The organism is Embleya sp. NPDC050493 (genome assembly GCF_044458105.1).
In the GTDB taxonomy this organism is placed as follows: domain Bacteria; phylum Actinomycetota; class Actinomycetes; order Streptomycetales; family Streptomycetaceae; genus Embleya.
Map to the genome: position 1 here is coordinate 114,887 of NZ_JBITHP010000011.1, position 115,343 is coordinate 230,229.

The 115,343-nt window shown below is 70.3% G+C and carries 91 protein-coding genes (1 of these 91 cut by a window edge); 33 read left to right on the forward strand and 58 right to left on the reverse strand.

Annotated elements, in window-relative coordinates:
* Window positions 1-54: 54 nt before the first annotated feature.
* On the reverse strand, window positions 55-2,250 hold the full coding sequence (locus tag ACIBM5_RS22325; protein WP_396008435.1) for a DUF262 domain-containing protein: 2,196 nt from the start codon (window positions 2,248-2,250) through the stop codon (window positions 55-57).
* Between the two features lie 105 nt (window positions 2,251-2,355).
* On the opposite strand from ACIBM5_RS22325, the gene ACIBM5_RS22330 reads away from it, so the two are divergent.
* On the forward strand, window positions 2,356-4,371 hold the full coding sequence (locus ACIBM5_RS22330) for a sigma factor-like helix-turn-helix DNA-binding protein (RefSeq protein ID WP_396008436.1): 2,016 nt from the start codon (window positions 2,356-2,358) through the stop codon (window positions 4,369-4,371).
* A 186-nt stretch (window positions 4,372-4,557) separates the two neighbouring features.
* Window positions 4,558-6,702, forward strand: a complete 2,145-nt coding sequence (locus ACIBM5_RS22335; protein WP_396008546.1) for a UvrD-helicase domain-containing protein — start codon at window positions 4,558-4,560, stop codon at window positions 6,700-6,702.
* A gap of 270 nt (window positions 6,703-6,972) precedes the next feature.
* On the opposite strand, the gene ACIBM5_RS22340 is transcribed toward ACIBM5_RS22335, so the two are convergent.
* Entirely contained in the window at window positions 6,973-9,627 is a 2,655-nt protein-coding gene (locus ACIBM5_RS22340) for a hypothetical protein (RefSeq protein ID WP_396008437.1), read from the reverse strand.
* Between the two features lie 1,507 nt (window positions 9,628-11,134).
* On the opposite strand from ACIBM5_RS22340, the gene ACIBM5_RS22345 reads away from it, so the two are divergent.
* The 3 genes from ACIBM5_RS22345 to ACIBM5_RS22355 all read left to right on the forward strand — a co-directional run bounded on the left by ACIBM5_RS22345 (window position 11,135) and on the right by ACIBM5_RS22355 (window position 14,123).
* Complete coding sequence (locus tag ACIBM5_RS22345; protein ID WP_396008438.1) at window positions 11,135-11,944, forward strand: SDR family NAD(P)-dependent oxidoreductase; 810 nt, start codon at window positions 11,135-11,137, stop codon at window positions 11,942-11,944.
* A gap of 176 nt (window positions 11,945-12,120) precedes the next feature.
* Window positions 12,121-13,239 (forward strand): LLM class flavin-dependent oxidoreductase, encoded by a 1,119-nt coding sequence (locus ACIBM5_RS22350; protein WP_396008439.1) that lies wholly within the window; start codon window positions 12,121-12,123, stop codon window positions 13,237-13,239.
* An 89-nt stretch (window positions 13,240-13,328) separates the two neighbouring features.
* Window positions 13,329-14,123 (forward strand): hypothetical protein, encoded by a 795-nt coding sequence (locus tag ACIBM5_RS22355; protein ID WP_396008440.1) that lies wholly within the window; start codon window positions 13,329-13,331, stop codon window positions 14,121-14,123.
* 109 nt (window positions 14,124-14,232) lie between these two features.
* On the opposite strand, the gene ACIBM5_RS22360 is transcribed toward ACIBM5_RS22355, so the two are convergent.
* From ACIBM5_RS22360 to ACIBM5_RS22375, 4 genes are all read right to left on the reverse strand, one after another.
* Window positions 14,233-15,702: an amino acid permease gene (locus ACIBM5_RS22360; protein WP_396008441.1), complete on the reverse strand. Its 1,470-nt coding sequence runs from the start codon at window positions 15,700-15,702 to the stop codon at window positions 14,233-14,235.
* A 271-nt stretch (window positions 15,703-15,973) separates the two neighbouring features.
* Window positions 15,974-17,908, reverse strand: a complete 1,935-nt coding sequence (gene dxs / locus ACIBM5_RS22365) for a 1-deoxy-D-xylulose-5-phosphate synthase (protein WP_391581793.1) — start codon at window positions 17,906-17,908, stop codon at window positions 15,974-15,976.
* Between the two features lie 136 nt (window positions 17,909-18,044).
* Window positions 18,045-19,295, reverse strand: a complete 1,251-nt coding sequence (locus ACIBM5_RS22370) for an ROK family transcriptional regulator (protein ID WP_396008442.1) — start codon at window positions 19,293-19,295, stop codon at window positions 18,045-18,047.
* A gap of 250 nt (window positions 19,296-19,545) precedes the next feature.
* A complete protein-coding gene (locus ACIBM5_RS22375) occupies window positions 19,546-19,863 on the reverse strand; it encodes a hypothetical protein (RefSeq protein WP_396008443.1) in 318 nt (105 codons plus the stop codon).
* A gap of 316 nt (window positions 19,864-20,179) precedes the next feature.
* Between ACIBM5_RS22375 and ACIBM5_RS22380 the strand changes: the two genes are divergently transcribed.
* Entirely contained in the window at window positions 20,180-21,178 is a 999-nt protein-coding gene (locus tag ACIBM5_RS22380) for an asparaginase (RefSeq protein ID WP_396008444.1), read from the forward strand.
* A gap of 258 nt (window positions 21,179-21,436) precedes the next feature.
* Here the strand turns inward: ACIBM5_RS22380 and acnA are convergent, their stop codons facing one another.
* Window positions 21,437-24,154: an aconitate hydratase AcnA gene (gene acnA / locus ACIBM5_RS22385; RefSeq protein ID WP_391581754.1), complete on the reverse strand. Its 2,718-nt coding sequence runs from the start codon at window positions 24,152-24,154 to the stop codon at window positions 21,437-21,439.
* A 353-nt stretch (window positions 24,155-24,507) separates the two neighbouring features.
* Here acnA and ACIBM5_RS22390 point away from each other — a divergent pair, with 353 nt between their 5' ends.
* Window positions 24,508-25,533, forward strand: coding sequence for a Gfo/Idh/MocA family protein (locus ACIBM5_RS22390; RefSeq protein ID WP_396008445.1), 1,026 nt, complete (start codon window positions 24,508-24,510; stop codon window positions 25,531-25,533).
* A gap of 75 nt (window positions 25,534-25,608) precedes the next feature.
* On the opposite strand, the gene ACIBM5_RS22395 is transcribed toward ACIBM5_RS22390, so the two are convergent.
* On the reverse strand, window positions 25,609-25,983 hold the full coding sequence (locus ACIBM5_RS22395) for a PH domain-containing protein (RefSeq protein ID WP_360317448.1): 375 nt from the start codon (window positions 25,981-25,983) through the stop codon (window positions 25,609-25,611).
* Window positions 25,984-26,032: 49 nt separating this feature from the next.
* Window positions 26,033-27,133, reverse strand: a complete 1,101-nt coding sequence (locus ACIBM5_RS22400) for a PLP-dependent cysteine synthase family protein (protein ID WP_396008446.1) — start codon at window positions 27,131-27,133, stop codon at window positions 26,033-26,035.
* Between the two features lie 237 nt (window positions 27,134-27,370).
* On the opposite strand from ACIBM5_RS22400, the gene ACIBM5_RS22405 reads away from it, so the two are divergent.
* The 5 genes from ACIBM5_RS22405 (at window position 27,371) to ACIBM5_RS22425 (ending at window position 32,690) form a co-directional block, all read left to right on the forward strand.
* Window positions 27,371-27,880 carry a SigE family RNA polymerase sigma factor gene (locus ACIBM5_RS22405; RefSeq protein WP_391581751.1) on the forward strand — a complete coding sequence of 170 codons (510 nt, stop codon included), beginning with the start codon at window positions 27,371-27,373 and terminating at the stop codon, window positions 27,878-27,880.
* Window positions 27,881-27,968: 88 nt separating this feature from the next.
* Window positions 27,969-29,036: a hypothetical protein gene (locus tag ACIBM5_RS22410; RefSeq protein ID WP_396008447.1), complete on the forward strand. Its 1,068-nt coding sequence runs from the start codon at window positions 27,969-27,971 to the stop codon at window positions 29,034-29,036.
* Window positions 29,037-29,219: 183 nt separating this feature from the next.
* Window positions 29,220-30,590, forward strand: a complete 1,371-nt coding sequence (locus tag ACIBM5_RS22415; protein WP_396008448.1) for a DUF2252 domain-containing protein — start codon at window positions 29,220-29,222, stop codon at window positions 30,588-30,590.
* Window positions 30,591-30,678: 88 nt separating this feature from the next.
* Window positions 30,679-32,139 carry an AlkA N-terminal domain-containing protein gene (locus tag ACIBM5_RS22420; RefSeq protein WP_396008547.1) on the forward strand — a complete coding sequence of 487 codons (1,461 nt, stop codon included), beginning with the start codon at window positions 30,679-30,681 and terminating at the stop codon, window positions 32,137-32,139.
* Window positions 32,136-32,690, forward strand: coding sequence for a methylated-DNA--[protein]-cysteine S-methyltransferase (locus ACIBM5_RS22425; RefSeq protein WP_391581748.1), 555 nt, complete (start codon window positions 32,136-32,138; stop codon window positions 32,688-32,690). Before ACIBM5_RS22420 ends, ACIBM5_RS22425 begins: the two co-directional genes overlap by 4 nt.
* Before the next feature lie 38 nt (window positions 32,691-32,728).
* Here ACIBM5_RS22425 and ACIBM5_RS22430 read toward each other — a convergent pair whose 3' ends face one another.
* Entirely contained in the window at window positions 32,729-33,529 is an 801-nt protein-coding gene (locus ACIBM5_RS22430) for a hypothetical protein (protein ID WP_396008449.1), read from the reverse strand.
* Window positions 33,530-33,855: 326 nt separating this feature from the next.
* Between ACIBM5_RS22430 and ACIBM5_RS22435 the strand changes: the two genes are divergently transcribed.
* Window positions 33,856-35,067: a DUF4073 domain-containing protein gene (locus ACIBM5_RS22435; RefSeq protein ID WP_396008450.1), complete on the forward strand. Its 1,212-nt coding sequence runs from the start codon at window positions 33,856-33,858 to the stop codon at window positions 35,065-35,067.
* 74 nt (window positions 35,068-35,141) lie between these two features.
* Here the strand turns inward: ACIBM5_RS22435 and ACIBM5_RS22440 are convergent, their stop codons facing one another.
* From ACIBM5_RS22440 to ACIBM5_RS22450, 3 genes are all read right to left on the reverse strand, one after another.
* Window positions 35,142-36,071 carry a hypothetical protein gene (locus tag ACIBM5_RS22440; protein ID WP_396008451.1) on the reverse strand — a complete coding sequence of 310 codons (930 nt, stop codon included), beginning with the start codon at window positions 36,069-36,071 and terminating at the stop codon, window positions 35,142-35,144.
* A gap of 34 nt (window positions 36,072-36,105) precedes the next feature.
* Window positions 36,106-38,019, reverse strand: coding sequence for an IucA/IucC family protein (locus tag ACIBM5_RS22445; protein ID WP_396008452.1), 1,914 nt, complete (start codon window positions 38,017-38,019; stop codon window positions 36,106-36,108).
* Between the two features lie 921 nt (window positions 38,020-38,940).
* On the reverse strand, window positions 38,941-39,363 hold the full coding sequence (locus ACIBM5_RS22450) for an ATP-binding protein (protein ID WP_391581743.1): 423 nt from the start codon (window positions 39,361-39,363) through the stop codon (window positions 38,941-38,943).
* Window positions 39,364-39,605: 242 nt separating this feature from the next.
* Between ACIBM5_RS22450 and ACIBM5_RS22455 the strand changes: the two genes are divergently transcribed.
* The gene (locus ACIBM5_RS22455; protein ID WP_391581742.1) at window positions 39,606-40,103 is read left to right on the forward strand and encodes a hypothetical protein; all 498 of its coding nucleotides are present in this window, start codon (window positions 39,606-39,608) and stop codon (window positions 40,101-40,103) included.
* A gap of 83 nt (window positions 40,104-40,186) precedes the next feature.
* Window positions 40,187-41,749 carry an MDR family MFS transporter gene (locus ACIBM5_RS22460; protein ID WP_396008453.1) on the forward strand — a complete coding sequence of 521 codons (1,563 nt, stop codon included), beginning with the start codon at window positions 40,187-40,189 and terminating at the stop codon, window positions 41,747-41,749.
* Here ACIBM5_RS22460 and ACIBM5_RS22465 read toward each other — a convergent pair.
* A complete protein-coding gene (locus ACIBM5_RS22465; RefSeq protein WP_396008454.1) occupies window positions 41,711-42,247 on the reverse strand; it encodes a hypothetical protein in 537 nt (178 codons plus the stop codon). The two genes, ACIBM5_RS22460 and ACIBM5_RS22465, sit on opposite strands and share 39 nt — an antisense overlap.
* Window positions 42,248-42,316: 69 nt before the next feature.
* On the opposite strand from ACIBM5_RS22465, the gene ACIBM5_RS22470 reads away from it, so the two are divergent.
* Both ACIBM5_RS22470 and ACIBM5_RS22475 read left to right on the forward strand, forming a co-directional pair.
* Window positions 42,317-42,847 carry a hypothetical protein gene (locus ACIBM5_RS22470; RefSeq protein ID WP_396008455.1) on the forward strand — a complete coding sequence of 177 codons (531 nt, stop codon included), beginning with the start codon at window positions 42,317-42,319 and terminating at the stop codon, window positions 42,845-42,847.
* Between the two features lie 51 nt (window positions 42,848-42,898).
* Window positions 42,899-44,773 carry a serine/threonine-protein kinase gene (locus ACIBM5_RS22475; protein ID WP_396008456.1) on the forward strand — a complete coding sequence of 625 codons (1,875 nt, stop codon included), beginning with the start codon at window positions 42,899-42,901 and terminating at the stop codon, window positions 44,771-44,773.
* A gap of 22 nt (window positions 44,774-44,795) precedes the next feature.
* Here the strand turns inward: ACIBM5_RS22475 and ACIBM5_RS22480 are convergent, their stop codons facing one another.
* Window positions 44,796-45,173, reverse strand: coding sequence for a peptidase inhibitor family I36 protein (locus ACIBM5_RS22480; protein WP_396008457.1), 378 nt, complete (start codon window positions 45,171-45,173; stop codon window positions 44,796-44,798).
* A 202-nt stretch (window positions 45,174-45,375) separates the two neighbouring features.
* Between ACIBM5_RS22480 and ACIBM5_RS22485 the strand changes: the two genes are divergently transcribed.
* Window positions 45,376-45,876, forward strand: a complete 501-nt coding sequence (locus tag ACIBM5_RS22485) for a hypothetical protein (RefSeq protein ID WP_391581736.1) — start codon at window positions 45,376-45,378, stop codon at window positions 45,874-45,876.
* 52 nt (window positions 45,877-45,928) lie between these two features.
* On the opposite strand, the gene ACIBM5_RS22490 is transcribed toward ACIBM5_RS22485, so the two are convergent.
* The 6 genes from ACIBM5_RS22490 to ACIBM5_RS22515 all read right to left on the reverse strand — a co-directional run bounded on the left by ACIBM5_RS22490 (window position 45,929) and on the right by ACIBM5_RS22515 (window position 54,390).
* A complete protein-coding gene (locus ACIBM5_RS22490) occupies window positions 45,929-46,555 on the reverse strand; it encodes a class II aldolase/adducin family protein (protein WP_396008459.1) in 627 nt (208 codons plus the stop codon).
* Window positions 46,556-46,650: 95 nt separating this feature from the next.
* On the reverse strand, window positions 46,651-48,288 hold the full coding sequence (locus ACIBM5_RS22495; protein WP_396008460.1) for a BCCT family transporter: 1,638 nt from the start codon (window positions 48,286-48,288) through the stop codon (window positions 46,651-46,653).
* 92 nt (window positions 48,289-48,380) lie between these two features.
* A complete protein-coding gene (locus ACIBM5_RS22500; RefSeq protein ID WP_396008461.1) occupies window positions 48,381-51,488 on the reverse strand; it encodes a hypothetical protein in 3,108 nt (1,035 codons plus the stop codon).
* Between the two features lie 253 nt (window positions 51,489-51,741).
* Entirely contained in the window at window positions 51,742-52,737 is a 996-nt protein-coding gene (locus ACIBM5_RS22505; RefSeq protein ID WP_396008463.1) for an ATP-binding cassette domain-containing protein, read from the reverse strand.
* Window positions 52,734-53,543, reverse strand: a complete 810-nt coding sequence (locus ACIBM5_RS22510; protein ID WP_396008464.1) for an ABC transporter permease — start codon at window positions 53,541-53,543, stop codon at window positions 52,734-52,736. The genes ACIBM5_RS22505 and ACIBM5_RS22510 overlap by 4 nt, the downstream gene beginning before the upstream one ends.
* Entirely contained in the window at window positions 53,536-54,390 is an 855-nt protein-coding gene (locus ACIBM5_RS22515) for an ABC transporter permease (protein WP_396008465.1), read from the reverse strand. The genes ACIBM5_RS22510 and ACIBM5_RS22515 overlap by 8 nt, the downstream gene beginning before the upstream one ends.
* A 300-nt stretch (window positions 54,391-54,690) precedes the next feature.
* Between ACIBM5_RS22515 and ACIBM5_RS22520 the strand changes: the two genes are divergently transcribed.
* Window positions 54,691-55,983, forward strand: coding sequence for a TerD family protein (locus ACIBM5_RS22520; protein ID WP_396008467.1), 1,293 nt, complete (start codon window positions 54,691-54,693; stop codon window positions 55,981-55,983).
* A 178-nt stretch (window positions 55,984-56,161) separates the two neighbouring features.
* Here ACIBM5_RS22520 and ACIBM5_RS22525 read toward each other — a convergent pair whose 3' ends face one another.
* From ACIBM5_RS22525 to pstC, 15 genes are all read right to left on the reverse strand, one after another.
* The gene (locus ACIBM5_RS22525) at window positions 56,162-57,205 is read right to left on the reverse strand and encodes a hypothetical protein (protein WP_396008468.1); all 1,044 of its coding nucleotides are present in this window, start codon (window positions 57,203-57,205) and stop codon (window positions 56,162-56,164) included.
* 232 nt (window positions 57,206-57,437) lie between these two features.
* The gene (arcC, locus tag ACIBM5_RS22530; RefSeq protein ID WP_396008469.1) at window positions 57,438-58,373 is read right to left on the reverse strand and encodes a carbamate kinase; all 936 of its coding nucleotides are present in this window, start codon (window positions 58,371-58,373) and stop codon (window positions 57,438-57,440) included.
* A 153-nt stretch (window positions 58,374-58,526) separates the two neighbouring features.
* Window positions 58,527-59,528, reverse strand: a complete 1,002-nt coding sequence (argF, locus tag ACIBM5_RS22535; protein ID WP_391581725.1) for an ornithine carbamoyltransferase — start codon at window positions 59,526-59,528, stop codon at window positions 58,527-58,529.
* 131 nt (window positions 59,529-59,659) lie between these two features.
* The gene (locus tag ACIBM5_RS22540) at window positions 59,660-60,886 is read right to left on the reverse strand and encodes an arginine deiminase (RefSeq protein WP_391581724.1); all 1,227 of its coding nucleotides are present in this window, start codon (window positions 60,884-60,886) and stop codon (window positions 59,660-59,662) included.
* 222 nt (window positions 60,887-61,108) lie between these two features.
* Window positions 61,109-62,542: an amino acid permease gene (locus tag ACIBM5_RS22545; protein ID WP_396008471.1), complete on the reverse strand. Its 1,434-nt coding sequence runs from the start codon at window positions 62,540-62,542 to the stop codon at window positions 61,109-61,111.
* A gap of 273 nt (window positions 62,543-62,815) precedes the next feature.
* Window positions 62,816-65,416, reverse strand: coding sequence for a polynucleotide kinase-phosphatase (locus ACIBM5_RS22550; RefSeq protein WP_396008472.1), 2,601 nt, complete (start codon window positions 65,414-65,416; stop codon window positions 62,816-62,818).
* Window positions 65,413-67,311, reverse strand: coding sequence for a 3' terminal RNA ribose 2'-O-methyltransferase Hen1 (locus ACIBM5_RS22555; protein WP_396008473.1), 1,899 nt, complete (start codon window positions 67,309-67,311; stop codon window positions 65,413-65,415). The genes ACIBM5_RS22550 and ACIBM5_RS22555 overlap by 4 nt, the downstream gene beginning before the upstream one ends.
* A gap of 254 nt (window positions 67,312-67,565) precedes the next feature.
* Window positions 67,566-68,471 carry a MerR family transcriptional regulator gene (locus ACIBM5_RS22560; RefSeq protein WP_396008475.1) on the reverse strand — a complete coding sequence of 302 codons (906 nt, stop codon included), beginning with the start codon at window positions 68,469-68,471 and terminating at the stop codon, window positions 67,566-67,568.
* Between the two features lie 106 nt (window positions 68,472-68,577).
* Window positions 68,578-68,964, reverse strand: a complete 387-nt coding sequence (locus ACIBM5_RS22565) for a hypothetical protein (RefSeq protein ID WP_355529452.1) — start codon at window positions 68,962-68,964, stop codon at window positions 68,578-68,580.
* A complete protein-coding gene (locus ACIBM5_RS22570; protein ID WP_355529637.1) occupies window positions 68,942-69,658 on the reverse strand; it encodes a phosphate ABC transporter ATP-binding protein in 717 nt (238 codons plus the stop codon). The genes ACIBM5_RS22565 and ACIBM5_RS22570 overlap by 23 nt, the downstream gene beginning before the upstream one ends.
* A gap of 181 nt (window positions 69,659-69,839) precedes the next feature.
* Window positions 69,840-70,802 (reverse strand): sortase, encoded by a 963-nt coding sequence (locus tag ACIBM5_RS22575; RefSeq protein ID WP_396008476.1) that lies wholly within the window; start codon window positions 70,800-70,802, stop codon window positions 69,840-69,842.
* On the reverse strand, window positions 70,799-73,069 hold the full coding sequence (locus ACIBM5_RS22580; RefSeq protein ID WP_396008477.1) for a hypothetical protein: 2,271 nt from the start codon (window positions 73,067-73,069) through the stop codon (window positions 70,799-70,801). Before ACIBM5_RS22580 ends, ACIBM5_RS22575 begins: the two co-directional genes overlap by 4 nt.
* A gap of 160 nt (window positions 73,070-73,229) precedes the next feature.
* Complete coding sequence (pstS, locus tag ACIBM5_RS22585; protein ID WP_396008478.1) at window positions 73,230-74,858, reverse strand: phosphate ABC transporter substrate-binding protein PstS; 1,629 nt, start codon at window positions 74,856-74,858, stop codon at window positions 73,230-73,232.
* On the reverse strand, window positions 74,855-76,036 hold the full coding sequence (pstA, locus tag ACIBM5_RS22590; protein WP_391581716.1) for a phosphate ABC transporter permease PstA: 1,182 nt from the start codon (window positions 76,034-76,036) through the stop codon (window positions 74,855-74,857). The genes pstS and pstA overlap by 4 nt, the downstream gene beginning before the upstream one ends.
* A 58-nt stretch (window positions 76,037-76,094) precedes the next feature.
* Window positions 76,095-77,111, reverse strand: coding sequence for a phosphate ABC transporter permease subunit PstC (gene pstC, locus ACIBM5_RS22595; RefSeq protein WP_391581715.1), 1,017 nt, complete (start codon window positions 77,109-77,111; stop codon window positions 76,095-76,097).
* A 371-nt stretch (window positions 77,112-77,482) separates the two neighbouring features.
* Here pstC and ACIBM5_RS22600 point away from each other — a divergent pair, with 371 nt between their 5' ends.
* The 4 genes from ACIBM5_RS22600 to ACIBM5_RS22615 all read left to right on the forward strand — a co-directional run bounded on the left by ACIBM5_RS22600 (window position 77,483) and on the right by ACIBM5_RS22615 (window position 81,507).
* Window positions 77,483-78,451 carry a PstS family phosphate ABC transporter substrate-binding protein gene (locus ACIBM5_RS22600; RefSeq protein WP_396008479.1) on the forward strand — a complete coding sequence of 323 codons (969 nt, stop codon included), beginning with the start codon at window positions 77,483-77,485 and terminating at the stop codon, window positions 78,449-78,451.
* A 171-nt stretch (window positions 78,452-78,622) separates the two neighbouring features.
* A complete protein-coding gene (locus tag ACIBM5_RS22605) occupies window positions 78,623-78,847 on the forward strand; it encodes a hypothetical protein (protein WP_396008480.1) in 225 nt (74 codons plus the stop codon).
* A gap of 179 nt (window positions 78,848-79,026) precedes the next feature.
* A complete protein-coding gene (locus tag ACIBM5_RS22610; RefSeq protein WP_396008482.1) occupies window positions 79,027-79,800 on the forward strand; it encodes a hypothetical protein in 774 nt (257 codons plus the stop codon).
* Between the two features lie 21 nt (window positions 79,801-79,821).
* Window positions 79,822-81,507, forward strand: a complete 1,686-nt coding sequence (locus ACIBM5_RS22615) for a hypothetical protein (protein ID WP_396008483.1) — start codon at window positions 79,822-79,824, stop codon at window positions 81,505-81,507.
* A 140-nt stretch (window positions 81,508-81,647) separates the two neighbouring features.
* Here the strand turns inward: ACIBM5_RS22615 and ACIBM5_RS22620 are convergent, their stop codons facing one another.
* Window positions 81,648-82,571: an LLM class F420-dependent oxidoreductase gene (locus ACIBM5_RS22620; protein ID WP_396008485.1), complete on the reverse strand. Its 924-nt coding sequence runs from the start codon at window positions 82,569-82,571 to the stop codon at window positions 81,648-81,650.
* A gap of 66 nt (window positions 82,572-82,637) precedes the next feature.
* Window positions 82,638-83,189, reverse strand: coding sequence for a hypothetical protein (locus ACIBM5_RS22625; RefSeq protein ID WP_391581709.1), 552 nt, complete (start codon window positions 83,187-83,189; stop codon window positions 82,638-82,640).
* A 411-nt stretch (window positions 83,190-83,600) separates the two neighbouring features.
* On the opposite strand from ACIBM5_RS22625, the gene ACIBM5_RS22630 reads away from it, so the two are divergent.
* Both ACIBM5_RS22630 and ACIBM5_RS22635 read left to right on the forward strand, forming a co-directional pair.
* The gene (locus ACIBM5_RS22630; protein WP_396008486.1) at window positions 83,601-83,957 is read left to right on the forward strand and encodes a hypothetical protein; all 357 of its coding nucleotides are present in this window, start codon (window positions 83,601-83,603) and stop codon (window positions 83,955-83,957) included.
* On the forward strand, window positions 83,954-85,288 hold the full coding sequence (locus ACIBM5_RS22635; RefSeq protein WP_396008487.1) for a hypothetical protein: 1,335 nt from the start codon (window positions 83,954-83,956) through the stop codon (window positions 85,286-85,288). Before ACIBM5_RS22630 ends, ACIBM5_RS22635 begins: the two co-directional genes overlap by 4 nt.
* 735 nt (window positions 85,289-86,023) lie before the next feature.
* Here the strand turns inward: ACIBM5_RS22635 and ACIBM5_RS22640 are convergent.
* Both ACIBM5_RS22640 and ACIBM5_RS22645 read right to left on the reverse strand, forming a co-directional pair.
* Window positions 86,024-87,367: a class I SAM-dependent RNA methyltransferase gene (locus tag ACIBM5_RS22640; protein WP_396008488.1), complete on the reverse strand. Its 1,344-nt coding sequence runs from the start codon at window positions 87,365-87,367 to the stop codon at window positions 86,024-86,026.
* 273 nt (window positions 87,368-87,640) lie between these two features.
* Window positions 87,641-89,710, reverse strand: a complete 2,070-nt coding sequence (locus ACIBM5_RS22645; protein ID WP_391581705.1) for an APC family permease — start codon at window positions 89,708-89,710, stop codon at window positions 87,641-87,643.
* Window positions 89,711-89,859: 149 nt separating this feature from the next.
* On the opposite strand from ACIBM5_RS22645, the gene ACIBM5_RS22650 reads away from it, so the two are divergent.
* Together ACIBM5_RS22650 and ACIBM5_RS22655 are read left to right on the forward strand one after the other, a co-directional pair.
* On the forward strand, window positions 89,860-90,522 hold the full coding sequence (locus ACIBM5_RS22650) for an NAD-binding protein (RefSeq protein WP_396008489.1): 663 nt from the start codon (window positions 89,860-89,862) through the stop codon (window positions 90,520-90,522).
* Window positions 90,522-91,178, forward strand: a complete 657-nt coding sequence (locus tag ACIBM5_RS22655) for a TrkA family potassium uptake protein (protein ID WP_078974936.1) — start codon at window positions 90,522-90,524, stop codon at window positions 91,176-91,178. The genes ACIBM5_RS22650 and ACIBM5_RS22655 overlap by 1 nt, the downstream gene beginning before the upstream one ends.
* 124 nt (window positions 91,179-91,302) lie before the next feature.
* Here the strand turns inward: ACIBM5_RS22655 and ACIBM5_RS22660 are convergent, their stop codons facing one another.
* The 12 genes from ACIBM5_RS22660 to ACIBM5_RS22715 form a co-directional block, all read right to left on the reverse strand.
* On the reverse strand, window positions 91,303-92,688 hold the full coding sequence (locus tag ACIBM5_RS22660; protein WP_396008490.1) for a hypothetical protein: 1,386 nt from the start codon (window positions 92,686-92,688) through the stop codon (window positions 91,303-91,305).
* Between the two features lie 359 nt (window positions 92,689-93,047).
* Window positions 93,048-93,809: a DUF3159 domain-containing protein gene (locus ACIBM5_RS22665; protein ID WP_396008491.1), complete on the reverse strand. Its 762-nt coding sequence runs from the start codon at window positions 93,807-93,809 to the stop codon at window positions 93,048-93,050.
* Window positions 93,810-93,813: 4 nt separating this feature from the next.
* Complete coding sequence (locus tag ACIBM5_RS22670; protein WP_360312941.1) at window positions 93,814-94,215, reverse strand: OB-fold nucleic acid binding domain-containing protein; 402 nt, start codon at window positions 94,213-94,215, stop codon at window positions 93,814-93,816.
* A gap of 90 nt (window positions 94,216-94,305) precedes the next feature.
* Window positions 94,306-94,980, reverse strand: coding sequence for a response regulator (locus ACIBM5_RS22675; RefSeq protein WP_360312939.1), 675 nt, complete (start codon window positions 94,978-94,980; stop codon window positions 94,306-94,308).
* The gene (locus ACIBM5_RS22680; RefSeq protein WP_396008492.1) at window positions 94,977-97,541 is read right to left on the reverse strand and encodes an ATP-binding protein; all 2,565 of its coding nucleotides are present in this window, start codon (window positions 97,539-97,541) and stop codon (window positions 94,977-94,979) included. The genes ACIBM5_RS22675 and ACIBM5_RS22680 overlap by 4 nt, the downstream gene beginning before the upstream one ends.
* Window positions 97,542-97,618: 77 nt before the next feature.
* Window positions 97,619-98,353 carry a potassium-transporting ATPase subunit C gene (locus ACIBM5_RS22685; RefSeq protein ID WP_396008493.1) on the reverse strand — a complete coding sequence of 245 codons (735 nt, stop codon included), beginning with the start codon at window positions 98,351-98,353 and terminating at the stop codon, window positions 97,619-97,621.
* A 5-nt stretch (window positions 98,354-98,358) separates the two neighbouring features.
* Entirely contained in the window at window positions 98,359-100,473 is a 2,115-nt protein-coding gene (kdpB, locus tag ACIBM5_RS22690) for a potassium-transporting ATPase subunit KdpB (protein WP_396008494.1), read from the reverse strand.
* A complete protein-coding gene (gene kdpA / locus ACIBM5_RS22695; protein ID WP_396008495.1) occupies window positions 100,470-102,134 on the reverse strand; it encodes a potassium-transporting ATPase subunit KdpA in 1,665 nt (554 codons plus the stop codon). The genes kdpB and kdpA overlap by 4 nt, the downstream gene beginning before the upstream one ends.
* Window positions 102,135-102,224 carry a K(+)-transporting ATPase subunit F gene (kdpF, locus tag ACIBM5_RS22700; protein WP_391581698.1) on the reverse strand — a complete coding sequence of 30 codons (90 nt, stop codon included), beginning with the start codon at window positions 102,222-102,224 and terminating at the stop codon, window positions 102,135-102,137.
* 385 nt (window positions 102,225-102,609) lie between these two features.
* Window positions 102,610-103,428, reverse strand: a complete 819-nt coding sequence (locus tag ACIBM5_RS22705) for a DUF3710 domain-containing protein (protein ID WP_391581697.1) — start codon at window positions 103,426-103,428, stop codon at window positions 102,610-102,612.
* A gap of 1 nt (window position 103,429) precedes the next feature.
* Complete coding sequence (gene dut, locus ACIBM5_RS22710) at window positions 103,430-103,957, reverse strand: dUTP diphosphatase (protein WP_396008496.1); 528 nt, start codon at window positions 103,955-103,957, stop codon at window positions 103,430-103,432.
* Window positions 103,954-104,535, reverse strand: coding sequence for a PaaI family thioesterase (locus ACIBM5_RS22715; protein ID WP_391581695.1), 582 nt, complete (start codon window positions 104,533-104,535; stop codon window positions 103,954-103,956). The genes dut and ACIBM5_RS22715 overlap by 4 nt, the downstream gene beginning before the upstream one ends.
* Window positions 104,536-104,633: 98 nt before the next feature.
* Between ACIBM5_RS22715 and ACIBM5_RS22720 the strand changes: the two genes are divergently transcribed.
* Window positions 104,634-105,527, forward strand: a complete 894-nt coding sequence (locus ACIBM5_RS22720) for an SDR family oxidoreductase (protein WP_391581694.1) — start codon at window positions 104,634-104,636, stop codon at window positions 105,525-105,527.
* A 32-nt stretch (window positions 105,528-105,559) separates the two neighbouring features.
* The gene (locus ACIBM5_RS22725) at window positions 105,560-106,009 is read left to right on the forward strand and encodes a DUF3093 domain-containing protein (protein WP_396008497.1); all 450 of its coding nucleotides are present in this window, start codon (window positions 105,560-105,562) and stop codon (window positions 106,007-106,009) included.
* A gap of 279 nt (window positions 106,010-106,288) precedes the next feature.
* On the opposite strand, the gene ACIBM5_RS22730 is transcribed toward ACIBM5_RS22725, so the two are convergent.
* Window positions 106,289-106,585 carry a DUF4193 domain-containing protein gene (locus tag ACIBM5_RS22730; RefSeq protein ID WP_020555852.1) on the reverse strand — a complete coding sequence of 99 codons (297 nt, stop codon included), beginning with the start codon at window positions 106,583-106,585 and terminating at the stop codon, window positions 106,289-106,291.
* A gap of 248 nt (window positions 106,586-106,833) precedes the next feature.
* On the opposite strand from ACIBM5_RS22730, the gene ACIBM5_RS22735 reads away from it, so the two are divergent.
* From ACIBM5_RS22735 to ACIBM5_RS22745, 3 genes are all read left to right on the forward strand, one after another.
* Window positions 106,834-107,352 (forward strand): gamma carbonic anhydrase family protein, encoded by a 519-nt coding sequence (locus tag ACIBM5_RS22735; RefSeq protein WP_391581692.1) that lies wholly within the window; start codon window positions 106,834-106,836, stop codon window positions 107,350-107,352.
* Between the two features lie 123 nt (window positions 107,353-107,475).
* Window positions 107,476-108,381, forward strand: coding sequence for an ABC transporter ATP-binding protein (locus ACIBM5_RS22740; protein ID WP_396008498.1), 906 nt, complete (start codon window positions 107,476-107,478; stop codon window positions 108,379-108,381).
* A complete protein-coding gene (locus ACIBM5_RS22745) occupies window positions 108,378-109,574 on the forward strand; it encodes an ABC transporter permease (protein ID WP_396008499.1) in 1,197 nt (398 codons plus the stop codon). Before ACIBM5_RS22740 ends, ACIBM5_RS22745 begins: the two co-directional genes overlap by 4 nt.
* 76 nt (window positions 109,575-109,650) lie before the next feature.
* Here the strand turns inward: ACIBM5_RS22745 and ACIBM5_RS22750 are convergent, their stop codons facing one another.
* From ACIBM5_RS22750 to ACIBM5_RS22760, 3 genes are all read right to left on the reverse strand, one after another.
* Window positions 109,651-110,601, reverse strand: coding sequence for an acyl-ACP desaturase (locus ACIBM5_RS22750; protein WP_391581689.1), 951 nt, complete (start codon window positions 110,599-110,601; stop codon window positions 109,651-109,653).
* A gap of 217 nt (window positions 110,602-110,818) precedes the next feature.
* Window positions 110,819-112,399, reverse strand: coding sequence for a sensor histidine kinase (locus tag ACIBM5_RS22755; RefSeq protein WP_396008500.1), 1,581 nt, complete (start codon window positions 112,397-112,399; stop codon window positions 110,819-110,821).
* Window positions 112,400-112,407: 8 nt separating this feature from the next.
* Window positions 112,408-113,061, reverse strand: a complete 654-nt coding sequence (locus ACIBM5_RS22760; protein ID WP_020555846.1) for a response regulator transcription factor — start codon at window positions 113,059-113,061, stop codon at window positions 112,408-112,410.
* A 332-nt stretch (window positions 113,062-113,393) separates the two neighbouring features.
* Between ACIBM5_RS22760 and ACIBM5_RS22765 the strand changes: the two genes are divergently transcribed.
* On the forward strand, window positions 113,394-113,567 hold the full coding sequence (locus ACIBM5_RS22765; protein ID WP_020555845.1) for a hypothetical protein: 174 nt from the start codon (window positions 113,394-113,396) through the stop codon (window positions 113,565-113,567).
* A 143-nt stretch (window positions 113,568-113,710) separates the two neighbouring features.
* Here ACIBM5_RS22765 and ACIBM5_RS22770 read toward each other — a convergent pair whose 3' ends face one another.
* Window positions 113,711-114,502 (reverse strand): inositol monophosphatase family protein, encoded by a 792-nt coding sequence (locus ACIBM5_RS22770; RefSeq protein ID WP_396008501.1) that lies wholly within the window; start codon window positions 114,500-114,502, stop codon window positions 113,711-113,713.
* Between the two features lie 21 nt (window positions 114,503-114,523).
* Window positions 114,524-115,343 carry the 3' portion of a ferrochelatase gene (locus ACIBM5_RS22775; protein WP_396008502.1) on the reverse strand. The gene runs 314 nt beyond the window's last position, so the window shows 820 of its 1,134 coding nt (coding positions 315-1,134); its start codon lies off the right edge, out of view — the gene reads right to left on this strand; its stop codon occupies window positions 114,524-114,526.

Sequence of the window (115,343 nt, forward strand, 5' to 3'; positions counted from 1 at the left end):
GCCTCGAATGGCGTCAGACCTCGAATGGCGTCAGGCCTCGGATGACGTCGAGCCTCAGATGACGTCCTTGAGCCACGCGAACACCTGGTACAGCACCGCACGATCAGGCTCGTCCGCAAGCAGCGTCAACGGGAAGTGCGGGCGGCGGTGCACGTTGTGCCGCTGGATGTCCAAGCCGGTGATCGCGTTCAGCCGGGTCCGCAGTTCCTCCCGCATCGCTTCCGGCGCGAACCGCGGGTGCCGCGTCAACTCCTGGAACTGCACCTCGATACCGCTGCCCGCGGCCGAAGGAAACACCAGCATCGCACACACGCTCGTGCCGTCCGCGGCATCCCGCACCAGTCTCGCGGTGGGCGTGCCGCCGTCGCCGAACTCCACGTGCCCTCGGCTGATCTCCCAGAATTCCAGCAGTTCCTCGACGATGGCCACTTCCGCCGAGGTGGAACAGGCCACCAACTGTCGGCGAAACCGCTCGCCGGTGTCGAGGTCCTCCGGCTCGGCAACCGTCGCCTTCTCCGCCGAAGGACGGCTTTGCGGCGGGGGTTCGTAGATGAAGGGTTCCGCGTCCGCCGCAACGACAATCGCGTCGTGAGGCGAGGCGGGGAGCACGGCCGGCGCCGCCTCGTCGTCCCGGCCCACGGCCTCCCCGGCGTCCCGGCCCACCGCCTCCTCGGCGCCCGGCAGGCCCAGCATGGCATTGAGCGTGGCCGCCATCAGCCGCCGCCGCTCGGCGAGAAACTCCGGGAACCGTTCCATAGTCCACAACGCCGGATCCATCGGCATCCAGTGCCGAGCAAGGTGTTCGGCTTCCAGCGCGGGCAGGTATTCCGCCGGCGTTCGCGCTCCGATGTAGCGCTTCGTCCGCGCCGAGACGAAGGCGTAGTTGGCCAGGCTGTTGCGCAGTTCCTTCGGGTGCGCCCCGCCGATCGCCGCGTCGGGGAACACGTGGTGGTACTCGATGCGCGCCGACGAATCCTCACGCAGGTCGTCGAGTTGCTCGCCGTCGACCCAGTCGCGCGCCTCCCGCCGTAGCGCGGCGATGTACAGGACGTTGAAGAAGGCGTGCAGATGGGATTTGTGTTCCAGTTCCGACGCCTGCACCGGCGCGTCCAGCGGCCGACTGCCGAACGCGCGGTGCATCAACTCGCCGAACCGCACCCGACCTTCGTCGGCGTCCATCCACCGCACGTCGCTTTCCAACGCGGTGTCGGTGGTCCCGCTGTACCGCATGAACGTCAGGATCGTGTAGATCCACCGGCGCAGCCGCACCGTCTCGTCCGGACCGAGCGTGCCGCCCCGGCGATGGAGCAGGATGGAGGGCGCGACCAGGACGGCCTGCGTCTTGAGCACTGCCGAACGCGGCACCGAGCATTCCTCGCGCAAAAATCGGACCGTCATGCGAACCGCCTCGGCCGTCTTGGCCCAGGCCGCCTTCAGGACCGGCTCCGTGACGGCGGCGTCGAGCAGTTTGATGCTGCGCAGGCCCACTCCCGCGAAGTGACCGAGGATGCGTAGCACCGGGTCCCGGTCGAGGGCGAACCCGTCGCGCGCAAGCTCCGCGTGGAAGGCCTCGATCGTGGCGAGCCCGTCCTCCCAGCGGGCCGCGATCGCGCTGTACACCAGATCGCCCTTGGTCAGCTTGCGACCACCCTTGTTGACCCGCGCGAAGACGTCGGCGACCTCCTCGTAGTCGTCCGAGGCGTAGGTGATCACCGCGATCTCGCGCTTGTGGACGTCGTGCAACTGCTGAAGCCGCTTGTAGTAGGTCTGGAAGACCGGTGTCGCCGGGTCGACGCCGGCCGTGGTGAGGAGCCGGTAGAAGTCCGGCGTGGTGGCCAACACGTCGACCACCGGCACCAGGAGCGGATCATTGCGCTGCTGGGTGCCCACCGGGCTGACGAACTGCTCGTTGGCCAGGTCGAAGCGCAGATCGAGCTTCTTCGCGTCGGCGCGGGACTCGGGTCGATACACCCATGCGAGTGAAATGAGCCGCTGCTGGCCGTCGAGGAGGTAGACGGGCTGCTGTACGCCCTGCGTCTCCTGGCTGACGGCGGCGGTCCGGAACGGGACCGCGATCCTGGTCTTCCACAGCAACACGGACCCGATGGGGTATCCCCGGTACAGGGAGTCGAGCAGGTCTCGGATGTCGGGGGTCTTCCACACATAGTCCCGCTGGATCGACGGGATGACGATGCGCCCGGCAAGCAGGTCCTCGACCTGCGTGATGATGTTCTCGTTCGCCAATCCCACGCCGGGCTCCCCCTGTTGCGACCCACCCCTTGTGGTGCGCGAGACTACGCGAAACCGCCGACCCGCGGTCAACCGTTCGGTACCGTTCGGTCAGGAAGATGATTCATGACATTGGTCGATCTGTTGCCCGGGCTCTCGACGTTCCCCGAGGAGGAGGTCGGCGCGCGCCTGAACGTGGCGGGCCTGCCCCGGGATTGGTGGCGGACGCTGCCGCCGGCCGACTTCGCGCAGGTCGTGGATGAACCCGGGTTCTGGATCCGCGTGGCCGAACTTGTCGTCGACTACGGTTCCGCGTACCCGCTCACCCGGCTCGCTCCGCTTCTGGCGGATGCGAACTCTGTTCCACACACGGCCCGATGGCCCCGCGCCGTGGTGATCGCCTTACGCCGGGAAAGGCTCGACTGGCGTGGGCTGGTCGCGATGTCGCCCGGCGAACTACTCGCTCGGCCTCGGCTGCGCCGAACCGACGTCGTCGGGATCGTCGCGGGCGCGCTGCGCGAGGCCCACGATCGTGGGGCGCCGGTGGCGTGGACCGCGGACCCGGTGAACCACGGCGCGCCCAAAAGCGAACCGTCGCCCGATCCGGCCCGGACTCCTCCCACCCCCGAACCAGCGTCGACCGAAAGCCGGTTCGACATCGTCGCGTGCGTCACCGCGTTCACCGACACCTGGACGCAGCGCGAAACCCGGGTCGCCGTCGACCGATTGTTCGCCCACCCGCCGGCCACGCTGGAGGCGATCGCGCAGGACATCGGCATCACCCGAGAGGGGGTCCGGCAGATCCAAAAGAAGTGCCGCGCCCGTCTCGAGGACTGGGCCTTCGGCGGCGGCAACCCGCAACTGGCCTCCTACGTGGCCAAGCTCGCCGCCCGACTCGGTCCGATCGCTCGGGTGCGCGACCTGATCGAGGCCGACGAGCGCCACCGCACTCCGATCGACTCACTCCGCGGCATCCCGTTGTGGAGGGTGCCGGCGGCGTTGTTGCCGCACCGGATGACCGACGAATGGTTGACGCACGACACCCTGGCCGACGCCGAGGACGCGACGCGTCGAGCACTGCGCGAGATATGCGCCGACGGTGCCGTCCCGTGGTCCGAAGTCGAGAACGCCACGCGCCGGTGCGGCGTGTACGAGGACGCATTGGCGGATTGGCTCGACCGCCTCCCCCAGATCCGGCGCTTCGACACACAGGGCGTGTGGTGGGGTTCGAGTATCAACGACAAGGCCGAAGCCGTCCTCACGCTGCGAAACGTGCCGCTGACCGCCGAGCAGATCATCGAATTGGTGAACGGCGACTACGCCTTCAGCAGTGTGTGCAACCAACTCCAGGCCGACGAGCGATTCATGCGTACCGACCGTCTGCACTACGGCCTGCGTCGCTGGGATCTCGAGGAGTACCTCGGTATTCGCGAGATGATCGAACGCGAACTCCGCACACGCGGCGGTGCCGCGCGCATCGACGCAGTCGTCGAATCCCTGACGAGTCGTTTCGACATCAGTGAGAACTCCGTCCGCGCCTACGCGACCGGGCCGTCCTTCGACCGGTACCAACCGGGCTGGATACGACTCCCGCGTACGGACGCGTCCACCTCCGCTCCCGCGTACAAGCCGCGCCGGGACGTGTCGACCACCCAGCGCTGTTTCCGCGACCGAGAGCAACGATGGTGGCACCGTATCGACCTCAACGGCGACCACCTGCGCGGATCCGGCTTCCCGGTCCCGACCGGCTTCGCCGCGCACCTGGGTCTCGTCCCCGGTGCTCGCCGCACTCTCACCCATGACGCGGGCGAGGTCACCGTCGTGTGGCGCAATCAACCGTGTTTCGGCTCGATGCGCCCGCTGCTGCTCGACCTGAACGCGGCCGAGGGCGACCATCTGTTCGTCATCCCGAGCGGGGATCGCCTGCTGACCCGCCACATCCGCCCCGTCGAGGACGACCTGCCGCCGCTGCAACGGGCGGTACGCCTGGTCGGCTGGACCACGCGGGTGCCGGACGCGCAGGCGCTGCCGATCATCGCAAGCCGCATCGGCCTGCCCGCCACGACGCCACTCGCCGCGGTCCTGGCCCGGCTGGGCGAGCGCCGGGACAAGGACCTCATCGACCTGTTGACGCCGTCCTGATCGGCGCTGCGGGGCCGTCCTGAGCCGCGAACACGGCCGCGAGTTCGTCGACGGCGGCGAGCAGTTCGACGGGTGATCGATCCGACCCCAGCACATGTCGCTTCCGCTGTGGGCGATGAACTGCGCTCCGTTACCGTACGAGATGACACGGACACACGAAGCATGGTGATCGGTTCGGGAGGACATGTGCCGCAACTCGCGCTCGGGAAGGACTTCCTGGCCGAATACGCCCGCCTGGAGAAGAGCGCACAGCGGGGAGTGCGCGAGGCGATCGCGAAGTTCCAGAGCCTGACCCTGGTCGAACTCCTGGCCGACAAGGGGCTGCACCTGGAAAAGCTCGACCGGGCCCGGGACGCGCGGATCCGGACGATTCGGGTCGGCGGATTCCGGCGCGGCGTGGTACTCGCGCCGGACAGCGGCGAGACGTTCCTGTTGTTGCGGGTGCTGCCGCACGACGAAGCGATCGCGTGGGCGGTACAGCAGCAGGCCGGGGTCAACCGGGCGACGCACGCGCTGGAGATCCAGGACGTGGTGGCGCAGCAGCGGGCCACCCCCGCACTGGAGCACCTCGCGGCGGGATCGGGCAACCGGCTCCTGGCCGGTGTCTCGGATGCCGACCTGACCCGGTTGGGGCTGGACGCCAACGTGCTGCGCATCGCGCGACTGCTCACCGAGCGCGGGCAGTTGGAGGCGCTGGAGGCGCTGCTTCCGCAGGACCAGTACGAGGTGCTGTTCTATCTCGCCGAGGGGTACTCGCCGGAGGAGGTGTGGCGGGACGTGGTGAGTGCGCGCCGCCCGGCGCCGGCCCCGGCGGACGCGCTGCCCGACCCCGAGGACCTGGTCACGGCGATGGGGCACGCCCAGGGACGGGTGGCTCTCGTGGAGGGCCCCGACGAACTGCTCGACATCCTCTCCCGGCCGTTCGACGCCTGGCGGGTCTTCCTGCACCCGTCCCAGTACCGGACGGCGTATCGCGAGTCGTACGCCGGGCCCGCCCAGGTGAACGGCGGTCCCGGGACGGGCAAGACGGTGGTGGCCCTGCACCGCGTGAAGCACCTCGCCGGGCGCCTCGCGGCGGGCGAGCGCATCCTGCTGACGACGTACACGACGACGCTGGCCCGGAGCCTGCAGGAGAACCTGGCCATGCTGTTGGCGCCCGAACTGCTCGAGCGGGTCGATGTGACCACGGTGGACGCGGCGGCCAATCGACTGCTTCGGCAGGAACTCGGCGGCGCGGCACTGGCGATCGCGCACGACGAGAAGGAACGCTGGGCAACGATCATCGAGGCGCTGCAGCTGCCGTGGACGGTGCCGTTCCTGGTCCAGGAGTACCGCAACGTGATCGTCGCCCATGACATCGGCAGCCTGGAGTCGTACCTCAAGGCGTCACGGACCGGCCGGGGCACCCCGCTGGGGCCCCTGCAGCGGGCCAAGGTCTGGCGTGCGGTCGAGGAGTTCGTGGCCGGGCTGCGCGCGGAGGGTCGCCGAACCTGGCTCCAGGTGTGCGACGAGACCGCGCTGTTGCTGGCGGAGCGGGCGGAGCGGCCGTATCGTCACGTGGTCGTCGACGAGGCCCAGGACCTGCACCCGGCACAGTGGCGGGCGTTGCGGGCGATGGTCGCGACGGGCCCGGACGACATGTTCATCGCGGGCGATCCGAACCAGCGGATCTACGACAGCAGGGTGTCGCTGGGCAAGCTGGGGATCCGGGTGGTCGGCCGGTCGAGCCGGCTGCGCGTGAACTACCGGACGACGGCGGAGATTCTCGGGTGGTGTACCTCGATCCTGTCCGGTCGGCCGGTCGAGGGCCTGGACGGGGAGCATGCGGACTCGGTGCAGGATTGCCGCAGTTCGCTGCACGGCGCGAAGCCGGATCTGGTGGCGCTCACCGGAACGGAGGCCGAGTTGGCCGCACTCGTCGCACGGGTCCGGGGCTGGCTGGACGCGGGTGTGCGGCCCGAGGAGATCGGGATCGCGGCGCGCTTCGTCGGGTACGGCCGCAAGGCGGCGGAGGCACTCACGCGCGAGGGCGTACCGGCCGTGCTGCTCAAGGACCGGCCCGGGGCCGCCGCGGCGGGAGTTCGGATCGGCACGATGCACGCGATGAAGGGACTCGAGTTCCGCTGCATGGCGGTGGCGGACGTGAGTGATTCGACGGTGCCCTACATGGGCCATGTGACCGGGCGCGAGGTGGATCGGCTCCAGCACGAGGCCGACCTTTTGGCGGAGCGATGTCTGTTGTTCGTGGCCTGCACGCGGGCTCGGGAGGCGCTGCACGTGTCGTGGACGGGCGCGCCGAGCGTCTTCTTGAGTCAGGCGGCGGGGGTGTAGGCGGGGTGGGTGGGGTGGGTGGGGTGGGGGTCGCACGGGTGATGTGCGGTGGGGCACGGGTGCGCGTCGGCACGGGCGGTGCGCGGTGGGGGGTGCGCGTCGGTACAGGAGATGCGCGGCGCGCCTCGGGTGCGCGGCGGCACAGGTGATCTGCGGTGCGGCACGGGTGCGCGGCGGCACGGGCGGGCGCGGCGCGCCTCGGACGCCCGTCGGCACAGGTGATGCACGGTGCGCCTCGGATGCCCGTCGGCACGGGGCCTCGGGTGTCCGTCAGCACAGTCGATGTAGAGCCCGGCGGGCGGCGCGGGCCACCTTGGGGTCGGGGTGCGTGGTCTCGGCGAAGCGCAGCACGTCCTCGGCGCAGGGGTGGCCCATCGTCGCGAGTTCGCCGAAGACCACGTCGGCGCCCGGACCCTGACTGCCGGTCACCTCGGTGAGCAGGCCCAGTACGGCCGCCTCGTGCCGGCCGAGCAGCGCAGCGGCGGCGTTGTCGGCGGTGAGCCAGGCCAGCGTGCGCAGGGTCGCCGGGGGCACGTCGTGGTCGTGGGTGAGGCGCCAGTTCCATACGTGCGGGGCAAGGGTGGGGTCCGCGGCGGCCTCGTCGAGGGCGTGTTCGACGGCGGCCTCGGGGAGGCCCGCGTCACCCACGTGGGCGAAGAGCATGAGCCGCTCGGTGGGTCCGGCCGCGCCCGCGACCGCACACAGTTCGGACAGCGCGGCGTCGACCGGCCGACAGGCGATCCAGCTCGCGAACGTACGGGTCGCGATCGGTCGCGGCCACGCCCCCATCGCGCCGAGGAGACGGGCGCCCGAGGCCGCGGTGTAGTCGTCGACGGTGGCGACCGGCAGCCCCTGCTCGCGGAACATCCGGTGTACGAGGGTGCCGCCCAGACCGGTCAGCGTGATGCCCTCGGCGGTGCGCCGGACGATGCCGAGGGCCGCCAGCCGATCGGCGAGCAGGACCACCCCGGCGCGAACCCGGGTCAGCGCTTCGGTCGGTGTCCGCGCCGGGAACGACGGGGAAGACGGCGGGAACGACAGGCTCGGCGTGGTGGGGTCGCACAGTCGGCCCATTTCCCGGACCAGGTCGGGCGCGTCCAGGATCCGGCCGAGTGCGAACGCCTCGTCCTCGGCCGGCGGCTCGGTGGGCAGCGTGCGAACCACGTGATCGAGGTCGCGGCGCACCGCCAGGCCCACGAACAGCGACACCGGGAGCGGGCCGCCGAGTTGGACCAGGCCGGTGAACAGCGACGCCGCGAGCCCCTCCGGGACGTCCCACCGCTGCTCGTGTGCCTCGCCGAAGGTCGCGTTGTCCTCGGCCACCACGACCATCGCCCGCGCGGCGAGCGCAATCAGCTCGCGGTCACCACCCTCGCGCCACACCCGCAGGCCGTCCGCGACGTGCACCGCGCCGTTGCGCAGAACCAGCAGACCGGTGCCCAACGCGAGTGTCCAGCGCCGGTGCAGGGCGTGCTCGCCCCGAGCGGTGCGGGGCGGATCGGCGGCGGGGCGGCGGGGCTGCTCGGGGATGCCGAGGTCGACCATGGCCCGCCGCGCGACGTCGTCCGCCAGTACCTCCTCCCGGGTGACCGGCAGCGGCCCGTGCTCCTCCACGTACTCCGCGAGCGCAGCCGCCTGCGCCAGCAGCGGCGACATCCGAGCGGCCAGCGCGCACTCGGAGGTGGGCGGCACGTACAGCGGCGGCAACGCGGGCTCGCTCGGGCCGCCACCCGGGCCGGTGAGCGGAGCGGGAACACCCAGTTCGAGGAAGCGGGTACGCAACCCGTACAGCCCCAACGGGGTCAGCCGCACCGCCATGAACGGCGCGCCGCCGCCGACCAGTTCACGTATCTCCAGGACACCGAACGCACGCAGGTCGTCCATCTGGTGGGCCAGGGTCAACCCGGTGAACAACGCCGGGTCGGCGACCGAGGGCGACCTCGGCCGGCCGTCGGGCGTGTACGAGAGCAACTCGAACAGTCCGCCCATCGGCACCCAGCGACCCGCGTGGTCGTACAGCTCGCGCAACAGCTCGCGAATCACGTCCCCGCCGCGCAGCACATACCCGGCGCGACGCACCGCCGGACGTCCCGTGGCCTCGCCGACCGCGACGCCCTCCCACAGGCTCGACCACACGCGCAGCACGTCGCAGGGTCGGCCGACCGCCAGCGCCCGGGCAAGCGCACCTGCGGTCGCAACGGTGCGGCCGACCTCGACCAGGCCCGCCGCACACGCGATCGACCACACATGGTGCAGCGGCTCGACGTCGCGCGCGCTGCGGACGCCCGCGACCGGCGCCTCGATGCCCAGCAACGACGCGGCCTCGGCCGCCGGTGCACGGCGCAGGACACCGGTCGCGGTCACCGGACGGCCGCGCCCGACCCAGCGGGCCAGGGTGAGCGCAGCGGCGAACGACGGCGCCGCCGACGCGGCCCGAGCCAACTCGCGCTCGTCCGGCAACCGAACCGCCGGCAGCGCCCTGCCCCGTCCGGGGCCGGTCGCATAGCCCGCCACGAACAACTTCTTCGCCGACCCCCAGCAGGTCGAATCCGCCATCCGGGCCGGAAGCTCACCCTCGTGTCGGTCCAGCACCGCGAGCAGCGGGTCGAGGCGATCGCTGTCCGGATGCAGGGGCCCACGCTCACGCAGGAACTCCAGGAACAACCGAAGCGCGGGCACCACCAGACCCACCGTGTCCTCACGGGGCAGCGCGACGTGCGCGGGCACCAACGTCTCCAGCAACGAATTCAGATCGCCGGCACGCCAGCGCGTGTGGTCGTCGAGTCGCAGGCAGGCAACGCGCAAATCGAGCAACGTGCCCAGGACATCGATCATCCGCTCGGCGTCCGGGGCCGGCCGGCCCGCTCGCGCGAGCCACGTGCCGAAGTCGGCCACGATGCCGCAGGAATCGGGAGATAGCGCCACGTCGCAGAGCGTAGTGAGCACCGCATCCGCTGCGCATGGATTTCGGACAATCCATGCGAACCGACAACGGGGCCACTCGGCGCACGGCCGAGGGGCCCCCGGGCACACACATCCCCCTACCGCGGCCCACGCGCGCCCGCAGCGCCGCACACCACCACACGCACCCGCAGATACCCGCGCGTGCGCGGGCGCCGGCGGCCCCTGCGACCGAATCCGCCGACATCGACGCTCGCACCCGCAACCACCTCAACCTGCGCCCGCGCCTGCGCCGGCAACCATGACCACGTCCAAATTCGCCAACATCGCCACCTACACCCGCCCCCCGACGCCTGCGGCACGCACCCGCAGGCGCATCCCCGACACCCGCAAGCACGCTCAGGCTCACGCTCGCCGGCGCCGACGCCCGCACTCTTCGATGACTGCACCCACACCCGCAGCCGACTCAGCCTGCAGCCCCTCCCCGTCACAACCGCCGGACAACCGCATGCGCCCGCAGCCGTCGGCGTCTGCGCCCGCACCAGCGGACGTCGACGCCCGCACCTGCCGACGACTGCACCCACACCCGCAGGCGACTCAGCCTGCAACCCCTCCCCGTCACTAAAGCCCTACAGCTCCACCACAACCGCCGGACAACCACATGCGCCCACAGCCATCGGCGTCTGCGCCCGCACCCGCGGACGTCGACGCCCGCACCCGCCGACGACTGCACCCACACCCGCAGGCAACCCCGCCCGCAGTCCCGCTCCCACTCACCAAAGCCCGACGCCTCCACCACAACCGCCGAACAAGCGCACGCACCCGCAATCACCGGCACATGCGCCAACACCCGCATCCGTACTCCCTGGGCAACTACGACTCTCGGCCTCGACACCCACACCCACAGGCGTCGACATCGATACCCGCGCCCACAGCCGCCGGCGCGGGGCACCCGCCCGCACCCGCGATCACGCGCAACTGCCCGCGCCGGTACCTGCAAGACCGACCGCCCGCACCCACGACCGGCCTTGCGACGACTACCGCCATCCGCGCCCGCACCCCCAACCGGGATCACGCCCTCGGCCGCCTCCACCCGCAAGCGCACCCGTACGTCAGGCCCTCGCCGGCACCCACCACCCCAGCCGGCACCTGCACCCGCACTCGCCCCCGCGTCCGCGTCCGCACTTGTCCGCGCCCACGCGCGCCCGCGCACCCGCGCACGCAAGAAAGACACGCCGTCTCCCCCGCCCACCCTCCCGCCACAGAGAGACAGCCCCACGCCCGCCGCACCACCACCCCACCGCCGTCAGGCGCGGCCGCACCGAGCGGTGATGTCCGCCACTCTTGCTGACTGAGCGTCAGTTCACCTGCGGACCTGCGTGAACGCCGGCGCACCGAGTCGGAAAAAGACAGCTGTCTCCCTTCAGGTGACGGGTCGTCAGGTGGCATGGTGACCCCAGCGCAGAGCACGGCCCGCGACGGCGGCCCCGCGCCGAGGCGACAACGTACGCGATCCACAGTGAGGTGCCCCGTGCTGCTCGACCCTTCCGCCGCCCTGCTCACCGATCGCATCGCCGTGGTCACCGGCGCCGCCCGGGGAATCGGCGCGGCGACGGCCGTCGCACTGGCCCGGTTCGGCGCGGACGTCGCCATCTGCGACCGCGAGCCGATCGGCCTTCAGGAGACCGCGAAGGCGATCGAGGCGACCGGCCGCCGTGCGCTCGCGGTCGAACTCGACGTCCGCGACGGCGACGGCGTCGAGCGTTTCCTACGCGAGGCGCACAGCACGCTCGGCGGACTCGACATCCTCGTCAACAACGCCGGCGGCGGCTTCTGGTCTCCGTTCATGGAGGTCCGCCCCAAGGGCCAGACCGCACTGGTCGACGAGAACTTCACCTCCGTCACACACGTGATCCGACACGGCGTCCCGCTCATGCGCGAGGGCGGCTCGATCGTCAACGTGACCAGCATCGAGGCGTTCCGCGCCGCGCCCGGCTTCGCGGTGTACGCCGCGATGAAGGCCGCGGTCGAACAACTCACCAAGTCACTCGCCCTCGAACTCTCGGATCGCCGCATCCGGGTCAACTGCGTTGCCCCCGACGCGATCCCCACCCCCGGCGACGCCGGCCTCGCGGAGACGTTCGAGACCGACGAGGGCGCCTACGACTACGCCGCCAAGGTCCCCCTCGGCCTGGGCACACCGGACGACTGCGCCGCCCCGATCGTCTTCCTCGCCGGCGACCTGGCCCGCTTCGTCACCGGCACCACCCTGCACGTCGACGGCGGCACGATGGCCGCCTCCGGCTGGGTCCGCCGCCCGGACGGCACCTTCACCCCCTGACCCGAAGCGCCGGCGGGCCCGCACCCGCCGGGCCCCGCCGGCGCCCCCGAAGCTCCCGAACGGGCGACCGAACGCACCCGAACCCACCGACCGACCTGCTGACCTACTGACCTACCGACCGACCGGCTGACCGACCGACCACCCCGCCCCGACCAGACCGCGGAACTGGGAGTGCAATGGAATTCGGCATCTTTCTTCAGGGCTACAACCCGTCGTTCCGGCGCGAGGGAAACCCCAACGCCGAACACGAAGCCCTGATGAACGACATGGACTTCGCCATCGCCGCCGATCGGGCCGGCTTCAAGTACGTCTGGCTGAGCGAACACCACTTCCTCGACGAGTACTCGCACCTGTCCGCCAACGACGTCATGTGCGGCTACCTCGCCCACGCCACCGAGCGCATCCACATCGGCTCCGGCATCTTCAACCCGCTCCCTCAGGTCAACCACCCGGCCAAGGTCGCCGAACGGGTTGCGATGCTCGACCACCTCACCAAGGGCCGCTTCGAGTTCGGCACCGGCCGGGGCGCCGGCAGCCACGAGATTCTCGGTTTCCTGCCCGGCATCGAGGACATGTCCGAGACGAAGGCGATCTGGGAGGACGTGATCCGCGAGTTCCCGAAGATGTTCCTCCAGGACACCTACGAGGGCTACAACGGCACCTACTGGCAGCTCCCGCCGCGCAAGATCCTGCCCAAGCCGTACGGCAAGTCGCACCCCGCCATGTGGTACGCCGCCGGCAGCCCGCCCTCGTACGCGATGGCCGCCCGGATGGGCCTGGGCGTACTCGGCTTCTCCATCGGCGACCCGGCGAGCGCCGAGAAACTGGTGGCCGGATACAAGCGCGAGGTCGGCAACGCCGAACCGATCGCCGACTTCGTCAACGACAACGTGCTCGCGGTGAGCACCGGCTTCGTCGCCGAGACCAGGGAACAGGCGGTCGCCAACGCGGTCGCGGCCCGGCCGATGTACCTCACCAGCAACGTCTTCCGCTACCACGACACGTTCCCGCACCCCGAGGGCATCCCGTACTGGCCCGAGCTGATGCCCGACCTGACCCCCGAACTGGTCGAGTTCGCCGCCGACGCCGGTGCCCTGATCTGCGGCGCGCCCGATGGTGTGCTGGACGCGGTCAAAGCCTACGAGGCGGTCGGCGTGGACCAGCTCGTCCTCGGCCTGGGCTGCGACAACCGCGAGAACACGCTCAAGACCATCGAACTGTTCGGCAAGCACATCATCCCCAAGCTCGACACCGAGCCGGAGCACCGCACCACACGATTTCGCCGACAGGCCTGACCGCCCCCACCCGACCACCCCACCCGGCCGGCGTCCCCGGCCGGGTCCGTCCCCCCGACACGTGTCACCGCACGACCCGAAAGGCAGTCATGAGCTTCAAGGAATACCCGATCCGGGTGGGCAGCATGCTGTTCACCGCCGTGGACCCCGAGCGCGGCCACGAGGTGAGCTACAACCGCTGGTACGAGCGCGACCACTACTACGCCGGCTGCATGATCGGCCCCGGCATGCTCGCGGGCAGCCGCTGGGTGGCCACCGCCGACCTCAAGGCGCTGCGCTTCCCGGCCGACACCGACGTGGTCCCGGACATCGAGGCGGGTTCCTACGTCGCGATCTACTGGATCAACGACGGCCAGTTCGACGAGTGGAACGCGTGGGCGGTCGACCAGGTCAACTGGCTCTACGGCAACGACCGCGGCTTCCAGCACCGGATCCACGCGCACACCGGCATGTACCTGCACGACAGCCGCTGGTACCGCGACGAGGACCCGGTCCCGCTGGAGCTCGCCCTCGACCGCAACTACCAGGGCCTGGTCTCGCTCACCGTGCAGCGCGCCGAGGGCACCACGCAGGAGGACCTGGAGGCGTGGTTCTCCGCGCAGTTGCCGGACTTCCTCAAGGGCTCGCCGATCGCGTCGGTGGCCGCGTGGACCGCGGTCCCGCTCAAGGACGACGCTCCCGCGTTCGTCCCGCGCGACCCGAACGCGGCAACCCGCAGCATGCAGCTGTACTTCCTCGAGGGCGACCCGCGCGAGAGCTGGGACACGTTCAAGGAATGGGCCGAGCGGATCGACGCCTCCGGCATCGGCCGGGTCAGCTTCTGCGCCCCGTGGATTCCCACCGTGGTCGGCACCGACAAGTACACGGACGAGCTCTGGGGCTGATCCCCCGCCGTCATGCGATTTGTGCGCGGGCCCGGGTCGATTCGACCCGGACCCGCGCACGTCATCTGACCACCGTCACCGAACAACCCTCATCGAACAACCGTCGCCGTCACCGCAGTCGACTGTGCTGCCGCCCGTAGAAGAAGTAGACGGCGAAGCCGGCCACCATCCACACCAGGAACCGCAGCCACGTCTCACTGCTGAGATTGATCATCAGCCACAGCGTGGCCAGTATGGACAGAATCGGCAACCACGGCACGAACGGCACCCGGAACGCGCGCGGCAACTCCGGTCGGGTCCGGCGCAGGATCAGCACGCTCGCGGCAACCACCAAGAACGCGAACAGTGTGCCGATGTTGACCATGACGTCGATCTCGTGGATCGGAGTGAACCCGGCGATCGCCGCCACCACCACCGCGATCAGTATCGTGCTCATGTGCGGCGTGCCGTACTTGGGATGCACCTTCGCGAACAACGGCGGCAGCAGCCCGTCCCGGCTCATCGCGAAGAAGACCCGGCTCTGCCCCATCATCAAGATCATGCACACGGTGGTAAGACCGGCCACCGCGCCGACGCTGATGATGGTCGCGATCCAGCCCTTGCCGACCGACCGGAATGCCTCGGCCAACGGCGCGGAGGACGAGAGCATGTCGTAGCGCTGCATACCGACCACGACCAGGGCCACCGAGACGTACAGGATCGTGCAGATCACCAGGGAACCGAGGATTCCGATCGGCATGTCGCGCTGCGGCTTGCGGGTCTCCTCGGCGGCGGTGGCGACCACATCGAATCCGATGTAGGCGAAGAACACGAGCGCGGCACCGGAGAAGATCCCCATCACACCGTAGATCTGCGGCTCGAACCCGAACAGGGTCTGCACGAGCGGCGCCTTGAGCCCGCCGTTCCCGGATGCGGGCGGCTGCGAATCGGGCACGAAGGGGTTGTAGTTGCCCGTCTTGACGAAGAACAGGCCGGCAAAGATCACCAACAGCACGATCGCGAGCTTGACGGTGACCATGATGAGGTTGAACCGTGCCGAGAGCTTGATCCCGAACACCAGGATCGTCGCGACCCCGAGCACGAGCAGCAGCGCCGGCAGGTTGACCTTCCCACCGTCGCCCGGCGCAGCCGTGATCGCCTGCGGCAGGTCGATGTTCGCCTGCGAGAGCAGCGAGGTCAGATATCCCGACCACCCGATCGAGACCACCCCGACGCCGAGCGCGAGTTCCAGAATCAGGTCCCAGCCGATGATCCACGCGGGCAGTTCGCCGAGCGTGGTGTACGAGAACGTGTACGCGGAACCCGCCACCGGAACCGTGGACGCGAACTCGGCGTAGCACAGCGCGGCGAGCCCGCAGACGATCCCCGCCAGCACGAACGACAACGCGACGGCGGGGCCCGCGTAGTCCTTCGCCGCCGTACCGGTCAGCACGAAGATGCCCGTGCCCACCACCACGCCGACGCCGAAAACCATCAGGTCGAGTGCGGACAACTCCCGGCGTAAGCCGTGCCCTTCGGAGACATCGGTGTCCTGGATGGACTGCTCGATGTTCTTGGTGCGAAACAACGCGTTGGCCATGGCAACACCTCCTGGTGGCGGAGACCGTTGCCATGATCGAGGCTTTCACTCCTGTTTTCGGGTGACCGATCCTCGGCGCGTCAGGGTGATCTTCGAGCCCACCCCGGAAATCGACGCCGAGCACCCACAAAGCCGAAGCCCAAAACCCCCAAAGCCCCCGAAACAGCCGCGAAGCCGCGAAGCGCAAAACGATCCCGGGCTCCTGGAGCAAGAGCCCGTGGCTTCTCGCTCCCGACCCCGGGATCGTCGCAATGCGCGCGGCGGCCCTCGATCAGGCCGTCGTCTCGTGCTGCTCGGCGTCGGCGTCCACGGTCTTGGACGCGATCTCCTCGACCACCTGGCGGGAGATGTCCTGGGCGTTCAGGCCGATCCGAACCAGGATGTCCGAACGCTCCGCGTGGTCGAGGAACTCTTGCGGAATACCGAAGTCGCGCAGCGGTACGTCCACCCGCGCGTCCCGCAACGACTGCGCGATCGCCGATCCGACGCCACCGGCCCGGCCGTTGTCCTCGATCGTGACCACGAGCCGGTGCCGGGCCGCCAACGGCGCGATCCCGGCCGGAACCGGCTTGATCCAGCGCGGGTCGACCACGGTCGCCGCGATGCCCTGGTCGGCGAGCCGATCGGCGACCTCGACCCCGATCTCGGCCATCTGCCCCACGGTCACGATCAGCACGTCGCCGCGCTCACCGCCGCCGTTGCGCTCGGGGCCGGTGCGGCGCAGCACGTCCATCCCGTCGATCCGGCCGATCGCCTCGATGTCGGCGCCCACCGCGCCCTTGCCGAAGCGCACGACGGTCGGCGCGTCGTCGACCTCCATCGCCTCGCGCAACTGCGCGCGCACCTGCGTGGCATCGCGCGGCGCGGCGAGCCGCAGACCCGGCACGACCTGGAGGATCGACATGTCCCACATGCCGTTGTGGCTGGCCCCGTCCGGCCCAGTCACACCGGCCCGGTCGAGGACGAAGGTCACGCCGCACTTGTGCAGCGCGACGTCCATCAGCACCTGGTCGAACGCGCGATTGAGGAAGGTCGCGTACACCGCGACCACCGGGTGCAGCCCGCCGGTGGCCAGGCCCGCCGCCGAGGTCACCGCGTGCTGCTCGGCGATCCCGACGTCGAACACCCGGTCCGGGTGCTTGGCGGCGAACTTGTGCAGTCCGACCGGGATCAGCATCGCCGCGGTGATGCCGACGACGTCCTCCCGCTCGTCCGCGATGGCAACCATCTCGTCGGCGAACACCGACGTCCACGACGCGCCCGACTTCTTGACCGGCAGGCCGGTCTCGGGGTTGATCACGCCCACCGCGTGGAACTGGTCCGCCGCGTCGTTGACCGCGTGCGCGTAGCCCCTGCCCTTCTGGGTGATCGCGTGCACGATCACCGGGCCGCCGAAGCCGCGAGCCCGGCGCAGCGCGTTCTCCACCGCCTCGACGTCGTGCCCGTCGATCGGGCCGACGTACTTCAGGCCCAGGTCCTCGAACAGACCCTGCGGCGCGACCGCGTCCTTGAGGCCCTTCTTGGCGCCGTGCAGCATGTCGTAGACCGGACCGCCGACCACCGGGGTGCGGCCCAGCACGCCCTTGCCCCACTCCAGGAAACGCTCGTAGCCGCGCGTGGTGCGCAGCGTGGCGAGGTGGTCGGCGAGTCCGCCCTGGGTCGGGCCGTACGAGCGCTCGTTGTCGTTGACCACGATGATCACCGGGCGATCCTTGGCCGCCGCGATGTTGTTCAGTGCCTCCCAGGCCATACCGCCGGTCAGCGCGCCGTCGCCGATCACCGCGACCACGTGCCGATCGGTTTGACCGCGCACCTGGTACGCCTTGGCCAGGCCGTCAGCCCAGGACAACACCGTGGACGCGTGCGAATTCTCGATCACGTCGTGCTCGGACTCGGCCCGGCTGGGATAGCCGGACAGACCGTCGGCCTGACGCAGCTGCCCGAAGCCGTCCTTGCGACCGGTCACGATCTTGTGCACGTAGCTCTGGTGCCCGGTGTCGAAGAGAATCTTGTCGCGCGGCGACTCGAACACGCGGTGCATCGCGATGGTCAGCTCGACCACACCGAGGTTGGGACCCAGGTGACCACCGGTCTTGGAGACGGACTCCACCAGGAAGGTGCGGATCTCGTCCGCGAGCTGCGCGAGCTGCTCGGGCGAGAGGGCCTTGAGATCACGGGGTCCTCGAATGCTGTCCAGCAGGGCCACCCGTTCCTCCTTCGTCAGATCCGTCACCGCCCCCACGGGTCTGCGTGCAGGAGAGGCGTCCATCGAGTCTAGACGCGGCGATGCGGCCGGATGGTTCGCATCGGGGTACACCGATGAGCCATCCGTGCGCGCCGACTCACGTCGAGGCGCCCGCGACCAGCACCTGGGGCGTGCGTTCGACGGCGAAGGGGGTCATCTCGCTCATCACCATCGCCATCGCGCCGAGCACCTCGGCACGCTCGCCGAGCGACCCGGTGACCACGGTCAACCGGCGTGACGCGCTGGGAATGGCGTACCGCCCGACCGACTCGACGATCGGCGCGATCAGCAGGTCACCGGCGCCCGCGAGGTCGCCGCCGAGGATGATTCGCTGCGGATTGAGCAGATTCGTCAGGCTCGCCACGCCCACGCCCACGTGCCTGCCGGCGTCCGCCACCACCCGCCGGCAGCCCGCGTCGCCGGCCTTGGCGAGTTCGATCATCCGCTGGATGGTCAGGTCGGTGCCGTGGCTGCCGCGCAGCAGGTCGAGCAGGTAGGAGGCGTTGGTGAAGGTCTCCAGGCAGCCCCGGTTGCCACACCTGCACACCGGCCCGGACTCGTCCAGCGTTATGTGACCGATCTCGCCTGCGGTGCCGCCCGGACCCCGGTACAACCGGCCGCCGATCACCAGGCCCGCGCCGACGCCGCCGGACACCTTGAGGTAGGCCATCTCGGTGCAACCCACGCCCGCGCCCCAGACGAGTTCGCCCAGCGCGCCGAGGTTGGCGTCGTTGTCCACCAGGACCGGCAGGCCCAGCCGGGCCTGCATCGCCTCGCGCGGGTGACAGCCCACCCAGCCCGGCAGGATCGTCGTCGAGCCGAGCGCGCCGGTGTCGATGTCGATCGGGCCGGGCACCCCGAGCCCGACCCCGGTGACCTCGCTTCGGACCGCGCCGGCGCGCTCCAGCAGCACGCCCAGCAGTCGATCCGCGAGCGCGAAGCCCTCGTCGGCGGAGGAGTCGACGTCGATCGGGACATGCTCCTCGGCGAGCACCCGGTGGGCGAAGTCACCGATGGCCACGCGCAGGTGGCGATGGCCGAAGTCGATGCCGACGACCACACCCGAGGCGCGGCTGAGCGAGACGTTGCGGGCCCGCCTGCCGCCGGAGGACGTGGGGGTCACCTCGACCATGTCGAGGACCTTCAACTCCCGTACGATGTTCGACACCGTCGCGGCGGACAGCCCGGTGCTCCTGGCGATCTCGGCCTGGGTGAGCGCACCCGCCATGCGGACCGCGTGCAGGACCCGATCGAGGTTGGCCCGGTGCAGCGAGGACTGCGACCCGGACGAGTGCGACCCCGGCGACTGGGCCTGCGGAAAGCGGGACCCCGTCGTGCCGTCGGACATCTGCGATCCCCTCGCCCCGGTGCGATTGACGTACTTCTTGTGTGCAAGTCCTGAACTCTATTGCCCCCTCTGTTCGGGCAGAAGAGTCAAACCTGAACGCAGGCGTCACGATCGGGCCTCTATTCACTCCCGCAGCGCCGGTGCGCGCATGGAACGTTACAAACACCCCTTTCGCCCCCGGTCGCCGCGTCCCCATCGCCGTCCGGGCAGGGCCGGAGCAGGGTCGGAGCTGTCCACGACGTCGCGCACGTCACAGTCGGGGCTCCCAGCGCTCGCCCGCGAGAGCCTTTTCGACCAGCCGAACCGCACGCTCGGTGGCCGCCGCGCGCGAGCCCTCGTACTCGTACATGCGCAGCGCCGCCTCCACCGCCTGCACGGGCACCCGCTCGGCAAGCTCGCCGCGCGCCGTGCCGTAGCCGTGTCGGGCCGCGGCGAGCGCGGCGGCCACGTGCTGGCGGGCCATCCGGGCCAGGATCAACGGGTGTTTGCGCAGGACGTCGTGGCTTCGGTAGCCCGGCGGGCACAGGTCGAACAGCCAGGCGACGGCCGTGTCCTCCCAACCCGCCACACCGGGCGGCCGAACGCCCCTCGGCCATCCCGTCGGCGCGATCCCGTCCCTGCCTCGGGGCTTGGATTTCGCCCCGTCCCCGGTTTTGGCATGGGCAAAGCGACCCGGCTGCTCCCAGGCCGGGGTGTCGCGATCGCCATTGCCGTACATATGTTCGATTATGCGCGGTGGCAGACCGAGAATGCACACGTGGATCATGGAGGGGGAGCATCCGTACCCGCGTTCGACTCCCACGTCGTCACGCCTGCGCCCGCCGTACCCCGCTGCACCTCTGCGCCCGACCTCGTTCGACTCTCGTACGACCTCAGGAGGACCCGTGATCCAGGCCGACCGCGCCGGTGACGAGGCCGCGTTCGCTCACATACCGCTGGTCGGCGTGTGGCGGAACGGCTTCCTGGAATCGATCCACCACGGCACGGCCGTACTCACCGGCACCGACGGCTCGGTGGTCGAAGGACACGGGGCCGTGGACGCGCCGATGTTCCCGCGCTCGGCCAACAAGCCGTTCCAGGGCCTGGCGATGGTGCGCAGCGGGCTGGACCTGGACGGCGAACTGCTCGCACTCGCCTGCGCCAGCCACTCCGGCGAGACGTTCCACCTGGAGGGGACCCGGCGAATCCTGTCCCGCGCGAGGTTGCCGGAGAGCGCGCTGCGCTGCGTACCGGACCTGCCGCTGGGCACCGCGCAGCGCGATGCGTGGCTGGCGGCCGGCAAAGGGCCCGAGCGGATCGCGATGAACTGTTCGGGCAAGCACGCCGCGATGCTGCTCACCTGCGTGCACAACGGCTGGCCGACCGAGGACTACCTGGAACTCGGGCACCCGTTGCAGCAGGCCGTCCGCCGAGCGGTCGAGGACGTCGCCGGCGAGCCGGTCGCGGCGGTCGGCGTGGACGGGTGCGGGGCGCCGCTGTTCGCCATCTCGCTCGCGGGCCTGGCCCGGTCGTACGGCCGCTTCGCGGGCGCCGCCGAGGGTACCCCCGAGCGTCGGATCGCGGATGCGATGCGGGCCCACCCGGAGTGGGTCGCGGGCACCGGTCGCGACGTGACGGGGCTGATGCGGGCGATCCCGGGACTGCTCGCCAAGGACGGCGCCGAGGCGGTGTACGCGGTGGGCCTGCCGGACGGGCGGGGCGCCGCGGTCAAGATCGCGGACGGGGCGACGCGGGCCCACATCGTCGCCATGGCGGCGCTGCTGTGGCGCATGGGCGCGGACGAACAGAGCCTCGCCCCGTTCGCCCAGGCGCCCGTGTACGGCGCCGGCGAGGTGGTCGGCGCGGTCCGCGCATTCCCCCTTTTGGGTGAACCGGCGCCCTAGCCCTGTCGCCCGCATGGGCCGAGCGCCAAACTGACGCTGCGGCCAGTTGGGAAACCAACCGGCCGCGCCAATTCCGGCATCTCCGATGCGCCCGCAGGCGCAGACGGTCCCACTTGCGGGCGCACGCGCCCTGCCCGCAGCCGCCCGGCTCACCGATCGAGCCCGGGACGGTGCACCGAACGGCACCGGGCCGGGCCCCGAAGGAGCCCGACCCGGTGCGGCGATGCCGTACGACGACCTGGCGTCGCGGTGCGGCGGTCAGCCCTTGTTCACCAGCGAACGCAGCACGTACTGCATGATGCCGCCGTTGCGGTAGTAGTCCGCCTCGCCGGGGGTGTCGATGCGCACGACCGCGTCGAACTCGACGCCGGTGTCCGTGGTGACCTTGACCGTCTTGGGGGTGCGACCCTCGTTCAGCGCGGTGATGCCCTCGAACGCGAAGGTCTCCTCGCCGGTGAGGCCCAGCGTGGTGGCGCTGTGGCCGGCCGGGAACTGCAGCGGGATGACGCCCATGCCGATCAGGTTCGAGCGGTGGATGCGCTCGTAGGACTCGGCGATCACCGCACGCACACCCAGCAGCGAGGTGCCCTTGGCCGCCCAGTCGCGCGACGAGCCCGAGCCGTACTCCTTGCCCGCCAGCACCACCAGCGGGATACCGGCGGCCTGGTAGTTCACCGACGCGTCGTAGATCGTCGACACCGGGGCGTCGGCCTGCGTGAAGTCACGCGTGAAGCCGCCCTCGGTGCCCGGCGCGATCTGGTTGCGCAGGCGAATGTTCGCGAACGTGCCGCGGATCATCACCTCGTGGTTGCCCCGGCGCGAGCCGTACGAGTTGAAGTCCTTGCGCTCGACACCGTTCTCGGCCAGGTACTTGCCCGCCGGGCTGTCGCCCTTGATCGAGCCCGCCGGCGAGATGTGGTCGGTGGTGACCGAGTCGCCGAGCTTGGCCAGCACGCGGGCGCCCGCGATGTCCACAACCGGGGCCGGCTGCATCTGCATGCCCTCGAAGTACGGAGGCTTGCGCACGTAGGTCGACTGCGGGTCCCACTCGAACGTCGCGCCCGTCGGGATCTCCAGCGACTGCCAGCGCGAGTCACCCGCGAAGACGTCGGCGTAGCGGTCGATGAACATGTCCTGGTCGATCGAGGAGGCCACCACCTCGGCGATCTCCTCGTCGCTCGGCCAGATGTCGGCGAGGTAGACCGGCTTGCCCTCGGGGTCCAGGCCCAGCGGCTCGGTGGTGATGTCGATGTCCATCGATCCCGCGAGCGCGTACGCGATCACCAGCGGCGGCGAGGCCAGGTAGTTCATCTTGACGTCGGGGTTGATCCGGCCCTCGAAGTTGCGGTTGCCCGAGAGCACCGAGACGACCGCGAGGTCGGCGTCGTTGACCGCCTTGGAGACCTCCTCCGGCAGCGGGCCGGAGTTGCCGATGCAGGTCACGCAGCCGTAGCCGACCAGGGCGAAACCGACCTTGTCCAGGTACGGGATCAGACCGGCCTTCTCGTAGTAGTCCATGACGACCTTGGACCCGGGCGCGAGCGTGGTCTTGACCCACGGCTTGCGGGTGAGGCCCTTCTCGACGGCCTTCTTCGCGAGCAGCGCCGCGCCGAGCATGACCGAGGGGTTCGAGGTGTTGGTGCACGAGGTGATCGAGGCGATCACGACCGCGCCGTGGTCGATCTCGTACTCCACGCCGTCGTCGCCGACCACCTTCGTCGGGTTGTGCACGCGACCGTTCGAGCCGGTCGGTGCGTCCGAGGCCGGGAAGGACTCCTTGCCGGACTCGTCGCCGTTGGTGACGTAGTCCGCCAGCGCGCTGCGGAAGCGGGACTTGGCCTCGGCCAGCACGACCCGGTCCTGCGGGCGCTTGGGACCGGAGATCGAGGGCACCACGGTGGAAAGGTCGAGCTCGATGTACTCCGAGTACTCCGGCTCGTGGCTCGGGTCGTGCCACAGGCCCTGGGCCTTCGCGTACGCCTCCACCAGCGCGAGCTGCTTGTCGTCCCGGCCGGTCAGTCGCAGGTAGGTAATCGTCTCGGCGTCGATCGGGAAGATCGCGCAGGTCGAGCCGAACTCCGGCGACATGTTGCCGATGGTGGCGCGGTTGGCCAGCGGCACCGCGCCGACGCCCTCGCCGTAGAACTCGACGAACTTGCCCACCACACCGTGCTTGCGCAGCATGTCGGTGATGGTCAGCACCACGTCGGTAGCGGTGACGCCCGGCTGCGCCTTGCCGGAGAGCTTGAAGCCGACCACACGCGGGATCAGCATGCTGACCGGCTGGCCGAGCATCGCGGCCTCGGCCTCGATGCCGCCGACGCCCCAGCCGAGCACGCCCAGGCCGTTGACCATCGTGGTGTGCGAGTCGGTGCCGACACAGGTGTCGGGGTATGCCTGTCCGTTGCGCACCATGACGGTGCGAGCCAGGTGCTCGATGTTGACCTGGTGCACGATGCCGGTGCCGGGCGGTACGACCTTGAACTCGTCGAACGCGGTCTGGCCCCAGCGCAGGAACTGGTAGCGCTCCTTGTTGCGGCCGTATTCGATGTCGGTGTTGATCTCGAACGCGTCCGGACGGTTGAACACGTCGGCGATGACCGAGTGGTCGATGACCATCTCGGCGGGCGCGAGCGGGTTGATCCGGGAGGCGTCGCCGCCGAGGGCCTTCACGGCCTCGCGCATCGTGGCGAGGTCCACGACACACGGCACGCCGGTGAAGTCCTGCATGATCACGCGCGCCGGCGTGAACTGGATCTCTTCGCTCGGCTCGGCCTTCGCGTCCCAGCCGCCCAGGGCACGGATGTGATCGGCGGTGATGTTCGCGCCGTCCTCCGTGCGGAGCAGGTTCTCCAGCAGGACCTTCAGGCTGTAGGGAAGGCGCTTGCTGCCCTCCACCTTGTCCAGCCGGAAGATTTCGTACGACTCGTCACCCACGTTCAGGGTGGAGCGAGCGTCGAAGCTGTTCGCGGACACGACGGTCTCCCTTGATCTTGTGCGTTTCTCCCGCATCCTGCCGACACCCACTCGACGTACGCCAAGCAAGGTGACCCTAACCAGGGATGCCGGGGTCTGCGCCCCGCAGATATCTTGATGTCAAGACAAGTCTAGTCTAGGCCCCGCCTCGTCCGTGCGGGTACCCGCCACACACCGGCCGACCCGTCGGTCGCGGATTCCTCGGGGCGATCTCCCCCACACGCGCGCGTGCGCCCCTAACATGCGGGAAAGCGAGTCCGGTACGACCCACCGAGTGGGTCCGGAGAGTGGTCCGGGGCAGGCGTTCGGCATATGAGCGCGTCGGGTGGGATGGCGACGAGGGGGATGACGCCATGAAGCGGATCCGGATCGGCGTATTGGGCGCGGCTCGCATCGCACCGGCCGCGCTGGTCAAGCCCGCGCGGCTGATCCCCGAGGTGCAGGTCGCCGCGATCGCCGCCCGCGACGCGGTGCGCGCGGACGCCTTCGCCCGGCGCCAGGGCATCCCACGCGTGCACGCGCACTACGCCGCCCTGATCGAGGACCCGGAGCTGGACGCGGTGTACATCCCGCTGCCCAACGGGCTGCACGCGCACTGGACGATCCGGGCGCTGGAAGCCGGCAAGCACGTGTTGTGCGAGAAACCGATGGCGGCCAACGAGGCAGAGGCGCAGCAAATCGCGGACGCCGCGGCACGAGCGGACCTGATCGCGATGGAGGCCTTCCACTACCGATATCACCCGCTCGCGAGCCGCATGCGCGAGATCCTGGACGACGGCGAGTTGGGCGAGATCCGCCGCATCAGCACGTCGATGTGCTTCCCGTTGCCACTGCTCGGCGACATCCGCTACCGCTACGACCTCGCGGGCGGGGCGCTGATGGACGGCGGCTGCTACGCCGTACACCTGATGCGGCTGCTCGCGGGCGACGACAAGGCCGACCCGATCGAGGTATTGGACGCCCACGCCCTGACGATCCGCAAGGACCGGCGGGTGGACCGCGCGATGTCGGCCCGCCTGCGACTGCCGGGCGGCGCGGCGGGCACCGTGCACGCGTCGATGTTGTCCCGACGCGTGCTGGACATGCACGCACACGTCGTGGGCAGCCGTGGCGAGATGCGGGTGATGAACTATCTGATGCCGCACCTGCCCCATCGATTCACCGTGCACACGGGCAAGCTCAAGCGGCGCGAACACCTGGGCGAGGCGGCACGGACGCCGACGTACCGCCTGCAGCTGCAGGCGTTCGCGGACGCGATCCGCTTCGGCCAGCCGACGCTGACGCCCGCGGTCGATGCGGTGCCGACGCTGCGCGTGATGGACGCGATCTACCGCGCGGCGGGACTGCCGCTGCGCGGACAGACCCCGGCCACTCGCTGAGCCCGGGAGCGCCGAAGCCACGCTCGGGACACCCGAGTTGCCGAGGAGCCCTCGCGCAGCCTGCGACCCACCTGCTCAGCGCATGATGTAGTGCAGGATCACGTCATGGACGTGGCGACCCTTGTCGTCACTGCGGAACTCCACGCTGTAGGTCTGCGTGCCGACGTGGATCGCTATTTCGCTGGAGCTCAGGTAGGAGCCGGTGAAGCTCTTGTTGGAGACCATGCTCACGCTGCTGATCTTCGAATAGGGCAAGGAGGTGATCGCGATCTTCTTACCGACGAAACTGTTGTCCTGGATGATCGCGCGCCGGTCGGTCAGACCGATGAAGCCGGTGCCGACGCCCTTCGCGTCGTAGACCGCGATGATCTGCTCGCCCGGCAGCAGCCCGCTCTGGATCTTCTCCAGTTGCTCGCGCTTGTCGAAGACGACGTTTCCCGCTCCACTCATCCCGTGCTCCTCCTCGTCGACCTGCGGTACCCAGCCTACGGCTGCTCGATCAGTGCCATTCGCTCGTCGCGTGGAAGTGTCGCAGCGTGTCTTCGTACGCCCCCAGGTCCAGGTTCTGCCCCGCGAGCCACTCGTCCGAGTAGTACGAATGCGCGTAGCGCTCTCCGCCGTCGCACAGCAGCGTCACCACCGAACCGGTCCGGCCCGCGGCACGCATCTCGGCCACCAGGCGCAGGGCGCCCCACAGGTTGGTGCCGGTCGAGCCGCCGGCCTTGTGCCCGGTACGCCGGTGCAGGTCGCGCATCGCCGCCACCGACGCGGCGTCGGGGACCTTGATCATCCGGTCGACGATGTTCGGCATGAAACTGGCCTCGACCCGAGGTCGACCGATGCCCTCGATCCGCGACGAACACGCCTCGGCATACGCCGGATCGTGAGTGCGCCACCCTTCGAAGAAGGCCGAGTTCTCCGGATCCACGACACAGATCTTGGAGTGGTGTCGGCGGTAGCGGACGTAGCGGCCCATGGTCGCGCTGGTGCCACCGGTACCGGCGCCGACCACGATCCACTCGGGGATCGGATGCCGCTCCTGCGACATCTGCTCGAACACCGACTCGGCGATGTTGTTGTTGCCCCGCCAGTCGGTGGCGCGCTCGGCATAGGTGAACTGGTCCATGAAGTGCCCGCCCGTCTCCGTCGCGAGGGCGCGCGAGACCTCGTACACCGTGGCGGCGTCCTGGACCAAGTGACATCGACCGCCGTGGAACTCGATCAGCTCGATCTTCTCCGGGCTGGTGGTGGCGGGCATGACCGCGACGAACGGCAGACCGATCTGGTTGGCGAAGTACGCCTCCGAGACGGCCGTCGAACCCGAGGACGCCTCGATCACGGTGGTGCCCTCCTCGATCCACCCGTTGCACAGGGCGTACAGGAAGAGCGAGCGTGCCAGGCGGTGTTTGAGCGAGCCGGTGGGGTGGGTGGACTCGTCCTTGAGGTAGAGGTCGATGCCCCACTCCGCGGGCAGCGGGTAGGCGAGCAGGTGGGTGTCGGCGGAACGGTTGGCGTCGGCACTCACCTTGCGGATGGCCTCGTCCACCCAGTCGCGGGTCTTCGCGCTGAAACGGTCCACATCGTTGTCCACCGACGTCACGTCGACTCCCCTGGCTTGTTCGTGTCCCGTGCCGGGTTCCGGATCGCGGGGGTGCGGGATCGATGGTGATCGACCCCGGCCCAGGCTACGGGCCGACGCGCGGATCCCTTGGTCAACCCCTCGAATGGCCTATGAGCTGCACATACGTATTCTCGGCCGGAAGTTGTGACGTGTCGGGGGGTCCGCCGCGTCTATGGGGTGGGTACGCGCGAGGGCGCGTAGGGACGAGGAGGGTCTATGGCGGGCTTCGACGCTGAGCCGGCCGATTTCCTGGAGTTCGCCAACGCGTGCAGCGGTCGGCTGTTCCGGACGGCGTGGCTCCTGTGTGGCGATTGGCATCTCGCCGAGGACCTCGTGCAGACGACGCTGGGCAAGTTGTACCGGGCCTGGAAGCGGGTCAGTCGGGCCGACAGCCCGGAGGCGTACGCGCGCACCGTGCTGACGCGCACCTATCTGTCCCACCGACGCAGGTTGAGCAGCACCGAGCAGCCCTACGCCGACCTGCCGGAAGGCTCCGGTCCCGAGGAGGACCAGGCGTTGCGGTTGACGCTCCTGAAGAGTCTGGCCGAACTGCCGCCCAAGGACCGGGCGGTGTTGGTCCTGCGCTACTGGGAGGACCTGAGCGTGGAGCAGACGGCGCGACAGATGGGCGTGTCCGAGGGGGCCGTGCGGAGCAGATCGATGCGAGCCCTGGAGAAGTTGCGGAGCGTGCTCGGAAGCGAATCCGGCTGGCTCTCCGCCGCATGAGGCGTTACTGAGACACCGCCGGTACGGCCGTACGGCTGGTGAGCAGTGCGACCTGCGTTCACACGGATGGCGAGGAGACGGTACGTCTATGGGGTCTGACGAAAAGGAACTGGCGGCCGCGATGCGGACGTCGGCGTCGGGGCTGGTCCCCCCGGCGGGATTGGTCTCGGGTGGTATCGCCCGAGGCAGACGGATGAAGCTGGTGCGGCGCGTGCAGATGGGCGTGTCGACCGCGGCTGTGGTCGCCGTGGCGGGAACGGCCCTGCTCGTCGTCCCGGACCGAACCGACGGCGCCCCCGGACGGGTGGCGGGGCCGGCGAGTTCGACGGCGGAGGTGTCCGCACCGCCCACCACCACCCCAGTGGGGCCCAAGTCTCGGCCGACGCTGTCCGCCCCACCCGGGATGACGCCCGTGCTGCCACCGCTGCTGCTGCATTCGCTTCTGGCACTGTTGCCGCAGGGCCTTCCACCCAGCGGGATCACCGGGTCGGACAACACCCACACGACGACCGCGGGCGTGCACAGCATCGGCGCCTCGGTGTCGTTGGTCCTGGAGGACTCCGCCGGGCCCAGCCTGCTCTCGCTGTCGGTGGAGCAAAGCGCGGAGCAGGCCGACGACACGGGGTGTCCGCACCCGGAGGGCAGCACCGAGGCCAAGTGCCTGGACTACCGGACCTCGGACGGCAGTCGGGTGGTGGAGCGGCAGGATTGGGTCTACCCCGCGACGCCGGACACGCCGGAGAACCGCGCCGATGGCAAGGCAGGTCCTTCGGGAAGGGGGCCCAAGGACTGGTCCGTTCGAGTCGTCCGTCGCGACGGTGTCGTGATCACGCTCAACGAGGTCGCCTCTCGGGAGGAGAAGGGGGACATCGCCCGCGATACGCCGCTCCTGTCGATGGACCGCCTGCGCGCCATCGCCCTCGCGCAGGTCTGGCGTGTGTGGGTGAGCGCGGACGCCAACAAAGCGACGACAACCACCCCACCGACCTTCGCCTACCGGTCCTCGTCTCGCCAGGAGGGGGAACTCCCGCCAACGTCGACAGCCGTGCCGCCGCCGCGGACCCCGGGGGGAACACAACCGGCAACCGGGACCGGCTCGATCGCCCGATCGGACGTCCCCAGCGCGTCGGTTCCCGGAGGCGGGACGGGGTTCTGAGCATCCACAACGACTGCCGGGCATGAGCGGGCGTCGGCCGGGCAGGCGCCGGGTGTCGAGCCCCCGGGCGCCTCTGACTCCCCCCTCACGCTCCGGGGGCTCGATGCCGCGCCGGCCCTTCCGTCTGGGATCCTGACGCGGGGCCCGATCGGCCCCGCGGAGACTTCGAGGGAGGCGGTCGCAATGGCCGAGGGCATAGGGATCGGTCTGGGCGGCGTGGGGTTCGAGGGCGGCTACGCGCAGTACGGCCCGGCGGACCCCGAGGATCGTGCCCGGCACATCCTGGAGGTCTTCGAACGAGCCTTCGGGACCCTGATCGATGGCGACGCTGCCGCGTTCCGGGTGAAGTTCCGCAAGATGGCGTCCTCGGCCTTCGCGTTCTACCGGGGCACGGCCTGCCTGTTCTACGCCGACCTCGACGGCCGTGAAGATCCCTTCCTGGACGAGCGCACCTCGCGGGTGTGGATCCACGGCGATCTGCACGCGGAGAACTTCGGCACGTACATGAACGCCGACGGCAAGCTCGTGTTCAACGTCAACGACTTCGACGAGGCGTACGTCGGCCCCTGGACATGGGACGTCAAGCGATTCGCGGCAAGCCTGGCACTGATCGGGTACGGCAAGGCCCTCAGCGACGACACGATCGCGACCCTCGTCACCGGCTACGGCGCGGCCTACCTGGACCAACTTCGGCTGCTGACCGACAAGACCACACCGCAGGACGCCGCGCTGACACTGGCGACGACCCAGGGACCGCTGCTCGAGGTGCTGCGGCAGGCCCGGTTGCAGACCCGCATCGGATTGCTCCGCTCGCAGACGGTCGTGGCCGACCACGAACGGCGCTTCGCCCTGTCCGGCGGCGCGTTCGAGTTGCCGGACGACGTCAAGGCGACCGTGCTGGAGGCCTTCCGGCGATACCTCGACACCCTGCCTCCCGCGACTCGGCAACGGCCGGACACCTACGACATCAAGGACGTCGTGGGTCGGCGCGGAGTCGGCATCGGCAGCGCCGGGCTGCCCTCGTACAACCTGCTGATCGAGGGCAACACGGAGGCGCTGGAAAACGACGTGATCCTGTACATGAAGCAGGGTCAAACACCGTCGGTGAGCCACCACGTCACCGATCCCCAGGTGCGCTCCTACTTCGAACACGAAGGTCACCGCACCGTCATCTCGCAGCGGGCCTTGCAGGCGCACGCGGACCCGTGGCTCGGTTACACCGACATCGACGGGGTCGGGCAGCTGGTCGCCGAGGTGTCGCCGTACGCGAACGACCTGGACTGGTCGGACCTGAACGAGGTGAACACGATCGCCGAAGTGGTGGAATACCTGGGCCGCGCCACCGCGACGATGCACGCGGTCGCGGACGAGGAAAGCGGTCACACGCTGGTCCCCTTCTCGACCAAGAACGCGATCCTGGAGGCCATCGAGCGGGACGAGGAGGGCTTCAAGACCTCACTCGTGGACTTCGCGCACGCATACGGAGCCCGTGCCCGCGCCGACCATGCCATCTTCGTCGACCTCTTCCGCAACGGGCTGATTCGGGGGTTGTAGGCACGACTCGCGACTCCGAGGCGGTGCCACGGTGCTGTCCGATTCCCGCCGGCCACTCCTGCGGGAACGGGTGACACTTGTCGACGTGATGGACGACGAGCAGTGCTACCGAGCGTGCAGCAGCCGGGACAGTCGGTTCGACGGCTGGTTCTACATGGCGGTCACGAGCACCGACATCTACTGCCGGCCGAGTTGCCCGGCCGTCAAGCCGAAGCGGGAGAACGCGCGGTTCTACCCGTCCGCGGCGGCCGCGCAGGCGGCGGGGTTCCGGGCTTGCAAGCGCTGCCGCCCGGACACCTCGCCGGGCTCGCCGGAGTGGGACGTGCGCGCCGACGTGGTCGGGCGAGCCATGCGCCTGATCGCGGACGGGGTCGTGGATCGCGAAGGCGTCGGCGGCCTCGCGGGTCGGCTCGGATACAGCGATCGCCAGTTGAACCGCCTGTTGATGGCCGAGGTCGGCGCGGGCCCTCTCGCACTCGCCCGCGCCCGACGGGCACAGACGGCCAGGGTCCTGCTGGAGACTTCCGATCTGCAGATCGCGCAGGTCGCGTTCGCAGCCGGATTCGCAAGCGTGCGGCAGTTCAACGACACCGTTCGTGAGGTGTTCGGCCGCACCCCCACCGAGGTGCGCGGACGGGCGGGCGTCCGGAGCGTCGAACCGGGCGAAATCCGGCTGCGACTGCCCTACCGGGAGCCGATCGCGCTCGCTCACGCGTTGGACTTCCTGGGGCTGCGGGCAGTGCCGGGCGTGGAGGAGTACGTGGACGGCGTCTACCGCCGGGTCCTGTCGCTCCCGCACGGCACGGGCGTGGTCGAGCTCTCGCCCGGGCCCTCGTGGGTGTGGTGCCGCCTCGTCCTCGCCGACCTGCGCGACCTGGGCGCCGCCGTCCAGCGCTGTCGCCGGTTGCTCGACCTGGACGCGGATCCGCTCGCCGTGGACGAGGCGCTCGGCAGCGTCGAGTTCGACGACGGCGGGCTGGGAGCACTGGTGCGCGCCACGCCCGGCCTGCGTTCACCGGGCCATGTGGACCCCGACGAACTCGCCGTGCGAGCCGTGCTCGGCCAGCAGGTGTCGGTCGCGGGCGCCCGCACCGTCGCGGGTCGGCTGACCCGCCTGTACGGCAAGCCGCTGGCCGCACCACAGGGCGGGCTCACTCACGCGTTCCCGACCGCGGCCGCGTTGGCGGACGCGGATCCGGCGGACTTGCCGATGCCCACGGCACGCAAGAAGGCGATCTTCGCCCTCACCGAGGCGCTCGCGTCCGGAGCGGTCCGCCTCGACCCGGGTGTGGACCGTCGGGCGGCGGAGGCGGGCCTTGTGGCCCTGCCGGGTATCGGCCCCTGGACGGCGTCGTACATTCGACTGCGGGCCCTCGGCGACCCGGACGTGTTCCTGCCGACCGATCTGGGCGTCAAGCACGCGCTCGCGCGCTGGGGGCTTCCGGTCTCGGCCGCGCAGTCGTGGTCCCCGTGGCGGTCGTACGCGTTGCACCACCTGTGGGCGAGCCTGTCCGCAGCATCCACCGTCTCGGTGAAGGAAGTCGCATGAACCAGGACGCCCTGTTCGAGGCCGTCGAAACGCCCGACCCGAACGTGCCCCCGGCCGTGTTCAACGCCCCCCTCGACGGCCCCCGCCGATACGCGACGCTGGATTCCACGGTCGGCGAATTGCTCATGATCGGTGACGGGCAGTCGCTCACCGCCCTCTACATGGCGGCCACGCCGGGCGCGGATTGGGTACACGACCCCGGTGCGTTCACTCAGACGAAGGCGCAGTTGAGCGCTTACTTCGCCGGCGAACTGCGCGAGTTCGACCTGCCGTTGGCGCCGGCCGGCACGGCCTTCCAGCTCAAGGTCTGGTCCGCCCTGACCACCATCCCGTTCGGACACACGATGTCCTACGGGGCTCTGGCCACCAGGTTCCTCGGGCAGCCGACGGCGTCCCGAGCGGTCGGACTCGCCAACGGTCGCAACCCGATCGGCATCATCATCCCGTGTCACCGGGTAATCGGCGCCGACGGCACGTTGACCGGCTACGCAGGCGGGTTGCCGCGCAAGCAGCGCCTGTTGGCGCTGGAGAAGGTCCGCGTCACCGGTTAGTCGGGCCGCTTCCGAGTGCACCGGCACGGTCGCGGGGCTCACGACTGGAACGCCCGCCGCACGAGCCCCGCGACCCGCCCCCGCCGGAGCGTGTCGTACCAGGTGAAGCGCAGGACGAGCGCGCCCACCAGGGCCAGCTCGTTGGCCCGCGACCGGTCGCGGAACAGCGCGTCGGGCCGCGAATGCACGTCCACTCCGTCCGCCTCCGCGAAGATCGGCCGCAGCCCGGTCAGCCACGCGAGATCCACGCGGGCCAGGCCGCCGCCGGGCAGCGCGACCTCGTGCTGCAACTCGTCCGGTGCGACTCCGCCCCGCACGCAGTCGAGTCGCACTCGCGACTCCAACGGGCTTTCGGCCCGTGCGTCCGCGATCTCCAGCAGCGGCCGCACCTGTCCCGCCCCGGGCCGGCCCGCCGCCGCCCGCTCGACCGCCTCCAACTGCGCCGGCTCGACCAGGCCCAGATGCAGCGCCGAATCGAGGACCGCCAATCCGTCCTCGGGCGGGAGCCTGGGCAGCAGGTCGGCGAGCGTCCGCACCGGCGTCGTCACCGGGAAGCCGTCCACCATCACGATCTCGTCCGCTCGCAACCGTCGCCGATAGGCCACGATGCCGGGCCCACCACGACGTGACGCGGTGGCGGGCGTCGCGATGTGCACAGATTCCGCGCGTGGCACGCCACGCATCCCGTGCACGTGGGCCGCACTGTGCAATACGGCCACGGCTCGCTCGCCATAGGCCGCGAGCCCGGCGCGCAACAGTCCGCGCGAGGTGAGCGCACATCGATCGGCATCGACGAGCCCCACGCCGCGCGCGAGTTCGCGCACCTTCCCATCGTTCACGAGCCTGCGCCACAGCCGCCCGGATACTCCGGCGGACAGCGCCTGTTCCCGTGTTACCACTCCGTCGTGCTGCCATGCCAACCCCCGCAAGACTCGTACGGCCTCTTCCATCCCCGGATACTGGTCTGCACGGCCTGCCGCGGGGTGGGGGTGGATGTCATCTGTGGACAACTCGACCCTTGTGGACGGCTTGAGGCTCGCTTTGCCGGATTCGTGGACAATCTTCAGCCGTTCGACACCTTCATGATCATTGCGGGCTGCCGGGCGGTTGGGACCAACCGGTGTGATGGGTGGGTCCCCATACCCCCTCCGTCCCGAGGATCGCCATGCCCGACTTCCGCAAACACCGGCGCGTCGCGGCCGTGTGCGCCGCGCTCGCCCTGACGGCAGGCGCAGGCGCCGCCTACGCCGAGAGCCGCCCCGCCGCGTCCCGCGCCTCCGCCCCGGTGAACGCAGCCCCCGCCTCCGCGCCCGCCAAGGTGTCCTTCAACGTCATCAGTGACGTGCAGGGAGATCTCGCGGACTTCGGCCGCGCGCTCGACCAGATGAAGGTGATCAACCCGAACAGCGGCGCGCTCGTCGTCAACGGCGACATCACCCCGCGCGGCTACAAGTCCGAGTACGACCAGGTAAAGCAGGTCCTGAACACGCGTCCGCACCCGGCGAACACGTTCTTCACGATCGGGAACCACGAGTTCTACGTGCCCAAGTACTGCAATCCGGACAAGCTGTGTCAGGAGACCTGGCCGAACGGCACCACCGAGCAGTCGCTCTTCCAGAACTTCTACGACTTCACCGGTCTCGACAAGGTCTACTACGAGCGCGTCGTCGACGGTGTCCCGATGCTGTTCCTCGGCACCGAGAAGTACATGAAGTACACCGACCCCACCAAATGGGACGAGGTGTGGTTCAGCGACGAGCAGCTGACCTGGCTCGAGCAGCGGATGAACTACTGGGAGGCGCAGGGCAAGCCGACGTTCGTGTTCTCGCACCACGTGCTGCCGGACACGGTCTCGGGCACGCGCAACAAGCTCTACAAGTCGGACTACCTCCAGGCCGACCGGATCATGAACATCCTGGGCGCCCACAAGGACGCCGTGCTGTTCACCTCGCACACGCACTGGGACCTGAACCTGTCCGACTGGGCCGTGCGCAAGGTCGTGCCGGGCACCGGAAACCTCGAAGGCTTCACTGTCGTCAACACGGGCGCCGTTCAGACTCAGTGGACCGACAACGGCTCGGGCGGCGAGAGCGCGCTGAGCGGATTGGAGAACAGCGGGCTCCAGGTCGAGGTCGCCAACGACCGGGTGACGATCAAGGCCCGCGACTTCCGGCGCAACCAGTGGGTCAAGGAGATGAACGTACCGCTGCACACCAAGTGCGCTGCGGCCAAGCCGTGGACCGAGTCGATGACGTACACGAACGGTGACACCGTCGTGTGGAACAACCACACGTGGCGTGCCAAGTGGTGGACGCGCGGCGAGGCACCGGGCACGACCGGCCAGTGGGGCGTGTGGGAGGACCAGGGCGCCTGCTGATCGCCTGCGACAAGAACGGAAGGGGTGGGACCGTCGGCGGCCGGCCCCACCCCTTCGGTGACCCGGCCGCGCTCTCACGGGCGCTCGGTGCTCGCCGTCGGAGACGAGAACGCGCGCGGATGGCTTCGCGCGGGATTCTGCTCCCCGCCCCCGTCCCCAGGCGTTCGCGCCGGACCGATCATCGGATCGATGCGCACGAGCGTGAGGTCTCCCTTGTCGAGGATGCCCGCCCGCCGTCGCGCGGCTGCCCACCGGGCGAGTTCGCGCGGACTACCAGCCGCGGGCTCACGGAGTTCCTCCCAGGGGCGCCCTCCTGCCAGCGCGGTGCGCAGGAACCACGCGCCGGCGGTGTCGTTGGCGACGTACAGCAGGTCGCGATCGGTCCAGGTACCGCGCGCGCAGCGCACCCGCCGTGCCACCGCCGCGGGGTCCGCGCCGTTGCTGGTCGCGACGTCGGGTCGGCGGGAGGTGGGAAACACCCGCCAGAGCCGGTCGCCGCGGACCTGGAAGAGATAGGCGTCGCCGAGCACCGCGGCCGCCCATTGGCCCCGGCCGGAGAGCCACGGATGCGGCGCGAGGTGCGCGGCGAGTACCGCCGAGGCATGGGCTCCGCGCTTCAACTTGCGCAGTTCGTACGGCTGTACGGGCATCCCGCGCCGATCCCGCTCGACCAGGTACCGCTTGGTCAGTTCCGGCCACCGGTCCGCGGCGCGCCCCAATACGTCGGCGAAGCCAGTACCCCCGCACAGGAGCGGAGTGGGCGCCGCGCCGCAGGCCCGCACCAGGAGTTCGGCCCAGCGCCGCGCGAGCAGGCTTTCCGCGGCGCCGTCCGCGAGAGCGACCCGAAGCGCGCCCGGCCGGTCCACTCGAGCGCGCCTGCACGCGGGTCCGGCCGGCGGCAGGAACCCGCGTCCGGCCCCGTCACCGATCCAGACCGCGTCCTCGTACTCCAGGGGTTCGCCTTCGTACCGGTGCAGCGCCAGGACCGTGACGTTCGCGCGCACCGTGCCGTCTCCTCTGTGGTGGTACGAGAACCGCTCAGCCGCGCACGTCCGCAATCGGGTTGGGGATGTCGACGTAGACGGACTGGGTCTCCAACGGGACTTCGAGTTCGTCGAGACCCGCGACGCGGGTGAGCAGATTGGCCTTGCACCGCAGTGTGGCACCGTCGAGGAGGCGGTCCATGAGCGGGCGTCCGGCGGGGTGATCCGCGCGCGTGCGGACGAGCCGGTCGCGGAAGATCGCGATCAACGCCTTTTCGTCGGCCAGCCCTTGCGCGCCCATCGCTCCGACAAGGCCCAAGACGTTGTTGATCGCGAGGTAGTAGCCGAGCCGTTCGTCGATCACGTGGTCCGGGCACCACGTGCCCAGGTCCCGACCCGCGCCGGGGAGCCAACGGGCCAGCCGCGCACCGCGTTCGGCCGAGAAGTAGTAGCCCTGATTGCCGCGGTAGCGCCCGCCGATCGGACGGCCGTCCGTGTCCAGCACGACCAGGGTGTTCTGTTGATGCGCCTCGAGCCCCAGGCCATATTCGCCGTGCAGCCACAGAATCGGTGCGACCAGCACGTCGAGGTAGCGACGGAACCACGATTCGGCGGTCTCCCGCAGCGGCGTCGCGGTGCGCGCGGCGAGCGTGTACAACACCTCGGCGAGCATCGACCTCCCCCGCGGCAGGTCCGGGCGCGGCGCCGCCAGCCCGGCGATGCAGTGCACGCGATCTCGCGGGCCGAACGGGTTGTCCCGCACGACGAGTTCGAGCCCCGACTCGCCACGACCACCGGGGATGTCGACGGCGATCCAACCGAGATCGCGCAGCACGTCGAAGCCGGGGTGGGCGGAGTGCATGACGCGTTTGAGGCCGGCGTCGAGCATGCGGTGCACGGCCAGACCCCGGCGCAGTTCGCTGCGGTGGTTCTCCCGGCGGGAGTTGGTGATCTCCACGCCGAGCGAGGTCTTGAGCATGACGGGTGCCCCGGTGCGGTACACGGTGCGCAGCGAGGAGGTCGCGGACCACGCGGGCCCACCCGGGCCGAGGTCGCGAAGCAGACCCCGCTCCAGGAGGGCGGCGACACCCGGCCTGCCCAACACGTCGCGGGCCTGCCACGGGTGCGCCGGAAGCGCGACCATGCCCGGTGGCAGGCTCACGTCACCTTCGGCAAGCCCGGCGAGCACGACGGGTACTGGACGACCCAGGTCGCCGTCGTGAACCGCGACGGAGGGGTCGACGGCGAACCAGTGCAGTGGGAACGAACCGCGCAGTTCCGGCGAGTAGCGCGGCGACGAGGGTCCGTACATGCCTTGGCGGGACGCCGGCGAGGGGTGCATCGGGTGGCCGAGCACGATCGACTGTTCGGTGCACAGGAACGGCGTCGTTCCGGGAGTGTCCTCGGGCGATTTGCGGCGCTCGGCGACGTGGTGTGCGATCCGCCGGGTCGAGTCGATCACCCGGTCGGTCATGTCGGCGATCGCGGTGATCGAGCCGACCCGCCCGTGCGCCGCCTCGATCGCAAGCAGCACGGCCAGCGTGGTTGCGTCGAGTGCGACGCCGCTGCTCAGTCGGACCGGCCCGAAGCGGTGCATGCCCGTCTCCGAGCGGTACAGGATCGGCGCGACGACGGTGCTGGCGGTCGCCGGCAGCGGAAGCCGTAAAGGACCGCCCGCCGGTACGGCCGTGCCGCTTTCGCGGATGCGGCAACGCAGCAGATTCTCGATGGCCGCGTGGTCGGCGGCACGGGCGGGCACGGGGTCGAGCAGTGGATCGCTCGGTGCCGGCTCGCCGGGGCCGATGTGTCGCGCGGCGCCGAGTACCGCGCCGTGGCGCGGGTGTTCGGGTTCGAGATGGGTCGGATGGGCTCGCGGCGGCGAAGGTTCGTCCCCGGCCGGGCCCGGAGTGGGCTTTCGAGGGCTGCCCGGTCGCGCCGGCTCCGGAAGCGCCTCCGCGGATGTCGACATGTGCGGTACGTACCTCCCCTGGTCTGCACGGCCGTGGGTCGGGCTACGGGTTCGAATCGTGGACGCGGCCCATTCACCGCCGCTCCGAGGGACGTTCACCGTACGGCAATCCGCCGGTTATCAGAATCATGTCCCGCATCGGGCTCCCGTGTGCGGGCTTTGCGTGATGGCCACCCCTTCTCATGATCCGAGATGTTGGCGGTCTCCAACGCGTCTGCAAAATCGCCCCGTTGCCGCGATGTCGTCGCCGAGCCGCCGTGGGCGCCCGTCACCACGGTACGAACGCCTCCATAAGAGCGATGTCAGGGACCGGACACGGCGGTTCCGGTGCGGTTTCGCGTTCCCCGGATGAGGACGCGCGGTCGTGACGAGCAGACCGTGACGGGTCCGTCGGCCGGCGGTGGTCGTCGATGCGGCGATCGAGATTGGGCAGGGTGTGCATCCCGCGCCCACAAGGAGTTTGCGCCATTTTTGATGGATCGGGGTACCGGTGCCGAATATGGGCGCCGTAATCCCCCCGTTCCGCTGATCGTCGGCACGGTCCGTCCGGCTGCGGTTACGATACGGACGCCCCGAGGTCGTAGGTATCGAGGGTTGCACCGTTCGAGGTCTCGCCTCCGGTCACGCGCTCGACCACGGGTTGTTCGGCGGATGAAGCGAGGTTCTTGCGCTGCCCGAACGTCGATCCACAGGACCCCTCGCACGTGCGTTCCACTCTCGTACAGGCCGCGGTTGTCGATGCCGCACGCGGGCGTGCGCGGCGGCGCACCCCGGGCTCCCGGAACGTGCCAGGGCGGCTCGTCGGTGAACCGAGGTCGATGACGAACCGACAGCGTGCCCCCAGATTCGCCGGGCCTTCAATCGAGAAGGCGACGGAGTACGAAGCGGGGATCTATCGGGAAGCCATGAGCGGGGCGGAGTTCAGGCGACGGGCCACGGCAGGATCACCCACAGGGTCTTGCCGTCGGGGTGCGCCTCGATGTGGATCTGGCCGCCGAGTTCGGTGACGACGTTGCGCACGATCAGCAGGCCTCGGCCGGAGGTGTCGTCGACCGTTTCCAACAGGGCGACCGGACGGTAGGGGTGGCGGTCGCGTACTCCCAACCACAGCCAGCCGTCGTGCACCGTACAGGTCACCGAGACCTCCGGCGAGAGTACGGCCGCGTGTTCGACGGAGTTGGTGATCAATTCGGAGGCGACCAGCTTGAGGGCGTAGCCCAGGTCGTGCCCGTAGGGCAGTCCCCAGTAGGTCAGATGGTCCGCGAGAGCCCGTCGGGCCTGGGCGACCGAGGCCGGTTGGGCGGGCAGGGTGAACCAGCAGGATCGCTCGTATCCCGTTCCCATGTCACCCCTTTCGGCACCGCGCCTCAGCGTACTGACCGGCGCGCTTGCGGGCGCACGGTTGACGATTCGTCATATCGCTACGATTCGATGATCGGTCGCGTGTGTGAGCGAAGGTCGACATGGGCAAGACCATCGCAGTCCACGTCCCTCCCGGCGTGTGATTGTGAGCGCCGAACAGCGGCATTCCTCTGCGAATGACCGGATTGTGCACGGTGCGGATTCCAGAAGGGTGACTACCTGTGGTGGAAGATCTCGATGCCGTCGAACAGGCCATGTTGGCCAACCTTCTCGACGGTCGGCGGCCTCGTCGGCGCAGCTCGGAGACGCCGTCCCGGTCCAATCGACAACACCAGCCCCCGCAGCAGCAGCGCCGTCAGGCGCAGTCGGTGCCGCGTGCGGTCATCCCGGCGCCGGCCCCCACGGCGGCACCCAATCGAGACGCTACGCGCGTTCTCGACATCGGTCGGGTAATCAAGCAGATCGACCCCCGGACCACGCCCGAGCAGCGGCATGCGATGGCGACGAGTTGGACCCAGTTGGACATGACGGCAGCTCAGGTGTTGGCCTGGCTGACCGCCGGCATCCTGCCCACCGAGTACAAGCTGGCGGCCATGTGCCTGGAGCGGGGGCTGACCCCGCAGGACATGAAGACCCGCCTCGATGGCGTACGCGTGGTCGAGCGGCTGCGCAGCGAGGGCGTGGACGGCGTGGTGGCGCAGCTGCGCAGCGGTGCCGCGTAGGCGGGCCGCGCCGAGGAGCATCGCAGGCCCGGCCGGTTGATGATCATTGACATGATTCATTACCAAGCCTAGCTTTTAGCGATGTGAAGGATTCGGGGGCGGGTTCCGCCGCCCCACATACTCTGACGCACCGCCAGATCTTGCTGGTCTTCTGCGGGTTGATGCTCGGCGTCATGCTGGCATCGCTCGACGCGACCATCGTCTCGACGGCGATGCCGACGATCGTTGCCGACCTCGGCGGGCTCGAACACCTGGCGTGGGTAACCACCGCGTACACCCTCGCCACGGCCGTCTCGATCCCGCTGTACGGAAAGCTCGGCGACGTGCACGGCCGCAAGCGGCTGTTCCAGTTCGCCATCGTGGTGTTCCTCGCAGGCTCGATGTTGTGCGGCACCGCGCAGTCGATGGGCGCGCTGATTGCCTTCCGGGTGGTCCAGGGGCTCGGCGCGGGCGGGCTCATGAGCAACGCGCAGGCGATCATCGGCGACTTGGTGCCGCCCGCCGAACGTGGTCGCTACCAGGGCTTCATCGCGTCCACGGTCGCGTTCTCGACCGTGTGCGGGCCGCTGATCGGCGGCTTCTTCACGGAGGCGCTGTCGTGGCGATGGGTGTTCTACGTGAACATCCCCCTGGGTGCGGTGGCGCTGATGGTCACCTCCGTGGTGCTCAGACTGCCGCGCAAGGCCTACGTCAAGCGTCCGTTCGACGGCTCCGGTCTCGCTCTGCTCACCTGCGGGACCAGTGCCCTGATCCTGTTCACGAGTTGGGGCGGGACACAGTTCGCCTGGATCTCCGCACCGAGCCTGGTGCTGGCGGTGACGGCGATCGGCATGCTCGCCGGTTTCGTATGGGTCGAACGGCGTGCAGCCGACCCGTTGATTCCCTTGCGGCTGCTCTCGCGCAACACAATCGTGCGGGTGGCGTGTCCGCTGACGATGGTCACCGGCTGTCTGACTCTCGGGATGAGCACGTTCCTGCCGATCTACCAACAGATCGTGCACGGTCACGGTCCGACCGAATCGGGGTTGCTGCTTGCGCCGATGATGCTCTCGATGATGGTGTGCTCGACGCTGTCGGGTCGGTTGATCTCGCGGATCGGCAAGTACAAGCGCTTTCCCGTGATCGGCACGCTGCTCGCCGCGGCCGGGCTCGTGGTGTTGTCCCTGCTGGGCACGGACAGCCCGTACTGGCATCTGCTGATCGGGCTGATGGTGCTGGGCTTCGGGCTCGGCACGATCGGACCGGTGACCACACTCGCGGTGCAGAATTCGGTCGAACAGTCGGACATCGGCGTGGCGACCGGCCTGAATTCGTTCGCCCGCTCGATCGGTTCGGCCCTGGGCGCGGCCGTGCTCGGTGCGGTGTTCGCACACGGGCTGGCCGACGGAGCCGGGAGCGGCGGTGCCGGCGAGACCGGCATGGGGGTCACCCGGAAGGCGATCGACGCATTGCCGCCGGCGCAACGGGAGGCCACGTTGGTCGGATTCGCCGACGCGCTCGACGCGGTGTTCCTGGCGGCCGTCCCGATCGCGGTTCTCGGCTTCGTGCTCGCGTTGATGTTGCGGGAGATCCCGTTGCGTCGGGGGCCGAAGCACCTCACGGCGGGATCAGCGGGCACCGAACGCAAGCTGTCCGAGGCCGGCTGACAGGTCGCGCAGGTCTTCCGCCGCATCCCAGGCCCAGTGGTTGGGATTGCCGGCGAGCCCTTCGTCGGTTTCCAGTCGGCGCAACGCGAGCCCTGCCAGGTCGAGGACCAGGTCGTGCTCGCCCTGGCCGTTGAGTCGGTTCAGGACGACCACGACGTCGCAAACGCGCCGGGTGAGGCTGCGTTCGGGAATGCCTTCGATCAACCGGGCGAGGCCGTAGCCGGCCATCAGGCCCAGGATCATGCCGCGTATGGCCGACAGATCGCGCCGTTCCCTGGCCGGTTCGAAGCGGCGCCACCAGCGCACCCACGCCTCGGGCTCGGTGCTCGCGCGAGCCTCGATCGCGGTCCGGCGCGGCGGCGCGAATGCCGACCGCACGGATCCGGCGAGCATCAGCCGTTCCAGGGCCGCGTCCACCGCGACCTCCAACTCGGGGCGCGCCGTCGATCGCGCGGAGATTCGGGTCTGTTCGGCGGCGGTCGATGTCATCGTCGTCATGCGATGTATTGGAGCGGAGTGTTACGTTGCCCCGCCCAGCGATCACTCGAACGAGGGACACTGTCTCGCATGAACGAGTGGGAGCTGTGGCGTCAGGACGACAACGGCGCTCGTTTCCGGATCCGAGGCTATGCCGATCGTATGGCTGCAATCGCCGGCCGCTTGGTGATAGAGGCCGGAATGCCGCACAAGCAGCTGTACTGGGTGGCGGGGCCGTCTACCCCGACCTGTCCGACACCGGGCGCCGCGGCAGAACGGATCCAAGCCCTGTCGGCGGACCGTGAGCCGACGGCCGCCGCGTTCCTCGCGGCCTTCCGGTACATGGGGGCATCGCTGCGCGACGACCGCCGCCTCGAACCCGCCACGGTCGCGGCTTTGTTCCAGGTCGCGTGGGAGCACGCCGAGACCGGACCGGCGCGCGGAAGCGCATCCGATCCCGCGTGCGCACCCGAGGGCGAAGGGGAGCCGGTGCAGGCACCGGCGCTCGACCGCGCACGGGACCATCTCGTCCACGCGGCGGCGTTTTTGCGGGCTTGGGACCCGAACGCCGATCTGCGCCGGCAGGATCTGCTCGACCTCGTGACGCGCGTACCGCACTGACGGCGGTCCGGCGCCCGGGGGCGTGGGCACTCATCGACTCAGGGGGAATCGATGCGCGAGCTTCAGTCAGGGGACCCGACTCGAATCGGGCCGTACTCGATCCACGGTCGGCTCGGCGCCGGCGGCATGGGGCGCGTCTACCTCGGCCGTTCGCCCGGCGGGCGGCCGGTCGCGGTCAAGGTCATTCATGCCGAACTGGCCCAGAACCCCGACTTCCGGGCCAGGTTCCGGCGCGAGATCGACGTCGCCAGGCGGGTGCAGGGCTTCTTCACCGCGCCGGTCCTGGACGCCGATGCGGACGCGGACGAGCCGTGGCTGTCCACCGCCTACATACCCGGGCCGTCGCTGCACGCCGCGGTCGCCGAGCAGGGTCCGCTGCCCGCCGAGGCCGTGCGCGTGCTGGCCGGGGGCCTTGCCGAGGCTCTGGCCGCGCTCCACACCGCCGGGGTCGTGCACCGCGATCTGAAGCCCTCCAACGTGCTGCTGGCCCAGGACGGTCCGCGCGTGATCGATTTCGGCATCTCGCGGATGGGTGAGCAAACCGCGCTGACCCGCACCGGCAGCACCATCGGCTCTCCCGGCTACCTCGCCCCCGAGCAGGCCCTCGACGGGGAAGTGGGACCGGCCGGCGACGTGTTCGCGCTCGGCGGCGTGCTGGTCCACGCGTCGACGGGTCGCCCACCGTTCGGCGGCGGCCGGGTGGAGGCGGTCGTGTATCGCGTGGTTCACGGCGAGCCGGATCTGGACGGCGTCCCGCGCGAGTTGCGCGGTCTGATCCAGTCCTGTCTGGCCAAGGATCCTGCGGACCGCCCGCCCGCCGCACAGGTGTTGACCTACCTCCAGGAACTCGGCGTCGACGCGCACGCGGCCCCGAATGCCTGGCTCCCGGAAGCCGTCACCACGATGCTCCCGGCGCATCAGGCCCCCATCGATGGCGCAACCGAGGGGACGCCCGCGTCGGCCCGCCCGCCCGCCTCCCCACCGTCGCCGGGGCCGCTCGCCGATCCCCCGCCGCTGTCGTCCACGCGTGCGCAATCCGTGCACACGTTGCACGCGACGCCTCCGCCGTCGTTACCACCCCCGGCTCATCCTTCGGCGCACCTCCCTCCCGCCCTACCGCCCCCGTCCGAGCCCCGCCGTCGCGGTCGTGCCGGGCCGATCACCGCAGCCGCGGCGGCCTGCCTGCTGGCCGTCGGTACTGCGGTGGCGGTGCCGAATCTGGTCCACGACGACGCACCGGCCACTGCCCGCAGGACGGATGTGCCGACCGCCAAGACCGCCGAGAGCGGCACCACCGTCTCGAATGCCGCCTCCCCCGCAGGCGCCGCACCGGCAGGCGCCACACCTCCTGCCTCGGCCTCGCCCACGACCCCCGGGGCGCGCCCTCCGGCGGTACCTCCGAGTGCGGCCGGTGAGACCCGGCGCAGCCTCCAGGGCATCACGTTCGTCGTGCCCGCGGGCTGGACGGTCGAGCAGGGCGCGGATGGCCCCCACGTGATGTGTGTGCTGCCGCCCGCCACGCTCCTGGGCCGCGCCGGCGACGGCTGCGCGGTGGACGGCGTGGAGATCCGCCTGCCCGATCCGCCCGGTGACGAGTGGGGACGGGCGCTGGATCTCGAATCCGGATCCGGCTGGGTCTGGCAGGGCGACGCCTGGTGCCGCGGGGCGATACCCCGCGGCACCGCGATGACCACGTCCTCGACGATCGTCGAACGCGGGTTCCGCCCGGTCGGGCCCAAGACCGCCGACTACCGGCGCTGGTCGGCCGGTTGCGACAACGGCTCGACGTACCACCCTCGGGTGTGGTGGCTGCCGGTCACGAAGGTCTCCATCGAGACCTTCGCGATGCTGCCGAGTCTGGACGCGACGGTCGACCGGATCGTCGCCTCCTTCGATTTCTCGGGCTATACGGGAGCCCAGAGATGACGATGCTCTGCCCTCACCCCCGTCACGGCTTCTCCCAGATCTGGAAGGCCCGCACCGTGAAGGGGACGTCGGGCACGAAGACTCCCTCGCCCGGATATGTGCTGAAGTCCCCTTCCGTGGCGCACTCCCTGCTCTGATACATCGTCACGTAGCGATCCATGCGGTTCGCGAAGGACAGAGCGTCGACCCCATCGGGCAGTGACACGCACTGCTCGACGTTGGCGCCGCTCAGTTCGAAGGTCGCCGCCGGCGCACCCGCAAAGCCCGGCTCGGTCCAGAAGCACACCTGCCCGGGGGCGCACGAGGCTGCCACAGCCGATCCGGCGGAGGCGCTCGGTGCCCCCACAGCGGTCAACAGGCTCGTGGTCAGGGCCAGCGCGCAGACAAGGCGACGTCGCATGCGATTCATGAGAACTTCCCCGTTCGTCGAATCCGTGCCCCGGTTCCGACGTGTGTCCAGGGTTGCTCACGAAGGGGCGAAGTGCGGGCGAATGGGCGTGGATTTACCTCGAAAGAGTGCATTGAAGATCGACATCGCCCATCTCGGAACCAGAGTGCGAAACGTTTCGTCGCTGTATATATCGGCTCATTCGGAGGCTGTCATGGCTGTTGTATCCGTCCCCCGTCGCCATCTCGTCCGCTCCGCACTCGGCGTCGCCGCCGTCGTCGGCATCGCCGCCACCACCGTGTTGTCGGGCACCGCCCAGGCCGCGGGCACCACGTACCTGACCAACATCCGCACCGGGCAACACGCGACTTTCGACCGTGTGGTCCTCGACTTCTCCGCCGGCGTGCCCGCCTACGGCGTCACCGGCACCAGCAGCCTGGAACAGTGCGCCAGCGGGAAGCCGGTCAGCTTCCCGAACAGCGCCGAGTACGTCGAGTTGGACATCGCGAGCGCGGCTCACGACGACAACGGCAACGCGACCTACACCGGCCCGCGCACCGTGGTGACCAACATGCCCTCGCTCACCGGGTACGCCGTCACGTGCGACTTCGAAGGCAAGCTCAAGGTCGGCATCGGCTACAAGAGCAACGTCCAGCAGGTGGTCACGTCGGTTCTGACCAATCCGAGCCGGATCGTGATCGACGTCAAGCGCTGACCGACGGCCGGGCCGGGGTACGCCGCGGCCCGGCCCGTACCGGATCGTCGGTCTACGCCATCCGTTGTTCGACCGCCGCCAATTCGGCGGCGGTCAGCACGTTCGGCGTACCCACGGCGAGTGAGCGCACGTAGACCTCGCACAGCCACTCCAGGATCCTGGTGCGGTCGTACGCCTCGATCAGGTCCCGCCCCAGGGTCACGCCCCCGTGGTTGGCCAGCAGCGCCCCGCTTCGCCCACCCGAGAGCGCCGCCCGCACCGAGTCCGCCAGCTCCGGGGTGCCATAGGTCGCGTACGGGGCGACCCGCACATCGTGGCCGCCGAGCAGCAGCACGTTGTAGTGGATCGCCGGCAACACCGGCAGGGTCGTCGCCACCACCGCGCCGAACACCGCGTGTGTGTGCACCACAGCCCCGGCGTGCGGGTCGCTCTCGTACAGCGCCAGGTGCATCGGCGTCTCGGAGGACGGCGCCCGCGTGCCCTCCACCACCGTCCCCGACAGGTCCATCACCGCGCACTCCGCCGGCGTGATGCGCTCCAGCGGGGCGCCGGAGGGGGTGATCGCGATCAGCCGGCCGCGGCGCACGCTCAGGTTGCCCGAGGCACCGACCACCAGGCCGGACTCGACGATCCGGCGTCCGAACTCGCACAGTTCGCGACGCTCGTCCTCCAACAGCACCGAGGCCTCCCGACCGGGATGCGCCCGGATTCGCCGACACCAACACGACCGATCGGGCCGACATCGCCCGAACGGATCCAATCAGATCGGCGCGCTCAGATCCCACCGTGGTGTCGGTGGAAGGCCTCCGCCTCGACGTCCTCGCCCTCGTCCCCCACGGCCGTACGCACCGCCTCCGACAATCCGCGCGCCCGCATGCGCCTCGGTCCCGCCGCGACCATCGGGTCGCTGTTCAGGTCCTTCAGCAGGGCCACGCACAGTGCGAGCATCACCAGCACGAACGGCAACGCCACCAGGATGGTCGCCTGTTGCAGCGATTCGAGGCCGCCGGCGACCAGGAGGACGGCCGCGACCGCGCCGATCAGAGCGCCCCACCCGACCACCAGCCAACGCGCCGGTTTGAGTGATCCCCGACTGGTCAGCGAACCGAGCACGAGCGAGGCGGAGTCGGCTCCGGTGACGAAGTACAGCGCGACCAGCACCATCGCCACCGTCGCGGTGACGGCGTACAGGGGCAGCGCGTCGAGCATCGCGAACAGGCCGGACTCCGGTCCCTCGGCGACCTTGGCGACCAGGTCGGCCGCGCCGGTCTGTTGCAGGCGCAGCGCGGTTCCGCCCATCACCGCGAACCAGACCGTGCTCGCCGCGCTCGGCACCAGCAGCACGCCGATCACGAATTGACGAACCGTGCGCCCCCGCGAGATGCGTGCGATGAACGTGCCCACGAACGGGGCCCAGGACAGCCACCAGGCCCAGTAGAAGATCGTCCACGTGCCCATCCACGCGTCGCCGCCGAAGGTGCCGGTACGAGTCGCGAGGGTCAGCAGGTCGTTGAGGTAGCTGCCGACCGATGCGGGCAGCACACCGAGCACGTACACCGTCGGCCCGACCACGAACACGAACAGCATGAGCACCAGCGCGAGCAGCACGTTCGCGGTACTGAGCCACTTGACGCCGCGATGGATCCCGCTGAAGGCGGACACCACGAAGGCGGCCGTGAGCGCGATGATGATCACCACGTGCAGCGTCGAGGTGTCCTTGATGTCGGTGGTCAGGTCCAGGCCCTTGCCAACCTGGAGAGCACCGAGCCCCAGGCTCGTGGCCGAGCCGAACACGGTCGCGAAGATGGCGAGCAGGTCGATGGCCCGCCCGGGCGCGCCGTCCGCGTGCCGGCCCAGAAGCGGTACGAACGCGGCGCTGACCCGGTTTCCGCGACCGCGCCGAAACGTCGCGTAAGCGAGGGCGAGGCCGGCGATCGCGTAGATCGCCCACGGGTGCAGCGTCCAGTGGAACAGCGTCCATTCGAGCGCGGCGCCGGCCGCACGCGGGGTCTGTGGGACGGCGCCCGAGGCCGGCGGCGGAGTGGCGAAGTGCTGGATGGGTTCGGCGACCGCGTAGAACATCAAGCCGATGCCCATGCCGGCGCTGAACATCATCGCGACCCAGGCGCCGGTGCCGAACTCCGGTTCGTCGTCGTCCTTGCCCAACCTGATCCGGCCGTACTTCGACGCGGCGATGAACACTGCGAGCACGACGAAAGCGTCGGCGGCGACGACGAACAACCAGCCGAAGTTGCGGATGGTCCAATCGAGTCCGGTCGACGCCGCGGTCTCGAGCGAACCCTTGGCGAAGACGCCCCACAGGACGACGGCGAGTACGGCGGCGAAGCCGATGCCGGCGACGACCGGGTCCACCCGAGGCGCGGCAGCGGCGTCCCGGCTCGATCCGCTCACTCAATCGTCCTTTTCGTCCGGTCATATGCCACACGACATGGTGCGGCCTCGCGGATCGGGAAATGCGGGGCGCGCCGGGCTCCGCCCCCGCGTCACTCCTTTGTCGCAGCCATCCCCGTGGCGCGTGCCGCGGACCGGTACAGCGCCACGATCTGCCGGATCTGCCGGTCGGGGTCCCGGATCCAGTCCCCACTCCACAGGCGGTACACGACCCACCCCCGCTCCTCCAGACGGGCCGGCCGCAACCATTCGCGCTCGCGCACGGACGGCTCCGCACGGTAGGCCGCGCTGCGATCGGTCTCGATCGCAACCACCATCCGCCTCGGCGGACCCGCACCTGCGGGTGCGGTTGCGAGTGCGGTTGCGGGCGCGTCTGCGACCTCGCCGTCGCAGGCGCCTGCGCCTGCGACGGCGTGCGTGCCCGGGTGGCCTGCGATCGCGACCGCGGTCTCGTCCGAATCCGCGCCTGTGGCGTCGACCGGGTATCGGCATGCGGTGGCTCGGGCCCGCAAGCCGTCGACGGAGCGTGCGCCTGCGCGTTCGCCCGCACCCGCGACCGTACCCGGATCCGCCGGAAGTCCCGGCAGCGCGATTGCCACGCCCGCCCGCCCTCCGAACTCATGGATCGGTTCGAGACCGGCCGCCCGCAACCGATCGAGCACATCGGCGTGGAACGCGTCCGGGGCTCCGGTCGCTCCCGCGCCCGCGCCGACCCTGGTGCCGCGCGCGCCTGCGCCCGCAGCCGCGGTCTCACCCACCACCGCTCCGCGCCCGCCGGTTGCCGCGTGCCGCAGCACCGTTCGCAACAGCCGAGCCCCCGGCGCCCGCAGCCGTGCGGAATCGAGTTCGGCCACCTCGAACGTGGTCATCACGACCAGTCGCCGGCGTGCCCGTGAGACCGCCGAGGCCACGAGTGCGTCCCCGCCGGGCATGGTGGCCGCACCGAATCGGTGGATCAGACGTCCTTCGGCGTCCCGTTTCGCCCCGACGCTGAGGAGCACCGTGTCCCATTCGCCCCCGTGCAGGACCGCCGCCCGCTCCACCGCGAACTCCTCGTCGGCGCGCCCCGTCGACAGTGCGGACCGAATGCGTCGCGCCTGCGACCCACCCAGGGTGACGATCGCAAGGGTTTCCTCGGGATACCGCGCCCGGTACGACCGGGCCGTGGCGACCACTTCCGCCAGGTCGTGGGCGCCGGTCACGATGTGCCGTACCGCCGCCTCCTCGCCCCGCACGCCCGGAAGCCGCGCCGCCGGCAGCACGCCAGGTATTGCGAGGCGTTCATCGAGAGGGCGGTGTGTGTATGCGATCCGCACCGGCTCGACGAACCGGCTCACCGACGCGAGTGCAGAGCGCAGGTCGCCTTCGGAGCCGGGATCACCGGGCTCGCCCGGCCCGTCGGGATCACCGAGTCCCGGCCCCGTCGGGTCCCCGAACAACACGACGCGCCCCGCCCGCAACAAAGCCGGGATCACGTCGCGTTCGCTCACGAGCCCGGCGTCGTCGATCACCACCAGGTCGAAGTACGCCGTGTCCGGCAATCGCCGAACATCGCGAGGCGACATCACCCTCACGTTTGCGTCCGCCGACACATCCGACGGGCGCCTCCGCGTCCCTGGGCCCGGTCCCGGCCCGGCGGCAGCGGCCGCAGTCGCAGCCGCCCGCGTCCGATACCGATGCGCGTGCGCCTGCAGGCCCACCACTCCGCCGGGCTCGCCGCCGGTGCAGGCGTGGGCCAGCGACGTGTACAGGAATCGCTCGTACTCGTCCGCGACCCGCCCCGGCGACACGCCGCGCGCCGTCAGATCCGCCACCAGGGGCCCGAGGCCGGCGGTCGCGAGATCGCGGTACGACCGACAGCGATCCGCGAGCCGCTCCCAGGACGCCCCGTCCGCCGAGATTGATTCGGCCAGCCGATCGAGGCGCGCGCCGATCTCGGGCAGCGAGGTGTCCACCGGCAGGTTCAGGATCGGGAACAACGATGTGGCGTAGCCCGCCAGCGCCTGCCGTTCGCGTTCCGAATCGGCCCACGCCAGGACCATCCCCCGCAGGAACGCCGCTTCCGGCACCCCACCGGACTGCGCTCGGAAGAGCCGGTGCAGGGTCCGCGCCTCGACCAGGGTGAGCCGCATGGCGGCCCTGTCGGCCGGGAAGCGGGTGCGGTCGCGCAGATAGCGGCGCGCCGCGGGTCGGCCGTACCAGTGGGTGGCCGCGAGCAGCTGTCGCATCGAGTACGGCCCCGCGAGGATTTCCGGGTCGACGGCGATCGAGAACTGGCGCAGCCGCTTGACGAGCACCAGGCCCGCGGTCCACTCGGTGAGGTCGCGCGGTTCGGGCCGATCGGCGTGCAGCCGCGCCCCGGCCGCGCCGGCTCGGATCTCCCGAAAGCGGGAGCGCAGTTCGGCGATCTCGCCGACGGTGGTCCGGGCCTGCTCGGGTGTGTCGATCCGAACACCGTGCCAGGCCGCATCGCGCAGCCCACCCGCGTGTGCGAACCGTTCGAGTTCGCGACCGAGCCGACGGGCCTCGTCCGGGTTGAGCACGGACGCAGCCTGCCGATCGAGCACCGGCCCGGTCCAGGGAGGCCGTCCGATGAGGTGATCCTGAATCCCGCCCAGGGTCGATCCCCAGGCCCCGTACGGCTCGACCATCGAACGTAGATGCCGGTCCAACAACGGCCCGTCCGCGTCACCATCCGACCCGGCGCCGAGCCCGTCCCCCGCACCCGCACCCGCCGCCACACCCGCACGGGTCGCATCGCCACCGCCCGCACCCGCACCCGTACCCGCAAGGCCATTCGTCACCCCGGCCCGCGCGAGTTCCGCCCACAACCGCCGCGCCCCGTACCGCTGCCGTGTCACGACCAACACGCGTCCGCCTGCGTCCTGCTCGCGCCGGATCACCATCGCGGCGGTCCTGGTCTTGCCGGTGCCGGCCGCCCCCTCCACGACCAGGGCGGGAGGACGGGCAGACGCGGCGGCGAGTACCCGTATCTGGTCCGGGTCGGCGTCGCCCACCCACCCGGCCACCGCCGCATCGGGTTCCGCCGCCCGCAGCGTCGTCGCGGCCCCGGCCAAGGCCGCGACGGCGCCCTCGCGAGCGAAGTACCAGCGATGTCCCGGATCGGCCGGCAATGGAAAACGTCCGGCCGCCCACCGCGACAACGCGGCACCGACGACCTCATCCCGACTGCGCGTCATGTCCCGTCCCCCTCGGGAAGACTCTCTCCCGAGACGCCGCCCTCCCGCAGGGGGCAATCCCTCAAACCGGTTGCCCACCGCGACGCCCGGCCCGCGGGTCGTCCACGGCTCGGCGCGGGAGCCCGATCGGATCACGGCCGAAGCCGGCAATCCACCTCCACCGACTACGACCGGCCACCGGCCAACCACCAACGGCTCGATCCCCGGGCCGCCGGCCGGCCCGGGCCACGGCGGCATCAACGATGCCGTCCCCTCATCCCCGGTACAGCCGCGCGACCACCTCCTCGATCGTGGGCTCCCGCACGGACACGTCCCGCAGTCCCCCGTCGCGCGCGATCCTGGCGATCAGCTCCCCCGCCGGCACGCCGTCCAAGGCGAAGGTAATCCGTCTGCCGTCCGCCTCGGTCGCCTCGATCGTGATCCCGGGCGTGTGCACGTCCAGCGCACGCGCCTCGTCCAGGTCGACGACCACTCGCCGGCGCGAGCCGTAGCGTGCGTGCAGGGCCTCCAGCGTCCCGTCGTGCACGACCTGCCCGCGGTCGATCACGATCAGCCGCCGGCACAGGTGCTCGATGTCGGCGAGGTCGTGTGTCGTCAGCACGGTCGTCACGTCCCCGCGCGTGCCGATCTCCGCCAGGAAGGCGCGCAGCGACTGTTTGCTCACCACGTCGAGTCCGATCGTCGGCTCATCCAGGAACAACACGTCCGGGCCGTGCAGGAGCGCGGCCGTGATCTCGCCGCGCATGCGCTGCCCGAGCGAGAGTTGGCGCACGGGCGTGTCCATGAACTCGTCCAGTTCGAGCATCGCCCGACACTGCCGGAGTCGGGCCTGATGCTCGGCGCGCGGCACGGCATAAACGAATCCCAGCAACCGGAACGACTCCCGCAGGGGCAGATCCCACCACAGCTGCGAGCGCTGGCCGAAGACCACCCCGATCCGACGGGCCAGCCGGCGTCGACGGGGCACCGGTTCCAGGCCGCAGACCCGCACGTGTCCGGAGGTAGGCGTCAGGATGCCGGTCATCATCTTGAGCGTGGTCGATTTGCCTGCCCCGTTGGGTCCGATGTAGCCGACCGTCTCGCCTCGCGCGATGCTCAACGCGACACCGTCCACAGCGGCCACCGTGCGGGATTCCCGGCGGATTCGGCCGACCTTGCGCCGCACGGTGAACTCCTTGCGCAGGTCGCGCACTTCGATCATCGTCTCGGTGTCGGTGCCGATCGCGGTCATGGTCTCGGTCGCGGTCACGATCCCGTACTCCTGTAGTGCCGAATCCCCGTCCGCCACATCAGCAGCGCGATCAGCCACGCGCATGCCGCGACGGCCGGGGAAAGCCAGGCGAGCCAGTCCGGCCCGCCGAGTGGATCCGCGTGCCCCGTCAGGAACAACGCGGGGTGATACCCGACCAGCGCGAGGCCGACCCCGTAGCCGAACACCCGGCGCAGCAGCCCCGGGTAGATCGTCGCCGGGTAGCGGGCGAACTCCCTGCCGCCGTACGTGAACGCGTTGGCGATCTCGCCGGATTCGACGAACCAGAACGCGACGCAGGCGCCCAATACGAACACCGCGGCGAACAGCGCACAGCCCGCGACCGGGGTCAGTACGAGCATCAGGACCCGGCCCGGCGTCCAATGCAGATCGGCGTACACGAGGACGACCACGAGCAGCACCCACGACTGCGCAACCCGGCCGATTCGGCGCAACGCGAAGTCGGTGGCGAGCAGTTGCGGCAGTACGCGCAAGGGGCGGACCAGGACCGCGTCGAGCATGCCCTTGCGCACGTACAGCGACAGTCGTTCGACGTTGCCGACGATCAGGTCCGCGAGGTCGAAGGCGAACACCGCGAGCGCGGACATCACGAGCACCTCGCGCAGTCCGAACCCGCCCACCGTCGGCGAGACCCGGAACACCACCAGGACCACCGCGGCCTCGACGAGTGTGCTCAGCGCGGAGGACGCGACATCGACGCAGAACGATGTGCGGTACTGGGTCTGGCTGCGGATCTGGGCCTGCACCAGGCGCACGTACGCCTGGAGCACACTCGGCTCAGCCACCCTGGATCACCAGCTTGTCGGTCGCGGCTCGCTGCACGCGCAGGACGAGGGGCACCAGGATCGCGACCCAGACCAGTTGCAGTACGACACTGCCGATCTGCTGGGCGGGTCCCGGGCGTTCGACCACGACGTCGAGCGGAATCTGGAACAGGCCGGGGAAGGGAGTGCCGAACCACAGCACCGCCTGGGCCCAGTCGGGCAGGAAGCGCAGCGGAAAGAAGGATCCGGCCAGCACGCCGGAGGCCAGCATCCACATGGCACCCAGGCCGCGATCGTCGAGGAGCCAGAAGGCGCCGAGGTTGACGAGATAGCGCAGGGCGAAGCTGAGAATCGTGCCCAGGATCAGCGAGAGCACGAACAGCGGTATCGTGTAGGGGCGTTGTGGGACGTACATGGTGAACATCAGCGCGCCGACGAGCACGGGTACCAGCATTCGGGCGAGCACCGCGTAGGCGGCCCGGCCGAGGTCGGCGGCCAGAAATGCCTCGAACGGGTCGATCGGGCGCAGCAGGTCGCAGGTCACGTCGCCGCTGCGCACGCGGTCGGCGAGTTCGTTCCAGGACCAGGCGTTTACGACGCTGAGAATGCCCTGCCCGACCCAGACGTAGGTGGCGAGTTGGGCGGCGTCGTAGCCGCCGGGCCGGCGTCCGTCCTCGGCGAGGGCGCGCATCAGGGAGTAGATCATCACACCGAAGACGGTGTTGGTGAACAGGCCGGCGAGGGCGGCCTGCCGGTAGGTGGACCAGCGGCGGAACCCCGCGCCGAAGAGCGCGCCGAAGCGGTACAGCCGGGCTCGCCGGTCCGGCGGGTGGTCGACCCGCAGTGGGCGCGCGAAAGCGAACGTCATGGTGAAATCCCTTTCCCCGGGCAGCGTGCGGCGCCGGCGAGGCCGACGGGACACGCGACTCCGGGCATACCGAAGTGACCTCGGTAGGAGGTCTGGGGATGCTCACTCTTGGTTTCGTTGCGCCGAGCCTGATGCGTGTCGAACGCCGGCCCCGGCCCGCAACACCCCGGGCAAGGCGAGCAAGAGTAGCGGACGAGCGGGTACGTTTCACCCCGGTTTTACTGACCCGTACGAGTGGGCACCCGATTTTTTCGCCGCAAAGGATGAACCGATCAGCCCACTCGTGTGACGATCGTGCGCATGGTGCAGCAGTTGGGCAAGGGACAGAACACGCCGGTGGCCGCAGCGAAGGTGCGCGCGGTCTTCGTCTGGCGACCGGGACCGAGTACGCCCGGCCTGGACGCGTCGGCGCTGTTGTTGGGTGCGTCGGGTCGCGTCTCGGGCGACGCGGACTTCGTGTTCTACAACCAGCCGACCCATCCCTCCGGCGCGGTTCGCCACGTCGGCAAGGACGAGGGGACGTGGTCGCGGGACGCGCTGGAGATCGATCTGGGGTCGATTCCGGCAAGCGTGGATCGGGTGGTGCTCGCGGCCTCGGCGCACAGCGGCACCTTCGCGGGTATCCGTGACCTGCACCTGTTGGTGAGCGATCCCGGGGCCGAGGTGGACCTGGTCCGGTTCGACATCGCGGATGCGACGGTGGAGACCGCGATGCTCGCGGGCGAGTTGTATCGCCGTGGTGGGGCCTGGAAGTTCCGAGCCATCGGACAGGGCTACTCGACCGGGCTGGAGGGGCTCGCCACCGACTTCGGCATCTCCGTGACGGCCCCGCCCCCGCCGCCCGCGCCTCCTCGGGTGCAGGCGCCCGCGCCGCCCCCGCCTCCGGCTTCGACCCCGCCGCCGGCGCCTCGGCTGAACGTCCGCAAGCCCGAGCCGGCGCGTCCGCCGGCCACCCCGCCGCCGGCGAGCGCACCGGACAGGCCGCCCGTGCGGTTGAGCAAGGTGACGCTGACCAAGGCCTCACCGATGGTGTCGCTCAGCAAGGAGGGCATCACCGGCAGCCGCATGCGGGTGAACCTGAACTGGGTGCAGGCCGCTCCCGGGCGCGGCATGCTCAAGCGGTTGATGGGGCCGACCGACCTCGACCTGTGCTGCCTGTGGGAGCTGAACGACGGAACCAAGGGCATCGTGCAGGCGCTCGGCAACATGTTCGGTTCGCCGGACAAGCCGCCGTACGTGTTCCTGGACGGCGACGACCGCACCGGCGCGAACACCGCCGGCGAGAACCTGTTCATCAACCTCGACCACAAGAGCAGCTTCAAGCGCCTGCTGATCTTCGCGTTCATCTACAAGGGTGTGACGTTCGACGACGCGCAGGCGGTGGTGACGCTGACCCCGGCGACCGGCCCCGAATTGGAGATCCGGCTCGACGAGACCGGCGGCGCGGCTCGCTCGTGTGCGATCGCGCTCGTCCAGAACCAGGGCGGGGATCTGACCATCCAGCGCGAGGTGCGCTACATCAAGGGGAACCAGCAGAAGGTCGACCAGGCGTACGGCTGGGGCCTGCAGTGGCGAGCGGGCACCAAGGACTGACGAACGCGCCCTGCGCAGGGCCATGACGGGAGTACGAGTGCGGTCGCAGGCGCGGTCGCGCTCGCGCTCGCGACCGCGAACGTGCGCCGGAGGTGGTCGCGGGCGCGTGCCCGGTCGCGGGCGCAAGCGCATGCGCCGACGGTCGCCGGCGCGGGCGTTCGCGGGCCGCGCGTCGTCGTCACGCGTCGTCCGGGTGTGTCCCCTCGGGGCGTACTCCGATGCCGGGCAGGTCGACGTAGCCGCCGGACGTCCATGCTCGGGTGCGCAGCCGGCGTACGCCGTCGATGCCCCAGAACGCGAACGCCTCCAGGATCGACTCGGCCGCCGCGACGGCGTGTTCGGCGCCGGGGCGCAGCCACACCTGGCGGCCGTTGCCGGGCACGTTGCCCAGTTCGAGGCGGTCCTGCCCGACGCGGATCTCGGCCGTGTGCGCGGGTTCGGCGACGTCGCCCAGCACCAGCAGGACCGGTTCCACCCAGCCGACCAGCGGCATGTCCACCACCAGCGAGGACAGTACGCGCGGCAGCGCATCGCGGAAGTCCGCCCAGTCGCGCGGGTCCGGCCCGAACGGCAGGAACAGTTCGGTCAGGCTCATCTCGGGCCGGCTGACACACCAGATGTAGGGCAGTTCGGCCAGTGAACCGGCCCGTTCGAAGCCGCGCCGTTCGAACGCCTCGCCGGCGCGCGTGGGGAACAGTTCCATGACGAGCGCCTCGTTCGCGTCGTCCCGGGAGAGCCGCAGGGTGGTTCGGCGCGATCGCCAGCGCAGCCACGCGGCGGGCCCGCCCCGCCAGGGCGCCGGGCCCAGGGTCGCGGTCAGTGCCGCGCCGAGCCTGGTGTGCGCGGCGTCCAACTCCCGCCCGCGGTCGCGGACATAGGGCACGGTGCCCCAGGCGCCGCCGCCGTAGGGGTACTGGCCGGGCACGGACGGGCCCTGGAACCCGGGCATCGGCGGCGGCGGGTCCGCCCGGACCGGCAGCGGGGCGGTGAAGCGTATACACGGGGCGCCGTCGGTGCGCTCGCCGGAATCCCCCCGGCACAGCAGTCCGGGTATGCCGGTCTCGATCGCCACATACCCGTCCTCGTCCCGGCGAGTCTCCCAGCCGAGCCGCCCGGCGCTCTCCTGCAGGGCTTCGACGGACCAGTCCCCCCACTCGGCGCCGCGGGCGGCGAGCAGCGTTCGGGCGAGTGTGTCGGCGGCAGGCATCACGGAGACGGCCATGCTCGACATGGTCACAGGACACGGGCCGATCGGACCAGACCCTTTGCCGATCCGCGCTCGAAAAGATCGTCGACGAATGCGCGCCCGCAGGTGCGTCCGCCACGATCCGCATCGCCCGCACACCGGTCGACCGGCGTCCGCGACCGAGGACCGCACCCGCACCCGCACCCGCACCCGAGGGCCCATACCCGCCGCCCGCGCTCGCCGCCCCCGTGTGTCGCCCAGTCGTCCCCTACAACAGGCTGGTCTCCGGATACTTGCCGCTCGGCGTGACGATCGTGCCGGCGTTGCCCCGCAGGATCTCGGTGGCCTGGTCGAGCGCGCCGATCGCGGCCATGTCGCCGGTCATCTCGACGAAGCGGCAGATCGCGTCGACCTTGGGGCCCATCGAACCGGCCGGGAAGTCACCGGCGCGCAGTTGCATGGGGGTGGCGTTGGTGATCTCCTGCGCGTCGGGTTGTCCGAATCCGCGCACCACGCGGGGGACGTCCGTGAGCAGCATCAACACGTCCGCGTCCAAGGCCTCGGCCAGCAGCGCCGCGGTCAGGTCCTTGTCCACCACGGCCTCGACGCCGGTGAGTTGGCCGAGTTCGTTGCGGACCACCGGTACACCTCCGCCGCCCGCGCACACCGCGACGGCCCCGGAGGCGAGCAGTTGCCGAATCAGTCGGGTCTCCACCACGCGGGCGGGTTTGGGCGAGGGCACCACCCGGCGCCACCACTTGCCGTCCGGCTTGACGATCCAACCGCGTTCCTCGGCCAGCCGCTTGGCCTCGTCCTCCTCGTAGACCGGCCCGACGAATTTGGTCGGGTTCTGGAATGCGGGGTCGGCGGTGGAGACCAGGGTCTGGTTGATCAGCGAGCACACCTGTCGGCCCGGCAGCGCGTTTTGCAGCGACTGGAGCAGCCAGTAGCCGATCATGCCCTGCGTCATCGCGCCCAGCACGTCGAACGGGTAGGGCTGGCTGAGCGACTGGTCGGCGGCGGACTGGAGGGCGAGCACGCCGACCTGGGGGCCGTTGCCGTGGGTGACCACGAGTTCGTGTTCGCGGGCCAGCGGGGCCAATGATTTGACCGCTTTTTGGATGTTGTGCAGTTGGATGTCGGCGTCGGGCTTGTCCCCGCGCTGAAGCATCGCATTTCCGCCGAGGGCGACGACGACGCGCATGGTGGATCCCTTCGGTCCGGGCGGCGATCGCGAACGGCCGGCGGCCGATCACAACGTCGCGGCAGAGCAGGATGAATGGGGTGTTTCGTAACCACGAGCGGCCCGGGTACCGGTGGTCCGGTGCCCGGGCCGCGCCGGTCCTCGTACCGTGCTCTAGTCGCCGAGCGTGGCGACCATGACCGCCTTGATCGTGTGCAGGCGGTTCTCGGCCTCGTCGAAGACGATCGAGAAGTGCGATTCGAAGACCTCGTCGGTGACTTCGAGCGCCTCCATGCCGGTCTTCTCGAAGATGTCCTGCCCCACCTTGGTGTTGCGGTCGTGGAATGCCGGGAGACAGTGCATGAACTTGACCTTGGGGTTGCCGGTCGCCTTCACCACGTCCATGTTGACCTGGTACGCCTTGAGTTGCGCGATCCGGGTGTCCCAGACCTCCTTGGGCTCGCCCATGGACACCCACACGTCGGTGTAGAGGAAGTCCACGCCCTTGACGCCCTGCGCGACATCGACGGTGTGGGTGATCCGGGCGCCGGTCGCGACCGCGATCTCCTTGGCCTTGTCGACGATCTCCGGGTCGTTCCACAGCTCCTCGGGCGCGACCATGCGCACGTCCATGCCCAGCATCGCAGCGGTGATCAGCAGCGAGTTGCCCATGTTGTTGCGGGCGTCACCCAGGTAGGCGAACGAGACCTGGTGCAGCGGCTTGTCGGAGTGTTCACGCATGGTGAGCATGTCCGCGAGCATCTGGGTGGGATGCCACTCGTCGGTCAGCCCGTTCCACACCGGCACACCCGCGTACTTGCCGAGTTCCTCGACGTACTCCTGCTTGCTGCCGCGGTACTCGATGCCGTCGTACATCCGTCCGAGCACGCGCGCGGTGTCCTTCATCGACTCCTTGTGCCCGATCTGCGAGCCGCCCGGGTCGAGGTAGGTCACGCCCGCGCCCTGGTCGTACGCGGCGACCTCGAACGCGCACCGGGTGCGGGTGGAGGTCTTCTCGAAGATCAGCGCGATGTTCTTGCCGACGAGGCGCTTTTGCTCGATGCCCGCGTACTTGGCGGCCTTCAGATCCGCGGCGAGGTCGAGCAGGTGATTGAACTCCTTGGGGGTGAAGTCCAATTCCTTGAGGAAGTTGCGGTGACGCAGATTGAAGGCCATGGCTCCAGGCTTCTCTTCGGACGGGATCGAAAAGTCGACGAAACAATCGGGCGAGACGTCGCACGACGAATCACACAACGCATCGGTCGCTGACTCGGACGAGGGGTCGCCCGAATCGGCAAACCGCCAGGTTAGACGGCCTCGCGCTCCACCGGACAGCTCATGCAGCGCGGCCCGCCACGGCCGCGGCCGAGTTCGCTGCCGCGGATGGTGACCACCTCGATGCCGTTCTTGCGCAGGTAGGTGTTCGTGGTCACGTTGCGCTCGTAGGCGAACACCACGCCGGGCTCCACCGCCAGCACGTTGCAGCCGTCGTCCCACTGCTCGCGTTCGGCCGAGCGCACGTCCTGGGTCGCGGTCAGGACCCGGATGTCGGACAGATCCAGCGCGCCGGCGATCGCCTTGTGCATGTCGTGGGCCGGGTGGTCGGTGACCTTGAGCTCCTTCTCGTGCTCTCCCGGCTCGATCGTGTACGAGGGCAGCATGCCCATGCCCGCGTACTTGGTGAACGTCTCGCCGTCGAGCATCGTCATCACCGTGTCGAGGTGCATGAAGGCGCGCTTCTTCGGCATGTTCAGCGCGACCACCTTCGTCGCGGAACCGTGCTTGAACAGCGCGCGGGCCAGCGCCTCGACACCCTGCGGGGTGGTCCGCTCGCTCATCCCGACCAGGACGGCGCCGTTGCCGATGACCAGGACGTCGCCCCCCTCCATCGTCGCCGGAAAGCTGCTCTGGCCCGGGTTCCATACGTTGAAGTCGCCTTTGGCGAAGTTCGGGTGGTAGTTGTAGATCGCCTCGAAGTGCACGGTCTCGCGCCGGCGGGCGGGCATCATCATCGCGTTCACCGCGACGCCGTCGTAGACCCAGCACGAGGTGTCCCGGGTGAAGATGTGGTTGGGCAGCGGCTTGAGCACGAAGTCGTCCACGTCCATGGTGTGGAACGCGACGCTGTGCGGCTCCTGCATGTATTCGAGCACTTCGCGCTTGGTGATGCCGCCGACCAGGTAGCGGACCAGCTCATTGGCGTCGAAGCCCTCGAACAGGCCGCGCAGTTCGTCCACCGCCAACAGGCCGAACTCGCGCTCGTCGAAGACCCGGTCCAGGACCATCTTCTTGGCGGCCGGCTCGCCGGCGAGCGTCTCGCGCAGCAGATCGGTGAACAGGTGCACGCGAATGCCGCGATCACGCAGCGCGTCCGCGAAGCCGTCGTGCTCCTCGCGGGCCCGCTTGACCCACAACACGTCGTCGAACAGGAGCTCGTCCTTGTTCGTCGGGGTCAGCCGCTTCATCTCCAGATCCGGGCGGTGCAGGATCACCTGCTTGAGGCGACCGGTCTCCGACTCGACGTGGAACCCCATGGAATGGTCCTCCTGACCGTTGCGAACTGCGATGTGCTTTTCCGGCCATCGGGACCGGGTCTGGTTTCGGTGGTGGCATCGTCGGATCCGGTGCGGTGGTGCTTCTCGGCTCCCGTCCGGTTCCGGTTCCGCTTCCGCTGCCGTTTCCGTTCTTCTGCTTCCGTCTGCGGATGGTGTTTCCGGTGCCGCGGGGTACGAGGCGCGCCGCGAGCGCACGCCGGGCTACTCACGCATGTCCACGACGACGTCCTCCTCGGCCGCGACGTGGCCGGCCTCCTTCCCGCCGGGGCCGTATTCGCCGCGCGAGGCCTTGACCCAGATGTAGACCGGGATGCCGAGCAGCAGCATGATCAGGCTCTTGAGCACCGCGTCCGAGCCCGCGCCGTAGACCATCCACAGGGTGAACAGGAAGCCCACGCCGGCGATGGTGAGGTCCTTGCCGAGGGCCGCGCGGCTGACCGGGCGCTCGCGGGTGACCAGCCAGAACAACTGCGCCGACGCGGAGAACAGGTAGGGGATCACGGTGGTGACGGTGGCCAACAGCAGGATCGTCTCGAAGGCGTCCTCGGAAAACAGGTAGTTCACCGCGACCACGACCGAGGTCAAGGCCGTGGCGACCAGAATGCCGAAGGCGGGCACGCCCGCCCGATTGACCGCGGCGAACGGTCGCGGGAACATGCCGTCCTTGGCCGCCGCGTAGGGCATCTCCGCGCACAACATGGTCCAGCCGTTGAGCGCGCCGATGCCCGAGACGATTGCCATCGCGGCCATGATGCCGCCCCAGAGGCTGCCGCCGAACATGTTGTTCAGCGCGTCGGAGAACGGGGCGGAGGAGTCGACGAGTTCGGCGTGCGGGACGTTGCCCATCACCGCGATCGTGCTGAGCATGTACACCGCGGCGCAGGCGAGCGTGCCGTAGATCGAGGCCCTGCCGATGTTGCGTTCGGGGTCCTTGACCTTCTCGGCGGCCACCGATGCGGCCTCGATACCCGAGTAGGCGAACACCACCAGTGCCGCGGACACCTGTAGGGCGCCGAGGAAGCTCTTGCCGCTCGCGTTGAACTCGCCGAAGTTGCCGCTCTTGACGAAGAACAGGCCGACGATGGCCACGAACATCAGCGGAACGAACTTGAGCACGGTGGTCACGACCTGGAACAGGCCCATGTTCTTGACCCCGGACAGGTTGATCAGGGCCGGGATCCACAGGCCGACCAGGGCGATCGCGATCTTCCCCGGCTCGGAGTCCCAGTGCAGGAAGTAGTTCACGTAGCCGACCCAGGCCACCGCGATGCCGGCGTTGCCGGCCCAGGCGGTGATCCAGAACGACCACGCGTTCAGGAAGCCGGGGAATTCGCCGAAGGCCTGGCGGGCGTAGGCGTACGGGCCACCGGCCGCCGGGGTGCGTGCGCCCAACCTGCCGAAGATCGCCGCGATCGCCAGGGCGCCGACGGTGACCAGGCCGAAGGCGAGGATGCTGATCGTGCCGTACTTGGCGAGGGTGGCCGGCAAGAGGAAGATCCCGGTGCCCACGACGCCGCCGACCACGAGCGCGGTCGCCTGCGGGAGGCCGAGGGTGCCCCGCGAGACGTCGTCCGTCGCGGGTTCCGCCGCGAGTGACGCCGCCGGCGGGGCCTGGGGATCCACCGCGTGCCTCATCGCTGTTCCTCCGTGTGTCGAGGGGGCCCGGCACCGCGGATCGGCTCCGTTTTCCACCACATGGGGATCCTGCACCCGGGACCGGGCGCGAACCTCCGACACAGGTCACGACCTGCGACGACGCTCGGACCGATCGGCACAGGACCTTCGACCCGCTTCGATCGGCACACGGCACTGCAACGACATACCCGAAAGTTTCCGGCAATCACCCGCGCAAGGGCGGTATCCGCGCCGGCACGGATACCGCCCTTGCTGCGAACAGGTGACGCGGTCTCAGAGCCTGGGGTCCACCGGCTCCGATTCCAGTGCCAGGACGGCGAAAACCGCCTCGTGCACGCGCCACAGCGCCTCGCCGGCCGCCAGCCTGTCCAGCGCCTCGGCGCCCAGCGCATGCTCACGCAGCGCCATCGAGCGCTTGTGGCCCAGACCACGATTGCGCAGCCGCTCCAGGTTCACCGGTTCGGTGTAGTCGGCGCCGTAGATGATCCGCAGGTATTCCGGGCCCCGGCACTTGACCCCCGGTTGCACCCGACGGTTCGTCGCCCGTGCGGCTTCGCCCGCGAGCGGCTTGACCACCATGCCCTCGCCGCCGGCGGCGGTCAGCTCGGTCCACCACTCGACGCCGGCCGTGACCTGCTCGTCGTCGGTGACGTCCACGATCAGCCGGCCGGTCGGTGCGAGCAGCCCCGACGGGTCGGCCGCCACCAGTCGGTCGGCGAGCGCGAGATGCCATGCGTGGTCCCGGCCCAGGTAGGACCCGCCGCGCCCGGCGAGCACCTGGAACGGTGCGAAGCGCAGTCCCTCCAGGCCGTCGGTCTCCCAGCAGTACCGGCCGTACGCGTCGACGAAGGCGTGTGCGTTGGCCTCGCGGCCCCTGATGCGGTCGGCCAACTCGCCGACGTCGATCCCGCGTTCGAGTGCGCGCGCCAGCGCGGCGCCGGCGACCGGCAGCGCGGAGGTCGCAGCCGCACCCACCGAGGCGTACTGCTGCCGCAGCAGTTCCTGCGCTTTGGCCGACCACGGCATCAGCTCGGCGTCGAACAGCAACCAGTCGGTGTCCAGCTCAGCCCACAGTCCCGCGGCGTCGATCGCTCCGCGCAGCCGGTCCAGGAAGCCGTCGGTGGTGGCCCGGTCGGGGAAGAAGCCGCGCCCGGTGCGAGTCCACACCGCGCCTGCGCCCATCCCCTCGTCCACCCCGAACGCCTCGCGCGCGGCGGCCTCGTCCCGGCACACCAGGGCGACCGCCCGCGAGCCCATGTGCTTCTCCTCGCAGATCACCTTGGCGACCCCGTCCGCCCGGAACTGCGCGAACGCCTGCGCCGGATGTTCGAGCAGCCCCGGCAGCGTGCTGGTCGCGCACGGCGCCATCGTCGGCGGCAGGTAGACCAACCAGCGCGGGTCGATGGCGAACCGGCTCATCACCTCCAGCGCCGCCGCCGCGTTCTCCTGGCGTACCGTCACCATGCCCGCGCCGGCCGTCTCGACATGCCGGCGACCGACCCCGCCGGGGCTCAGGTCGAGCACGTCGCCCAGGTCGAGAGTGCGCCCGTCGCGACCACCCGGGGCCTGCGAGGCCATCGGTCGCATCGGCTCGTACCAGACCTGTTCGGCCCGCACCGCGACCAGTTCGCGCTCGGGCCAGCGCAGCGCGGTCAGGTCGCCGCCGAACACCGCGCCGGTGTCCAGGCAGATCGTGTTGTTCACCCACACGGCGCGCGGCGTGGGCGTGTGGCCGTAGACCACGGTCGCCTTGCCCCGGTACTCGTCGGCCCACGGGTAGCGCACCGGCAGGCCGTACTCGTCCGTCTCGCCGGTGGTGTCGCCGTACAGCGCGAAACTGCGCACTCGCCCGGACATCCGACCGTGGTACTTCTCCGGCAGCCCCGCGTGGCACACCACGAGCCTGCCCTCGTCGAGCAGGTAGTGGCTGACCAGGGACTCGCAGAAGTCGACCACCTCCCTGCGAAACTCCTCGCTTTCCGCTGCCAGTTGTTCGAGCGACTCGGCGAGTCCGTGGGTGGCCTTGACCTGTCGGCCCTTGAGCGCGCGCACCAGCTTGTTCTCGTGGTTGCCCGGTACGCACAGCGCGTGCCCCGCGCCGACCATGCCCATCACCAGGCGCAGCACGCCCGGGGTGTCCGGTCCGCGGTCGACCAGGTCGCCGACGAACACGGCGGTCCGGCCCTCGGGGTGTGCGGCGTCGACCGGCCGCCCCGCCTCGTCGCGGGTGATTCCGTAGCCGAGTTCGACCAGCAGCGATTCCAACTCGGCGCGGCAGCCGTGGATGTCGCCGATCACGTCGAACGGGCCGGTCAGGTGCCGCAGGTCGTTGTATCGGCGCTCGTGCACGATCTCGGCGCGTGCCACCTCGTCCACGCCGGAGAGTACGTGCACCTTGCGAAAGCCCTCGCGTTGCAGACCGCGCAACGATCGGCGCAGATCCCGGTGCTGACGCTGGATCACCTGCGGGGGCAGGTGCATCCGGTCCGGGCGCGCGGAGTTGCGCGCCTGGCAATCGGCCTCGGGGATGTCCAGCACGATCGCGACCGGAAACACGTCGTGGTCGCGGGCGACCTTGACCAGTTGCGCGCGGGCCTCGCGCTGCACGTTGGTCGCGTCCACCACGGTCAGCCGGCCGGATGCCAGGCGCATCCGGGCGACATGGTGGAGCAGTTCGAACGCGTCGCCGGAGGCGGACTGGTCGTTCTCGTCGTCGGCGACCAGTCCGCGGAAGTAGTCGGAGGACAGCACCTGGGTGGGCTTGAAGTGGGTGCGGGCGAAGGTCGACTTGCCCGCCCCGGTGGTGCCGATCAGGACCACCAGGCACAGGTCGGGCATGGTCAATGCACGGCGGGTGCTCGCGTCGTGGGTCATGCCGTTGCTCCGGTGCCTTCGTCGTCGGCGGTGGGGAGGGTTGCGGATGCGAATGTGTCGCGGGCGGGCGGGATGCCGGCGTCGTCGGTTTCGGTACGGGTGAACACGACCATCTGGGTCGAGGGGCCGACCTCGGGGTCGACCTCGCCGACCGGTTCGAATCGGGTCGCGTAGCCGTACTTGGCCGCCGCCTGTCCGGCCCACGCGCGGAACGTGGCGCGGTCCCACTCGAAGCGGTGGTCACCGTGCCGCATGGCGCCGGCCGCGAGGCCTTCGCCGCCCACTTCCTCGGGGGCGTAGCGGACGTTGTACTCGACGTTGGGGGTGGTGACCACGACGGTCGCCGGCCGGGCCGAGCCGAGGACGGCGTATTCGAGGGCGGGCAGGCGTGGTTCGTCCACGTGCTCGATCACTTCGCACAGCACGGCCGCGTCGTAGCCGACGAGCCGCTGGTCGGTGTAGGTCAGTGCCCCCTGGATCAGCCGCACCCGATCGCGCTGCCGCTCCGACATCCGCGCGAGCTTGAGCTTGCGCTCGGCGATGGTGAGCGCGCGGGTGGACACGTCGACGCCGACGATCTCGCGAAAACGCGGCTCCCGAAGCAGCGCCCCGATCAACTTGCCGTCGCCACAGCCCAGGTCGAGCACGCGCTCGGCCCCGGCCGCCCGCAGGGCCGCCAGGATCGCGTCCCGCCGCTGCCTGGCGAGCGTCGGCGGCCGCGCGTCCACACCCGCACCTGCGTCCGCACCCGCGATCGCCCCGTCGCCGGTCGCCGGCGCGGTCGCAAGGACCGCGGTCACAGGCTCAGCGCCGTCGACCGCGCTCGCAGCCGCGGGCGCAGGTCCCCCGGTCGCAGCCGCAGGTCCCCCGGTCGCCGGCGCACCCGCAGTCCCGCCAGTCGCAGGCGCGGGCGCGGACGACATACCTTCGGTCGCCACCGCTCCCACCGCACGCCTCGGCGCCGCACCCGCAGGCGCAGCCACACCCGCAGACGTCACCTCCGCACCTGCGTCCGCGCCCACCGGCGTCACGCCTGCGCCTGCGCCCGCACGTGCGCCCGCGACCGCACTCGCGTCCTCGTCCGTCTCCGCGTCCTCGCCGCCGTCGTCCGGTATCGCGTTGTCGAGGTGCTCCGGGGCGGTCTCGTCGATCTCGGCGAGGCGCTCCATCGCGCTGCGGGTGAGGGTGGGGCGACGCGAGAGGTAGCGGCTCGCGATCAGGTCGCGATCCGGGTGCGCGGACAGCCAGCCCTCGCCGGCGCGGAGCAGCTTGTCCACCTCGTCGGGCGCGACCCAGTAGTGCTTCGCGTTGTCCAGGACCGGGAGCAGTACGTACAGCTGCCGCAGCGCGTCCGCGAGCGGCATCGTGCCGGTCAACGCGAGCCGTACGTAGCGCGATTCACCCCACGCCGGGAAGCGCGGGTCCAGCGGAATCGGCTCGATCGTCACCTGCCATCCCAGTGGCTCGAACAGCCGCCGGACCATCTCCTCGCCACCGCGCGCGGGCAGCGCGGGCACCTCGATCTCCAACGGCATCGGCAGCGCGGGAAGTTCGGGGCGCGCGTCGCAGCGGCCCTGCATCGCGGTGCGAAAGACCGTGCCGAGCGCGACCGCGAGCAGCGACGACGCGGCGTAGGGCCGGTCGTTGACGTACTGCGCGAGCGCCAGGTCGGGCGAGCCCTTGGCACCCTTGCCCCGCTTGACCCCGCGCGTGAGCGCGATCGGGTCGACGTCGAGCAGGAGTGCCGCGGTGCAGCGCGCGTCGTCCGCCTCGGGGTAGAAGACGTGTGCCTCGCCGTAGGTCGTGGAGAACCGTTGCGCCTTCCCGGGGTGCTTGTGCAGCAGGAAGCCGAGGTCGGTGGCGGGCTGATGAGTGGTTGCGATGGTCAGGAACACCAGGCCGATTATGTGCCAGGCACACGGTCGCCGACGATCGCTTTTCACCGACGTGCGCCCGCCGACACGCCCGCCGACACGCCCGCAGACACGCCCTCCGACGCGTCCTCCGGTACGCCCGCCGATCCCTCCTCCGGCAAGCCCCCGATACTCCCATGGCGCACCCGCCGGCACGCCCTCCGACGGCGCGCTCGCCGGTGCGCCCACCCGCAAGCCCTCCGGCACGCCGGCCGGTGCACCCTTCGTTGGCGCCCTCACTCGTCGACGTCGACGGACAGTTCCACCACCGTGCGGGTCCCCGTCCCGCTCCCCGGGACCCCCTTTCCGCTCCCGGGGCTACCCTCGACCTCTCGCGGGCAGTGCTGCCGCAGGGTGCCCAGGTCGATCGACAAGTCCCGCTCAGCGGCGGCCCGCACGAGCGCAGCGAACGCCGGATGCACGGCCGTGCCGTCGTCGGGGTCGTCGTCGGTGACCACGTGTTCGGTGGTCAGTTCGCGGCCGGCCGGGCGCGTGCCGGCGATCGTCCGTCGGCCGGGAACGGACCAGCCCTCGGGTACCGGCGCGGCGAGCGGCACGCACAGCCCGACCTCGGCGCCGGCGTCGTCTGCGGGGCGCCCCAGGTCCAGCCAGAACGCTCCGGTGGGCGCGAAGCCATCCGCGTGCAGGCTCGCGTACACGTCGAGGAGGGCGGCCTCGATCGCGACGTCCGCGTCCACGGGGGTACCGTCCGGGTCCGCGATCACCGGGTCCGCGTCCGCAGGCAACACGACGTACTCGATCACGCCGACCCAGGCCCGAGACGGGCTCGTGCGCAGGTGCACGTCGTAGTCGAGACCTGCGCCCGCGAGCACCCGCTCCGCCGTCGCGAGGGCTCGGTCCTCGCGCGCCCGTTCGGTCACGACCGCCTCCCGCCGCGCGCGCAGCGCCTCGTGCGGGGAGCCGCCTTCACGCATCGCGGTGCGGATGGCCGCGAGCGGTACGCCGGCGGTGCGCAGCGCGCGGACCAGGCCCGCCTGTTCGAGTTGGCCGACCGTGTAGCGGCGGTAGCGCGTGTGCGGATCCACGTCCGCGGGCACCAGCACGCCCTGTTCGTCGTACCAGCGCAGCGCCTTGACGGTCAGGCCGGTGGCGCGTGCGAAGTCTCCGATGCCGAGGAACATCCTCATCACCTCCGACCGACCACGGTGCCCCCTCCCGTGACGGGAGAGTCCACTGCGGGGGCGCGCCGCCACGATCGTCGCGATCGCGGCGGGCGCGCGGCCCGGGTCACCAGTCGTCGGGCTCGGTGACGGTCAGCAGGCGGACGAATCTCTCGTAGGACACCTGGCAGCTCTCCAGGCGCTCGTAGGTGCGGGCCGACAACGCGACGGGCGCGCTGGGTTCGAGAGCCACGCTCCAGAACCAGCCCGGCGCGCCCGTGGCCCGTCCGATGACGGGCACGAGGTCGACCACCCGGCGACGCAGCCGGTCCAGCTCGATACGGCAGGCCCCCGCCGTGACATGGCCCCGAGCGGACCGCGCGAGCACGCGGCCGTTCGGGGCGATGAGCCGCCACCGCACGTGCTGTTCGGCGTCCAGGTGGACGTCGTAGCGCGCGTGCCGTTCCGGCGTGCCGTCCGGGGCCCGCGACTCATCCGAAGCGACCGGCGACATAGTCGGCCGTCCGAGGGTCGCGGGGTGCGCCGAAGATCGCGGTGGTGGGTCCGGCCTCGACGATGTGGCCGGGGGTGTTCTCCGCCGCGAGGAAGAACGCACAGTGGTCGGATACGCGTTGGGCCTGCTGCATGTTGTGGGTGACGATGACGATGGTGATGTCGTCGCGCAGTTCGCCGATGGTGTCCTCGATCCGCCGCGTGGAGGTGGGGTCGAGCGCCGAGCACGGCTCGTCCATGAGCAGCACGTCCGGGTCGACCGCCAGTGAGCGGGCGATGCAGAGACGTTGCTGCTGGCCTCCGGAGAGCGCGCCACCGGGTTGCCTGAGCCTGTTTCTCACCTCCATCCACAAGCCGGCCCGCACCAGCGAGGACTCCACGACGGCGTCCTTGTCGGCGTTGCGCACGCCGGTCAGCTTCAGGCCGGCGACCACGTTGTCGTAGATGGACATCGCCGGGAACGGGTTGGGCTTTTGGAAGACCATCCCCACCCGTCGCCGGGTCTCGATCGGGCGGCGGGTGGAGTCGTAGATGTCCTCGCCGTCGAGCAGGACCCGGCCGGCGAGTTGCGCGCTGGGCACGAGTTCGTGCATCCGGTTGAGGATGCGCAGGAAGGTGGACTTGCCGCAGCCGGACGGTCCGATCAGGGCCGTGACGGAGTTGGCCGCCATCACGAGGTCGACGCGTTCGAGCACTTTGTGGGTGCCGAACCAGGCGCTGACGGCCTCCGCGGTGAGCGTCGAGCCACGCCCGCCGACGGATTGAGCCGGTAAGGGCTGGGTCTGGGCTGCGGGGGCGAGAGTCGTCGCACCGCTGTCCGGGCTGGTCACGTGCGGAGCCTCCGGGGTGTGGAGTGGGACGGGAGGAGAACCGGCGTCAGAGCGTCGCCGGGAGTACGCGAGCGGCGGATTCGTACAGTGCCCACACGACGGCGAGCACGACCGGGGTGCCGAGCAGGAGCGTGACTCGGCGATCGGGATGGCGGCGCAGCGCCCAGACCAGGACGACGAGCACGAGCGTGAACGCCTGTGCCCACAGCAGCAGCCGCACGCCGGCGTCCGCGTAGCCGCCGGTGCCCTTCTCGTCCGCGCGTAGACCTTGCGGACGGCGACCCTCCTGGGCCTTGGGGGCGCCCTGCAGTTCGGCGACGACGACGGTGCGTCCGCCGGGGCGGATCCACGAGTCGGCGGTGATCAGTACGAGCCGGTTCTCCCGGCCGGGCGCGAGCACGTCGTCCTTGCCGTTGGCGACGTGCCGGCGCTCGATCACCTTGTAGGTGAACTCGCCCTGTTGGGTGGTGGCTTCGATGCGTTGGCCGACGCGCAGCTCGGCGAGGTCCCGGAACGGGCCGCCGAAGGTATGCGAGCGGCCCATGATCACGCTGTGCCCGCCCTGGCCGGGCAGGCCGCTGGTGCGCAGGTGTCCGGGTCCCTTGGCGAGCGAGTCCGCGGTGGTGCCCTCGACCACGACCTGGCGCACGCCGATCGCGGGGATGCGCAGCATCGCGACCGGGTTGCCCTTGTCGATGTTGCCGCCGAGCGGGCCGATGTCGCGGTAGAGCTCGTCGGAGAGCCGGTCGGCCAGGATGCTCTGGTCGCGGGCCTGTTGGATGTCGGAGACGACGTACAGGTAGCCGACGAAGCCCGCGATGAGCAGGGCGAGCAGGGCGACCGAGGCGCCGGCGATCGTGTACGGGTCCGCGCGCCCCGTGCGGGGCTTGCCCGCGGTCGCCGGCGGTTGCCCGCCGGCGCCTGCGGGCGCGCTCGCGGGCGCCTGTTCGGTCGCGGGTGCGGGCGCCGGCACGGTCGCGGGCACCTTGGCGACGGTGTCGGCGGTCATGCGGCGGCCCCCTGGCGATTGATCAGGCGCAGGACGGCGGCCACCGGTGGTGGCCATCCGCCGGTGCGGCGCTTGTGTCCGAGCGAGAGCAGTACCGGGCACGCGATCAGCGCGGCGCCGCTGACGCACATCAGCACCAGCAGTACGACCGCGGACGGGTCGCCGTCGAGTGCGTCCTTGATCAGGTTGGCGACCGGGGGGAACGGGCCCTTGTCGGCGGGCGGGGCGGCTGCGCCGACGGGGGCGGTGGAGGGCGAGGCCGAGGGCGCCGCGGTCGGGGCGCCGGTGGGGTCGGCCGGGCTCGGGGTATTCGGGCCGCTGTTGTTCCCGGTGCCGGTCCCCGCCGAACCGGCGGCGTTGTTGCCCTGGTCGACCGGTGCGGTGGTGGGCGGTGGTGTCTCGCCGGTCCACTTGGGCGCGTCGGCGATCTTCTTGCGGGCGTCGGTGATCTGCCGCTTCTGCGCGTCGCCAAGTGGGACGTAGCCGGGCGGGAGTGCACCGGGCTGGAAGGTGCCGGTCTGCACCTGACCGGCGGTTGCCGCGTAGGCGAGGAAGGCGTCGATCTTGCCTGCCTTGGCGGCGGTGAGCTTGTCGGTGGAGACCATCGCCACGTTGGTGATGGTGAGCGGATAGGCGTTGGCCACGGTGCTGCGGTAGTCGTTGGTGAGCGTGACCCCGTCCGGCCCGGGTTTGGCGGCGGCGAGGCCGGAGCGGACGGTCGCGGGGTCGGTCGGGTCGACGAAGTTGCCCGCCGCGTTGCGGAGTTTGGCCACCGGAGTGCCCATGCGGGCGGCCGCCTCGACCGAGGTGATCGCCATGACGTTGTGGTAGCCGTACTTGTCCTGGCCGATGTCCTTGGGGCCGGTCTCGGTCATGGTGCGGTTGGTCGGGATCGAGTTGCCGAGCCGGTTGACGATGTCCTCGTACACGGTCTGCGGCACGTTCGTGTTGGTGAGCATCTCCAGCCGGTTGGTGTACACCGCCAGCGGGTAGTTCGCCTTGCCGATCCGCCAGTCCGGCGGGCACACGACGCCGTTGGCGTCGGGTGTGCCGGAGAGCCAGGTAACGGTCTCCGGATCGGACGCGAGCCACGACGTCAGGGCCCAGATCGTGTCGTCCTGGACGCCGCGCAGGATCGGCGTGCGCAGGTCCAGGGGCCAGTTGCGGGCCTCGTTGATGGCCTTGAATTCGGGGTCGTTGGCCAGATACACGATCGCGTTCGGCCCGTGCGGCGCGGCCTGGTAGGCGCCGGTGATCAGCTTCGCGATCAGTCGAGGGGTGAGGTTCATCGACGTGATCGGTAGCCGCGTTCGGGTGTCGTCGATGTTGAACGAGAAGGCCAACGCGCCGTTGGTCAAGGGCGCGTACACGGTCTTGGCCTTGTCCCGGATGCCCGCCAGCGCCACCGGTCTGGCCTGATCCAGCGCGCCGCCGATGGGCTGCTGGGTGACCCCGATGTCGACTCCGTCGCTGAGGAAGACCTCACGACCGCTGGGTCCGGAGCCGGCGCTCACCGTCATGTTCACGGTGTTCGTTCGGGCGGTGCACAGCCCGAACACCCAGGAGGCGCCCGCCTGGGTGAACTCGCCGGCACCGTTGACCGACAGGTCCGGGTGCTCCATGCCGGGGCAGACGTCGGGCGCGGGTACGAACGACAGTGGCGTCACCGCGGCCTGTCCGGCGGCGAACGCCAGATCCATGTCGGTGTCCAAAGGCCCGAAGCCTTCGCCCAGAAGAATGTTCGCCTTCGGCCGGAACGCGGAGACGGTGCTTCCGTCGGCGGGCATCACGAACGCCACGACCGAGCACAGTTGCCGGTCGGTGCAGCCCAGTTCGGTCAACCGCAGGGCCGGCCGCACCTGGAGCCACACCTGCCCGGACCCGTCTGCGGCGGTGGGCAGTCCGGTCTGTTTGGTGGCCGCTCCCGGCGAGGACCCGTCGGGCTGACCGATCTCCTCACCGTTGCGCGTCCAGCGCGGAGCCCAGCAGTCCCGGGGCTTGGGCGCGGTGCCCTTGCACTGCATCACGACCACGGCGTTGGTGTCGGCGGCCAGGGTGAATCCGGTCCACTTGACCAGGATTCGCTGGTTCACCAGGTTCGTGCTCTGCGACACGGTCACGGTCGGGCGGCCCGGTTCGGCCGCGGCGGCCGAACCGGCGGCGACCACGCTCAGCCATCCCGAGAGCAGCGCGACGCACAACGCGAGGACGCCGGCGACGGTCAGCGCCCGGCCTTGCGAAGTGGTGGATCGTTCGATGCCGCTCACGGCAACTCCACTTCTCTCACTCGCATTCGGGTTCGTCTCCCGGCGCGGACGACCCGCGCCGATCCTCGCGCGGCGCGGCGGTGCCGGGGGAGCCGAAACCGGCACGATGTTCGAAAGTTCGTCTGCGGCGCACGGACCGGACATCTCCCGGCCACCCGACTCAACCGACATCGGGCCCACCACGCCCTCGGCCGAGGCGGCTGTACAGGAACGGCGCACCGAACACCGCCGCGGCCAGGCAGACCAGGGTGAGTGCGTAGAACCACACCGGTGGCAGCGGTGGCGAGTCGCCGGCCTCCACCGACCCTGCGCTGACCGGCCCGGCGGAGCCGGACTTGTCGCCGCCGGCCAAGACTTCGCCGGTGCCCTGGTCGGTGGTGGCGCCGCCCGTACCGTCCTGGCCTTGACCACCGGGGGTGGCCGCACCGGGCGTGTCACCGGGCTTGGGGGTGTTCGCGTCCCCGTTCGCGTCCCCGTTTGCGTTGCCGTTCCCGTTGTTCTGGTTGTTCCCCCCGCCGGCGGGGTTCTGCTGTTGCTGTTGCTGCTGGTTCTTCTGGTCCGGCGGCACCCAGGCCGGGTCGAAGGTCGGGTTCGGGCAGGCGTCGTATTCCGCCTTGGTCGGCTTGTTCAGGTTCGCCGGCAGCGCGCCCGGGTCCGGCGCGCCGGGGATCGATTTGATGGCGTCGTAGCCGAAGCTCACCAGTTTGGGCGGCAGCGGTGAGTAGCCCAGTCGTGGTGCCTGCCCCTGCCCGGCGCACAGGAAGTACTTGATGAACCTGCCGAGTGTTTCGCCCTTGGACTCGTCGAAGGAGAACTGCTTGGCGGCCGGCACGATCATGTAGCTGTAGCTGGAGATCGGGTAGGCGCGCCGATCCGGGTTGGTGTAGACGTCGTCCAGGATCTGCGTACTGTCCGGGTTCAACCGGGCCTTGGTGAGTGCGATCGACACCGCGTCCGAGGTGGGTTGGGTGTAGACGCCGGCGGCGTTCTTGATCGAGGCCACCGGGAATTGACGCTGGATGGCGTAGGCGGTCTCGACGTAGGTGATCGCGCCTTCGCCGTACCCCGCCGCCACGTAGTTGGCCACGCCTTCGGAACCGGCCTGTGCCTTGGTCGCGCCCTTGACCGGGAACTCCGAGGTCATTCCGCCGGGGAAGAACGGTCGCCAGACGTCGTTGACCTGGTTGGTCAAGAACGCGGTGAACTGGGCGCTGGTGCCGGAGCCGTCGGATCGCACGACCGGGGTGATCGGGGTCGCCGGCAGTGACAGCGCCGGGTTGTCGGCCTTGATCGCCTGGTCGTTCCACACCCTGATGCGATTGGTGAAGATTCCGGCGATGGTGCGCGGGGACAGCTGGAGATTGCGGACCTGCTGACCGCGGATCTTCAGGTTGTACATGAACGAGGTGCCGCCGGCGACGATCGGCAGGTACTTGAACTTGGTGTTCGAGTTGGCCAGGGCCGCGAGTTCGTTGGTGGCCGCGCCGGTGCGGTCGACGTAGTTCCCCTGGAACGGGATCTCGGAGACCGCGAAGTCCACCAGGTGGTTCATGAAGTCGGTGCGGCCGGCGGTGGACCCGTTGGGCGTGTAGTCGACCGCGAGGCCGCGGGCGGCGACGTCGGCCGCCCACTGCATGGTCGCGGGCGAGCTCCAGGTGGAGCCGCTGCCGTGGATACCGGTGGCGGCGGCCGAGGCGGTGCCGGTCGGCAGGGCGAGCAGGGGGACGGCAAGCGCGGACACGATCGCCAGCCGTAGCAGGCGCCCGGGCAGGCGCGTGATCCTGGTCATGAAGTGGGCTCCGGGGTGAGGGACTTGGCGACGGCGGTGGAGCGCCGCCGCTTGCGACGACCGGACTCGCCGGGGGCGCGACCGCCGATCAGGCGCGCGAGCGAGAACAACACGAGGACGATGAGGAGCAAGGTCACGCCGGCTCCCCAGGCGAGGGAGTTGAGCTCGTCGCTGGGCGACTTGTAGTTCACCCAGATGAAGTACGGCAGCGAGGTCTGCACACCGCTGAAGGGGTTCCAGTTCATCCCCGCGCCGCCGCCCGCGACCAGCAGTACGGGCGCGGTCTCGCCGACCACGCGGGCGCAGCCGAGGATGACGGCGGTGACCAGGCCGCTGCGGGCGGTGGGCAGTACGACGTTCCACAGTGTGCGGAACTCCCCCGCGCCCAGTGCCAACGACGCCTCGCGCAGCCCGTTGGGCACCAGGCGCAACACCACCTCGGTGGCGCGCGTGACCACCGGCATCATTTCCACCGACAGTGCCAGGCCGGCGGCGAGGCCGCAGAAGCCCTGGCCGAGCGAGATGACGAAGAAGGCGTAGACGAACAGGCCCGCGACCACCGAGGGAATCGCGGTCATCGCCTCCACGACCACCCGCACCACCACGGCGAACCGGCCGCCGACCTCGTTCATGTAGATGGCGGCGATCACCCCGAGCGGAACGCTCAGCACGATCGCGATGCCCATTTGTTCGAACGTGCCGACGATGGCGTGCGCGGCGCCGACCGCGACCCCGTCGGCGCTGAGCGCACTGAAGTGCCGCTGGGTGGCGGTGAAGAAGTCGGCGTGCAGGATCCGGCCGAAGCCCTTGACGAAGACGTAGCCGATGACGGTGACCACCGTGCCGACCATCAGGGCCGCGCCGGTGGAGATCACCGCGCCGGCCACCCGGTCACTGGCGGCCACTTTGTCCAGGCGCATGCGGGTGGCGATCGCGTACAGCAGCAGGAAGCTCGCGTAGGCGGTGATCAGGTAGCCCTGCCAGCCGGCGACCGGCAGGATCCGCCCGTACAGCACCCACGCGAGGCTCGCGCCGGCGACCGCGGCGCCGAGTGCGACGCCGATGTCGTCGGGGGCCACGCGGCGCAGTGCCACGCGGGTTTCCTCCGGTGGTCGCGGCGCGGGCGCGGGCGGCGGCGCGTCGGGTCCGGGCCGAACGATCGGCTCGGTGACGGTCATCGTCGTGGATCCCCTCGGTGGTGGGTCTGGTGGGGCCGGGGCCGCTGTGCGTCGTTGTTCAGATCTCGGTGGACTTGCCGCTGCGCGAGCGGGCGACAAGGACGCCGGCGACCGTGTTGACGGCGAGGGTGAGGACGAAGAGCGCGAGGCCGGCGGCCATCAGCGCGGAGATCGACTCGGTGTCGGCCTCGCCGTATTTCAGGACGATCAACGAGGAGATCGTCGAACCCTGGCCGTCGAGGATGCGGAAGGAGAAGTCGGTGTTGAACGAGATGATCATCGCGACGGCGATGGTCTCGCCCAGGGCTCGGCCCAGGCCGAGCATGACGCCGCCGATCATGCCGCCGCGTCCGAACGGCAGGACCACCGCGCGGATCACCCCCCAGCGGGTGGCGCCGAGCGCGAGCGCGCCCTCCTTCTCACCGGGCGGCGCCTGGCCGAAGACCTCGCGGCTGACCGAGCAGCAGATCGGGATGACCATGGTGGACACCACGACGCCGGAGATGAACAGCGAGGAGCTGAACTGGCTGTCCACGAAGCGGGCCTTCACGTCGATCGTGCGGATCTCGAAGATCGGCAGGAAGTCCAGGTTGGTGGCCAACCACCGGCTGACCGGGATCAGTTGGGGTTGCAGCACGAAGAAGCCGAAGATGCCGTAGATGATGCTCGGCACCGCGGCCATCAGGTCGACGATCGAGGTGAGCACCCCGCGTAGACGCCGGGGGGCGAACTCGGTGATGTACAGGGCGGCGGTGAGTGCGATCGGCACCGCGACGACGAGCGCGACGATGGCCACGAGGACCGTGCCGGTGAGCAGGCCGCGCACGCCGAAGGTGCCGCTCTTGGGTTCCCACACGTCCTCGGTGAGGAATCCCCAGCCGGCCCGGTCGAGCGCGCTGCTGCCCTGGTAGAGCAGGTAGCCACCGATCGCGGCGAGCAACCCCAGGACCAGGATCGCCACGCCGCGCGTGGTCCAGCGGAACGCGTGATCGGCCCTGGTCCGACGTACCGCGATCCGCCGGGGCGAATCGATGAGTTCCGGCGACTCGGGTGCGAACACGGGCGGGTGTGCCATGGCTTTCGGCTCCTGGAAGCGGGTGGCGAACCGACCTGACCGTTCGTCATGTCGCCCGGCGATCAAGCCGGATGCCCCTCGCCTGGAGACAACCAGAGCGCAGCGCCTCGGCAACTGTCCGCTACGGAAACAACCGGTGCCGAGGGTGTACGGCAGGCGTCGTATCCGTGCCGCAGAGGTTCCGGTGTGTCCGGTTTCCGTTACAGGCGCGGTCCGTTCGCGTCGACGCCTCGCGCAGCCCGATCCCGTTTCCCTGCCGGACATCCCACGACGATCAAGCCGCCGGCAGCGTTGTCGGCGTCGGCCACTGCGGTCGATGGCCAGCAAATGCCAAGAGAGAGTTGAGACTTCGAATGTCCAGCGTCTTCAGCATGCGCAAGACCGCCACCGTACTGGGCACCGCGACCGCCGCCATGGCGCTCGTCGTCGGCGCCAACGCCTCGGCGAACGCGGCCACGTACGTCAACGCCGGTTCGGACACGCTGCAGAACGTCACCGCGGCGCTCACCTCGGACTATGCCGCCAACGTCGACCCGGGTGGCAACAACTGGATAACCGTCAACGCCGGCGTCCCCGCCGGTGGCCAGGCGACCGGCAAGGCCGCCTGTGACACCCAGTACGGTGCCGGCAAGAACCCGTGGCCGAACGGCTCGGGCGCCGGCATCAACGCGCTGCTGGCCGAGCGCGCCGGCACCAGTGCCAACTGCCTGAGCTTCGTCCGCTCCTCGCGTGGCCCGAAGGCCGGCACCCCCGAGACCACGCTGACCTTCACCCGGGTCGCCGGCGACGCCGTCACCTGGGCGACCAAGAAGGTCGGCGCGCCCGCCGGCCTGACCTCGGCGCAGCTGCACGGCATCTACGACTGCTCGATCACCAACTGGAGCCAGATCAACCCGAGCCTGTCGGGTGCGATCCAAAAGCACATCCCGCAGGCCGGTTCCGGTACCCGCCAGGAGTTCATCGACAAGGTGCTCGGTGGCTTCGACCCGACCTCGGCGGCCAACGGTGCCTGCGCCGCGACCGTGATCCAGACCGCGCAGGAGAACCGCGGCGACGCGCCGCAGATCACCTCGACCGACGCGATCATCCCGTTCTCGCAGGCCGCGTACGGCGAGCAGACCAACCCCGCGTCGGGCGTGACCAACCACACCAACGGCTTCACCCCGCGCAGCATCGACGGCAAGGCGCCGAACGCGAGCGGCTTCGTCGGCAACCGCAACGTGTACTTCGTCTACGACCCGGCCGACACCGAGAGCGACACGGACACCATCGCGTTCATCAACTGGGCCAAGGCCCCGGCGCAGCAGGCGATCTGGACCACCTTCGGTTTCGTCGTCTGACCCACGCCCGACCTGCCCAAAATCACGTGATCGGTGGCGGGCCGTCTCGGGTCGGGGGACCCGGGACGGCTTGTCCCCGCACGATTCCGGCGTGACCGCCGGTGGTTTCGACCCCGGCAAGTCGGCGCGTCATGGCGCACACGGCCCGGGAGCACTGCGTGGCCTCGCGGCATGGGCGGTGTCGATCCGACTGCGCCGATCAACGGCTCATCTGGCCACACCGTGTATCGCGTTCACGACTGCGGCGACGGCGACGATCACGTCACTGTTGCCGACTTCATCGCCTGGGCCGCGGCTGCGGAACAGCGAGCGATCGAAAGCACTTTCGGCTTCGCTCCCCGATCGATGCCTCACGAACCGGATCCGCGACCGTACGACGCGGAGCCGAGTTCGTGATCGGTCTCTCGACTTCACTTCCGACTTCACGTCCGAAGTCCCCGCGCCTCGTGTTCACCCTCCGGTGACGGATCGCTCATCCGTCCGCCATCGCGAGCCCCTGACGTTTCCCCGGCGGATGCCCAGCAGGCCGCCGCGTGCTGTTTTGCTCGAACCCACTGACCCCGGAAGGGCATTTCATGAAGCTCCGTCGTCTGCTCGCGCTCACGGTCGCGGTTCCGGCCGCGCTCGCGATCGCCTCCGTGCCGGCCATCGCCACGGATGCCGCTCCCTCCTCGTCCGCGACCGCCGAGCAGGGCACCGTCAAGGTGAGCCCGCTGTACGGCCCGGCCGACGCGACCGGCAAGGCGACCGTCCGCGCGAGCGTTCCGTGTGGTCCCGACGCGACCGCGTTCCGGTTCGTCGTGCGTTCGCCCAACGCCAACGAGCGCGTCTTCGGTGGCTCGTTCCTGGGCACCCCGCTGCCGGCCGACAAGGTCGCGGACACCGCGGTCGTCGGCCTGCGGGCGCTGTTCCCGCTCGGCTCCGCCACGCAGGAAGGCGTCGCGCACAAGCTCGTCGCCCAGTGCTACACGACGAGCGCCGACGGTGTGCTGACCATCACCGAGCCCGCGTCGGTCGACCTGAGGGTCAACGGCGGTGTGTGGAGCTCGCTTTCGCCCGAGGCCCGCGCGCTGCCGAGCAAGCTCGGCGCGCTGCGCTTCGGTCTGGTCCTGTTCCGCGGCTTCGCGCCCGGTGAGCACGTGGACGGCGCCGTGCGCACCGGCGACGGCGTCTCCGTCCCGGTCTCGCTGCAGCCGCAGATCGCGCCCGACGGCACCTGGGGCGGCGCGCTGCTGACGCTTCCGGCGACCGTGACCGACGGTTCCTACACGCTCGTGCTCTCCGGCACGGACTCGAAGGCGACCACCTCGGTCGCGATCACCCTCGACTCGTCCCGCCTGTGGTGGTGACGCGGCGTCGGTGACAACGCCTTGGGCCGCCGGGATTCGTCCCGGTGGCCCACGTGCGATCCGTCCCCGTTTTCCTTTCTTCTCAACGGAGTTGACCAGATGAGCCTAAGACTCGCGCGCGTGCTGGCGTCGTGCGGAGCCGGGCTGCTCGTAATGTCGGCGATGCCGACGCTCGCGGCGGCGGCCGACCCGGGCTCCCCGACACCGACGATCATCGTCGCTCCGGGCACCGGAAAGATCGACACCAAGGTCACGATGAAGGCGAATGTGCCGTGTGCGGCACCGGCCACCAACTTCCGGTGGACGGTCTCCGGAGGCACTCTGGCCACGCCCCGTCTGATCGGCGGTGAAACCGGTGATCCGCTGCCCGCCGACCGGATCCCCGACCGCCCCTTGCCGATCCGGTTGTTCCTGGCGGGAACCGACCTCACCGGCACCTTCAAGTTGACCGCACAGTGCGTGGACGACATCGGCACCTTGCTGAGCGAACCGGCCTCGGTCGACATCACGACCGCCGACGGAGCGGATGGCAAGACGTGGAGCGTGGCCGCGCCGCCCACCACCACGCCTCCGACCACCACTCCGCCGACCACGACCCCGCCGACCGACAGCGACGTCCTCACGATCAGTCCGGGCACGGGCGACCTTTCGCAGAAGGTGACCATCACCTCGGCGAAGGCATGCCCCGTCGGGGCGACCAAGGCCCTCTTCTGGCGGACCCTGCCCGGTGGGGGCAACGTCCGGCTGGGCTCGTTCAGCCCCATCACGCTGCCCGAGGACCGAAAGCCGGTGCTCTCCCCGCCGGCCCAGCTCATCGTCAACGCACTCCCGGGCGACCACCGCGTCCGCGTGCAATGCCTCGACGACAACTCGGCCGTTGTGGTGGACGATCTCGCGCACGCGGACGTGCGGATGACGGGCAACACGTGGAGCGTCGTCGCCACGGTTTCCCCGAGTGTGGTCTTCGACGCGGGGATTCGCATCCCGGATGCGACCGGCGTCGTAGTGAACTACAGCCTGTCGCTGACGAACTTCCCCCCGAACACGCCGTTCAAGGCCGTGATCACCAGGAAGAACGACACGTCCTTCGGCCCGGTCGAGTTGCGATCGGACACGACGGATGCCCATGGGTTGTTCTCGGCCACCCTCGCCATCTTCCCTCGGGACGCGGCCCCCTGGACCGACGGCGACTACGTCCTGACGGTCACCACCTCCGAGACCGGGCCCAAGGTCGAACTCCCCTTCAAAATCGAACTCGCGCACGCCGGGGCCACCAACGGCTCGACGGCCGGCACCACCACGGGCACCACGACCGGTACGACGACGGGCACCACCACCGGAACGACGTCCGGAACCACCACCGGCACCACGGCCGGAACCACCGCCGGTGACACTGCCGGTGACACTGCCGGAAGCACGACCGGCACCACCGCCGGCGACACCGCCGGAACCACCACCGGTACGACCACGGGCACCACGGCCGGCACCGGTTCCGGGACTTCCGCCGGAAGCGGTAACGGCGGTGGCGGCGGTGCTCTCGCGCACACCGGGGCCCTGCTGGACCCGCGGCTGCTGGGCACCGCCGGTGGCACGCTCCTGATGGTCGGCGGCGTCATGTGGTACCGCGCACGTGGCACCCGCAGCGCGCTGCTTGCCGGCAGCGGCACCTTCGGCAAGGACGACGGGGACACGCCCGCGACCGTCTGACGACGAGGGAACACACCAAGCGACCGCCCGCAATGGCCACCCGGGCGGTGGGGTGAGAGAGGGGCTCTGTCGCAGCGCACGGGCTGCGACAGGGCCCTTTCCCCCTGCCCGGACGGCTCCGGGCCGGTCGGCCCGTGGGCTCAGCCGAGTTGGGGCATCACCTCCGAGGCGATCAGCTCCAGGTGGTCCAGGTCGTGCAGGTCGAGGATCTGGAAGTAGATCCGGGTCGAACCGATCTCGGCGAACCGGCCGATCTTGTCGACCACTTCGGCGGGCGAGCCGGCCAGGCCGTTCTCCTTGAGTTCGGCGGTTTCGCGGCCGATCACCGCGGCGCGCCGGGCCACCTCGGCGTCGTCCTTGCCCACGCAGGCCACGAGCGCGTTCGAGAAGACCATGTCCTCGGCCTTGCGGCCGTGCTCGACGAGCGCGTCGCGCACCCGGCCGAACTGCTGCGCGCTCGTCTGCGCCGATCCGAACGGGATGTTGAACTCGTTCGCGAAGCGCGCGGCCAGCGCCGGCGTGCGCTTGGCGCCGAAGCCGCCGATCAGGATCGGCGGGTGCGGGTGCTGGGCGGGCTTGGGCAGCGCGGGCGAGTCGGCCAGCGAGTAGTAGCGCCCGGCGTAGTCGAAGGTGTCGCCGACCGGGGTGTCCCAAAGCCCGGTCAGGATCTGCAGCTGCTCCTCCAGCCGGCCGAACTTCTCGCGCGGGAACGGGATCCCGTATGCGGTGTGCTCCTGCTCGAACCAGCCGGCGCCGAGGCCCAGTTCGACCCGACCGCCGGACATCGCGTCGACCTGCGCGACCTGGATCGCGAGCACGCCGGGCAGGCGGAACGTCGCCGCCGTCATCAGTGTGCCCAGCCGGATGCGCTTGGTCTCCCGGGCCAATCCGGCCAGGGTGATCCACGCGTCGGTGGGACCGGGTAGGCCCTCGCCGCTCATGTGCAGATAGTGGTCCGAGCGGAAGAAGGCCCCGAAGCCGAGGTCTTCGGTGGCCCTGGCCACGCTCAGGAGCGTGTCGTAGGTCGCGCCCTGCTGGGGTTCGGTGAAAATACGAAGATCCATGTGCCCATCCTCTCTTGAGGACGCGCACCACGCCGGACCCGATCGCCTGCGCCACGCGGGAGTCGATCATGCGAGCCGCGCCGGAAACGGCAGCACGTGTGCCGTGCCGCGTCGCCGGCGCGGCGGGATCGCGGGGGCGTGCCGATGCGGTCGACCCGACCAGGTCGCGGTCTCCTCGGCCGCACGCAGCCGAACCAGGTTGCGGAAGACGATCGCCCACGCGGCCGCACAGGCCCGGCGCTGGGCGGGCGCCAACCGCGCCCAGTCCCCGCAGGGGTTGTCCGCCACCCCCTGCCGGGCCAGCAGGGTGAGCACCTTGGCCACTCTCCCGAGCACCCGGGCGGCGCCCGCGATCGGCACACCCGCCGGATCCCCGCCCGGCAGCGGAACGACGGTGTCGGCGTCGGGGCCCACGATCCGGCCGATGATCTCCCGGGCGTCCCCGAGTTCGTCGGCGACCCGACACAGGCAGCCGCCCCGGTCCGGCTCGCCGCTCCACGCGTGCACCACTTCCTGCACGGTGTGCAGCGCGAGTGCGACGGCGGCCAGCGCGCGTGGCGTGGAATCGACGGTGGCCAGCTCGTCGTCCAGTTCGGCGAAGGTCTCGATGGTGTGCATGGTCGCTCCCTCGTGTGGTGCTTGTCCGGCTCGCCCGGAGTGCCGTCCGGTGTGTTCACGACGTGTCCAGGTTGCGCCCGAGCGGCGGACGAATCGCCCACCATCGAACAATCTGTGGACAACCAAGCGGATTTTTGCGGGGTTTCACTCTTCGGGGTGATGTGGCTCCGGGTTGTCCACAGGGAGCCGGCACACAGGGTGACCGTGTGCCAACCTGATCGTTTCCCGAGAGGGCGCCTCGATCGACTCCCGAACGAGCGTCGCTTTCCCGCCGGCCCGGCCACCCGAGGGCCACCGGCAACCAGGCGCCCAGGCACACCGGAACACACGCACGAGCAGGCAGCAGGCAGCAGGCAGCAGGCAGCAGGCAGCACGAGCACAGGGCTCAAGCACACATCAGGGGGTGGTGGCATGTCCCGCACCGACGGCGAAGGCACGACGGGCTACACGGTCGATACCGGCGAACTGCACGGACTCGTCCGGCGCTTGCACAACATCGGCACCGACTACCTGGCGCGCGGCTGCTTCGCCGAGCCCGCCCGGGTCGCGGCCGACACCGCGCTGGGCACCGACGCCCTGGGCGCGCTCCCGGGCGCCGCCGAGTTGACCGACCGGCACCGCCGCGCGTCGGCCCGAATGGTCGAGCTCCTGGCGCAGATCCGCGCCGAGTTGGCCACCACCCGCACCGAACTCGGCCGCACCGCCGACCGGTTCACCGCCACCGAGACCGAGGTGGGCACCCTGCTGCGTACGGCGGCCCCGCGATGAGCGCCCCCGACGCCGTGGACGCCTACGCGGCGATCCACGCGGCCCGGCCCGGCGAGGTCGGCGCGGCGGCCGACGGCTGGCGGCTGGCCGCCGCCCGGCTGGGCGAGTTGCGCGACGCGCTCGCCGAGACCGGCCGGCGCGGCGCGCAGATCTGGACCGGTGGCGGCGCCGAGCGCTTCACCGCACGCTGTCAGGCGCTGGCCGACGCCGCCGATCGGCTCGCCGCCCAGGGCGCCGCGCTGCACGAGCACCTCGACGAGGCGGCCCGCGCCCTGCGCCAGGCCCAGGAGCGCGCCACCGACCCCACGGCCGCCCAGGCCGCCGCCGCGCGCCTGGAGGGCGTATATCGCGACCTCGGCGAGCGGCTGTCCGGCCGGCCCCTGCCGGCGCGCGCCGACGCCGCGTCGGGAGCGACGCAACCGGCCACGACCGGCGGCATCCCGAACCCGACCCACCCGTGCACCGCGGCCACCGCCTCGACGACCGAGCCCGCCGGTCCGGCCGGCCCCGTCGATCCCCTCAATCCCGTCGATCGGGCCTCCCCCGAAGTCGTCCCCACGGCGACGGACACGCCGAACCGACCCTCGCCGCCGTCGAACGCCACCTCGCCGGAGTCCTGCGAACCACCCGAAACCCCGGCGCTCCCGGCACCTCCGGCACCCGCGGCACCTGCCGTATCCCCGGCATCCGACGTGCTCGCCGTACCCGAAGTGCCCGCGCCACCGCCTCCGTCCGCTCCGGTGGCCACCTGCGTGGCCGCCACCCCGCCGGCCCCGCTCCCACCCGATCCCCCGGCCGCCCCGGCGGCAACGGCTCTCCTCCCGCCGCCTGCGGTCGCCTGCGCGCCCTCGCCCGCGCCGCCGGCACCCGCAGTCGTGGGCACCCCGCTGTCCCGCGAACCGCGCCGGGTGCAGCCGGCCGGGATCGGCCCTCGCGTACGCCGCCCGGCTCCACCGCCCTCGGCCCCGATCGCCCCGGTGACCGGCATTCGGGTCGCCCCCGGCCTACGCGGCGACAGCGGTATCGGCGATCACCCGGCGGCCACCCACGACGCCGCGCACGCCTCGCACGCCGCCGGACCCGTCTCCGACCTCCTCGGCGGCACCGCCCGGGACGGCGCCTCCCTCACCCCCATGTCACCCACGTGGGTGACCGCCCCCACCACGTCCACCACGTCCACCACGTCCACCACCCCCACCACCGGCGGCGCCCCCACCACCCCATCCACATCGACCCGCCCACGCCCCCGCCCCCGCCCCGGCAGCCGCTACGCCACCCACCCGGCCGAAGCCTGGTGGACCGACCCACAAACACCCCCGCACCCGACGTGACCGGTACCGCGCCCGAGCACCTCGACACCCACGCCCCGAGCGCGTGCCCCTGCGCCGCCACCATGGAGCCACCAGGGCACCCGGGCACCCGGTCCGGACAGCCGGACCCGGTCCGACGCACCGTCCGACATCACGCCCCGGCTCCAAGTCCCTTCCGGCGCACAGGTGTTGCACACCCGGTGCGCGCATGGGTCCGCCCGCGGGCCGGTGCTACCGGCGTATCCGTTCAAAATGCCGATCCCCGCTCGTACCCGCCCCCGGGCGGCCGAGTCGAGTCCGCCGACATCCTCGCGCCGGCCACCGACCGCCGCCCGGTTCAACCCGTCCCCGACCGGCTACCCATCGGCCCGCACCCGGGACGGCGCAGTATGGGCGGCCGCGGGTCCGATCGCGACCGCATGCCTGGTACCGATCCCGGCCCACACCGGATCGGTCGGCGAATCGGCCGTGTTCGGCACGACCACTCGCAACACGCAACGGCCGCCCCGACCTTGATCGGGGCGGCCGCTTCGAGCGCCGACCACGCGCCACACGCACCAGGGCGCCCATGCACCGCGCGAACCCTCAGCGCAACGCACGCAACGCGACACACACAACGGTCTCCGGATACTCAACGGGCTCAGCGCGCTAGACGCGCTAGACGCGTCAACGCACCGCCCGCCCCCTCGACACCGCTACCCGCTACCCCCGGCCCCCGGCCTCCGGCCCCCGACACCGCTACCACTACCGCTACCGCTACCGCCGAGGTCGCGCCGCCCGAGGCGCCGGCTCCAGGATCGCCACCGACTCCACGTGATGCGTGTTCGGGAACAGGTCGAACGACCGCACCGACCGCAGCTTGAACCCGAAGCCCGCGAAATACGCCACGTCCCGCGCCAGCGCCGCCGGGTCGCACGCCACGTACGCGACCCGACGCGGGGTCAGTCGCGCGATCCGCTCGACGACCGCCTTGCCCGCACCCGCGCGCGGCGGGTCGAGCACCACGATGTCGGCGCGGCGCAGGAAACCGGCCCTGCTCAACACCTTCTCCACCGTGCCGGTCTCGAAGCGCGCGCCCGGCACGTCCCGAAGGTTGTGGATCGCGTCCTCGACCGCCTGCTTGGAGCTCTCGATCCCGATGATCGTGTCGCTGTCCGCCAGCCGCTCGGAGATCGCGCCCGCGAACAGCCCGACCCCGCAGTACAGGTCGAGCGCCAGGTCGCCCGGTCGCGGCTCCAGCCCTTCCACGACGGCCTGCACGAGCACGTCGGCCGCGGCCGGGTGCACCTGCCAGAAGCCGCCCGCCGAGACCTTCCAGGTGCGTCCCGCGGCCACCTCGCGCACCGCCGGTCGGCCGTGCACCTTGCGGACCCGGCCCTTGTCGTCGGCCCGGAACACCGACACCGCGCGGTTCAGCTCGACGATCGGCATCCGACCGTCCGCGCCCTCGGCGGGCACCACGGTGACCGCGCGGTCCAGCGAGCCGGTCGCGGAGACCGCCTCGACCGAGGCCACGCCGGGCCACTCGTGCGCCTCGATGCCCAGTTCCTCGACGCCGGGCGCCGCGATCGGGCAGGAGTCGATCGGCTGCACGTCGTGCGAGCGGTGCTTGCGCAGCCCCGCGCGGCCGGTGGCCGGGTCCACGGTGAACTGCACGCGGGTGCGCCAGCCGAGGCCCTCGGCCATCCCGGGCGGGCTGTCCACGGCCTCGACCTCGACGTGCACGTCGACCTTGCCGAGCCGCAACAACTGCTCGGCCACCACGTCCGCCTTGAGCCGGCGCTGCGCCGCGGGCGTGGCGTGCTGCCAGTCGCAGCCACCGCACATGCCGGGCCCGGCCACCGGGCACGCGGGGGTGATCCGGTCCGGGGAAGCGGCCAGCACCTCGACCACGTCGCCGCGCAGGAAGCGCGAGGTGGGCCCACCGTCGGTGATCTGCACGACGGCCCGCTCGCCCGGGAGCCCGTGCCGGACGAAGATGACGCGGCCCTCGTGGCGGGCCACGCAGTGCCCGCCGTGAGCGACCGGGCCGATCTCGACCTCGTACCGCTCACCCCGCAGGGACTGGTCCGATTCGGGGGTGGTCGATCCGACAGGCACGGCACTCCTCGTACAGCTCGTACAACATCGACAGGTTTCGGTGGTCCCTCGGCCGGCGGCGCCCGACGGCGACGCCCGGGGACGACACGGCGACACAAAGAAAGCGCCTCACGGAGGTGGGCGCGCATCCAGGGTAGTCCCTACCCGAAGAAGCCGCGCCCACCGTCGTGACACGCCGTCCACACACCCGCCGCCGCGCACTGCCGCGCACCGCCGATCAACCGATACCGCCCGCCCACCGGATGGCACCAGCCGCTCAACGCACCCGCACGCTCACGACTGCCCACCCGATCGATTCTCCGGCCGACTCTCCGGCCGCTCCCCCGCCCCCCGCTTGCCGTCCCCACCCCGCGGCGTCCGCGCCGGCCCGCGGCGCACCGACCCGGGCGCGATCCACGCCTTGGGCTCCTTGAGCCGCTCGGACGACTCCAGCTGCCACGGCACCGAGGTGACCATGACACCCGGCGTGAACAACAGCCGACCCTTGAGCCGCAGCGCACTCTGGTTGTGCAGGATCTGCTCGTACCAGCGCCCGACCACGTACTCGGGGATGTACACGTTCACCACGTCGCGCGGGCTGGACCGGCGCACCGACTTCACGTACTCGATCACCGGTCGGGTGATCTCGCGGTACGGCGAATCGAGCACCTTGAGCGGCACCTCTATGCCGCGCTCGTCCCACTCCCGGCGCAGCGCCTCGGTCTCGGCCGGGTCGACGTTGACGGTGACCGCCTCGACCACGTTGGGCCGCGAGTACCGCGCGTACGCCAGTGCCCGCAGGGACGGCTTGTGCAGCTTGGACACCAGCACGATCGCGTGCACGCGCGAGGGCAGCTTGGTGTCGTCGATCTCGACCGCGGCCAGCTCGGCGGCGACCCGGTCGTAGTGCCGGCGGATCTGCTTCATCAGCAGGAACAGCACGGCCATCGCCGCTATCGCGATCCAGGCGCCCTGGGCGAACTTGGTCACCAGCACGATCACGAGCACCGTGCCGGTCATGAACAGGCCGAACGCGTTGATCACCCGGCTGCGCATCATCCGGCCGCGGGCGGCCGGGTCGGTCTCGGTCTTCAGGTGCCGGGTCCAGTGCCGGATCATGCCCGCCTGGCTCATCGTGAAGGACACGAAGACGCCGACGACGTAGAGCTGGATCAGCTTGGTGGGTTCGGCGTCGAACGCGATGATCAGCACGATCGCGAACGCGGCCAGCATGATGATGCCGTTGCTGAACGCGAGCCGGTCGCCGCGCGTGTGCAGTTGCCGGGGCAGGTAGCGGTCCTGGGCCAGGATCGAGCCGAGCACCGGGAAGCCGTTGAACGCGGTGTTGGCGGCCAGGATCAGGATCAGGCCGGTGACCGCGAGCACCAGGTAGAACAGCGGCGACGCGAACGTACCGCCGAAGACCGCGTCGGCGACCTGCGCCACCACGGTCTTTTGTTCGTAGTCGGCGGGTGCTCCCTGGATCTGACTGGCCGGGTTCTCCGCGAATCGCACCTTCGTCATGTTGGCCAGCGCCAGCATGCCCATCAGCATGGTCACCGAGATGGTGCCCATCAGCAGCAGCGTGGAGGCGGCGTTCTTGCTCTTGGGCTTGCGAAACGCCGGGACGCCGTTGCTGATCGCCTCGACACCGGTGAGCGCCGCACAACCGGAGGAGAAGGTGCGCAGCAGCAGGAACACGAGCGCGAAACCGCTGAAGCTGTCCTCGGCCTCGATGTGGAATCCGGCGCTCTCGGCCTCCATGTTCGCGCCGGCGGCGCCGCGGATCAGACCGAACAGCGTCATCCCCAGGATGGCCGCCATGAACGCGTAGGTGGGAACCGCGAAGAGCTTGCCCGACTCGCGGACACCGCGCAGGTTCATCGCCATCAACAACAGCACCAGGCCGACGGCCAACAGCACCTTGTGCGATTGCAGCGCGGGCACCGCGGAGGCCATGTTGGCCACCCCCGAGGAGACCGACACCGCCACGGTCAGCACGTAGTCGACCAGCAGCGCGCTACCGACCGTCAAACCGGCGTTGGGCCCAAGGTTGACGCTCGCGACCTCGTAGTCACCGCCGCCGCTGGGGTAGGCGTGCACGTTCTGGCGGTAGGAGGCCACGACGGTCAGCATGACCACGACGACGGCCAGACCGACCTTCCACGAGAAGTGGTAGGTCGCCATTCCCGCCATGGAAAGGGTGAGCAGGATCTCGTCCGGCGCGTACGCGACGGAGGACAGTGCGTCGGAGGCGAAAATGGGCAGCGCGATGCGCTTCGGCAGGAGCGTCTCGGACAGCTTGTCGCTGCGCAGGGCTCGGCCGACAAGGATGCGTTTGGACAGATCGGTCAGTCTTGACACGCAGGTGATCGTAAGCCCAACGACTTTCCCCGGGTCGGGGGCATGCCGTATGGCGCCCACGTGTAACGTCTCGGCGAGGTCTGCCACCCTGGTAACACCACAAACGAGCATCAGACCGGGCACAACGGACCAAATCCGGAAGGACGGCCGTGCACATCGTCATCATGGGCTGCGGGCGCGTGGGTTCCACGCTGGCCCAGACGCTCGAGGAACTGGGGCATTCGGTGGCGGTCATCGACCGCGATCCGTCCGCGTTCCGCCGGTTGGGGTCGCACTTCTCCGGCCGCCGGATCAAGGGCATCGGCTTCGACCAGGACACCCTGCGCGAGGCCGGCATAGAAGAGGCCGGCGCATTCGCGGCGGTCAGCAGCGGCGACAACTCCAACATCATCGCGGCGCGGGTGGCCCGTGAGACCTTCGGCGTGGAGAACGTCGCCGCGCGGATCTACGACCCGCGGCGGGCCGAGGTCTACGAACGCCTGGGCATCCCGACGGTGGCCACCGTGCGCTGGACCGCGGACCAGATGTTGCGCCGGCTGCTGCCCAGTGGCGCGGAGCCGCTGTGGCGCGACCCGTCCGGGAGCGTGCAGCTGGCCGAGGTACACGTGAACTCGGCGTGGGTGGGCCACCGGGTCACCCGGCTCGAACAGGCATCCGGCGCCCGCGTCGCCTTCATCACCCGTTTGGGCGAAGGCATCCTGCCCACCTCCGAGACCGTGATCCAGGAGGGCGACCTCGTGCATGTGGTCATGCACCAGGCGGATGTGGCCGCCGTCGAGGCGGCCTTCGAAAAAGCGCCGGAGGAGAGCTGATGCGGGTCGCAATCGCGGGCGCGGGTGCGGTGGGTCGCTCCATCGCGGCCGAGTTGTTGGAGAACGGCCACGAGGTCCTGCTCGTCGACAAGGCACCGGACGCCATCAAGGTGGACAGCGTGCCGCAGGCCGAGTGGCTGCTCGCCGACGCGTGTGAGATCTCCTCGCTCGACGAGGCCGCGCTGCAGCGCTGCAACGTGGTGATCGCGGCCACCGGTGACGACAAGGTCAACCTGGTCGTCTCGCTGCTGGCCAAGACCGAGTACGGGGTGCCGCGTGTGGTCGCCCGGGTGAACAACCCGAAGAACGAGTGGCTGTTCAACGAGGCGTGGGGCGTGGACGTCGCGGTGTCCACGCCGCGACTGATGTCGGCACTGGTGGAGGAGGCGGTCAGCGTCGGCGACCTGGTCCGCCTGATGCGGTTCAGCCAGGGCGACGCCAACCTGGTCGAGTTGACCCTCCCGGGCGACGCCGCCCTCGTCGGCACGCGCGTCGGTGACGTGGCGTGGCCCGAGGACACGGCGCTCGTGACGATCATCCGCGAGGGCCGGGTGCTGGTTCCCGGCAAGGACGACTCGCTCGAGGCCGGCGACGAACTGCTGTTCGTCGCGGCGCCGCATCGCGAAGAGGAACTGGAAGAGCTGCTGTCGGCCTGACCGACGACGGGGCCGAAGGCCCGATCGACGACGGGACCGGAAGAGACGACGGGACCGCACGAGACGACGACGCGACCGCGAGAGCCGGCGTCGGGTCGACCGGCGGCTCCGGTGGAGCGAACGCTCAGGCGGCGGCCAGGTCACCCATGACCTGGTCCGCCTCCTCGTTGAATGCGCGCGCGATCGGCTCCTTGTCGTAGGGGCGCAGCCGCCTGCGGAAGTCCGCGAGGAAGTCGTCGCACTGGGCGGACGAGAGGTTGCCCGCGATCCGCAGCGCCTCGGTGGCCTTGCCGCAGGCCGCGTCCAGGTCGCCCTGGGCCAGGTGGGCCGCGGCCATGAAGGTGGTGTCCTGCGCACACCGGCGGGACGCGCCGGCCCGGCGCAGTTTGATCGACTCGCCCGCGAAGTCGTGGATCTTGTCCGGCAGGCCGAGGTCGCGATGGCTGTGCGCGAACTCGTGTTGCAGCTCGGATTCGTCGAAGTAGTTGCACCAGGACGGCTCGTCCTCGATCGTTCCGGCTGCGTCCAGGTGCCGTTCGGCGATTCCCATCGCCCGTTCGCACGCGCGTCGATCGCCCAGCGCCGCATGCCCGCGCGCCTCCATCGCGGCCACGATCGCCCGCGCCCGCGGGCCCAGCCTGGCGCCGGCGCCCTGTTCGGCGGCCCGGGCCAGTTGCACCGCCTCCCAGCCGTGCCCCAGGTACACCGACTGGCAGGCCATGTTGGCCATCACGTACGCCCCGTACGCCGGGTCGTCGGCCGCCTGGGCCAGCCGCAGCGCCTGGATGTGGTAGCGCTGGGCGAGCGCGTGCCGGCCGGAATCGAAGGACAACCAGCCCGCCAGTTCGGTGAGTTCGGCGACCGCGCGGAACAGTCGGCGCCCCACCTCCTCCCCGTAGGAGCCGGCCAGCTTGGTGCGGGCGACGCCGTTGAGGTGGTTGACGACGGTGTCCCGCAGATCCCCGCCGCCCTGTGCCCGGTCGAGCCGGCGAAAGGCCAGGACGGTCTGGTGGATGCGTAGGACGTCCGCGTCGCGCACGGTGGTGGGGCCGCGCGAGGCGAGCTTCTCGGGCTCACCCTCGGCCCGGGACGCGGTCGACCAGAACAGCGCGGGAGCGGCGAACGCCCCCACGCCGAAGGCCGTGTTGGCCAGGAAGGTACGGCGGTTCATGTCTCTCTCCGACAATTCGGCCACGGCGTGTCTGACTTCGGCCGCGGTCCGGGCGACTTTCAGCCCGTCGAAGGGGTCGGGGTTCGGTGGCCGCCGGTCGTGCAGCCCCAGGTCCGCGACCGTGAGTTCGCTTCCCAGGCGCCGGCCGAGAGCCTCGGCCAACAGCTCCGGAATCGGCCAGCGCGGCTGCGCACCTTCCAGCCAACGGGCCACCGAGGTGTGACTGCACCCGAGGTGCAGCCCGCGTCGCTCGGCGACCGCGTTGACCCAACGGGCCAGTTCACGCCGGGAGAGACCGGCTTCCGCTACCAATGCGATGAGGTCACCGTTTCCGGCCACCGTCCCCGCCTCCTTCGTCCACTGGAGGTCTAACGGGGACGCTAATCGCACGGTTACGGGATCATGCGGGAATAGCCGATTGGACCGCACATGGCCCAAATTCTCCGGAATCGACTGTGGCGAGTCACCCGGATGATCACTTGGTGGTCACTCGGCTGATCGTCTCGAAACCCCGCAACCGCCGGGGACGGTACGGCAAAAATCGTCTGCCATCGCCCGACGACGCGAACCACGCGGCCGGCGGATCACCCCAAGGCGAGCCGGGGCACGCACCGCCCGGCCCGCCCGCATCGATCGCCACCACTGCCGGCCCGATCCCGCCGAAGCCGTCCCGGCCCCGCGTCGAGCCGGCCCGTCACTCAATCCGCGACGCGGTCTTCCCGTCGCTCGTCCCGCGGCTCGACCACCGGCGCACCCTCGCCCTCCGCCGAGCCGGCCGTGGCATCCTCGTCGTCCTCGTCGTCCGCCTTCACCGGCGGCGGCGCCTTGGACATGATCAGCCAGGTGATGTAGCAGACCACCAGGAACGGCGGCACGCCCAGGGCGACTTTCGCGATGCCCAGAGCGGTGACGTTGCCGGTCCAGTAGATCGGGATCTGGATCACGATCCGCAACACGAACATGACGAACCAGACCCAGGTGGCCTTGCGGTACGCCGCGTACCGGGCGGGGTTCTGTCGCCACGTGAAGTTCTCGCCCAGCGCCGGGCCGAGCACGACACCGATGATCGGCCAGCGCACCAGGATCGAGATCAGGTAGGCGAGCGCGTACCCGCCGGAGAGGAACATCCCGAACGCGTAGAAGTTCTCGGCCTTGCCGGACTTGACCGCGATCCAGCCGGCCAGCGCGACGCCCAGGAAGCCGCCGAGCGCGTGTTGCAGGGTCTCCCGGCGCGCGATCCGCACGATGGCGAACGCCAGCGCGACGCCGCCGGCGGTCATCGCCGAGGTCCAGGTGGAGTGGCTGATCGTGAAGGCGATCACGAAGACCAGCCCCGGCACGGTCATGTCGATCATGCCGCGCACACCGCCGAAGGCGGCGATCATCGAGGCCGCGCTGTCGGTGGGGGCCGGCTGCTCGCCGGCCGCATCGGACGCGGGTTTTTCCATGTGGGCGGTCACTCGTTCACTCTCGGCCGACGGGGCGCAGCTCGTACCTGGGGTTGAACAGGACGGGGCGGCCCGCAGTGGTGCTCACCCGCCCGTGGGCGACCAATTGCCGCCCCGGCTCGATCCCGGCTATCCGCCGTCGACCGAGCCAGACCACCGACAGCGCGGCCGATCCGTCGTACAGCTCGGCCTCGAGCGCGGGCACCCCCGCCCGCGGCCGGAAGGTCACCGTCCGCAGCGTGCCCCCGACCGTGATCAGGTCGCGCTCGACCACGTCCACGATCTTGGTGCAGCCGAGCCGCTGGGTGTCGTGCAGCAGCTCCTCGGCGTGCAATTCCTCATGCGTGGACGTCCACCGATCCAGCATCCGCCGCAATCGCCCGGACCGACGCTCCACCCCGGCTGCGCTACCACTCATGCCGGCAAGGGTACCGCCTATCCGAGGGCCCTCCGCTGCCCGAAAGCGCCCGGTCGGGCGGGCCGTCGCCGGACCGGGCGGGGCCGCGCACTATCCCTCGAAGCGATAACCCATCCCCGGCTCGGTCAGCAGATGCCGAGGGTGCGAGGGGTCGTGCTCCAGCTTGCGACGCAACTGGGCCATGTAGACGCGCAGGTAGTTCGTCTCCGTCCCGTACTGCGGTCCCCACACCTCCTGCAACAGCGCGCGCTGGCTGACCAGCCGACCGGCGTGCCGCACCAGCACCTCCAACAGGTGCCACTCGGTCGGGGTGAGCCGCACGTCGGCGCCGTCCCGGGAGACCCGTTTGGCCGCGAGATCCACCGTGAACGACTCGGTGACCACGACCGGCGCCTCCTCCTCGGGCACCGCGCGCCGCACCGCCGCCCGCAGCCGGGCGAGCAACTCGTCCATCCCGAACGGCTTGGTCACGTAGTCGTCCGCGCCCGCGTCCAGCGCCGCGACCTTCTCCGCCGACGCGTGCCGCGCGGACAACACGATGATCGGGATCCTGGTCCAGCCGCGCAGTCCCTTGATCACCTCGACCCCGTCGATGTCCGGCAGACCCAGGTCGAGCAGCACCACGTCCGGATGCCGATCGGCGGCGGCGGTCAGCGCGGCGGTGCCGTCCCCCGCGGTGTCCACGTCATAGCCTCGGGCCTTGAGGTTGATGGCCAGGGCCCGCACGATCTGTGGCTCGTCGTCGACGACCAGGACCCGTGTCATCGCTGTTCCTCCCAAGTGGTCCGCTCCTCGCCCGCGGGGGTTCGCCCCTCGGCTTCGCCCGTGCCCGCGAGCCCGGCCGTCCGCAACGCCAGCACCATCGTCAGTCCTCCGCCGGGGGTGTCCTCGGCCGTCAGCGAGCCGTCCATGGCTTCGGCGAAGCCGCGCGCGACCGCCAGCCCAAGTCCCACCCCATTGCCCTTCGGGGCGTCGCCCAAGCGCTGGAACGGCTCGAAGATCCGCTCCTTGGACTCGTCCGGCACGCCGGGCCCGCGGTCGGCCACCCGCAGCTCGACCCGATCCCTCAGCGCGCCCGCCGACACGTGCACCCGGCGGCCCGGCGGGTTGTGCTTGACCGCGTTCTCGATCACGTTGGCGAGCACCCGCTCCAGCAAACCCGCGTCCGCGCACACCGCGGGCAGCGTCTCGGGGATGTCCAGCGCCACCCGGTCCTCGGCGACGCCGGCCAACGCACCCGGCACCACCTCGTCCAGGCCGATGTCGCCCATCAGCGGGGTCACCGTCCCGGTCTGCAACCGGCTCATGTCCAGCAGGTTCCCGATCAGCGTGTCCAGCCGGTCCGCGCCGAACTCGATCGCCGCCAACAACTCGGCCTCGTCCTCCTCCGACCAACTCACGTCCTCCGCCCGCAGGCTGGACACGCTCGCCTTGATCGTGGCCAGCGGCGTGCGCAGGTCGTGCGAGACCGCGGCCAGCAGCGCGGTCCTGATCCGGTTGCCCTCCTTGAGCCGGCGCGCCTGGGACGCCTCGGCCAGCAACTGCCGGCGCTCCAGCACCACCGCGGCCTGCGCGGCGAACGCCCCGAGCACCCGGCGGTCCTCGGCGGGCAGCACCCGCCCCGACAACGCCAGTGCCAACGAGTCGGACACCGGCACGTCCACGTCGGCGTCCTCGGGCCGAACCGCCGGATGCGGCCCCACGCTGCCCACGCACAACCACGGGCTGTGGTGCTCCTCGCGCTGGAGCAGCGCCACCGACTCCATCCCGAACGTCTCGCGCACCCGGTCGAGCAGCGCCGGCAGCGCCTGCTCGCCGCGCAGCACACTGCCCGCCAGGAAGCTCAGCGTCTGCGCCTCGGCCTGACTTCGCGCGGCCTGATGCGTACGTCTGGCCGCCAGGTCCACCACCGAAGCCACCGACAGCGCGACCAGCACGAAGATGCCCAGCGCGAGCATGTTCTCCGGGTCGTCGATGGTCAGGTTGTGCAGCGGCGGGGTGAAGTAGTAGTTCAGCAGGAACGAGGACACCACGGCGGTGAGCACCGACGCCCACAACCCGCCGAGCAGCGCGACCGCGACGGTGACCGTCAGGAACAACAACATCTCGGTGGACAGGCCGTGGCTGTCGCGGGTCGCGTCCAGCGTGTAGGTGAGCGCGACCGGGCCGATCACGGTCACCGCCCACGACGCGATCCGCCGGCCGCGCCCGAGCGGGGAGCGTGTCGGGCGCAGCACCCGTCCCACGCCCGCGTGCTCGTGGGTGACGATGTGCGTGTCGATGTCGCCGGACTGCGCGGCGACGGTGGCGCCCACACCCGGGCCGAACAGGTACTGCCAGGGCTTGCGCCGGCTGCTGCCGAGCACTATCTGCGTCGCGTTCACCCCGCGCGCGAAGGACAGCAGCGCGGTGGGCACGTTCTCGCCGACCACCGAGTGGAAGGTGCCGCCGAGCGACTCGACCAGCGCGCGCTGCCTGGCCAGCGACTCCGGGGAGGCGCCGGTGAGGCCGTCGCTGCGCGAGACGTAGACCGCGAGCAGTTCGCCGCCGGAGCCGCGAGTCGCTATCCGAGCGGCTCGACGCAGGAGCGTTTCCCCCTCCGGGCCGCCGGTGAGCCCGACCACGATCCGCTCCCGGGCCGGCCAGGTGGCGTCGATCCGGTGCTCGCTGCGGTACTGCTGGAGGTATTCGTCCACCCGGTCCGCGGTCCACAGCAGCGCGAGTTCGCGCAGTGCGGTCAGGTTGCCGACCCGGAAGTAGTTGGACAGGGCCGCGTCGACCTTTTCCGGCGCGTACACGTTGCCGTGCGCCATCCGCCGGCGCAGCGCCTCCGGGGCCATGTCGACCAGTTCGATCTGGTCGGCCCGGCGGGCCACCTCGTCGGGCACGGTCTCGCGCTGTGGAACGCCGGTGATCGACTCGACCACGTCGTTGAGCGATTCGAGGTGTTGCACGTTCACCGTCGAGATCACGTCGATCCCGGCATCGAGGAGTTCCTCGATGTCCTGCCAGCGCTTCTCGTTGCGCGAACCGGGCACATTGGTGTGCGCGAGTTCGTCCACGAGGGCGATTCTGGGCCGCCGGGCGAGCACGGCGTCCACGTCCATCTCGGTGAACGAGCCGCCTCGGTGGATCATGTCCCGCCGGGGGACGACCTCCAGACCTTCAAGTGCTTCCTCGGTGGTGGGGCGGCCGTGGCACTCCACGAAACCGACCACGACGTCGCTGCCGCGCCTGCGCCGACGTTGCCCCTCGCCCAACATCGCGTAGGTCTTGCCGACGCCGGGCGCCGCACCGAGATAGATCCGGAGCTTGCCGCGTGCCATGTCACCCATTCTCTGCCTCGGGCCGGGGAGTACCGACACCGGCACTCCCCGCCCCGTGCCCACCACGACCGCCGGGGTCAGCCGGCGAGCTTGGCGAGCGCGATGTTGAGTTTCAGCACGTTCACGCGCTCCTGGCCGAGGAACCCGGCGTTGGGAGCGTCCACGTGCTTGTCCACCAGCGCGCGCACCTCGGCCACGTTCAGACCGCCGCGCTCCTTGGCCACCCGCTCCACCTGGAGCAGTGCGTAGGCCTTGGAGATGTGCGGGTCCAGGCCGGATCCGCTCGCGGTGACCGCGTCCACCGGGACCCGGTCCTCGCCCACTCCGTTGAACTTGGCGACCTGCGCCTTGCGGTCGCCGATGAGCTTGACGAAGTCCGGGTTCTCGGGGCCGTAGTTGGACGCCCCCGAGGCGAGGCCGTCGTAGTCGGCGGCCGACGGACGCGGTTGGAACCACTTGGGGTCCGGCTGCGTGCCGACGCCTGCGGCCTGCTCGGCGGTGAGCGCGCCGCCTCCTTGGAGGTAGGTGTAGCCCTCACCGTCCGCCGTGGCGATCACCTCGCGGCCGTCGGCGTCGAACTTGCGCGGGTTGCCCTGCGCGTCGACCAGGTCGAAGGACTGGCCGACCAGGCTGGAGCCGACGTCCTTGCCGTCGACGCTGACCATCGAGCCGTCGGCGTTGTCCTTGAAGAACGCCTGCGCAACCCCGGTCATGGACAGCGGGTAGAGGATGCCCAGGAGCACGGTGAGCACGAGGAAGGCCCTCAGGGCCGCGCCCAGGACACGGATACGGGTACCGAAGTTGGTTGCCATCTGAATCAGCCGATTCCGGGGATGAGCGAGACGAGCAGGTCGATGAGCTTGATCCCGACGAACGGGGCGATCAGGCCGCCGAGACCGTAGATCCGCAGGTTGCGACCGAGCAGCTTGTCGGCCGACATCGGCCGGTACCGCACGCCGCGCAGGGCCAGCGGGATCAGCGCGACGATGATCAGGGCGTTGAAGATGACCGCCGAGATGATCGCCGACTCGGGGGTGGCCAGGTGCATGATGTTGAGCTTGTCCAGCGGGGCGAGTGCCTCGGCGCCCTTGATGCTCGCGAACATCGCCGGGATGATCGCGAAGTACTTCGCGACGTCGTTGGCGATCGAGAACGTGGTGAGCGCGCCGCGGGTGATCAGGAGCTGCTTGCCGATCTCGACGATCTCGATCAGCTTGGTCGGGTCGGAGTCGAGGTCGACCATGTTCCCGGCCTCTTTGGCCGCCGAGGTGCCGGTGTTCATCGCCACGCCCACGTCGGCCTGGGCCAGTGCGGGTGCGTCGTTGGTGCCGTCGCCGGTCATCGCGACCAGCTTGCCGCCCGCCTGCTCGCGCTTGATCAGCGCGAGCTTGTCCTCGGGGGTGGCCTCGGCGAGGAAGTCGTCGACGCCGGCCTCGTCCGCGATCGCCTTGGCGGTCAGCGGGTTGTCACCGGTGATCATCACCGTGCGGATGCCCATCCGGCGCAGCTCGTCGAACCGCTCCCGCATGCCCTCCTTGACCACGTCCTTGAGGTGGATCACGCCCAGGATCCGGGCGCCGTCCACGTCCTCGACCGCGACCAGCAGCGGCGTACCACCGGCGGCGGAGATGCCGTCGACCAGTTCGCCGGACCGGGCCGGGACGGCGCCGCCGCGCTCGCACACCCACGCGTTGATCGCGGAGGCGGCGCCCTTGCGCACCATCCGCGCGCCCTTGTCGTCACTCAGGTCCACGCCCGACATCCGGGTCTGCGCGGTGAACGCGATCCACTCGGCGTGCGTGAGTTCGCCCTGGGTCCGCTCGCGCAGCCCGTACCGTTCCTTGGCCAGCACCACGATCGAGCGGCCCTCGGGCGTCTCGTCCGCGAGCGAGGACAACTGCGCGGCGTCGGCCAGCTCGGCCTCGCTCACCCCGTCCACCGGGACGAACTCGCTCGCCTGCCGGTTGCCCAGGGTGATCGTGCCCGTCTTGTCCAGCAGCAGAGTCGACACGTCGCCCGCCGCCTCGACCGCGCGCCCCGACATGGCCAGCACGTTGCGCTGCACCAGTCGGTCCATGCCGGCGATGCCGATCGCCGACAACAGCGCCCCGATCGTGGTGGGGATCAGGCAGACCAGCAGCGCGACCAGGATGATCATCGACTGCTCGGCGTGTGCGTACATCGCGATCGGCTGCAGCGTGACGACCGCGAACAGGAAGACGATGGTCAGCGACGCGAGCAGGATGTTGAGCGCGATCTCGTTCGGCGTCTTCTGCCGGGCGGCGCCTTCGACCAGGGCGATCATCCGGTCGATGAAGGTCTTGCCGGGCTCGGTGGTGATCTTGACGACGATCCGGTCGGACAACACCTTCGTACCGCCGGTCACCGCCGACCGGTCGCCGCCCGACTCGCGGATCACCGGCGCGGACTCGCCGGTGATCGCCGACTCGTCCACGCTGGCCACGCCGTCGACGACGTCGCCGTCACCGGGGATGATGTCGCCGGCTTCGCACACCACGAGGTCGCCGATGGCCAGCTCGGTGGCCGCGACCCGCTCTTCCCTGCCGCCGACCATGCGCCGGGCGACCGTGTCGGTCTTGGCCTTGCGCAGCGTGTCCGCCTGCGCCTTGCCGCGCCCTTCGGCGACGGCCTCGGCCAGGTTGGCGAACACCACGGTCAGCCAGAGCCAGACGGTGACCACCCAGGCGAACACGCTCGGGTCCTTGATCGCCATGACGGTCGTGATGACCGACCCGATCTCGACCACGAACATGACCGGGGTGCGGACCATGACGCGGGGGTCGAGCTTGAGCAGGGCTCCGGGCAGCGACTTGAGCAGCTGACGGGGTTCGAACAGGCCGGCCGAGACCCGGCCGGGGCCGGTGGATGACTCGACGTGTTCTTCGGTGGGGCGTATCGCGGTGTCTGTCATGCCAATCCCTCGGCAAGCGGCCCGAGAGCCAGGGCGGGGAAGAAGGTCAGGCCGGTGATGATCAGGATCACGCCGACGAGTTGACCCACGAACAGGGGCTTGTGCGTCTGCAGGGTGCCCGCGGTGTCGGGGATGCTCTTTTGCTCGGCCAGTCGACCGGCGAGGGCGAGCACGAGGCAGATCGGCACGAATCGGCCGATCAGCATGGCCAACCCGATCATCGTGTTGTAGAACTCGGTGTTCGCACCGAGCCCGGCGAACGCGCTGCCGTTGTTGTTGGCGCCCGAGGTGAACGCGTAGAGCACTTCGGAGATGCCGTGCGGCGAATCGGAGTTGAGGATCGCGGCCTGTTCACCGGGCAGCGCGATGGCGATACCGGTGAAGGTCAGGATGGTCGCGGGCACCACCAGGATGTACATCGCGACCAGCTTCATCTCGCCGGCGCCGATCTTCTTGCCCAGGTACTCGGGCGTGCGACCGACCATCAGACCGGCCACGAACACCGCCAGGATCGCCATGATCAGGATCCCGTACAGGCCCGAGCCGACCCCGCCCGGCGTGATCTCGCCGAGCATCATGCCCAGCAGGGTGATGCCGCCGCCCAGTCCGGTGAAGGACGAGTGGAACGAGTTGACCGCGCCGGTGGAGGTCATCGTGGTGGAGACCGCGAAGACGGACGAGCCGGGGATACCGAACCGCTGCTCCTTGCCCTCCATCGCGCCGCCCGCCAGTTCCGGGGCCGTGCCGTTGCCGTGCGCCTCGGTCCACCACATCAGCAGGACGGCGACGAACCAGATCACGAACATCGCGGCGAGGATCGCGTAGCCCTGCTTGAGGTTGCCGACCAGGCGGCCGAAGGTGCGCGGCATCGAGAACGGGATCACCAGGATCAGGAAGATCTCGAACAGGTTCGTGAACGCGTTGGGGTTCTCGAACGGGTGCGCCGAGTTGGCGTTGAAGAAGCCGCCGCCGTTGGTACCGAGCTCCTTGATCACCTCCTGCGAGGCCACCGGACCACCGGGGATGGTCTGCGAGCCGCCCGAGAGCGTCCGCACGGTCTGCGGGTCGGCCAGGTTCTGGATCGTGCCGGAGGCGACCAGCACGATCGTGCCGATGATCGCGATCGGCAGCAGGATGCGCACCGAACCGCGGATCAGGTCCACCCAGAAGTTGCCGATCTCGCCCGAGCGGACCCGGACGAACCCGCGCACCAGCGCGATCGCCACCGCCATGCCCACCGCGGCCGACACGAAATTCTGCACGGTCAGACCGACCATCTGAACCGTGTGGCCCATCGCGGTCTCGCCGGAGTACGACTGCCAGTTCGTATTCGCCGTGAACGACGCGGCGGTGTTGAACGCCTGGTCCGGCGTGATCGGCTTCATCCCGAGATCGAACGGGAGGTGGTCCTGGAACCGCTGCAGGGCGTACAGGCCCAGCACCGAGAACATCGAGAACCCGAGCACGCTGCGCAGGTAGACGGTCCAGCGCTGCTCGGCGTTCGGATCGGCGCCGATCAGCTTGTACAGGACGCGCTCACCGCGCATGTGCTTGTCACCGGCGTACACGCGGGCCATGTAGTCGCCGAACGGGCGATGGACCGCGGCCAGGACGGCTATCAGCAGGGACAGCTGAAGTATCCCCGCGAGCGTGACGCTCACCTAGAACCTCTCGGGGAAGATCAGGGCCAGGACCAGGTAGCCGAGCAGGGCGATGGCAACGCTCAGGCCGACGATGCCGTCTGCGTTCACAGCTTCGCCACCCCCTTGGCGATCAAGACGACCAGCGCGAAGAACGCGATCGTCAGGAATACGAAGGCCAGATCAGCCATCGCGGATGCTCCTTGGGACGGACAGGCGCTTGATCGCCCGTAGCGAGGACATTGATAGCACTTCCAAGCTGTCAAAAATCCCCATAAACCGGGCAAAACCGAAAGCGTTGGCGGCGCCCTAACGCACCCATATGCCTTCTTGATGCGCCCTTGACATCAAGATTCGAAGCACCCCGGAATCGGACCCGCGCACGGGCCGGTGCCGCCCGCCTCCCACGCCCCCGCGAAATGCGGTGCGGACACGCACGAAGCCCGGTCCCGCCTTTCGGCGAAACCGGGCTTCGGTGTTCCGGGGTACTTCGCTGTTACCGGACCTCGGTGATCTCCGGGCCGCGCTGGAACGGGTCCAGGTCGCCCGCGAAGCGGTCCTCCTCGGCGCCCTGCGGCGGCACCGCGAGCCCGCTGTTCGGGTCGACCTGGGCGTTCTCCGGCAGGCGCAGCAGGATCGGGTCGCGCGGCGCCATCGGCTCGTTGCCGCGCACCACGACGGTGTCGCGGAACATGGTCTCCAGGTCGGCGCCCACGGTGGGGTCCACCGCGGCTCGACCGGAGATCACTCCGCGCAGGAACCAGCGCGGCCCGTCGCAGCCGACGAAGCGCACCAGCTGGTGGCCCTGCGTGCCGTCCGGAAGCTGCACCGGAACCTGGGCCCGCAGTTCCCAGCCGAGGCCGGCGTCCTGCTCGTCCACGATGCCACCCTGCTGGGTGATCCCGGAGGCGATCTCGGCGCGCACCTCGTGCCAGATGCTCTCGTTGCGCGGGGCGGCGAACGCCTGCAGTTGCAGACCGCTGTCCTCGAGCACCACGGTGGCGGCGATGATCAGGTCGTTGGAGACCTCGACCCGCAACTCCATCCGGGGGTCGCTCGGGATGAGCATCCCGCCGAGGTCGATGCGGTCCTCGTGCGGGTCCTCGAGCTCGTCGAAGTCCCACGGACCGTCCGGCCGGGGCGCGGGCGGGATCGGTCGGCTCAGCTCGTCGAGGTCCGAGTCGTCGGAGCCCGTCGCGGCCCCGTCGCTCGACGCCTCGTCGGCATCGCCCTCGTCCTCGATGATGCCGTCGAGGTCTTCGTGCTCCTCGACGGGCAGATCATCCTTTTCGCTGCGTCGGCGACGACCGAACACGTCACAGTCCTTCCCTGTCGGAAGCCGAGTCTTGCACGATGCCCGCGCTGCCCGCCGCCACGGCGCTCGAAACGCCGATCGCGGCGTGCCCGCCGGTGGATCCGAAGCCGCCTTCGCCGCGCCCGGAACCGGGCAACTCGGCGACCTCGTGGAACCCCGCTCGCTCGACCCGTTGGATCACGAGTTGGGCGATTCGGTCGCCGCGACGAAAAACGACCGGCGTACGCAGGTCGTGGTTGACCACGACAACCTTGATTTCGCCACGGTATCCCGCATCGACGGTGCCTGGGGCGTTCACCAGGGATACTCCGCACCGCGCGGCGAGTCCGGAGCGCGGATGCACGAACGCGGCATAGCCGTCCGGGAGCGCGATCGCGATGCCCGTGGGCAGCACCATGCGCTCACCTGGGGCGATCTCGGCGTCCTGCGCGGTCACCAGGTCCGCGCCGGCGTCGCCCGGGTGCTCGTATGCGGGCAGCGGAAGTTCCGGGTCGAGCCGGCGCACCAGGATGTCCACACTCGTGCTCACGGGTTCACCTCGAACGCTCGGGCCGCCTTCATCAGGTCGGGATTGTCCATGACGCGTTGTACGTCTTCCGCACGTCCATTGTCGACGAAGTGCTCGAGTCCCACGCTCACGAACAGCGCCGCCGCCTCGACCGCGATCGGACCGTCCGGGGCGTCGAGCCGGCCCACCGCGCGCGAGTAGATCTTGCGGCCGGCCACCGCCTCGCACCACGCGTGGATGTACAGCGTGGACCCCACCGGGACCGGGCGGCGGAAGTTCGTCTCCAGGTGCCCGGTCACCGCCGTGGTGTGCAGCATGTACCCGATCGCGCCGAGCGCCTCGTCGAACGCGCAGGTCAGCAGCCCGCCGTGGGCCAGGCCCGGGGCTCCTTGGTGCAGCGTGGTGACGCTGAACTCGGCGTCCACGGACACGCCCTCGCCGGCGCGCGCGCGAATGCGCAGCCCGCCGGGGGCGGCCTCGCCGCAGCCGAAGCAGTCGCTGTAGTGCTCGCCCAGCTCGGTACCGGGAGAAGGCGCGTCCGGGTGGGGCTGGGGCACCACCGCTTCCGGAGGCGGGGTCAGGGATGTTGGTCGACTCACGCCGAAGGACACTACCGTCGTTCCGACCGACACCCGCGCAGCGGCTTGGGAGCCGCCGGCGCCGCGGCCCGAAAGGGGCGCGGGACGGAAGGAAGCGCATGACCAAGAGCGTGGTCGTCACCGGGGCGACCGGTGGGATCGGCCTTGCCATCGCCCTGGAGCTGGCGGGATCCGGCTTCGACGTGATCGGCACGGCCAGGACCCGGGAGCGGGCCGAGCGCCTGCGCGAAGCCGCCGAGCGCGCCGAGGTGGGCGTGCGCACGGTCCTGCTCGACGTCGCCGACGCCACGTCGACGGTGCGGGCCTTCACCGAGATCGCCCAGATGACCGCCGGCGGCCCGTGGGCCGTGGTCAACAACGCCGGGATCGCGCAGCCGGGCGCGATCGAGGACGTGGACGACGAGCAGATCCGCGCCCAGTTGGAGACCAACCTGATCGCGCCCGCGCGCATCGCCCGCCTGGTGCTGCCGCAGATGCGCCGGCGCCGGGACGGGCGGATCGTCAACATCTCCTCCCTCTCCGGCCGGGTCTCGAACCCGTTCCTGGGCTGGTACTGCGCGAGCAAGCACGGGCTGGCCGCGATCACCGACGCGCTGCGGATCGAGACCGCCGGGTTCGGCGTCAAGGTCGTGCTGATCGAGCCCGGCAGCTTCGGTACGGACATCCGGGAGCGCGGCATGTCCCGGCTGCCACCGCGCAAGACGTCGGCCTACAACGACTCCTACGACCTCGCCGACGACCTGGTGCGCCGGGCCAAGGCGCTGCCCGGGCCGGCGCCGGTCGCGCACGCGGTGCGCGTCGCGCTGAGCGTGCCGCGACCGCGACCGCGGTATCTGGTGGGCAACGACGCCCGGGCCGGTGCGCTGCTCGATCTGGTGGCGCCCACCGCTCTCGCGGATTACGCCAAAGGGGTCGCGACCGGGCTGCGTACGCCTCCGGAGCGGGTCACCCGCACCCTGGCCCGATTGACCCGGCGACACGGCCCGCGCTGACCCGCGTCGGCCGCGCATGACAGGCTGGTGCCATGCAGGCGTACAGCGAACGACTCGGCGTGCCGGCCTCCTGGTGGGCCCTGACCGTCCTGATGGCCGTCTCGGGCGGGCTGGTGGGCCTGGCCTTCGGGATCGCGGCGACCTTCGTGCTCGCACTGGCCCTGGGCGCCCTGACGGCGTGGGGCACCGCCGCCTACGGCGCGGCACGGATCACCGTGACCGAGACCGAGTTGTCGGCGGGTCGGGCCACGATTCCGCTGACCGCGCTCGGTGCGGGCGTCGCGCTCGACCCCGAGCAGGCCCGCTCGCTGCGGATGGAGAACGCGGATCCGCGCGCGTTCATGCTGCTGCGCGCGTACATCCCGGGGGCGGCGAGGATCGAGGTCACCGATCCGGCCGACCCCACGCCCTATCTCTATCTGTCCTCGCGCAACCCGCAACGTCTGGTCGACGTCGTGGCCGCGCTGCGCGCCCGCGCCTGACCGCGTCGCGGACGGGCTCGATCCCGGCTCGCGCGAGCCGGGGGTGAGTCGATCGTCCGGCGCCGAACCGGCCACCGGACAGTCAAGAACGCCCGCCGGTGCGTCGGCGGACGTTCGACTTCGTACGTCATGCGTGCGGCTTCATCACTTCCCACGCCTTCGTATCGTGTTCTCGCGTTCAAGGACGCTCGGCGAACGTCGACGGTCCAACTCCTGCCGATACCCGTATGGCGTGTGCAGGGTTGCCGTTCATCGCCGGTCGTCCTCGACCGCACACGATCAGGCGCAGTCGCTGCAGATCGCCTGGCCGTCCTTCTCCTTGGCCAGCTGGCTGCGGTGGTGCACCAGGAAGCAGCTGGAGCACGTGAATTCGTCGGCCTGCTTCGGGACGACCCGGACGGACAGCTCCTCATTGGAGAGGTCCGCACCGGGAAGCTCGAGAGACTCGGCCTGCTCGAACTCGTCGACGTCGACCGAACCGGCCGACTTGTCCACGCGCCGAGCCTTCAGCTCCTCGATGCTGTCTTCGTTGATGTCGTCATCGGTCTTACGCGGGGTGTCGTAGTCGGTTGCCATGTACCTCTCCCCCTCCGGGTGGATCTGCGGTGCTCAATCGTGCGACATCGCCCGAGGACCTTCGTGGACGATGCCTTCAGCGCACGTAACGCGCGAGGGGCCGGAGTTGTGCCCGACCCGAAGCGCAGATTTTGCCTTACATCAAGGCTCGTTACGCAATCGACACCCAACCGAACCCCCAAAGAGGTGACTTGGTTGGATGGGGGGCCACTGTAACCCCGTACCGCCCTGCACAACCAGGAGGAATCGTGACGGTCTACGCGCTGGGTGATCAAATACCCAAGGTGCACCCCGATGCTTATGTGCACCCGGATGCGGTCGTGATCGGCAGCGTGGAGATCGGCGCGGATTCTACGGTGTGGCCGGGGGCCGTACTGCGCGCCGATCACGGCCGGATCGTGATCGGCGAGCGCACGTCGGTCCAGGACGGGTGTGTACTGCATACGACGGCGCCGTGGCCGACGGTAGTGGGCGACGAGTGCGTGATCGGTCACATTGTGCATTTGGAGGGCTGCGTGATCGAGGATCGTTGCCTGGTCGGCAACGGCGCAGTGGTCATGCATCAGGCCGTGGTGCGCACAGGTGCCCTGGTGGGAGCGGGTGCGGTGGTCGGAAATCGGATCGAGGTGCCGTCCTACGCGATGGCGCTGGGGGTGCCGGCGAAGATTCGCGAGAACGCCGTTCCGCCGGGCGCGTTCGCGGAGGCGGTGCGCAGTTACGTCGAGAACGGTCGCCGTTTCCGTCGGGATCTGCGGCGGATCGACTGACCGGCGCGTGGTCCCGGGGCCGGCGGGGTGTGTCGGATCGCACACGTCCGCTTCGGTTTGAAGGCCCCGTTCGGCCCCGTATATAAGTGCGACACGGGGGCTGGGAATCACACGGGGAGTGTTGTGCTCGAGTTGGTCGGCCTGGACAAACGGTTCGGTGAAAAGGTCGTCCTCGACGACCTCTCGCTGACCGTACAACCGGGCCAAATGTTTGGTTTTGTCGGCACCAACGGGGCCGGCAAGACCACGACCATGCGCATCGCGCTGGGCGTGTTGGCGCCGGACGCGGGCGAGATCCGCTGGCGCGGTGCGCCGGTGGACCGCGGCGTGCGGCGACGCTGGGGCTACATGCCCGAGGAGCGTGGCCTGTATCCGAAGATGCGCATCCGGGATCAGCTGGTCTACCTGGCCGAGCTGCACGGGATGACCCGCGTCCGGGCGCACGAGTCGGCCGAGCGCTGGCTGGACCGGCTCCAGGTCGCGGGCGGGCCCGCGGACCGGCTGGAGACCCTCTCGTTGGGCAACCAGCAGCGGGTCCAGCTGGCCGCCGCGCTCGTGCACGAGCCGGAGCTGCTGGTCCTGGACGAGCCGTTCTCCGGCCTCGACCCGGTCGGCGTGGACGTGATGGCCGGCGTGCTGCGCGAGCGCACCGCCGCGGGTGCCTCGGTGGTCTTCTCCAGCCATCAGCTGGAACTGGTCGAGTCGCTGTGCGACGCGGTGGGGATCATCAACAACGGACGCATGCACGCCGTCGGCACCGTCGCCGAGCTGCGCGGGGACGACCGCGCGGTGCGCTACCGGGTGCGGCTCGCCCAGGCGCCGACGGGCTGGGCGGAGGAGGTCGCCGGGCTGAAGGTGCTCTCCGCGCAGGACGACACGGTGCTGGTCGAACTGCTTGCCGGGACGAGCGAGCAGGTGCTGCTCGACGCGGCCCGGGCGGCGGGCCGGGTGCTGGCCTTCGCGCCCGCGACCCCCTCGCTCGCCGAACTCTTCCGCGAGGTCGTTAACGGGACGGAGGTCGGCGCGTGAGCACCGGCGGCAGCACGTTTTGGTCCGCCGTGCGCCTGGTCGCGCGCCGCGAGTTCACCGAGCGCATCCGGGACCGGGGCTTTCAGATCTCGGTCGGGGTGATGTTGGCGATCCTGCTCGCGTCGGTGGCCATCCCGGCCGCACTCGGCGGCGGCTCGGACAAGTACGACGTGGCCTTCCTCGGCCCGCAGCAGACGCAACTGGCGCAGACCGCGCAGCGGCAGGCGACGCTGCTGGACGTGGACGTGCGGGTCGGCTCCGTCGCCGACCGCGCGGCGGCCGAGAAGGCGCTCGCGGACGGGAAGCTGGACGCGGTCGTGGACGACGGCCGGATCCTGGTGGACAGCGAGCTGGCCGACCCGCTGGCGGCCGTCCTGCAGAGCTCGTGGGCCACCGTGGAGCGGGACCTGCGCCTGCACGCGGCGGGCATCGACCCGGGCGCGGTGAACCAGGCCTCGGCGATCGCGCCGATGCCCAGGACCACCCTGGATCCGGACGCCGACCAGCGCGACGCGCGCAAGGGCATCGCCTTCGTCGGCACGCTCGTGCTCTACGGCATGCTCATGCTGTTCTGCATGTGGGTGGCGAGCGGTGTGGTCGAGGAGAAGTCCAGCCGGATCGTGGAGATTCTGCTCGCGACCGTGCCCGCCCGCGCGCTGCTGACCGGCAAGATCCTCGGGATCGGCCTGCTGGGCCTGCTCCAGATGCTGGTCACCGCGGTGGTCGGGCTGGTCGCCGCGTCCGCGCTGGGCACGATCGAGTTGACCGGCGACATGGTCTATCCGGTGGCGCTGGTGCTGCTGTGGTTCGTGGTGGGCTACGCGATCTACGCGTGCATGTTCGCCGCCGCCGCGGCCCGGGTCTCGCGCCAGGAGGACCTGCAGAACGTCATCACGCCGATGACCTCGCTGCTGATCGCCTCGTTCCTGGCCGCCGTCTTCCTCGGCCAGAAGGGCGGCACGCTCGCCCAGGTGCTGGCGTATGTGCCGCCGTTCTCGGCGATGCTGCAACCGGTCCTGACCGCGGCGGACGAGGTCTCCGTGGCGGAGAACCTGGCCGCCCTCGCGATCGCGCTGCTCGCACTGGTGGGCCTGGTCCGGCTCGCGGCCCGGATGTACGAGGGCGCGGTGTTGCGGATGGGCGGCAAGGTCGGCTTCCGGGAGTCGCTCGGCGGGTCCGCCCGCAGGCGCTGAGCCGGCGCGCCCGGGCCCGGGCCCGCCGTCCCCGAGGGGGCGGCGGGCCCGGGCAGGTTTCGGGCGGGGGTCCCGCTCAGCGGCGGTTGGCCGCCTTGCGGGCCTCCAGGGCGAGCCGGCGCTCCTCGAAGCGCACCACCTGGGAGTCCAGGCCGCCGAGGAACAGCGCGAGCTCCTCACGGGCCTTCTCGCCCTCCGGGCCCAGGTCCGTGCGCTCCATGATCTTGAGGTTGCGCAGCACCGGCAGGATCACGTCGTTCTGGTGGATCGGCAGGTTGTACACGCCGCCCACGGCGAGCTTGGCCGCCGCGCGCTCGAAGCCGCTGATCCCGTGCCCGGGCATCCGGAAGTCGGTGACCATCTCGGTGACCGCGCGCATCGCCTGGTCCGGGGCGATCTCGAAGGCCGCCTTGAGCAGATTGCGGTAGAAGACCATGTGCAGGTTCTCGTCCGTGGCCACCTTCGCGAGCAGCTGCTCGGCGATCGGGTCGCCACACGTGCGGCCCGAGTTGCGGTGCGAGACCCGGGTGGCCAGCTCCTGGAAGGTCACGTAGGCGATCACGTGCAGCGGATTGTCCATGTGGTCGCCCTGATAGCCGGCCTCCATGTGTTCCATCCGCGAGCGCTCCAGCGCGACCGGGTCCACCGCGCGGGCGGCCATCAGGTAGTCGCGGATCGCGATGCCGTGCCGGCCCTCCTCCGCGGTCCAGCGGTGCACCCAGGTGCCCCACGCGCCGTCGCGGCCGAACATCGCCGCGATCTCGTAGTGGTAGCTGGGCAGGTTGTCCTCGGTCAACAGGTTCAGCGTCAGCGCTATCCGGCCGACGTCGGTGAGGCCGGACTCCTCCGGGCTCCACGCCTCACCGCCGAGCACGCCGTCGAAGTCGCGACCGGCGCTCCACGGCACGTACTCGTGCGGGAACCACTCCTTGGCCACCGAGAGGTGGCGGTCCAGCTCGACGGCGACGACCTGCTCCAACTCGCGAAGCAGGTGCTCACCGGTCGGGGCGGGGGCGAGAAGATTCATCGGCTCTCCAGGGCATAGGCAGACAACGTCGTACAGCGGCAGACACGGAGGACAACGCTGTGCATCGCCCGCACTACGCGTCCCTACGATTCCGTAACTTACGACAGCGTAGGTTGGTTCCACCCCAAGACGGAAATGTGATCCACGACTCTCGTACGTACGTACGACGAAATCGGGCCGCGGCGGCCGTCCGCACCGGGCCGGCCGCCGCCGTCGATCAGCCCGCCGGGAAGCCGATCCGCATCATCAGGCCTCCCTCTTCGTGCGGCTCGACCTCGATCCAGCCGCCGTGCGCGCGCACGATCGAGCGCACGATGGACAACCCGAGCCCCACGCCCTTGTCGCTGGCGATCCGCTCCGTGCGCAGCCGCCGGAACGGCTCGAACATGTTGTCCACCTCGTAGCCGGGCACCACCGGCCCGGTGTTGACCACGGTGAGCACCGCGACGCCCGCGGTGGACTCGGTGGAGATGTCGACCGTGCCGTCGGGCCGGTTGTAGCGCACCGCGTTCTGGATCAGGTTCATCGCGACCCGCTCCAACAGCACTCCGTTGCCCTGGAGCACGGCGGGACCGAGCTCGTCGTGCAGGGTCACCTTGCGCTCGGCCGCCTCCGCGCCGGTCTGGTCCACCGCGCGCCGGGCCACCTCGGCCAGATCCACCGGCTTGCGCTCGGTCAGCTCGTTGTCGCTGCGGGCCAGCAGCAGCAGGCCCTCGATCAGGCCCTCGCTGCGCTCGTTGGTGGCCAACAGGGTCTTGCCGAGCTGCTTGAGCTCGACGGACGCCTCCGGATCGCCGAGCGCGACCTCCAGCAGGGTGCGGTTGATCGCCAGCGGCGTGCGCAACTCGTGCGACGCGTTGGCGACGAACTTGCGTTGCGACTCCAGCGAACGATCCAGCCGGTCGAGCATGTCGTCGAAGGTGTCCGCGAGCTCCTTGAACTCGTCGTCCGGCCCGTCCAGGTCGATCCGCCGGTGCAGGTTGGATCCGGCCACCTCGCGGGCGATCGAGGTGATCCGCTCCAGCGGACGCAACACCCGGCCCGCCATCACGTACCCGAACCCGAAGGCGATCACCGACAGCAGCAGCAGCGCCAGCAGCGACTGCTGGAGCAGCGAGTTCAGCGCGGCGTCGCGCTGGTGGATCTGCTGGATGGTCTGCCACTGCTCGAACTGCTCGGGCGTCATCGGCACGCCGTTGATGGTCATCAACGTGTTCGGCGCCAGGCTGAGATTCAGCCGGCCCTCGGTCAGGCTCTGCCGTACGAGCAGGTAGACGGTGCCGAGCAGCAGCACCCCGGCGATCAGGAACATTCCGCCGTACAGCGCGGTCAGTCGCATCTTGATGGTGGAGCGCAGCAGCGCGGGCAGCTGCGAGGGGGCCATCCGCGACAGCCGGGACATCTCCGCCGCGTCGTCGGCGTCCCGGCCCAGGATCAGTCGCCGGCCGCCGGCGGTCGGGCGCTGCGGGTCGCGGACGAGGTCGCGGGCGGGCTCGCGATTGGGCTTGGGCGGTGCGCCCGGCGGCCCACTGGGACGCGGCGGCTGGGGCGGCCGGCCCGGGCGTGGCGGTGGACCGGGCTTGGGCGCCGGGCCCGGCTTCGCGGGGGCCGCGGCAGGCTTCCCCGGCGCCGGGGCGGGCGTCGCGGGTGCCGGACCCGGCCCGGCCGGCGCCGGGGCCGGCTTCGCAGGTGCCGGACCCGGCTTCGCGGGCGCGGTCGAGGCGCCCGCGGCCGGCTTCGCGGAGCCGGCTGCGGTACTTCCGGCTTCCGCCGGGACGGCCCGAGAGCTGTCGTTCATGGCGGTCCTCAAATGCGGTATCCGGCGCCGGGCACCGTCAGGATGACGGGCGGCTCGCCGAGCTTGCGGCGCAGCGTCATGACGGTGACCCGGACGACGTTGGTGAACGGATCGGTGTTCTCGTCCCAGGCCTTCTCGAGCAGTTGCTCGGCCGAGACCACGGCCCCGTCGGCGCGCATCAGCACGTCCAGCACCGCGAACTCCTTGGGCGAAAGGTGCACCGGGACGCCCTCGCGCAGCACCTCGCGCCGGTTCGGGTCGAGCCGGATGCCGGCCCGCTCCAGCACCGGCGGCAGCGGGGAGACGGCCCGCCGGCCGAGCGCGCGCACCCGGGCGATCAGCTCGCTGAAGGCGAACGGCTTGGGCAGATAGTCGTCCGCCCCCAACTCCAGACCCTCGACTCGATCGCTGACGTCGCCGGCCGCGGTGAGCATCAGCACCCGCATCGGAATACCGGTCTCCACCACCGCCCGGCACACGTCGTCGCCGTGCACGATCGGCAGATCCCGGTCGAGCACCACCACGTCGTAGTCGTTGACGGCGATCCGCTCCAGCGCCGCCTCCCCGTCGTACACGACGTCGACGGCCATCGCTTCCCGGCGCAACCCGGTCGCGACCGCGTCCGCCAGGAGCTGCTCGTCCTCGACTACGAGAACCCGCACCGGCTGTGCCTCCTGCTCGAAGAAAGGGGATGCATCCGTTGTCCATCTTCCCCCGCACCCCGGTAAAGCCCCGGTAAGCCGACCGGTGGCCCGGGCGGGCGGGACGGGGCCGTCGAGTCGGTCGGGTCTGGGACGTTACGGCACCCCCCGAGGGAGGGAAGGATTCCGGTACGCCCCGGAAAGTCCGACACTGCGCCGTTGGGCAGGACAAGTCCCCTGGTCAGACCCCTGGATCGGGCGTCGCCAAAGGCCGGGATCGGTGGTTTCCCCGGCGACGCACGGGGGGTAGGACATCCGAAACCGGCGACGACGAGTGACATTGGGGCGGCCTTATGGACGAATTCACGGCCGGCGTACTGCGACGCATACGTGAGACCGAACAGGCACTGAAGCAGGCGTGCGACACCGGCGACGATTTCCTCGTCGAGGTCGAACAGTCCGAGTTGGACGACCTCCTGCGGATGGCATCGGAGCACGGCGTGCGGGTGCTTCCCGAGAGCGCCTGACCCACCGCGACACCACCCGAACCACAGGCGCACCGGTTTCTTTCCCCCGGCGAGGTCCCCGAGCGGACGCCGGGGGTTCGGCTGTCGGGGCGAGGGTCACGAGGCCCGGATCGAAGGATCCGGGCCTCGCGCATGCTCCGGATCTACGCGTGCAGAGCGGCCAGGGCGGCCTCGAACTCGGCGCGCAGCCCGGCGGGCGCGGCCAGGCACAGGCTCGACCCGTCGGGCTCGGGCCACAGGTCCTCGATCACCTCGGCGCCGGCCTCGCGGGCGATCAGCGCGCCCGCCGCGACGTCCCAGGGGTTCAGGCCGCGCTCGTAGTAGGCGTCCACCCGGCCCGCGGCCACCGAGCACAGGTCGATCGCGGCCGAACCGCCCCGGCGCACATCGCGCACGCGCGGCAGCAGCGCGCCGATCACCGCGGCCTGCCGGGTGCGCCGCTCGACGGTGTACCCGAATCCGGTCGCCACCAGCGCCCGGGCCGAGGGTGTCGCGGGGCGGCAGTGGATCGGCTTGCCGTTGCGGTGGGCGCCGCCGCCGCGCACGGCGTGGAAGGTCTCGCCGACCACCGGCACCTCGACCACCCCCAGCAGGGTGCCCTCCACCGTCTCGGCGGCGATCGACACGCACCAGCCGGGCAGGTCGTACAGGTAGTTCACGGTGCCGTCGATCGGGTCGATCACCCAGCGCACGCCGCTGCTGCCCGCACTCGCGTCGCCCTCCTCGCCGAGGAAGCCGTCGTCCGGTCGGTGTGCGCGGATGCGTTCGATGATCAGCTTCTCCGCGGCCGTGTCCATCTCGGTGACCACGTCGGTGGGGCTGCTCTTGGTCGCCGCGACGCCGAGGTCGGCGGGACGCTCGTGCAACAGGAAGCCGCCGGTGTGCCGGGCCGCATCGCGAGCGATGGCCAGGAGTTCCGCGGTGTCGATCGTCATGGGTCCATCCTGCCGGCGGAACTACCCCAGCAGGGCCGCCCCGCGGGGCGCCCGGGCGGCCGCCTCCGGGTCCGCGCGCAGCGCCCGCGGGTCGGGGCAACAACCGACCGGGCACACGTCGTGCGCGGCGCCGAGCGCGCCGAGCGCACAGCGCGCGGGCGTCTCGCCGCGCACCGCGGCGGCGCGTTCCAGCACCAGTTCGCGCACCGCGCCGGCGAACCTGGGGTCGGCGCCGGTGGTCGCGGCCCGGCTCACCGGCAGCCCGATCCGCGCGGCGGTCGCGGCGGCCTCCACGTCCAGGTCGTAGACCACCTCCATGTGGTCGGACAGGAACCCGATCGGCACCAGCACCACCGCCGGCACCTCGTCGTTGCCGCCCAGTTCCACGAGGTGGTCGTTGACGTCCGGCTCCAGCCACGGCACCTGCGGCGGGCCGCTGCGGCTGGAGTACACCAGGTCCCAGTCGTGCTCGCGCCCGAGCACCCGCGCGACGCCCTCGGCGACCAGGCGGGCGGTCTCCCGGTGTTGCGCGACGTAGCCGCCGCCGGCCGGGCCCGCGGTGCGTGCGGTGACCGTGGGGATCGAGTGGGTGACCATCACCAGTCGGGCGCCGTCCCGTACCGGCTCGGGCAGTTCGGCCAGCGCCGCCACCACGTGGTCCACGAGCGGCTCGACGAAGCCGGGGTGGTTGAAGAAGTGCCGCAGCTTGTCGAACCAGGGGGCGTGATCGCCGACTTCGGCTCGGGCCTCGAGCAGGTTCTCGTGATACTGCGCGCACCCCGAGTAGGACGCGTAGGCGCTGGTCACCAGGACCGCGGCGCGGCGGATCCCGTCGTCGGCC

Excerpts from the sequence above, each read along its gene's own strand:
- ACIBM5_RS22330 (WP_396008436.1), top strand. The coding sequence starts at position 2,356 with ATGACATTGGTCGATCTGTTGCCCGGGCTCTCGACGTTCCCCGAGGAG.
- ACIBM5_RS22350 (WP_396008439.1), top strand. The coding sequence starts at position 12,121 with ATGGAATTCGGCATCTTTCTTCAGGGCTACAACCCGTCGTTCCGGCGC.
- ACIBM5_RS22355 (WP_396008440.1), top strand. The coding sequence starts at position 13,329 with ATGAGCTTCAAGGAATACCCGATCCGGGTGGGCAGCATGCTGTTCACC.
- ACIBM5_RS22360 (WP_396008441.1), bottom strand. The coding sequence starts at position 15,702 with ATGGCCAACGCGTTGTTTCGCACCAAGAACATCGAGCAGTCCATCCAG.
- ACIBM5_RS22370 (WP_396008442.1), bottom strand. The coding sequence starts at position 19,295 with ATGTCCGACGGCACGACGGGGTCCCGCTTTCCGCAGGCCCAGTCGCCG.
- ACIBM5_RS22390 (WP_396008445.1), top strand. The coding sequence starts at position 24,508 with ATGAAGCGGATCCGGATCGGCGTATTGGGCGCGGCTCGCATCGCACCG.
- ACIBM5_RS22395 (WP_360317448.1), bottom strand. The coding sequence starts at position 25,983 with ATGAGTGGAGCGGGAAACGTCGTCTTCGACAAGCGCGAGCAACTGGAG.
- ACIBM5_RS22405 (WP_391581751.1), top strand. The coding sequence starts at position 27,371 with ATGGCGGGCTTCGACGCTGAGCCGGCCGATTTCCTGGAGTTCGCCAAC.
- ACIBM5_RS22410 (WP_396008447.1), top strand. The coding sequence starts at position 27,969 with ATGGGGTCTGACGAAAAGGAACTGGCGGCCGCGATGCGGACGTCGGCG.
- ACIBM5_RS22415 (WP_396008448.1), top strand. The coding sequence starts at position 29,220 with ATGGCCGAGGGCATAGGGATCGGTCTGGGCGGCGTGGGGTTCGAGGGC.
- ACIBM5_RS22420 (WP_396008547.1), top strand. The coding sequence starts at position 30,679 with ATGGACGACGAGCAGTGCTACCGAGCGTGCAGCAGCCGGGACAGTCGG.
- ACIBM5_RS22425 (WP_391581748.1), top strand. The coding sequence starts at position 32,136 with ATGAACCAGGACGCCCTGTTCGAGGCCGTCGAAACGCCCGACCCGAAC.
- ACIBM5_RS22435 (WP_396008450.1), top strand. The coding sequence starts at position 33,856 with ATGCCCGACTTCCGCAAACACCGGCGCGTCGCGGCCGTGTGCGCCGCG.
- ACIBM5_RS22445 (WP_396008452.1), bottom strand. The coding sequence starts at position 38,019 with ATGTCGACATCCGCGGAGGCGCTTCCGGAGCCGGCGCGACCGGGCAGC.
- ACIBM5_RS22450 (WP_391581743.1), bottom strand. The coding sequence starts at position 39,363 with ATGGGAACGGGATACGAGCGATCCTGCTGGTTCACCCTGCCCGCCCAA.
- ACIBM5_RS22465 (WP_396008454.1), bottom strand. The coding sequence starts at position 42,247 with ATGACGACGATGACATCGACCGCCGCCGAACAGACCCGAATCTCCGCG.
- ACIBM5_RS22470 (WP_396008455.1), top strand. The coding sequence starts at position 42,317 with ATGAACGAGTGGGAGCTGTGGCGTCAGGACGACAACGGCGCTCGTTTC.
- ACIBM5_RS22475 (WP_396008456.1), top strand. The coding sequence starts at position 42,899 with ATGCGCGAGCTTCAGTCAGGGGACCCGACTCGAATCGGGCCGTACTCG.
- ACIBM5_RS22480 (WP_396008457.1), bottom strand. The coding sequence starts at position 45,173 with ATGCGACGTCGCCTTGTCTGCGCGCTGGCCCTGACCACGAGCCTGTTG.
- ACIBM5_RS22485 (WP_391581736.1), top strand. The coding sequence starts at position 45,376 with ATGGCTGTTGTATCCGTCCCCCGTCGCCATCTCGTCCGCTCCGCACTC.
- ACIBM5_RS22500 (WP_396008461.1), bottom strand. The coding sequence starts at position 51,488 with ATGACGCGCAGTCGGGATGAGGTCGTCGGTGCCGCGTTGTCGCGGTGG.
- ACIBM5_RS22515 (WP_396008465.1), bottom strand. The coding sequence starts at position 54,390 with ATGACGTTCGCTTTCGCGCGCCCACTGCGGGTCGACCACCCGCCGGAC.
- ACIBM5_RS22520 (WP_396008467.1), top strand. The coding sequence starts at position 54,691 with ATGGTGCAGCAGTTGGGCAAGGGACAGAACACGCCGGTGGCCGCAGCG.
- ACIBM5_RS22525 (WP_396008468.1), bottom strand. The coding sequence starts at position 57,205 with ATGGCCGTCTCCGTGATGCCTGCCGCCGACACACTCGCCCGAACGCTG.
- arcC (WP_396008469.1), bottom strand. The coding sequence starts at position 58,373 with ATGCGCGTCGTCGTCGCCCTCGGCGGAAATGCGATGCTTCAGCGCGGG.
- argF (WP_391581725.1), bottom strand. The coding sequence starts at position 59,528 with ATGGCCTTCAATCTGCGTCACCGCAACTTCCTCAAGGAATTGGACTTC.
- ACIBM5_RS22540 (WP_391581724.1), bottom strand. The coding sequence starts at position 60,886 with ATGGGGTTCCACGTCGAGTCGGAGACCGGTCGCCTCAAGCAGGTGATC.
- ACIBM5_RS22545 (WP_396008471.1), bottom strand. The coding sequence starts at position 62,542 with ATGAGGCACGCGGTGGATCCCCAGGCCCCGCCGGCGGCGTCACTCGCG.
- ACIBM5_RS22550 (WP_396008472.1), bottom strand. The coding sequence starts at position 65,416 with ATGACCCACGACGCGAGCACCCGCCGTGCATTGACCATGCCCGACCTG.
- ACIBM5_RS22560 (WP_396008475.1), bottom strand. The coding sequence starts at position 68,471 with ATGTTCCTCGGCATCGGAGACTTCGCACGCGCCACCGGCCTGACCGTC.
- ACIBM5_RS22565 (WP_355529452.1), bottom strand. The coding sequence starts at position 68,964 with ATGTCGCCGGTCGCTTCGGATGAGTCGCGGGCCCCGGACGGCACGCCG.
- ACIBM5_RS22575 (WP_396008476.1), bottom strand. The coding sequence starts at position 70,802 with ATGACCGCCGACACCGTCGCCAAGGTGCCCGCGACCGTGCCGGCGCCC.
- pstS (WP_396008478.1), bottom strand. The coding sequence starts at position 74,858 with ATGACCAGGATCACGCGCCTGCCCGGGCGCCTGCTACGGCTGGCGATC.
- pstA (WP_391581716.1), bottom strand. The coding sequence starts at position 76,036 with ATGACCGTCACCGAGCCGATCGTTCGGCCCGGACCCGACGCGCCGCCG.
- pstC (WP_391581715.1), bottom strand. The coding sequence starts at position 77,111 with ATGGCACACCCGCCCGTGTTCGCACCCGAGTCGCCGGAACTCATCGAT.
- ACIBM5_RS22600 (WP_396008479.1), top strand. The coding sequence starts at position 77,483 with ATGCGCAAGACCGCCACCGTACTGGGCACCGCGACCGCCGCCATGGCG.
- ACIBM5_RS22605 (WP_396008480.1), top strand. The coding sequence starts at position 78,623 with ATGGGCGGTGTCGATCCGACTGCGCCGATCAACGGCTCATCTGGCCAC.
- ACIBM5_RS22610 (WP_396008482.1), top strand. The coding sequence starts at position 79,027 with ATGAAGCTCCGTCGTCTGCTCGCGCTCACGGTCGCGGTTCCGGCCGCG.
- ACIBM5_RS22620 (WP_396008485.1), bottom strand. The coding sequence starts at position 82,571 with ATGGATCTTCGTATTTTCACCGAACCCCAGCAGGGCGCGACCTACGAC.
- ACIBM5_RS22625 (WP_391581709.1), bottom strand. The coding sequence starts at position 83,189 with ATGCACACCATCGAGACCTTCGCCGAACTGGACGACGAGCTGGCCACC.
- ACIBM5_RS22630 (WP_396008486.1), top strand. The coding sequence starts at position 83,601 with ATGTCCCGCACCGACGGCGAAGGCACGACGGGCTACACGGTCGATACC.
- ACIBM5_RS22635 (WP_396008487.1), top strand. The coding sequence starts at position 83,954 with ATGAGCGCCCCCGACGCCGTGGACGCCTACGCGGCGATCCACGCGGCC.
- ACIBM5_RS22655 (WP_078974936.1), top strand. The coding sequence starts at position 90,522 with ATGCGGGTCGCAATCGCGGGCGCGGGTGCGGTGGGTCGCTCCATCGCG.
- ACIBM5_RS22670 (WP_360312941.1), bottom strand. The coding sequence starts at position 94,215 with ATGAGTGGTAGCGCAGCCGGGGTGGAGCGTCGGTCCGGGCGATTGCGG.
- ACIBM5_RS22675 (WP_360312939.1), bottom strand. The coding sequence starts at position 94,980 with ATGACACGGGTCCTGGTCGTCGACGACGAGCCACAGATCGTGCGGGCC.
- ACIBM5_RS22680 (WP_396008492.1), bottom strand. The coding sequence starts at position 97,541 with ATGGCACGCGGCAAGCTCCGGATCTATCTCGGTGCGGCGCCCGGCGTC.
- ACIBM5_RS22685 (WP_396008493.1), bottom strand. The coding sequence starts at position 98,353 with ATGGCAACCAACTTCGGTACCCGTATCCGTGTCCTGGGCGCGGCCCTG.
- kdpB (WP_396008494.1), bottom strand. The coding sequence starts at position 100,473 with ATGACAGACACCGCGATACGCCCCACCGAAGAACACGTCGAGTCATCC.
- ACIBM5_RS22720 (WP_391581694.1), top strand. The coding sequence starts at position 104,634 with ATGACCAAGAGCGTGGTCGTCACCGGGGCGACCGGTGGGATCGGCCTT.
- ACIBM5_RS22725 (WP_396008497.1), top strand. The coding sequence starts at position 105,560 with ATGCAGGCGTACAGCGAACGACTCGGCGTGCCGGCCTCCTGGTGGGCC.
- ACIBM5_RS22730 (WP_020555852.1), bottom strand. The coding sequence starts at position 106,585 with ATGGCAACCGACTACGACACCCCGCGTAAGACCGATGACGACATCAAC.
- ACIBM5_RS22750 (WP_391581689.1), bottom strand. The coding sequence starts at position 110,601 with ATGAATCTTCTCGCCCCCGCCCCGACCGGTGAGCACCTGCTTCGCGAG.
- ACIBM5_RS22755 (WP_396008500.1), bottom strand. The coding sequence starts at position 112,399 with ATGAACGACAGCTCTCGGGCCGTCCCGGCGGAAGCCGGAAGTACCGCA.
- ACIBM5_RS22765 (WP_020555845.1), top strand. The coding sequence starts at position 113,394 with ATGGACGAATTCACGGCCGGCGTACTGCGACGCATACGTGAGACCGAA.
- ACIBM5_RS22770 (WP_396008501.1), bottom strand. The coding sequence starts at position 114,502 with ATGACGATCGACACCGCGGAACTCCTGGCCATCGCTCGCGATGCGGCC.